Here is a 115,343-nt window from a genome sequence, read left to right on the forward strand (position 1 = left end):
ACAAGTTTGATCTTTGAAAACTGAACAACGAGTGAGTAAACATTCTGCTTGCAGAATGAACGCGAAAGTTGGAAACAAGCCTTGGCTTGGATCGACTGGAGCACAATTGAGATTTTAATCTCGTCAGATTCAAAATGAGCTTATCGCTCTTTTCAATACTTTATTGGAGAGTTTGATCCTGGCTCAGGACGAACGCTGGCGGCATGCCTAATACATGCAAGTCGAGCGGAGTTGATAAGAAGCTTGCTTCTTTGATACTTAGCGGCGGACGGGTGAGTAACACGTAGGCAACCTGCCCTCAAGTTTGGGACAACTACCGGAAACGGTAGCTAATACCGAATAGTTGTTTTCTTCGCCTGAAGGAAACTGGAAAGACGGAGTAATCTGTCACTTGGGGATGGGCCTGCGGCGCATTAGCTAGTTGGTGGGGTAACGGCTCACCAAGGCGACGATGCGTAGCCGACCTGAGAGGGTGATCGGCCACACTGGGACTGAGACACGGCCCAGACTCCTACGGGAGGCAGCAGTAGGGAATCTTCCGCAATGGGCGAAAGCCTGACGGAGCAATGCCGCGTGAGTGATGAAGGTTTTCGGATCGTAAAGCTCTGTTGCCAGGGAAGAACGCTTGGGAGAGTAACTGCTCTCAAGGTGACGGTACCTGAGAAGAAAGCCCCGGCTAACTACGTGCCAGCAGCCGCGGTAATACGTAGGGGGCAAGCGTTGTCCGGAATTATTGGGCGTAAAGCGCGCGCAGGCGGTCATTTAAGTCTGGTGTTTAATCCCGGGGCTCAACCCCGGATCGCACTGGAAACTGGGTGACTTGAGTGCAGAAGAGGAGAGTGGAATTCCACGTGTAGCGGTGAAATGCGTAGATATGTGGAGGAACACCAGTGGCGAAGGCGACTCTCTGGGCTGTAACTGACGCTGAGGCGCGAAAGCGTGGGGAGCAAACAGGATTAGATACCCTGGTAGTCCACGCCGTAAACGATGAGTGCTAGGTGTTAGGGGTTTCGATACCCTTGGTGCCGAAGTTAACACATTAAGCACTCCGCCTGGGGAGTACGGTCGCAAGACTGAAACTCAAAGGAATTGACGGGGACCCGCACAAGCAGTGGAGTATGTGGTTTAATTCGAAGCAACGCGAAGAACCTTACCAGGTCTTGACATCAGCATGACCGGGCTAGAGATAGTCCTTTCCTTCGGGACATGCTAGACAGGTGGTGCATGGTTGTCGTCAGCTCGTGTCGTGAGATGTTGGGTTAAGTCCCGCAACGAGCGCAACCCTTGATCTTAGTTGCCAGCATTTCGGATGGGCACTCTAAGGTGACTGCCGGTGACAAACCGGAGGAAGGTGGGGATGACGTCAAATCATCATGCCCCTTATGACCTGGGCTACACACGTACTACAATGGCCGGTACAACGGGCTGTGAAGCCGCGAGGTGGAACGAATCCTAAAAAGCCGGTCTCAGTTCGGATTGCAGGCTGCAACTCGCCTGCATGAAGTCGGAATTGCTAGTAATCGCGGATCAGCATGCCGCGGTGAATACGTTCCCGGGTCTTGTACACACCGCCCGTCACACCACGAGAGTTTATAACACCCGAAGTCGGTGGGGTAACCGCAAGGAGCCAGCCGCCGAAGGTGGGATAGATGATTGGGGTGAAGTCGTAACAAGGTAGCCGTATCGGAAGGTGCGGCTGGATCACCTCCTTTCTATGGAGAATCGTTTCCCGCGTGGAAACATTCAAATACGCAGCTTAGCTGCAAACTACTCACTCGTTGCTCAGTTTTGAGAGCTCAAACTCTCAAACAGCTTGCTTTTGCATGGAGCTTGTTCTTTGAAAACTAGATATCGAAACGAAAGTAAATGCGAATTAGAACATTCCTTTTTAGCTGAACTTGTGTATAACAAGTTTCAATAAAAACGGTAGATTGCACGTACGATGGTATCGAATGGGAGCGACTTTTGGCTTTGCGCAAGCAAAACAAGGGAAGCGAGCAGTCGAAACCGGAGCACGAGGTTAAGCTACTAAGAGCACACGGAGGATGCCTAGGCGCTAGGAGCCGATGAAGGACGTGGCGAACAACGAAACTGCCTCGGGGAGCTGTAAGCAAGCTTTGATCCGGGGGTGTCCGAATGGGGAAACCCAGCTGGGGTAATTTCCAGTTACTCACAACTGAATACATAGGTTGTGTAGAGGCATACCAGGGGAACTGAAACATCTAAGTACCCTGAGGAAGAGAAAACAATAGTGATTTCGTCAGTAGCGGCGAGCGAACGCGGAGAAGCCCAAACCAAGGAGCTTGCTCTTTGGGGTTGTGGGACGTCTCACATGGAGTTACAAAGGAACCGGTTAAGTGAAGAGGTCTGGAAAGGCCCGCCAAAGAAGGTAAAAGCCCTGTAGTTGAAAGTCTGTTCCCTCCGAGACGGATCCCGAGTAGTGCGGGGCACGTGAAACCCCGTATGAATCCGGCAGGACCATCTGCCAAGGCTAAATACTTCCTAGCGACCGATAGTGAAGCAGTACCGTGAGGGAAAGGTGAAAAGCACCCCGGAAGGGGAGTGAAATAGAACCTGAAACCGTGTGCTTACAAAAAGTCAGAGCCCGTTTTAGGGGTGATGGCGTGCCTTTTGTAGAATGAACCGGCGAGTTACGTTCCCGTGCAAGGTTAAGGTGAAGAGCCGGAGCCGTAGCGAAAGCGAGTCTGAATAGGGCGACATAGTACGTGGACGTAGACCCGAAACCGGGTGATCTACCCCTGTCCAGGGTGAAGGTGCGGTAACACGCACTGGAGGCCCGAACCCACGCACGTTGAAAAGTGCGGGGATGAGGTGGGGGTAGCGGAGAAATTCCAATCGAACTCGGAGATAGCTGGTTCTCCCCGAAATAGCTTTAGGGCTAGCCTCGGAAAACAGAGTCGTGGAGGTAGAGCACTGATTGGGTGCGGGGCCCGCAAGGGTTACCAAGCTCAGTCAAACTCCGAATGCCATAGACTTACTTCCGGGAGTCAGACAGTGAGTGCTAAGATCCATTGTCAAAAGGGAAACAGCCCAGACCATCAGCTAAGGTCCCCAAGTGTGTGTTAAGTGGGAAAGGATGTGGAGTTGCACAGACAACCAGGATGTTGGCTTAGAAGCAGCCACCATTGAAAGAGTGCGTAATAGCTCACTGGTCGAGTGACTCTGCGCCGAAAATGTAACGGGGCTAAACACACCACCGAAGCTATGGCTTGATGCTTGCATCAGGGGTAGGGGAGCGTTGTATAAGGGTTGAAGGTGTACCGTAAGGAGCGCTGGACATTATACAAGTGAGAATGCCGGTATGAGTAACGAAAAGATCAGTGAGAATCTGATCCGCCGAAAGCCTAAGGGTTCCTGAGGAAGGCTCGTCCGCTCAGGGTAAGTCGGGACCTAAGGCGAGGCCGAAAGGCGTAGTCGAAGGACAACAGGTCGAAATTCCTGTACCACCGTAAGCCGTTATGAGCAATGGGGGGACGCAGTAGGGTAGTGACGCGGACTGATGGATGTCCGTCTAAGCAGTGAGGCTGATGTGTAGGCAAATCCGCACATCATAAGGCTGAGCTGTGATGGGGAGCGAAAATTGTAGTAGCGAAGGTCATGATCTCACACTGCCAAGAAAAGCCTCTAGCCAGGTGAAGGTGCCCGTACCGCAAACCGACACAGGTAGGCGAGAAGAGTATTCTAAGGCGCGCGGAAGAACTCTCGTTAAGGAACTCGGCAAAATGACCCCGTAACTTCGGGAGAAGGGGTGCCCCGGTAGTGTGAATAGCACGAGGGGGCCGCAGTGAAAAGGCCCAAGCGACTGTTTAGCAAAAACACAGGTCTGTGCGAAGCCGTAAGGCGAAGTATACGGGCTGACGCCTGCCCGGTGCTGGAAGGTTAAGGGGAGTGGTTAGGAGCAATCCGAAGCTGTGAACCGAAGCCCCAGTAAACGGCGGCCGTAACTATAACGGTCCTAAGGTAGCGAAATTCCTTGTCAGGTAAATTCTGACCCGCACGAATGGCGTAACGACTTGGGCGCTGTCTCAACGAGAGATCCGGTGAAATTTTAATACCTGTGAAGATGCAGGTTACCCGCGACAAGACGGAAAGACCCCATGGAGCTTTACTGCAGCTTGATATTGAATTTGGGTACGATCTGTACAGGATAGGTGGGAGCCTTTGAAGTGTGAGCGCCAGCTTGCGTGGAGGCAACGTTGGGATACCACCCTGATCGTATCTAGGTTCTAACCTGGTACCGTAATCCGGTGCGGGGACAGTGTCAGGTGGGCAGTTTGACTGGGGCGGTCGCCTCCTAAAGAGTAACGGAGGCGCCCAAAGGTTCCCTCAGAATGGTTGGAAATCATTCGAAGAGTGCAAAGGCATAAGGGAGCTTGACTGCGAGACCTACAAGTCGAGCAGGGACGAAAGTCGGGCTTAGTGATCCGGTGGTACCGCATGGAAGGGCCATCGCTCAACGGATAAAAGCTACCCTGGGGATAACAGGCTTATCTCCCCCAAGAGTCCACATCGACGGGGAGGTTTGGCACCTCGATGTCGGCTCATCGCATCCTGGGGCTGAAGTAGGTCCCAAGGGTTGGGCTGTTCGCCCATTAAAGCGGTACGCGAGCTGGGTTCAGAACGTCGTGAGACAGTTCGGTCCCTATCTGTCGTGGGCGTAGGAAATTTGAGAGGAGCTGTCCTTAGTACGAGAGGACCGGGATGGACGTACCGCTGGTGTACCAGTTGTTCCGCCAGGAGCACCGCTGGGTAGCTATGTACGGACGGGATAAACGCTGAAAGCATCTAAGCGTGAAGCCCCCCTCAAGATGAGATTTCCCAGTATGTAAGACCCCTTGAAGACGACGAGGTAGATAGGCTGGGGGTGGAAGTGCAGCAATGCATGGAGCTGACCAGTACTAATCGGTCGAGGGCTTATCCAAATATGCAAGTTGTAATTCGCATGTTTCGTTTCGAATCTAGTTTTCAGAGAACAACCACTCTGAAATGTAAGCTACGCGTTTGGTGGCGATGGCGGAGGGGTTCCACACGTACCCATCCCGAACACGACCGTTAAGCCCTCTAGCGCCGATGGTACTTGGACCGCAGGGTCCTGGGAGAGTAGGACGCCGCCAAGCGAACTCTTTCATCATACATAGAAAACAAGCTCTGCATGTGGACATTGTACGATGGATTGCATTTGCCCTGCAAATGCATATTATTCCCTGATAGCTCAGTTGGTAGAGCACTCGACTGTTAATCGAGTTGTCACAGGTTCGAGCCCTGTTCGGGGAGCCATTAAGGCCCGTTGGTCAAGGGGTTAAGACACCTCCCTTTCACGGAGGTAACAGGGGTTCGAATCCCCTACGGGTCATAGCAATACCTATTGCTTCAACAAGGGATGAGAATCCCAAAGGTTCGTCGGAGGATGTACTTCGTTAGCAGCTGCTTCGCAGTATCGAACGAAGTGAGAGTATCCCCTACGGGTCATATTATGGAGGCTTAGCTCAGCTGGGAGAGCATCTGCCTTACAAGCAGAGGGTCGGGGGTTCGATCCCCTCAGCCTCCACCATAAGATTTTTATTAACGACGCGGGGTGGAGCAGCCCGGTAGCTCGTCGGGCTCATAACCCGAAGGCCGCAGGTTCAAATCCTGCCCCCGCAATTATACTTTCCCAATGGAAAGTGATCTGGAACCGTGGTGTAGTTGGCCTAACATGCCTGCCTGTCACGCAGGAGATCGCGGGTTCGAATCCCGTCGGTTCCGCCATTTTATATCTATCAATACCGTATGCGGAAGTGGCTCAGCGGTAGAGCATCGCCTTGCCAAGGCGAGGGTCGCGGGTTCGATTCCCGTCTTCCGCTCCAATATTTGCGCCCTTAGCTCAGCTGGATAGAGCGTTTGACTACGAATCAAAAGGCCGGGAGTTCGAATCTCTCAGGGCGCGCCATTATAACTTCATAATTTGCCGGCGTGGCGGAATGGCAGACGCGCTCGACTCAAAATCGAGTGGGAAACCGTGGAGGTTCGAGTCCTCTCGCCGGTATATATAACGGGATGTAGCTCAGCTTGGTAGAGCACCTGGTTTGGGACCAGGGGGTCGCATGTTCAAATCGTGTCATCCCGATCTCGAAAAAGTACTATCTAACTTATAGATAGTACTTTTTTTGTGTTTATCTTTATTACGTTGCGATATTAAAGGGATTACGATTACGATGTGTGCTTAACATAACTTTCAATATGCCATCAGCTATTGGCCCATGGTCCCTTGCTTCATGAATATACGGGTTACTCTTCAGACGACAAGTCTTGCATAAAGCCTCGTTCTTTAGGTCACAATAGGTTTAAAAAGTGATAGAAGGGGTTCATGTGAACACGTTTAACTTCAGGAAACAATTCAAGAGACGCTGGCGACGGTGGAAACGAACAGTATGGATGACGATTGCTTTGCTTGCAGTTACGATATTGGCTTACAGCGGATTGTCTATCTCATCGGCGATTGAACGTTTGCTGACCACTAATTTTAGTGAGGCAACTAGTGTGATGGGACCTGTTACGCCGGAGACCAGATCTGATCAGGACATTCAGGCGTTAGTAGAGCAACTTGATACTGATCCGGATCATTTAACGAGTGTGGTTTTGGAAACACAGTACATTTGCGGAGTGGAGACAGAACAGTTGGGCAAGATGGCTAGACCACAGTTGAAGATGCTGCTGGTTCAACATCCGGAATGGGATGCTACCGTTGCAACATCAGATGAGTTGCATTTGAAGCAACGTGTAGATGATCTTTCACCGCTTTGTAAACAGCAGGCGTATATTAGCATAGATGCTGTGGGGAACCTTAATTTGTATGAGGGTAAGCCTGCAGAAGAGAAGGTTATTCGTACGTTTTTTCAATTGGATGTGGGGACGTTGGAGAGTTCTTTGCCTGAAGGGGTGCTGGAGCAATTGCAGCAGGGTATCCGGATTCAGGACAAGGATGAGTATGATAGCGTAATCTCAACGTTTAGTGACTATGCGGTGGATGAAGATCATCATTTAATCCGCAATGGCGGGTAATCTTTTGTGCTAACTTACAACGTTAAGATGCTGAAGTACTAATTAGATAGTTGGAGACCAGTGGCATTGGTATTTCGCGAAACTAAGTGATAGAAATCCAATATACGTGGAATGTGGTGATGGACATCGAAGAGATGTCCTTTTTGTCGTTTTTGCCGAAATACATGAAAATACGAATAAACATGAAAAAAATCACGAATAAAGACGAGTAATGGGTTAGACAAAGTTTTTCCTGCCGCAGGGTCTATCTTTTGTTATAATGAAATGAACGATACATATGTTCGCTTTTGTGAGGGAGAGATGGTTTTGCGTTTTTTGGGAATTGACCCGGGGATTGCGATTGTTGGTTTTGGTTTTGTGGATAAAATCGGCAGTAAAGTGGTACCCGTACAATATGGATGTATTCAGACGGAAGCTCATACCCCTGAAGAGGAACGGTTGCTTCATGTATATGAAGGTATGGTGCAATTAATTGATAAGTACAAACCGGACGCAGTAGCGCTGGAGAAACTTTTTTTCAATCGGAACGTTACAACAGCGATGTCTGTCAGTCAGGCTAGGGGCGTCATGGTACTTGCTGCTGCACAGAAGGGTTTGCCTATTGCAGAGTATACACCAATGCAGATCAAGCAGGCTGTTGTTGGGTACGGTAAGGCTGAGAAGAAGCAAGTGCAGGAGATGGTCAAAATGTTCTTGCGTCTTCAAGTCATTCCTAAACCGGATGACGTAGCGGATGCGTTGGCTGTAGCCGTGTGCCATGCGCACTCTTATACATTAAATTCCAAGTTGAATGAGGTATTGCGAAAATGATTGATTTTCTAAGAGGACAGTTCATTCATGTAGAGAATGATTATATTGTGTTGGACGTTCATGGTGTGGGGTATCGCGTATTTTGTCCGAATCCATTTGCGTTCGCTAAGCAAGAAGGCGAAATTACCGTGTACACTCACCATCATGTGCGTGAGGATGCGATGCTGCTGTTTGGATTTGTGACACGGGATGAACAGCGTTTGTTCCGCAAACTGATTGAAGTATCCGGTATTGGTCCCAAAGTGGCGCTGGGCATACTCGCTGGAGGTACACCAGAACATGTGGTTACAGCGATTTACCAAGAGAATTTAACGTTCTTGACCAAATTGCCAGGCATCGGCAAGAAGACTGCACAACGCATGATTCTGGATCTCAAGGATAAGCTGGATAGTTTTGGCGCGGCAGCGTATGCAACAGGTTTGTTCGCTCCTCCATCGGAAGAATCGGGAAGTGGTTCAGCCTGGGATGAGGCACGTGAAGGTCTCAAGGCACTTGGATATACTGACAGTGAACTTGATAAAGTATGGCTCAAATTGAAAAAGGATGTTACTACAGCAGATTCCGTTGATGTGTTGATGAAAAAAGCGCTGCAAATGCTGTTTACGGGATAATACAAATTGCATATTATAATATAGCTGTAACCTGCAAAAAAAGGTAGGGATGAACATGGATGATCGGATTATTTCCGCGAACCTGATGATGGAGGACCAAAATGTTGAGTTGAGTCTTCGTCCCCGGTATTTGAATGAATATATCGGACAGAATCAGGTGAAGGAAAATTTAAAGATATATATTGAAGCTGCCAAATTTCGTAATGAGGCATTGGATCACGTTTTGTTATATGGACCACCTGGACTGGGTAAGACAACACTTGCCAATATTATTGCCAATGAATTGGGCGTTAATTTACGAACTACGTCAGGCCCGGCCATTGAACGCCCGGGTGATCTTGCAGCATTGTTAACCAATCTGCAGGAAGGAGATGTGCTGTTTATTGATGAGATTCATCGTTTGCATCGTACGGTTGAAGAAGTCATGTACCCCGCCATGGAAGATTCGGCATTGGATATAATGATTGGTAAAGGTCCGAGTGCTCGGTCCGTTCGGCTGGATCTGCCGCCATTCACTCTGATTGGGGCTACAACACGTGCTGGCTTGCTGTCTGCGCCACTTCGAGATCGGTTTGGTGTTATCAGCCGCTTGGAATTCTATACGGTTGATGAGCTGGCTTATATCGTCTCGCGCTCTACCGAGATTTTGGGTGTGGAGATTGTGGGAGATGCTGCGCAAGAGATTGCATTGCGCTCACGTGGGACACCGAGGATTGCCAACCGTTTGCTTAAACGAGTACGTGACTTTGCACAGGTTCGTGGTGACGGGATTATTACGCAGACATTGGCTGAAGAAGCACTGCAAAGGCTCCAGATTGATCCACGTGGCCTGGATGAGATTGATCATAAGATGCTCAAATCGATGATCAACAGCTTCCGGGGAGGACCGGTAGGTTTGGATACCATTGCTGCTACAATCGGTGAAGAAAGTCAGACGATTGAGGATGTCTACGAACCGTATCTGCTTCAGATTGGCATGATTCAGCGTACACCAAGGGGGAGGATCGTAACTGATCTTGCCTATCATCATTTGGGTCTACCTGTTCCACCAAGAGACGGAAAATAATCGAGCCATGTGAAAGTCCACGATTTGAACGTTTACCAATTGAAGGTTCACCATAAACATTGAAGTTTACGTTTGTTAATCCGATATAAAGTGAAGGCATTGCATGGAGAGGAGTCTGAATGTGGGAAAAGCAATACGAACGAAGAAGTGGAGTCGTCGATTGAAGGTACTGGCGGCAGCTCTTTTGACAGTAGGTTGTCTTCAAGTGCCTGCGTATGCAGCAGGTAATGATGGACAGACAATCCGTGTAGCCATGTTTGCGAATCTGGGCAGTACGTATAAATCAACTACACCACTTATTACACTTGAATCAACGGGACAATGGAGTATCCAATCGGAAAGTGGCGCAAATGTAGGTCTTCCGGCTGGACAGGTCCGTTTCAGTGCAGATGGATTCAGAGTGAAAGTGTTGGAAACAGGGGATTTCAAGGCAGCATCTTCAGCAGCCAAATTGTTGCAGGCAACCGCGGATAAGCCGTTGCTGTTTACAACGTCTGTGAATGGAAATGCCATCTATCAACTCTACACAGGTAACTATGCAACAGAGGCACTGGCTGGACAAGCTGTTACACGGGTACAAAAGGTAGCAGCAGCTCAATTGGCTGGTCAAAAGCCAACTGTGACCGGAAGTAAGCGCCTGTCTGCTGGAACGTATGGTTCGCTTCAGGAAGCAGAGGCAACGCAAGCGAACCTTTTATCAGCAGGAGTTAGTAGTGCTTATCCGGTCCTCCTACTGAGTGGAGGAAGCCAAGCATATGCGGTATGGGTAGGTGAAGCTGTAACAGATGCGGAATTATCCTCAGTGAAGAAAAGTGTGGAGGCCATTCCAGGGATAAGTCTCTCAACTGTTAACAATAGTGCAGGTCTCATCATCCGTCAGGATGCGGGATTAAGTGCGGATGCGCTTAAAACAGCTCCGCATTACACGATTGCAGGTACTGAATCCAAAGCATTGGTACAAGGGAATAGCAATGGCATCAAAGTAGTGGAACGTTCCCAGCGAACGTATCGTGGAGATATGGAAATCAGCATCGTCAGCGGTGATCTGGCATTGGTCAATGTCGTTCCACTGGAACAATACCTGTACTCTGTCGTAGGGGCAGAGGTATATTCCTCCTGGCCTGCTGAGGCTCTGAAAGTTCAAGCAGTAGCTGCTCGATCCTATGCGCTTCAACAAGGAGATCGTTTCAAAATTGCCAATGTCGTGGATACGACACTCAGCCAAGCCTATAACGGGATTGGTTCGGAGAACGATAAAGTAACCAGTGCAGTGGATGCAACGGCCGGAGAAGTGGTTAAGAGCGGTGGCAAAATCATCGAAGCTGTATTCTCCTCCAATGCGGGCGGTCAGACGGCTCATCCTTCTGAGGTATGGAACGGCGGAGCAGGTGTGTTCACCAATGTAATTAGCTCGGGGGATACATCAGCGCAGGCAGGATTACATACGTGGTACCATGTGCTGCTCAGTTCAGGCATTAGCGGGTACATTCGTGAGGATAACATCAAAGAATTAACAACCAAGACCAACGCGGGTCTGGCAAAAGTGACGGTAACGGCTCAGAACACCAATGTACGTCCTGTTCCGTTGATTCAGTCCACCGTGGAACCTGTAGCCAAAATGAATCCAGGCAATGAAGCTGTAGTACTGGCAAAAGTGGCTCAATCCAATGACTATGCTTGGGTGAGAGGACCATTCACGTCTGCCCAGTTGGTTAAATCCCTTCAGGGTAAAACGACAGCGTCTGTTCCTGCTTCAATCTCAACCTTGGAAGTAACCAAGCGTGGACCTTCTGGAAGAGCACTTGAAGTCACTGCCAACGGCCAGGCTATGACGGTGAAATATGCTGATACATACCGTTCTGCGCTTGGAGGATTACCGAGTACTTTATTTGATATTGCAGGAACCGGAAGTTATACTGTATTAGGCGCTGACGGCAAAACAGCCAGCAAAACCGGTTCAAATGGTGCTGCTGTAATGTCTGCTTCTGGTACAGGCTCATCATCCGGTAATGCTCTTGTGGTGATGAGTGGTGATGGTCAAGCGAGAGCGGTAACGCAGGGTCAAAACTTCATGTTCATCGGCCAGGGCAATGGTCATGGGTTGGGCTTGTCCCAATGGGGAGCCAAAGGTATGGCAGATGAAGGGTATGATTACCAGGCAATATTGAAACACTATTATCAAAATGCGACTATTGTTAAGGAATGAAACTAAAATGAATGTGAACTTATATGATTTTGAATTACCAGAGCAATTGATAGCACAGACGCCGTTGCTTGATCGCACGGCTTCCCGTTTGCTTACCTTGAACAAAGATAGTGGTGAGATTAATCATCAAACGTTTCCTGATATTATCGATTTTCTGGATTCTGGGGATACATTGATTCTGAATGATACGCGTGTTCTTCCAGCCCGTCTGTTCGGTACAAAGGAAGACACCGGAGCAAAAGCGGAAGTCTTATTGCTTAAAAATGTGGAGGGCGACAAGTGGGAAGCACTGGTTAAGCCGGGTAAAAAGCTGAAAGCCGGTTCGGTTATCGTATTTGGAGACGAACTGCAGGCAATCATTGAAGAAGAAGGCGAGATGGGGGCACGTACACTTACGTTTACGTATGATGGAATCTTTCAGGAAATTCTGGACCGTCTGGGTGAGATGCCGTTGCCACCGTATATCAAAGAGACTTTGGATGACCGCGAACGGTATCAGACCGTGTATGCCAAGCATGAAGGATCAGCGGCTGCACCCACAGCGGGATTGCATTTTACGGATGAATTGTTGGATCAGATTCGTGCCAAGGGCGTTAATGTCGCTTTCATTACGCTTCATGTAGGACTGGGGACGTTTAGACCAATGTCGGTAGACAACGTAGAAGATCATGTCATGCATGAGGAGTATTACTCCTTGTCACAAGAAACGGCAGATCTGATTAACCAGACCAAAGAGAATGGACACCGTGTTTTCGCGGTTGGGACAACCAGTTGCCGGACTCTGGAAACTGTGGGCAGCAAGTTTGAAGATGGAGTACTGCAAGCAAGCAGCGGATGGACAAGTATTTTTATCTATCCGGGCTACTCCTTCAAAGTGATCGATGGGATGCTTACGAATTTTCATCTCCCAAAATCCACGTTGGTTATGCTGGTTAGTGCACTTGCAGGCAGGGAACATATTATGCAGGCATATCAGGAAGCCATTCAAGAACAATACCGGTTCTTCAGCTTCGGCGATGCCATGTTGATATATTAATATAACGGAATAACGATTAACTTTAGAGGATGATTAAAACCAATGGCAGCAATTACGTATGAACATATCAAAACTTGCAAACAATCCGGCGCACGTCTGGGACGTGTGCATACACCTCACGGTGTGATTGAGACACCGACCTTTATGCCTGTAGGTACACAGGCAACCGTCAAAACAATGAGCCCTGAAGAGTTAAAAGCCATGGATGCTCAGATTATTTTGAGTAATACGTATCACCTGTTTCTGAGACCAGGACATGAAATCATTCGTGAAGCTGGCGGATTGCACAAGTTCATGAACTGGGATCGTCCAATTCTGACGGACAGCGGTGGATTCCAAGTGTTCTCGCTCAGCGAGATGCGCAAAATTACGGAAGAAGGCGTTAACTTCCGCTCTCACCTGAACGGAGATAAGAAGTTCCTTTCTCCTGAAGTGGCCATGGAAATCCAGAATGCACTTGGCTCCGATATTATGATGGCATTTGATGAATGTCCACCGTATCCAGCTGAATATGAATATGTCAAAAAATCACTCGAACGAACGAGTCGCTGGGCAGAACGTTGTCTCGAAAGTCATGCTCGTCCGCATGACCAAGGTCTGTTTGCCATCGTACAGGGAGGCATGCATGAAGATCTTCGCCGTCAGAGCGCCGCAGATTTGACTTCCATGGATTTCCCGGGGTATGCTATTGGTGGACTGAGTGTTGGAGAACCGAAACATTTGATGTATGGAGTATTGGATTATACGTTACCTTTGTTGCCAACCAATAAACCACGTTATTTAATGGGGGTAGGTTCGCCCGATGCGTTGATTGAGGGATCCATTCGTGGAGTGGACATGTTCGATTGTGTTCTACCTACTCGGATTGCCCGTAACGGAACAACAATGACCAGCCAAGGACGTCTGGTAGTTCGCAATGCCAAGTTTGCAACTGATTTTGGGCCATTAGATCCTGAATGTGATTGCTACACTTGTCGCAACTATTCCAGAGCTTATCTGCGTCATTTGATCAAAGCAGATGAAACATTTGGCCTGCGTTTGACAACGATCCATAATCTTCATTTCTTGCAGAATTTGATGCGTAATGTACGTAAAGCCATTATGGAAGATCGTTTGCTTGATTTCCGGGATGAATTTTTCGATCAATATGGTCTTCATGACAATGACAAAGGTTTCTGATTGAGTTTTTAGGGAAACCGGCGTAACAAGCAATATCTGTACGTATAGTCGATAAGGGGGAGTTTGAATGTTTCAGGGAATGACTCTAGCAGGAACACAAGCGGGCGGAGGCATTGTATCTTTGATCGTACCTTTGGTACTCATGGTTGCAATTTTCTACTTCTTGATGATTCGTCCACAGAACAAAAAGCAAAAGCAACGGAATTCCATGCTGAGCCAATTGAAAAAGGGCGATAAAATTGTAACGATTGGCGGCCTTCACGGTACGATCGCTGAGATTACAGATGATGTAGTTGTATTGCGTGTAAACGATGTAACTAAACTGACGTTTGATCGTAATGCAATCAGCAGTGCTGTAACTCGTGATACGGCTGTTGAATAGTTGCTGTAACATAGAATAACGAGGGTGCGTTTATATGGCGTATTCCCTGGCAGAGAACCGGATCTCCTGGAGACCCGGTTCTCTTTTTTTTGTTTTATGAGGGAAAGTCGATGTTCTTCACCAGTCTGCTAGGAGCGATGTGTGTTAACGCCGAACATGCCACCGAGAGCTGAAATGAAGAAAGCGCTGAGCAGTTGCAAACTATCTTTCCAATTAAATGAAGCATCCAACGCGAGAAATCCAATTAACAGTACGAGCAGTCCGTATACGATTCCGGTAATTCCTCCGTAGTACCATCCTTTTTCACCAGAACGTTTGCCTGCCACAAAACCACCAACCAATAACGATAAGCCATGCACAACATAAGTATACAACGAGAGGTCCTGTTCCCGCATTCCGCTCACCCAGAGAAAAAAGGAGAGGATTAATGCTCCGATAAACATCCATACAAAAGCCTGACAGAGGCCTGACAGAATCGGATTGGACACTCGAAACGAAACCAAGCGGCGGATCAATTGCATGAAGCAACCCCCTTGTACAAGTTTGAAGTTAATACAGTGTATGGTCAAGCCCTCTGACTTATGAACTGATTTCCATTAAATGAACGGATTATTTCTGCATGAGCCTGTAAGGTTCAGGTCAAAATATGGATTGCACTACTCAGCTACTGTTAATAACTCAGTTTCGAAGGAGGACCCCTGTTGTGAACTTCCCAGATGTTGGATCACATATCTTTCGAACCATTCTCATGTACTTTCTGGTGTATTGTGCAATGAGGGTTATGGGTAAACGTGAGATTGGTAAGCTATCCATGTTTGATCTTGTCGTGTCCATTATGCTTGCCGAGATGGCTGCTTTTGTCATTGAAGATATCGATAAACCGCTCTCTCATGGGATTGCCCCCATGCTTACCTTGATCATCGTACAGATCGGAATGGCCTTTATAGGTCTTAAAAGTCGGCGTCTTCGCCTGATGATTGATGGCAAACCTACGGTTTTGATCTCCAAAGGCGTTCTTCACCGAGATGAGATGCGGAAGCAACGATATAATCTGGATGATCTATTGCAGCAACTCCGCGAACAGAATGTTGACAGTATCGGTGAGGTGGATTATGCCATTTTGGAGACTACGGGTAAGTTGACCGTCTTTCCCAAGGATCAGAATGCTTCCAACGACAGCAATTCTTCAGGCTCTGATTCGGGAGGGACTTCTTCCAGTAAATCCAAAGCAGAGAAAAATCAGATTGATGGGCTGACAAATATCAAATACGAAGGTCTGCCGCTGCCCCTCATTATGGACGGTAAAGTTCAGGATCAGAATCTGGAAATCATCCAGAAAACAAGATTTTGGCTGAAAAATCAAATTCAACATAACGGAATTCTGGATTTCAAAGATGTATTTATATGCTCCATCGACCATAATGGTAAGATTTATGTAAGTCCAAAAGATGATAAAAAATGAAATTTATTTGCCTGACCGACGCTTGAACCATGCACCTATCAAAGGAGCACGGGACAGATCATGGAAGTCAATCATTTTGGTCCAGCCCATGACGATGAAATACACAATAAGCCCGACAAAAGGAGCGAGAATCATGCGGAGCCAGAAAGGCAAGATCATGGCAGTCTCTTCGTATACGAGTAGGGTCGCTGCTCCCATAATAAACATTCCGGCCCCCGTTTTGACCCAATCCATAATTTTGAAGCGGAACTGTAGCAGACTACGAACGCTTTGGGCGTGTAACAAGGTAACGACAGTAGAATTCACACAGATGGCGATGACTGCACCGAAAATCCCATATTCAGGACGGGAAGCGAGCGTCAAAATTAACGTGATTTTGATAACAGCACCGATGAATGTATTTAGCAGTGCTTTACCTGGACGATCAAGGGCTTGCAACGCAGCTTGAAGAGGAGCTTGAATATAAATGAACAAAGCAAAAGGAGCCATTAGCTTCAGCATGCTTCCGATCGATGCATCATTATACAGAACAAGACACATCGGTTCGGCAAGCACATACATAAACACAGAAAACGGAGCACCAGTCACGAGCGCCAAACGTAATGCCTGATGCATTCTTTTGTGAATCAGCGCGCGATCTCCCTGAGCAGAAGCTTCTGACAGTGAAGGCACAAGTGATGTCGCAAGCGATGAAGTCAGTGCCCCCGGCAACAGCAGCAAAGGAATAATCATACCTTGTAGTGCACCATATTGTGCTGTAGCGATTCCTTTGGATATGCCTGCCAGAGCCAGACTCTGGGCAGTAACGATAGTTTCGGCCAGATAGGATAGAGAACCAACCAATCGGCCTGCTGTAACGGGAATCGAGATTGCAAGCAATCGCCGGATTAAACCGGGCTGTGGAGTAGTGGTTTCTTTCATAACTGAAGGAATTGGGTTTAAAGCTTTGGCTGAAGGTTTGGTTGTTAGATTGGACATGTTCTGTTGCATAACGAGCGGTAACTCTTTCTTCTGCCTGTTATACTTCCACAAGAGTACAAGCATACCGCCAAATTCTCCAACAAGGGCTCCGAGCATGGCACCAGCAGCAGCTTGTGCAATACCGTGGGGGAGGAGAAGCCAGGCAAACCAAATGACACAGACGATGCGAATAATCGTTTCAACAATGGATGAAATGGCAGTAGGCATCATGTTTTGCTTGCCTTGGAAGTACCCTCTGTAGACGGCTGATACGGCGATAATGGCAATCATGGGGCTCATACTGACGAACGTATGATACACCCGCTCATCCGTGAGCACATACTTGGTAACCCAGGGTGCAAATAGGATGCACAAAAACATGAATACCACACCCAGGGTCAACGTAAAGCTTAAGCTTACTTGCAGGATTCGCTGGGGGGAATAACGATTGGCGCCAGTGTCAGCTTCGGCTACGAGCTTGGCTACGGCCAGCGGAATACCACCCGTAATTAATGTCACCAGTACGATAAAAAAGGGATAGCTCAATTGGTAGATGCCAACACCTTCTGCACCGATGACTCGTGGCAGCGCAATACGCGGGATGAAACCAAGTATTCGATTAATTATGCCTGCCGCGAGCAGGATCATGGCCCCCTGGATAAATGTCTGTTTCTTCAAGACTACCCCTCTTTCCCGGTTGAAAGTACAGGTTATCATCATAAACGGGACAAAGCCGTTGTTCTTCATCCTATGCCAGTCCTTCATCTTCTCATGACAACTTGGACACGATTAACAAAAAGAACCATAACCAGCAAGAAGGAATATGATCAGGCGAAGTCGAATGATGTAATATTGATGCCGCATAAAGGCTTGGATGTACGAAGGGAGGCTCCCCGTTGGAAGAAATGAATGATGTGGAGTTGGAACAGTCAATAGAGATGCTCTGCCGAAGCAAGGCGGAGGAATTAAGGCTTGTCGGTTACGAATATGTCACCAGCAAAGATGTCTGGAATTGCGTCAGTCATAAATATGAAAAACAGGGCATTCCACCGCTTCACCAGCTGGTGAACGACATTTTGTCACTGAAAGCAACAAGCTTTATGAACTTTATGACCGTGTCTGCATACCGGGGGTCCTCTTTCTAGACGAAAGGGATCTTTTTTGTTGAAAATTGACTGCTTTTTACGGCATCGCTATAATAGGAATATTGAGAACGAAAGGGGATCTAGGAACGGCATGAAAAGAATTATCAGTTTCATTCTGGTCGTGCTTGTCACCACAGGGGTAATGGTGGGAACAAGCCCGGAACTGCTCAAAAATATACGCTTGGGCCTTGATTTAAAGGGAGGCTACGAGATCTTATATGAAGCAGAGCCGCTCGAAGCAGGACAACAAGTCACCAAAGCATCTTTGGTGCAAACGGCCAAAAGTCTTGAAAGCCGCGCCAATGCGCTCGGAACAAGCGAACCGGAGGTAACCACTGAAGGAAGCAACCGGATTCGATTGAAGTTGGCAGGGGTTACGGATGAGGCTGAAGTTAGAGCCAAAATGAAAGAACCGGCTGTTCTGACCTTCCGTAGTAAAGCTGAGAATGACAAGGAAGGCGAATACACCAAAATTGAACTTCGCGGAAATGAATTTGTTGAGAATGCAGCCAAAGTTGTTTTTACAAGTTTGAATCAGCCGATGATTGACATCCAAGTGAAAGACAAAGCCAAGTTTTCCGAGATAACCAAACGTTTGATCGGACAACCTCTTGCTATCTATCTGGATGATCAGCTACTTTCTGCACCAACAGTTCAACAACAGTTGACAGATGGATCTGCCCAAATCTCAGGTGCCTATTCACGTGATGAAGCAAACCAGCTTCGTGACACCATTAACCTGGGTGCATTGCCACTGAAACTTACAGAGAAGTATTCACAAAGTGTTGGTGCAACACTTGGTAAGCTCTCTCTGGATCAGACAATTAAAGCGGGATTGATTGGTTCCGTTATTATTCTAGTGTTCATGATCGGGCTTTATCGTATTCCTGGCATTATCGCGAGTTTTGCCTTGATTACACATACGTGGCTGGTACTTGCAATCTTCTATTTAGGAGAATTCGTGCTCACCCTTCCAGGTATTGCGGCGTTTATCCTGGGTATAGGGATGGCGGTGGATGCCAATATCATTACGTACGAACGGATTAAAGAGGAAATGCGCAGTGGTAAGTCGATCTTGTCTTCGGTTAAAGCGGGTGGTAAACATTCCTTCCGAACAATCATCGACTCCAATGTCACAACCATTATTGCGGCCGCTGTTATGTTCTTCTTGGGTACAGGTGCGGTTAAAGGGTTTGCCCTCGTGCTGATTTTTGATATTGTGACCAGTATTATCACGAATATTTTCTTCTCCCGCTTCCTGCTGACCCTGCTCGTACGGGCTAACGTGTTGAAGAAGCCTAAGTACTTCGGAGTGAAGGAGAGTGAAATTCGTGCGCTTTAATTGGAATTTCGATTATATTAAAGGGAGTAAAATTGCCTATACATTCTCGATTATTTTGACTGTAGTAGGGATTATCAGTTTGCTCTCACTTGGATTAAACTACGCCGTTGACTTCCGTTCAGGATCAAATGTGGATATTACCGTATCCAAAGCCATTACAGCGGAGCAAATTAATCCAATCGTGAATGAACTGGGTGTTGACACAAAGGAAGTCCAGATTACAACTGGATCTGATCGGGTTAATATTCGATTCTCGAACGTACTGGATGAAAACCAAGAAAGCAAATTCAAGCAAGAATTTAGCAAACTGGATGAGACTGCTTCTTATGAAGTGAATACCGTTGATCCAGAAATGGCCAAAGAGCTTGAGCGTAATGCAATCTATGCGGTGCTGATTGCCAGTATCGGAATCATGATCTATGTTGCGATTCGATTCGAATGGCGATTCGCTTTGGCAGCAGTTGTTTCCATATTCCATGATGCCTTCGTAGTTATAAGTGTATTTTCTATATTCCGTCTTGAAGTGAATCTGACCTTTATTACGGCAGTGCTAACCATTGTCGGATTCTCTATCAACGATACCATCGTTATCTTTGACCGGATTAGGGAAAATCTGCGTTTTGCCAAAAAATCAACAAAAGCTGATCTGCGTGAAGTGGTAAACCGGAGTTTATCTCAAACGATGACGCGCTCGCTTAACACAACATTTACTGTATTTATAGCGTCACTCTGTTTGTTTATTTTTGGCGGAGAGTCTATTCGCATGTTCTCTCTGGCGATGGTGATCGGGACATTCTTTGGTGCCTATTCTTCGATCTTTATTGCAGCTCCATTATGGTTTACGCTTAAAGGTAAACAACAAACGAACAAGCCAAAAACAGTGGCTAAAGAATCTAACTAAACATCTTATTGTGAAGCCGCGTCTGCCAGGCGCGGTTTTGCAACTTTATGTACAGAAATAAGGGGGAATATTCATGACCAGAGAACATATCCCATCTGCTCAGGCTGCCACATGGAGTGGTATTGCTGGTAATATGGGACTTGCGGTAATCAAAGCGGGAGTCGGTTATATGGCAAACAGCAAATCATTGCTCGCTGACGGCTTGTATTCTGCTTCTGAAGCTGGTTCTGCCCTGGCAGGTCTCTTTCCCTCCAAGTCTGTACGTGATAAGAATAAGGCTCGCAGGGAGCGGTTTAAAGAACACTCACGGGTTGCCAGACCGGGAATCTCCGTATTGTTATCTGTGCTGATCCTCATGGGTGGATTACAGCTTGCCATCTCCGCATTGGGTAGTCTCTCCGGAAGTGAACCGGAAGCACCCGGCAAGTCGGTACTTTTGGTGGCTGTTGCAGCTCTGGCTGTAAAAGAAGCGATTTTTCAATTTCAGTACAGATATTTTCGCAAACGAAACCAGTCTCAGGCTTTAGCCTATGCACAGCAACATCGTCGTGCGCTCTATTGTTCTCTCACCGTGTTGATCGGCATTATAGGATCTATGGCTGGTGAAGAGACAGGTTTGAGCATGCTGCTCTACCTGGACCCTACGGCTGCATTGATTGCTTCCTGTTTTGTACTTCATAAGGGTTACCGAATGATTGTGGACACAGTATATGGTTCACTTGTTCAGGAACTGGAGCAGGAGGATGCGTCCGATTTCAAAGAGACTGTACAGCGCGTATACGGCATTATTACCATTGAGCACTTGGTTGCTCGGGAACAGGAACATGACGTTACGATTGAGTTGGTCGTTAGTGTGAATCCGAGAATCTCCATACTGGAAGCACAGGAAATTGCAAATCGGGCCAAGACACTATTGCTTACCCGGTTCAGTCATGTAAAAGAGGTACAGATTCAAGCGGTGCCTTATGATCCAGGCTATCCCTATAAATCCAATCATGAACTGCCCGATCACGAAGCGACATTAATTCAGTAGTGAAGCGCGGGTCCAGTAGATCAGGAAAGGAGCGTTATCTTTGCTTTATTCGCAATACCGGTGGAATACACCGAATATCAATTTGGAGGCGGCTGCGGGACTCTCGCAGGCGCTTTCCGTTTCCCCACTTGTTGGACGTTTGCTTGTGAGTCGAGGCGTGCACAATGAGAAGGAGGCCGAACGTTTTCTGCATCCTGATCTGAATCAAATGCATGATCCCTATCTGCTACTCGGCATGAATGAAGCTGTGCCTCGCATCAAATTGGCTTTGCAGCGCGAAGAACATATTTTGATCTACGGTGATTATGACGCCGATGGCGTATCCAGCACATCGCTCATGATCCATTTGATGCGTCATCTTGGTGCCTCGTACGATATCTATATCCCTCATCGCTCGAATGAAGGGTATGGATTGCACAACCATGCATTGGATTGGGCCCATCAACAAGGTGTTTCATTGATTATTACCGTGGATACCGGAATCAGCGCTGTTGAACAGATTGCCTATGCGGCAACACTGGGTATCGAAGTTATTGTGACAGACCATCACGAGCCGCCTGAAATTTTGCCAGAAGCCTTTACCCTTATTAATCCCAAACTTCCGGGATGTCCGTATCCCTTTAAAGGTTTGGCCGGAGCGGGAGTAGCCCTGAAACTTGCCCAGGCACTGATCGGGGAAGTGCCCGGTGAATGGATGGAGATTGCTGCCATCGGTACCGTGGCCGATCTGATGCCTTTGGAAGGGGAGAACCGGGTTATCGTCAGTTATGGAATAGAGTCGATGCGTGGTTCACGTCTTCCAGGTGTGGGGGCATTACTGGAAATCAGTGGAGTGGATCAAAGTCAGGTGACTTCAATTAATATTGCCTTTGCCATGGCTCCTCGTATTAATGCCAGTGGACGTTTGGATCATGCCGGGAGAGCGGTATCACTTCTCACCACGGAGAACCTGGATGAAGCTCATACGCTTGCGGGTCAACTTGATCTATTGAACAGAGAGCGGCAGCAAGTCGTAGAGGGCATACTACAAGAAGCAACGGCGCAGCTGGAACAAAAGATACAGCTACGTTCAGGAGCCATTCCGGATGTAATCGTATTGGCTGGTGAAGGCTGGAATGTTGGAGTGGTGGGTATTGTGGCTTCCAAGTTGCTGGAACGTTATTACCGACCTACACTTATTCTTGGAATTGATCCAGAGAGCGGTGTGTGTAAGGGCTCTGCGCGCTCCATTGAGGGCTTGGATATCTATGAGGCGCTCACAGTTAATAAACACAGTCTGGACCATTACGGGGGCCATCCTGCTGCAGCAGGTATGACCTTGCATCGGGATCAGCTGAAAGAACTTGAGGATGGCTTGAATGAGTTTGCTGCATCTGTATTGACTGAAGAGGACTTTGTACCTCAGCGTCTTGCAGATGATGAATGCAGAATCAGTGATGTTCCGCTGAAAGTGATCCAGGAGATCGACAGATTGCAGCCTTTCGGGATGAGCAATCCTTCGCCACGTTTTGTACTGAGAAGCGTGACTGTGAAGGAAACCAGAACGATGGGACGAGAGAAACGCCATTTGAAACTGGTTCTGGAACAGGATGGTCAACAACTGGAAACCGTCGCTTTTGGCAAGGGGGCGTTAGCGGAGTTCCTTCTCCCAGGTTCCGTTATTGATGTGATGGGAGAACTGTCCATTAATGAATGGAATGGGATGAGAAAACCGCAACTGATGCTTCAGGACATTCATGTTCCTCAGGTTCAAGTGTTTGATATGCGCGGTAATGCCGAGCCATTGAATGCGATGAAGCAATTCTTGAGCTCACTTGAGGTGCATCTGCGATACAAATCAGGTTCTGTTGGTGCTATTGTTCGGAAAGAAACAGACGTTTCCGAGGGAAATTCATTGTATGAACCTTGCCTTTGGGTATATGATAGAAAGGTCGGGTTATTTCCGTGTAATGCTGCTGCACAGCATTATGGACAGGAAGAAGTCCGGACGTTATTTGTGTTTGATACGCCGGAAACCCCGGAACAACTTGATGCCATGCTGGCTTTGTTCAGTGGAGCTGACAATATCATCCTTCTGCACGGATCAGGCAACCGCCGAGATCGCCTTCAGATGCCTTCCAGAGATCTCTTTAAGCGTATTTATATGCAGGTGTTGAAATGGAAAGCTGAACCCGTGGAGGAACAAGAGATTACTCCTGTGCTCAGTCGTCAGTGTGGTTGTTCACCGCGCATGATTACGATGATGTTGGATGTATTCGAAGAGCTTTCCTTCATTACCCGTGATAACGGCAAAATTGCGTTTGTGGATAACCCGCCTAAGCGTGAACTAACCGCTTCTCGTCACTATCAGGCGCTCGAAAACATGGCCGAGGTAGAACAGGTGATGCTGGATGCAGCCACACCGCAACTGACACAATGGATGATATCCCGGATGAAGGGCGTATCTTAGATGGAAGTTTGTGTATTTATTTTAGGAGGAGATTATTTTGGATTTTAAAGATTATATTCGTGTCATTCCTGACTTTCCACAACCGGGAATCAGCTTTAAGGACATTACGACATTGTTGAAAGATGGAGAAATGTACCGCAATGCGATCAATGAGTTGAAAGTGATGGTTTCTGATCTCAAAATTGATGTCATTGCTGGACCTGAAGCACGTGGTTTCGTTGTGGGCGCCCCTCTGGCGTACGCTCTTGGTGTCGGTTTTGCTCCGATCCGCAAAAGTGGAAAACTGCCTGGAGAGACGATTGAAGTCGGTTATGATCTCGAGTATGGCAAGGATACACTCGCGATGCACACAGATGCGATTGAGAAAGGTCAAAATGTCCTGATCGCAGATGATCTGCTCGCAACGGGTGGAACGATTGCAACTTCCATCAACTTGATTGAACAATTGGGTGGGAACGTTGTTGGTGCTGCATTCCTGATCGAGCTGACTGATTTGAATGGTCGTGCTAAATTGCCTGAAAAAATCGATGTATTTACATTGATGAACTACTAAGTTTAAATCTCCACTCGGAGTGTTGTGATTAAAACCTGAATTGCTTTTCCCTTTTCCCGGGAAATAATATACAGCATTAATGATTATAAAAAGCCTGTTCTATCCAACCTCAACGGTTGGATAGAACAGGCTTTTTTGATTTATATACGATACGGTGAAATTAATCAGGCGTTTTTTCAGTGATAGGCTGTTTCTGCGAATCGTCATTCAACCAACCCATTACTTCAAACAGTTTGAACAACAAGCTCATCAGGATTCCGACGATGGTTGCCAGTGCCATCCCTTTCAGATGAACGCCATAGAAGACAACCTCAGTACCACTCAGTCCAATCACCAGTACAAGTGTGGTAAGCAGCAGATTGGTTGGCTTGGCAAAATCGACTTTCTGCTCAACCAAAATACGCAGACCGGATGCAGCAATAACCCCGAAGAGAAGTAGTGATACTCCACCCATAACTGGCACAGGAATGTTGGCAACAAGCGCCGAGAATGTTCCTGAGAAGGAGAGCACGATGGCAATAACCGCTGCCCCACCAATGACATATGTGGAGTAGACGCGAGTCAGTGCCATAACACCGATGTTCTCACCATAGGTTGTATTGGGAGTAGATCCTACAAATCCGGAAAGGATGGTGGAGACCCCGTTACCAAGCAGGGAACGATGAAGGCCCGGGTCTTTCGAAAGATCCTTGCCCACAATGCTGCTCGTTACAAGCAAATGTCCGATATGCTCTACGATAACGACAAGCGCTACAGGTAAAATGGTGAAAATAACGGACCAGTCAAATGTAGGTGTTGTTACGGTTGGCAGTGAGATGAAATCTGCGTTTCCAATAGCTTGTTTGTCTACGAGACCCATTAAACTACCCAATACATAACCGGATACAATTCCGATTAAAATATGAATGATTTTGGGAAATCCACGGAACGTTACTGCACCAATTACTGTGATTCCCAATGTGACCATGGATAAAATAATTGGCTTGGCTTGAGGTGTCCAGTTGGGATATTTAAGGATATCGGGATTAATCAGACCTGCCATTCCTGCAGCCACAGGTACAAGCTCCAGACCAATCAGAGCAACGATCGCGCCCATAACCGCTGGTGGGAAGACTACGTTAATCCATCCGGTACCCGCAAATTTAATAATGAGGGCCACGAGACAGAAAACAAGTCCTGTTATGATAAAAGCTCCAAGTGCCATGGAGTAGCCATTCTCTGGATGTTGTTTTAATACCATTGTGACAGGTGCGATAAAGGCAAAACTGGAACCAAGATATGCGGGTATCTTTCCTTTACACATCAGTATGTACAATAGTGTTCCAATTCCGTTCATCAGCAGGATCATACTTGGATCGACACCGAACAGGTTTGGTACAAGCACCGTACTGCCAAACATGGCGAACAAATGCTGAAGGCTAAGCAGTGAACCTGAGCCAAGTGGCATCTTTTGATTAACCTGAATTTCGCGTTGCAATGAATTTCATCTCCTTTTCCGAAACACAAACTTTCAATAGATTACAGAGTTTCTCTTAATTAAGCAATAACATTTTTGACGCAGCAGAGCGATGGAATTTATATTTTCATGAATTATCCTTCTATTTCAGCAAATAACGGCAATAATACATAAGAAATAAAAAATGCATTCAATCCCTTGTGAGTCATAGGGAAACCGGTTAAAAGTAATACAGAGCACCAATATAAAAAATGGATAAGCGCTCTTATTCGTCAGCAGTTGACGGGAAACGGGCGAAGCGTCATAATTATAGGAAATTACTTTTACGGGGAACCTGTGTTGCAGCAATGTCACGGGTTCCATTTGGTATAGAAAGGACACGGAACAGATCAGAATGGGCATAGAGCAATTACTCGAGAAGGCCGGGGCATATATCAAAGAACCCGATCTGGTGCGCATACGAGAAGCTTACGAATTTGCTGATCAGGCCCACCATGGACAGACGCGAAAATCGGGAGAACCGTATATTCTGCATCCGCTTGCGGTTGCCGACATTGTTGTGAACATGCAGATGGACACCATCTCCATAATAGCAGCGCTTCTTCATGATGTAGTAGAGGATACTACGGTCTCACTTGAAGAGATCCGCAATCATTTCGGCAATACGTGTGCCATGCTTGTTGACGGCTTGACGAAGCTGGAACGTATTAAGTTCCGCTCCAAGGAAGAACAGCAGAACGAGAACTACCGCAAAATGTTCATCGCCATGGCGCAGGACATCCGTGTCATCGTGATCAAATTGGCTGACCGTCTGCATAATATGCGGACACTCAAGTTTCAATCGGAAGAAAGCCAGCGCCGGATTTCATATGAGACGCTGGAAATTTTCTGTCCGATTGCGAACCGTCTGGGGATCTCTGCGATCAAATGGGAAATGGAGGACATCGCCCTCCGTTATTTGAATCCGCAGCAATATTACCGTATTGCGAACCTGATGCACAAAAAGCGTGCCGAACGTGAGCAATATATCGATACGGTTATGGACGGAATTACGAACAAGCTCGATGAGATGGGCATTCAGGCAGACCTTTCTGGCCGTCCAAAGCATATCTACAGCGTGTTCAAGAAAATGACGACCAAAAACAAGCAGTTTAATGAAATTTATGATCTGCTTGCCATTCGTATTATTGTGGATAATATCAAGGATTGTTATGCTACCCTGGGAATTATACACACGTTATGGAAACCGATGCCTGGACGCTTTAAAGACTACATTGCAATGCCGAAGGCGAATATGTATCAATCGCTGCATACAACAGTAGTCGGTCCCAATGGCGAACCAACCGAGGTACAGATTCGGACATGGGATATGCACCGGACTGCTGAATTTGGTATCGCTGCTCACTGGGCATATAAGGAAGGCGCAGCGGCAGGTCCGCAATTTGAAGATAAAATTACGTTCTTCCGCGAAATTCTTGAACTCCAAAATGAAGCACAGGACGCGTCAGAATTCGTAGAATCGCTCAAAATGGATTTCTTCTCGGATCTTGTATTTGTATTTACACCAAAAGGAGAAGTCATTGAATTGCCAATTGGGTCTGTTCCTTTGGATTTTGCTTATCGAATCCATACGGAGGTTGGTAATCGGACCATCGGTGCCAAAGTGAACGGTCGAATTGTTCCGCTGGACTATCATCTGAAGACAGGTGATATCATCGAGATTTTGACGTCCAAACATTCTTACGGACCTAGCCAAGACTGGCTGAAAATTGCGAAATCTTCTCATGCACGAGCGAAGATCAAACAATGGTTTAAGAAGGAACGCCGTGAAGAAAACGTTGAAAAAGGTCGAGAGAGCTGTGAGCGTGAACTGAAACGCATGGGGCTTGATCCTTCTGCGTGGATGACGGATGACAAGTTGATGGAAGCTGCCAAAAAATATGCGTTTAATGATATTGAGGACATGCTTGCCGCTGTTGGCTTCGGTGGAATTACTGCTGCACAGATCGTAACCAAAGCAACTGAAAAGCTGCGTAAAGAGCAGGAAGAATCCAGTTTGCTGGAATTAAATTCCGAGATGCGCGAGCTGAAACCTGCACCTGAACGGAGAAATCGACCAACCAACGGCATTCGTGTCAAGGGCATCGATAATCTGCTTGTTCGATTTGCACGATGCTGTAATCCTGTGCCTGGGGATGACATTATCGGATACGTTACACGCGGACGCGGCGTTTCCGTGCACCGTAGTGACTGTCCGAATATTCCGACAAGTGCAGACGGAGAAGAAGCAGCACGTGTTATTGAGGTCGAGTGGGAAGAGAATATCGAAGCGAGTTACAGTGTGGATATTGAGATTACAGGCCATGATCGGAATGGCTTGCTTAATGAGGTACTTCAGGCTGTATCTGAAAGTAAAACCAATATTTCTGCCGTTACCGGACGGACAGATAAAAATAAATTAGCATTGGTGCACGTCACAATTCTGATTCGTAATACGGATCATCTGCAATCCGTTGTAGATCGGATCAAACGGGTGAAAGATGTCTATTCGGTGCATCGGATTATGCAGTAAGGAGCCTGTAAGATGAGGGTGCTTGTTCAACGCTGTAAAGAGGCTCAGGTGACTGTGGGAGACGAACTGACGGGTAAGATCGAATCCGGATTAATGTTGCTCGTAGGTATTACCCATGAGGACACGGAGAAGGATGCTCAGTATCTGGCTGACAAAATTAGCGGGTTACGGATATTTGAGGATGATCAGGAGAAGATGAACCTCAGCCTGCTTGATGTAGGCGGTGCTGTACTGTCCGTTTCCCAGTTCACCCTGTACGGAGATTGTCGCAAAGGAAAGCGTCCTAGCTTTGCAGCTGCGGCCCGACCGGAAGCGGCAGAACGTTTATATGAGACGTTTAATCAACTTTTACGAGATAAAGGGATTCAGGTTGAAACCGGCCGTTTCGGAGCGATGATGGATGTAACATTTACCAACTGGGGACCCGTGACTTTGATGCTTGAAAGTCCGGTTCGTTAGGAACCACGTGCATAATTTCTTCGGGTTCAGGCCATAATGAAGGATAATTCGTTGATGACTATTTTATGATCAAAGGAGTATCCAGCCAATTATGCGCCAATCTGCGAAAGAAACACGTATCCGTACAGAACCTTTGTTACTCCCTGGCAACCTGTATGAATCATTGCATCTTGCCCGTGCGGCTGCTGAGTGTGTTGCAACGATCTGGGCACTTGAGGATTCCGACAAAGGGAAACAGAGTCATCTTCCGCGATCTTGATTGTCCACACTTGTATAAACATCTGAAATTTGGATTATACAGATTTTGAAAAAGACCTGATTCCTCACCGAATCAGGTCTTTTTGTCATGAGTTGATTTTTATAAAATACTCGTTAGTCGATTTTCCTAGAAAATGAAATTACATCGGATTGTTATAAATTGCTCTGGTGAGGGTAATAACAAAACGAGGCACAACGAAGTGCCATTGTACTGCAAGGCCCGATTCATAAAGAAAGTTCGAACACGGAAAGGAGAACATACATTATGAGTAAAGTTGCTTTTTTATTGGCGAATGACTTTGAAGATTCGGAGATGCAGGTGCCGTATGACGAAGTAAAAAAAGCTGGACACGAAGTGGAGATTATCGGTTTAAAAGCTGGTGAGACCCTTAAAGGTAAAGGAGGAAAAGCCTCCTATACGACAGATAAGGCGATTGCTGACGCATCCGCTTCAGAGTATGATGCAGTCGTGATTCCTGGTGGATCATCCCCTGAGAATTTGCGAAGTGATGCGCACATCTTGAAGTTTGTCACCGAGATCAACAGTGCGAAGAAACCAATCGCGGCGATATGCCATGGTCCGCAGATTTTGGCTAGTGCCGATCTGTTGAAAGGCCGTACGATTACATCCTATCCACCGCTCAAGGATGACATGGTAAACGCAGGAGCAGAGTTCAAGGATCATGAGGCTGTTGTGGATGGAAACTATATTACATCCCGAACGCCTGAAGATGAGCCAGCATTTGTGCGTGAACTGTTAAAAGTGATTTAACTTCACCAGTTTTAACTGACATACATTGAAGTATTGTAACTACGTTACATCGTGACTTATACAAACTTCACGTTTGCATTTCATTCCGAAAAAGGAGGGTTTGACATGACAAAACATATTCAGGCGTATTTTCGAACCGAAGACGAGGCGGAGGGAGCAAGAACTTCACTTCAGACGTTCCGTACAGAGCATTTGGAAGTAGGTCAACTCGATAGTGCGATTGGTAGAGACACGCGTGTTATGGTACCACTGGTACCATATAATACTGCGGGTGGTGTAGGCACGAACGGAGCAATGGGTGTTGGTGCTGCTCCCGGTGTTCCAGCCAGCGAAAATGTGATCCCTGTGGTATCCAATGTGGATCGTGATGCAGAACGGGACTCTCGTGACAGAGTGAATGAGGATGGAGACATGCTGGATGCTGCAGACGTGTCTTCGGCCGATTATGATGATCTGCACTATGTTCTGTCTGCCAAAGTAAGGGATGAGGACTATGACGAGATTGTTCATAAGCTTCGTTCCAACCATGCCTATGTGGAAGAACTGAATTAACGTGTAGATCCCTTTTGCCCTTGCACTGCTTGACTACAGAGTCGAGTAATGTGCAAGGGCTTTTAATTATGTCTATACTTTTCAAAGAAATAAAGCGCTATCATTTTTGTAATATTACTGTAATATTAGTTACATAAGCCTTTAACATAGTGGGCTTATAATAACACACATGACCCCCTTTTTTTATATATCTTTTGAGCCTGCACACCGTGTGCAGGCTATTTTTTTGCAATGAAAATGTATATGTTTTGTGTAAAGCTTACCCCTTTATATAATTTTTGCTAGAATAGAGGAATGGATTCGAATATATTAAAGCCAGTTGTTTCATAGTTTAGCTTCATCGGATGGTATATCAAGCATCAAGCAAGCATTTAGCATTTGGGCTCAGGCGAATGCAATTCAACGACAGTGTGTATGAGGAACACATCGCCAGAGAGAACCGCCTTATTGCACATGAACAGTATAAAAGGAGTTTCGGGTTGTCTTTAATCCTTCTAATACTCGCAGAAACGCCCCCGTCCTTATACAAGGGCGGGGTAGCCGTTCTGCTTGCTCGCTGGAAACTGCAAATCATATAGAATGCCTCGTACGAGAAACGGCACCTAAATGTTAATGCAACTGTGTTCTCATACAACTGGCTAGTGACAGATTTAAGGGGGAATTAGTTTTGAGTAAGGTTGGAAGAAATGAGTTATGCCCATGTGGAAGCGGGAAAAAATATAAGAAGTGCTGTTTGAATAAGGAGTCTTCACCCGCAGAATCTATACTGCGCCTGATATCAACGGAGCAGCCTGTCCAAGAAGCTACAGTTCAGCCTGAGAGCAAGCTGACTCCAACCAAACTGAAAAGGATGGTAACGCAAGAGCTGAAATGGGAACATCCTTCTCACGAACAGTTGGCCCTGGAGCTGATTGAGAACATGCGGAACCAATACGAGGGTGAGCTGATTTCGGAAGCTCTGATGTTATGGAACGGTTATTCCCGCCAGACGCGCCCCACTGTGAAGAAGACAGGTTCCTTCTGTGCTGCAATTGAATATTTGCTGTCCGAGGAATACGGCTTCAATGTCTCAAAACCTGATATGGCCACTAAATATGAGGTAACGACAGGTACGATCTCCCGGAAGGTCAATGAGATGTTCAGTTACATTGAAGAATACGGAATGGGCGGCGAAACGGACGAGCTAATGGTGCTGAACGGTCCAGGTACACCAAAGGACAAAGCGGAGGCTCTGCTACATAAGGCGAGGGAAGCCAGTTCTGCCAAACGCAAAATACAACTGGCGAAAACGGTGCTGGAGGTATATCCTGACAGCTCGGATGCATATCTTATACTGGCTGAGGAATCGGACAACGAGTCAGATGCACGGGCTTACCTCAAGGCCGGAATTGCTGCTGGAGAACGCGAACTGGGTGACCTGTTTTTTGAGAAGAACAAAGGGCACTTCTGGGGGCTTCAAGAGACTCGTCCATATATCCGGGTATGCAAAAGCTACGCGGAATCTTGCTGGTTTGGTGGGGATACCCAAGAAGCGGCACAAACCCTGGAGCGGTTGCTGGAACTTAATACGGAAGACAATACCGGAGCACGTTACCTGCTCGCTGCTGTGTATCTGTACAGCAACCAATTGAAGCAGGCAGAACAATTGATGGCGAAGTATGGAAAAGGTGGCGCCTCAACGGCCTTTGCCTATGACCAGATCATTCTGGAGTATAAGAAAAATGGAATCACCTCGCAGCTCGAAAAGCTGTACCGTGTGGCTCGGGGGATGAACAAACATGTGCCGGATTACCTGCTGGGTTTGAAACGCCTGCCGCATAACCTCCCTGATTTTGTCGGGATGGGCGATTCCAATGAAGCGATTGAATATGTCATTATGCACTCCCGTCTATGGGCGAGCATGCCTGATCTGCTGAAGTGGATGCTGAAACAATAGAGTTATGTAGGGATTGGAGTTGGAATTCGTTTGAGGAATCCAGCTTCTATCCGCCATAATTGGAGTGTACTCTCTATCCAGTACGGCGTGTGCTTAGAATTTTTTTAATGCTATCTTTTCATGTTAACCCTTGACTTTAGCACTGCGGTTCATTACAATCAGAAAATAATACGTTGACTATAGTCAATACAAGTCGATTTTTGAACTATATTACTGATTTGATGACGGGACCAAGTACTCCGTGCCCACATGACCAGAGAGGAATCCCCAGGCTGTAAGGATTCTCTTGATGAGCGGACGAATGACTTCCCCGAGAACAGACGGCGAACATGGCAGACATGATCTGTTGACCAGTAGCCGGCCTGCGCAGGACGTGCGTTACACGTAGAGCGGAATATCTGCTTGATCAGGGTGCAATAGGCAATCCTGAATCATCAGAGATCACCTGAACGGCTAAAGTGTCAGGTTTCCGAAATGTGGGTGGTACCACGGGTGAATGTATATTACACAATCTCTCGTCCCTTTGTTTGCTGTATATACAGCGACAGGGCGAGGGATTTTTTTGTTATATAAGTTGATTTAAAAGAAATACACGAAAACGGAGAGGGCAGAAAAAACCTGTAAAAGCGAAGCGTTCGCCTGAAAGCTTTCTGAAAGAAAGCTGCATCGGAAGCATATGCTATCACCGGATTTTCACATTTAGAATGAAAATTTAAAAAATCTGGGGATAACAGCGATTGTAAGGTTGATCTGCCAGCGCAGTGATCACGTGTAGAATTTTTAACTGTAGAGAAAAAAATCAATGCTGGAGGGATCAAGATGGCTTTTCAAAAACCGACGGGGACGCAGGACTTACTTCCTGGAGTTGTCGAGAAATGGCAGTACGTAGAAGAAAAAGCACGAGATCTGTGTCGACGGTTTAATTACCGCGAGATTCGTACACCGATCTTCGAACAGACTTCTTTATTTGTACGTGGTGTAGGAGAGACTACCGATATCGTTGAGAAAGAAATGTATACCTTTGATGACAAAGGCAATCGCAGCATGACTCTTCGTCCAGAGGGAACAGCCGGTGTTGTCCGTGCGTATGTAGAGAATAAAATCTACGGCGAACCGGATGTGAGCAAGTTGTATTACATCGGTCCGATGTTCCGGTATGAGCGTCCGCAGGCAGGTCGTCAGCGTCAGTTCCACCAGTTTGGTGTAGAAGCCATCGGTGCACTGGACCCGGCGATTGATGCCGAAGTCATCGCACTGGGCTACCAGTTGTGTGTAGAGCTCGGCTTGAAGGATGTTAAAGTGGAGATCAACTCCGTTGGCAACTCGACTAGCCGTGCAGAATACCGCGAGACATTACTTGGGTTCCTCAGACCGATGAAAGACAGCCTGTGCAAGGACTGCCAGTCCCGCATGGAGCGCAATCCGCTGCGTGTACTCGACTGCAAAGTCGATCAGGACAAATTCGTAGGGGCGCCTTCCATACTGGATAGCCTGGATGAAGAGTCTTTGAATCACTTTGCCAAGCTGCAGGCATACCTGGATGATTTCGGAGTAGATTATGCTGTGAACAATCGTCTGGTACGGGGCTTGGATTATTACACGCTGACTGCGTTTGAATTAAAAGCCCAAGGGATTGGAGCAATTGATACGGTTGGTGGCGGTGGCCGGTACAATGGTCTCGTTGGAGATATCGGCGGACCTGATCAGCCGGGCATCGGCTTCGGTATTGGTCTGGAGCGTATTCAACTGATTCTGGAGCACCAAAATATTGAGGTGACTACGCTCGCTCCACTGGATGTGTACTTTGTTGCTCTGGGAGAGGCCGCTGATCGTGAAGTGAACCGACTGTTGTTCAAAATTCGTCAGTCTGGACTGTCTGGGGAACGTGATTATCTGGGCCGCAAGATGAAAGCCCAGATGAAATCAGCTGATCGTTTCAAATCCCGCTATACCGCCATCCTTGGTGATGACGAGCTGGAGCGTGGTGAGATCGCCCTCAAGTCGATGGATACGGGAGAGCAACAAACCGTGAAGCTTGATGATCTGGTAGCAGCCATTCGCGAAAGTAAATAAGCACGAACTGTAAAATGGAGATTAAAACGTTCCATTAACACATTGATCCGGCAAAATTACTGAGGTTCATCAACGTTTCCAACGAATGGGGAGCTGGTGAGCCAGAGGTAACAAGCCTTTTCGAATACATGATCTACACGTAACCGGACTGTTGAAGAGCAGGTAATAACTGTCCATACAGAACGGAAATTCACATAATGAGGAGTTTGGTTATGAAAAGAAGTCATCATTGCGGCGCATTAACACCCGCACACATCGGTGAAACAGTAACATTGAACGGTTGGGTTCAAACCCGTCGTGACTTGGGGGGCGTACTCTTCATCGATCTGCGTGACCGCAGCGGGATTGTACAAGTTGTCTTTAACCCGGCTTATTCCGGCGAAGCTCTGCAAATTGCAGATCGTGTACGTAGCGAGTATGTTATCGCTGTAACGGGTAAAGTCGTTAAACGTGATGCAGAAACAGTGAACAAAAATCTGCCTACTGGCGAAATTGAAGTTCAAATCACTGAAATCGAAGTGCTGAACGCAGCCAAAACACCTCCATTCTTCATCGAAGATGGTGTAGAAGTGGATGAATCCCTTCGTTTGAAATATCGTTACCTGGACCTGCGTCGTCCGGAAATGTTCGAAACACTGAAACTGCGTTCCAAAGCATCCAAAGTGTTCCGTGACTATCTGGATGGAGAAGAGTTTGTTGAAGTGGAAACACCAATCCTGACGAAGAGCTCCCCGGAAGGTGCGCGTGATTATCTCGTACCGAGCCGTGTGCATGAAGGTGAATTCTTCGCTTTGCCACAATCCCCACAAATCTACAAACAATTGCTGATGGTGGGTGGACTTGAGCGTTATTATCAGATCGCTCGCTGTTTCCGGGATGAGGATCTGCGTGCAGACCGTCAACCCGAATTCACGCAAGTCGACATCGAGACTTCCTTCCTGCAACAGGATGACCTGCTGCCAATGATGGAAGAACTGATGGCCAAATTGTTGCGTGAAACCAAAGGCATTGAGCTGGAACTGCCTTTCCAACGGATTACGTATGCAGATGCAATGGGTAAATACGGTTCAGACAAACCAGATCTGCGCTTCGGTATGGAACTGGTTGAAATGAACGATATCGTAGCAAACAGTGGTGTGAAAGTATTTGCTTCCGTCATCGAAAAAGGTGGAGAAGTGAAAGTGCTCAACGCTAAAGGTTGTGGCACATGGAGTCGTAAAGAGATTGATGATCTCGGACCATTTGCTGCACGTTACGGTGCGAAAGGTCTGGCTTGGATTCAAGTAAAAGACGGCGAGTTCAAAGGGCCAATCGTGAAGTTCTTCACGCCTGAAGAGATCGAAGCTGTCAAAGAACGTACAGGTGCTGAGGATGGCGACTTGTTGCTCTTCTCCGCAGACACGAAAAAAGTGGTTGCTGACGTACTGGGCGCATTGCGTCTGAAAATCGGCCGTCAACTCGGCCTGATCGATGACAGCAAATTCAAATTTGCTTGGGTTGTGGACTTCCCACTCCTTGGATATGATGAAGACGCCAAACGTTATGTGGCAGAACACCATCCGTTCACACGTCCAAAAGACGAAGATGTACATCTGTTCGACACAGATCCGGGTGCTATTCGTGCTCAAGCCTATGACCTTGTTCTCAATGGTTATGAAGTAGGTGGCGGTTCGATGCGTATCTACAAACGTGACGTTCAGGAGAAAATGTTTGCTGCCCTTGGACTCTCTCCAGAAGTAGCGAATGAGAAATTCGGCTACCTGCTCGAAGCATTCGAATATGGAACTCCACCGCATGGCGGAATCGCCTTTGGTCTTGACCGTTTGGTGATGTTGCTGGCGGGCCGCACGAATTTGCGTGAAACGATTGCCTTCCCGAAAACGGCAAGTGCAACGGATCTGCTGATGAATGCACCTTCCGAAGTGGATGACTCGCAATTGGAACAACTTCATATTCGCGTAGCCCGTAAACCGGTAGCGGAAAAGAAATAAAGGAGGCATCGATTCTCAATGCTCCATCAATTTTCAAGAACAGAGCTTGCGATCGGACCTGAAGGTCTGGACGCATTGAAAAATAGTACAGTCGCTGTGCTCGGTATTGGCGGCGTGGGTGGAATTGCTGTAGAAGCTCTTGCCCGTAGCGGCGTTGGACGCATCATTCTGATTGATAAAGATGTCGTGGACATTACCAACATCAACCGCCAGATTCATGCGCTGACCACAACAGTGGGACAGAAAAAAGCGGACCTGATGGTGGAACGGGTGAAACTGATCAATCCGGAATGTGATGCCATTGCATTGAATATGTTTTACACGGAAGAAACGTATGAGGAACTGTTCAAATATGAACTGGATTATGTGCTGGATGCATCCGACACGATTATCTACAAAATCCATCTCATTAAAGAGTGCCTGAAACGTAAAATTCCGATGATTTCCAGCATGGGTGCGGCGAATAAAATGGATCCAACGAAATTCCAGGTTGCGGATATTTCGAAAACGACCATGGACCCGATTGCCCGTGTTGTGCGTACCACACTTCGTAAAGACGGCATTAAAAAAGGTGTAAAAGTGGTCTTCTCAACTGAAAAGCCGATGAAACCGCGCGAGGACGTAACCCAAAAAATCGTTCCCGAGAATGCTCCGGAAATTCGCAAGGCCAAACAGCCACCTGCGAGTAACTCATTCGTGCCTCCGGTAGCCGGACTGATTATGGTCAGTGTTGCGATTAAGGATTTGTTAGAAATTGCAGAGAACAAGCAACAATAACTTGCTGCCAACAGAAGAAGCGTAGATGCCCTTAAGGCATCTGCGCTTTTTTGTATGATTATACCCCGGAAGATGGAGCGGATGAGACATCAAACGTCTATGATAGACGAACCGCATTCCTGAAGAAATGTCAGAGTTACGTCATGTACTTCAACGTCAAAACCGTGTATGATATTCACTGCTGCGCGAAATGATGATACATACATAAAAGAATTTGCGGCTATATAAGCTGAATAAGGTTTACACAAGAACGAAGAGGACAGAAGAAACCTGAAGAAGCAGAGCGTTCGCCTAAAAGCTTTCTTAAAGAAAGCTACATCGGAAGCATACGCTATCACCGGATTCGTACATTTAAAAATTCAAACAAAAAATCTGGGGATAACAGCGATCGGAAGGTTGTTCTGTTAACGTAGTGGTGGAGTGTAAATACTTAGTTATTCAGCTTATATAGAGAGAGGGGAATAGAACGAAATGAAACACGGATGGATGGCCAGACGTCTTGGCATGGAGCCAGGAGACCAGTGGAAGAAGGAAGTTGTGGCAGGAGCCATTTCCTATTTTGCCGTGGTCTATATCGTTATGGTCAATGCTACAATTCTTTCCGATGCCGGAATGCCTTTGCAGGCAGCTATGGTTGGAACCCTGCTGACATCGATCGCAGGCTGTTTACTCATGGCATTTGGCGGAAAATCACCGATTATCGTTGTACCCGGAATGGGGATTAATGCATTTTTCACGTATACACTCGTACATTCCATGAAATTAAGCTGGCAAGAAGCGCTGGCCGTTGTAACCGTTACAGGTATATTGTTTGCCATTGTTGCGTTTACTTCTCTATACAAAATGATCAGCGAAGCCATTCCCAAAAATCTGCAGCATGGTATTACGGTGGGGATTGGTTTGTTCCTCACATTTATTGGTTTGCAAAAAAGTGGAATCGTTATCGCGCATCAGACGACATTTGTCGCGATTGGTCACTTTAATGATCCGAATGTCATTACAGCCTGCGTTACGCTGGTGCTGGCCTTGATTTTATTTATCCGTAATGTGCAAGGCGGACTTCTGATTAGTATTTTGGTCGGGACAGGTCTTGCCTATGTACTTGGAGCAGTGAACCCGGGTGAATCCGTATCAGCGATGGATGCGCTACGTCAATATGGCGGTTTGTTTGGTGAATTGTCCTTGATGAAGCTGGCTGATGTAGCATTCTGGATCGCGGTATTTTTGCTGCTGCTGATTGTGGTGTTCGAAAATATCGGTTTAATTACAGCTCAGACACAGATGATTGGTCGTCCGAAGCGCTTCAAGGGAAGTCTGCGGGCACTATCGATTAGTACCGTGCTGGCAGGCATATTTGGAAGCAGTCCCCCAGTGGCCGCCGCCGAGACGACAGCTGGTATTGCCGCAGGTGGACGCACAGGGTTAACTCCACTCGTTACAGCCGTGTTGTTTGGGGCAACCTTTTTCTTCATCCCTCTGCTCGGTTACATTCCAGACAGTGCGATTGCACCCATTTTGATCATTATTGGCGGTCTGATGGTGCAAGGTGTGAAAGATATGGACTTTGGTGACTTTACAGAGGCTTTTCCCGCATTTTTGATTATGGTCATGATTCCATTCACATATAGCATCGTGGACGGGATGGCGTTTGGATTTATTGCCTATCCACTTGCGAAGCTGGCAGCAGGTCAGGGTAAGCAGGTGCCTGTGGTCATGTATGGCATATCCATCCTCTTTTTGGCCAATTTTGTGCTGCACGGCATCTTGTAAAGTTGTGTTATACAACAAAAGGCAACGTTATATAAGTTCATACGTATGATTTCTGGTGAGCAGATGTAGAACGGGAGGAACGGGAATGGAAGAACAGCAGCAAGCAGGGCAGAAGGAACCGAAGGTAGGAAAAAAAGGATTTAAGGATTTCGTCAAGCTGATCGCTTCCACGAACCCGCCAAAACTGATCCTGATCCTGGCCCTCATCCTGACCTTGATTCAGACGACGGCCGGACTGATTGTGCCACTGATGACCAAAGGTCTGATTGATGGACTAACCACTTCGGCACTGAACAAATCGGTTATTTTATTGTTGCTCGGTGCATTTGTGATTCAGGCGATTGCCTCGGGTATCAGCATTTATATGTTAAATTACGCAGGACAACGTGTGGTCGCCACACTTCGCACGAAGCTGTGGAACAAAGTATTGTCGCTGCGAATGCCATATTTCGATCGCAATCGGACAGGCGATACGATGAGCCGGATTACGAATGATACAAGCCAGATCATGACGTTGATTGCAGATTATCTGGTCTCCTTTGTGTCGAACATCGTTGCCGTTGTAGGTGGGGTGGCGTTACTTTTTTATTTGGATTGGGTGATGTCACTCATTATTCTGAGTCTGGTGCCACTTACGCTGTTGATCCTGTTGCCAGTGGGGAGGAAGATGTACAAAATCTCCAAGAAACAGCAGGATGAGATGGCAGGTCTTACATCCGTACTTAGTCAGGTTATTGGTGAGATTCGCTTGGTCAAAGCCTATGGAACGGAGAAACAGGAATCAGAAGCCGGGGATTCCCGGATTCGTAAAATGTTTGCTTTTGGCTTGCAGGAAGCACGCATCCTTGCGCTGATCGGTCCTTTGTTTACATTTGTCATGACGGCAGTATTGGTCGTTATTCTTGGTGTAGGGGGAATGCGTGTAGCGTCTGGTATGCTGTCACCAGGTGAACTGGTCGCCTTTATATTGCTGTTGTTCCAGGTCATTATGCCAATGGGGCAGTTCACAACACTATACTCCCGTTTGCAAAAAGTTGTAGGTGCGACAGAGCGCATACAAGCTATTCTTGCTGATGAGGAAGAGCCGCATCACAGCACCAAGGTAGCTCCAAAAGGAAATGAGACGATTGCGTTCCATGATGTACACTTTTCCTATGTCACAGGTGAAGAAGTGTTGCACGGAATTAATCTGACGGTACCTACACGTAAAGTGACCGCGATTGTTGGTCCAAGCGGTAGCGGTAAATCAACACTGTTCTCTTTGATGGAGCAGTTTTATATGCCCGATTCAGGCCATATTTCGTATGGGGGACAAGCGATAACGGACTATTCTTTGTCATCCTGGCGCAGCAAGATTGGGTATGTATCTCAGGAAAGTCCCCTTATGGCGGGTACGATCAAAGACAATATCACGTACGGATTGGACCGTGAGGTCACGATGGATGAGATCCGTCGAGCTGCCGAGATGGCTTATTCTGCCGATTTTATCGACAAGTTGCCACAGGGATATGAGACGGAAGTAGGCGAGAGGGGAATTAAGTTATCCGGGGGACAACGTCAGCGGATTGCTATTGCACGGGCGCTGCTACGAAGTCCTGACATTCTCATGTTGGATGAAGCAACGTCCAGTCTGGACAGTACCTCGGAGTATGAAGTACAGCAGGCATTGTCCAATTTGATGGAGGGCAGAACTACAATCGTGATCGCACACCGATTGTCCACCGTGGTGGACTCCGATCAGATTGTTGTACTAGAGCATGGACATGTGACCGGAACAGGAACTCATGCTGAATTAATTGGCACTCATCCGGTATACCGTGAATTAGCACAGAAACAGTTTGTGGCACAGGAAGGAAACGCAGCTACAGTACAAAACGAAGAGTAATTCCCATTATTGCAGGATCTCCGTTATACCTCTGAGGTATTTCAACGGAGATCCTTTTTCTTTTTTTTTGAAATTCCTCATATTTACAGTAGGACCAACATACTCTATATTATAGATACCGACCGTTGGTATGTATAAGGAGGGCATTATGGCCAGAAATAAATACCCTGAGCAGACACTGGACCTGATTCTGGCAGTCTCAACTCAAATGTTTACCGAAAAGGGATATGAAAAGACCAGTATTCAAGACATTATAGATGAATTAGGTATGTCCAAAGGTGCAATATATCATCATTTCAAGTCCAAGGAGGATATCCTTAGTGCAGTGATGGAGAAGGAGCTTGGGCGGGCAGAAGACATGTTTATGGAACTCATCCAGAACACGCATGCTCCGAATGCCAGACAGAAGCTCATCAGTATTTTGGAAAATATTATTGTTGATCCTGGCATTCAGTCTAACTCCATTGATCAGGTTCTAAGCACTCAGATCAAGAATCCACAGTTTGTACTTGGTGGAATCAGGAAGGGTGTTCTAAAAGACGCACGAATTATTGCCAATATCATGGAGCAAGGCAAGAGTGATGGATCGATCTCTGTCGAATATCCGCTGGAATGCGCTGAAATCTTCATGCTACTCGTTAATATCTGGATCAACCCTCTTCTTTTTGGACGGGATGAGGCACAGACATTGGAAAGACTCAAGTTTCTACAGCACATGATGAAGCTTTTGGGAGTGGATATCGTAAGTGAACAGCTTATTCAACGTATTACCAATCGGCATGCCAGCACGGGAGGTTATGTGAATCCGGAGTAAGCACACACACATGCTTGTTTGAAATGGAGATGGGAACGATGTTCAAAAATAGTGAGCTTGCCCTATGCAAGAGCCTAGATATTGATCAATCCATTCATGATATACAGCTAAATTGGTTATCAGGAGATATCAGTATTCTTCCGAGTGTGGATGAACTGATTCACGTCACGCAATATGCGGATGTGTGGTTCTCCAAGCGAAGACTGATGCAAGTTGACATACGTGGAGGAACCTTAAACATCGTAGACGGAAGAAAGATGAGAGGTCTCATCGGGTTAAATATAGGTCGAACAGCATTGAAAATTCATCTACCAGCTCGGGTTTATAAACGTATTTTGCTAAACTCCACAGGAGGACAACTCCGGTTGAATCGACTTCTGGCCACTCGCTGTCAATGTAAGATCACCTCAGGTCGTGTAGAATTGTCAGGGAAGATGGGTGAGCTTGAATTGTACGCAGTGGCATCCACAGTGAGTGGACAACATCTTTGTGCAGATAAATTCAATCTTCAATCCACTTCAGCCAAAATGGACATTTCGGGAGAATTCCGCCACTTGCAATTTACCATTACAGGCAGAAGTTTAAATATGGAATGTCTTAATATGCCGGAGAGCTTGTATTCCGTATCCACGGGGGGACAGGCAGTAGTCTCCATTCCAGATAACGAAGGTTTCCAAATTATACTTAAAGAAAGATCAGGAGCACTTAAAAGTGAATTTGATTTGACTCCCCTTCACGGGGACAGCAATAATCTAATACACAAAAGTGGAAAAAGTGAATTCCAAGTGGATATTCGAGGAGGAGCTTTTCATTTAAAACACAGGAAATAAGAGACTAATCGTGTGTACTGAAAACAATGGGGGCAGATATCATGGCTGGTTGGATCGTAGGAATTAGTTTTTCCACCATCGTATTGCTAATTGGGATTTACGGCGTATTGAACAGCAGGCACAGGCAGACCAGAAACAAGTGGGCCTGGTGGTTTATTTTGTTTGGTTGTTGTGCGCTTGTCAGTGCCATCATTAATTATCAATTCAGATGAGCCTCATATATTACAAAAGTAAGCCTACAAAACGGATGTGGCTTTCAATTGCCCTATGTGATATAGTAAGTATCCTTTTGTATTTCCAGATCTAGGCGATACAGAGCAAAACATATTCTTAGGAGGTAACTGAAACATGTCAGACAGCTTTCAAAGTGCCTATCAAGAAGAAGAGTACAGGTTAGAGCGAACGATGGAGGAAGTGGACAGTCAGTTGCAACGACTGCAAAATATTCCGGTGTATACCGGCCACGACTTCACAGAACAAGTGCTGGAAGCTGGACGCGAAGAGCGCCGCACCGCCTTGTCCAAGAGCGCGCAGCAACCCTATTTCGGACGCTTGGATTTCGAAGAACAGGGCAGTGGTGCACGGAAACCACTGTATATTGGCAAAGTCGGCGTAGACCGCGAAGAGGTGGGAGAGCATCCGCTCGTCATCGACTGGCGTGCTCCTGTCGCCAGCCTGTTTTACTCATTTACGGGAGGCGAAGCCTCCGCTACGTATGAAGCCCCGGAAGGGCTTATTGAAGGTTTGGTCTATCTGAAGCGAAACGTTGTTATTCGGCAGCGGATATTGGAACGTGTGGCGGATACATATAACCGTGACAGCGACCAGCCAGCGGTATCGGATGAATTCCTCGTTTATCGACTGGGAGAGAACAAGGATAACAAGCTCCGTGATATCGTATCTACGATTCAGGCGGAGCAGGATCTGATCATTCGTGCGGCGAGAAACACCGCATTGATCATTCAGGGTGTGGCTGGATCCGGGAAAACAACGGTTGCCCTGCATCGGCTGGCCTTTTTGCTGTATCAGTACAAGGAGCAGGTATCTGCGGAGAAAATGGTTATTTTTGCACCCAACCACATGTTCCTGGATTACATCTCGGATGTGCTCCCGGAACTCGGAGTAGGGGACATCCAGCAGCGGACATTCCCGGATTGGGCGATGAACCTGCTGGGGCTGGAGATGCCTTTGGCGAATACGTCAGATACGCTCAACACCTGGTTCGAAACACCAGATGCACGGCCTGAATTGAATGATGATGTACCTGGACGGTATAAAGGATCGATCCGTTTCATGGAACTTATTCGAGAGTGGCTGTCGGGGATGGAAGCGGACTCCGTACCGGATATGGATTTCAGTCCGTGGGATGGTAAGGTGCTTAGCAAGACGGAGATTGAGAACTGGTTCGGTGAGGAATACAAACATTATCCGCTGGCCAAACGCAAAGAACGGGTCATGGCGCGGGTTCACCGCTGGATTGAGATGGAACTTAAGAAACCAATGCCAGAAGCTGTGCGTAAAGAACGCAAGAAAAAAGCATCTACTCGTGAGAAAGCTTATGCCAAAAAATGGCCTCAATACGAGCCGCTTACGTTATACAAACAGCTGTTCAAAGCTGCAAAAGGTGGCACAGTGCCAACCTCGCTCAGCGGGCTTATTCCAAAATTGGTCATGAAACAAACGGCAGCAGATCTGAAGCAGGATATCGTCCGTGAAGAGGATCTGCCTGCATTGGTATACATTCATACATTGGTTCATGATATTGAGGGTTCGGAGCGGTTCGATCATGTCGTGATCGATGAAGCGCAGGACTTTTCCCCTTTTCATGTGGCGTTATTGGATCAGTTCGTCAAAGGGCATTCCTTCACCATACTGGGTGACTTGTCCCAAGGGATTCATGAGTACCGTGGTGTTCATGCGTGGGATGAGATGAGTTCTCTGTTTCCTGAGGAGCAGAATGCATATTTTGCGTTGACCCGAAGTTATCGTTCAACGATGGAAATTATCGATTACGCCAATACGATTCTGGAACGTGGTGTCAAGAGCGGAATTACGGCGATCCCTGTTTTCCGTAGTGGTGATCCGGTTCGGACATTGGCTTATGGAGGCGAAGGGCGGACGGCAAGTCTGGAGCAGGCTTTGAAGGTGTTAACTGTCAAAGACTACCGAACGGTCTCCATCCTGACCCGTACCCTGCATGAAGCAGAGGAACTTCACCGTGACCTTCAGGCCGCAGGCTGGGATCTGAACCTGATCGATGGTGGCAAAAAGCAGTACACGGGTGGACACTCTGTTTTACCTGTTTATCTGTCCAAAGGGTTGGAGTTTGATGCCGTTATCGTGGCAGACGTAGATCAGAAGCATTATCTGCCGAATGCCGGTGATGCAAAGCTGTTGTACGTGGGGTGTACACGGGCCTTGCACGAATTGTGGCTCTTCCATGATGGTGATTTGCCAGAGTACGCGGCCGCAACACATAATCCGGGCGGCGAGCCCGTAACTATTCAGGGTTGGCCAGAACTTGGGTGAATAAAGTCTGTTAAACATTAAAAGGCATGACGTTCATGGGGAAATGTCCCATAAGCGCATGCCTTTTCTGCATTTGTGCAAGAATTGCTTAAACTTCCGAAAAAGAACGACGGTGGAAGTTCAGGGTTATGTTACCCTATTTCCCATTCTGGACGAGCGACGGTTCACCAGGAATATGCCGACAGCAATGAGTAAACCACCTGCCAATGCAAACCACTGGACATGTTCTCCCAGCAAGATCCAACTCGACAATACACCAAAGAATGGTGCCAGGAACAGATAGGAACTGGTTTGAGCCGGATCACTATGTTGCAGCAAATAAAACCAAAGCGAGAATTGCATGATGGAGCAAACAAGCGTTAACCAGAGCAGTACGATAACCGAGGTGGTATTCACTATAAAGTGAGGATGTTCAGTCCATACGCTCAGTAGAAGAAGCGCAGCACCTCCCGCGAGCATCTGATAGGCTGTTAAGACAAAAGTATCGTAGTCATCGCCCCAGCGTTTGATAAGCAATGTGGACACGGCAAAGGAGATCGCACCACCGAATCCAATCCAGGTGCCAGGACTAAAACTCATCTGCCATCCAAAGGTTAACATAATCCCCATGAAACCGAGCATAACACCGATCCACTGACTGAAGCGGTAGGTCAGTCTATATAAGAGAGCACTGAGGATAATGACCAGCAACGGATTGGTAAATGTAATAATGGCCGATTCGCCAGAGGTAATCCAGTTCATGCTGTAGTAGGCGCAGCCCATCACTCCTGCGGATTGGAACAGGCCAATGAGGATTATTTTCAACCAAGACTGCCACTGGGCAGGTAATGGACGTTTACGTAGATACCAGGCCATCAAGCTGCCTGCCAGTACATAACGTAGACCCATGAGCAGGAAAGGTGGAGCATATAACATACCGATCTTGCCGACTGGAAACGAAGTACCCATGATTAGCGTTGTCAAAATGATCAAAATTGTATACTTCAAGGGTTGGATGGTGCGGATACTTTTTTCATGTCTGGAGTTCATAACGTTTGTCCACTATCTACAGTAATGAGCTGCCCGGTCATGGATTGCTGTTCAAGCGCAGCACAGATCATGTGTGCGATATCCTCAGGCGAGGCGATTTTCTGCAATAATACTTCTCCACCGAGACGATGCATTCGCTCCTCGTTTCCAGCCCACCACCTTGTAGCAACTGCGCCAGGGACGATAGCATTCACCCGAATGTGTGGTGAGAGTGCATGCGCAAGGGATAAGGTCAGGCCGTGAACTGCCGCTTTGGAGACGGCGTAAGGGAGGGATGAGCCAGAACCTGTACTGCCTGCAATGCTGCCCAGATTCACGATGGAACCCCCACCAGCCTGTCTCATGCCTTCCGTCACTGCACGCACGCAATGAAACATGCCTTTCACATTCACATCCACCAGCTCATTCCAGACGTCATCTGTAACAGACTCCAGGTCGTGCAGAGGGATGTGCTGCGTGATTCCGGCGTTATTTACAAGTGCAGTAATGGGGCCATAGGTTTCAGTTATTGTATTGACCATGCGCCGGACATCAAGATTATTGGCAACATTAGCTTGAACGGCGAATGCATGGCCGCCCGTATGCAAAATGTGTTGAACAGTCTCGCTTGCTGCATCTTTGGAGCGCGAATAGTTGACGGCGACCAACGCTCCACGCTTAGCCAGCATTAGACTTACAGCACGGCCTATGCCTGTTCCGCCACCTGTGATCAAAGCAACTCTATTTTTCCAGTATGTCATGCCGAACACTCCTTATCATCATCCAGTCAGAGGACTGGTTAGGGATCTACATGAATTGTAGTCCGGTTTGCACATGAAGTATAATGATTGGTAATGAAGTGGATATCATTTTGAATGATGTCAGAGTGGGGGGACCATGGAGAGCGGGGATCTTAGAATATTTCAGTGTGTTGCACAGGAAGGGAATCTGACCAAAGCTGCTGCTAAGCTGGGGTATGTTCAATCCAACGTAACGGCACGTATCAGGCATCTGGAAGCAGAAGTGGGTACAACGTTGTTCATTCGTCATAACCGGGGCATGACGTTATCTCCAGCCGGAGAGATGCTGCTGACGTATGCGGATAAAATTATTGGTTTGCTGAATGATGCTTCCAAGGCACTACGGGCGACAAGTACACCATCAGGTCCGTTGCGAATAGGGTCTACTCAGACGGCAGCAGCAGTTCGTTTACCTGAGCTTTTTGCAAAATATTATCAACAGTATCCCGAAGTGTCCTTGTCACTGGCTACGGGTAATTCGCAGATGCTTATTGATCAAGTTATTGGGTATGAAATGGAAGGGGCTTTCATTGGTTGTTCCTGTGATCATCCCGATATCGAGTCCATCGATGTATTTGATGAAGAGTTATTTGTGGTCTCGTCGGGTGTGGGGCCCGGAGAAGAGCTTACCCGTAAGCCGATCCTTGTCTACAGCATGGGATGCTCCTACCGACAGATTTTAGAGGAGTGGTTGAACTCAAGTGGGGTAAATCGTCCAGTGATTATGGAGTTTGGAACGCTGGAGGCGATTATTAGTGGAGTGACGTCCGGAATGGGGATTTCTCTGTTACCAGAGATTGTGATTCGGCAGCAAATCGCAAATGGAAATCTTCGCAAACATTCGCTCCCTTCTGGCATAAGTAGAATGATGACTCGTTTTATTACACGCAAGGATGCGTTTGTCAGCAGTGCGCTTGGCGCATTTATAGCTATGTTACCACGGGAGTATGATATGATAGAGAGTGGTAATACATCAGAAGTGTAAATGTACACATGTTAAGGCAATCCGTTAAGGAAGTGATAAGCAATGGATTTATTTTCGTTTCAGCAGGACTCCAAACCACAAGCCAGATTGCTCGCGGACCGCATGCGGCCAGAGCATCTGGATGAATATATTGGACAGGAACATATTATTGGACCGGGGAAATTACTACGGCGCGCGATCGAGGCGGATCAGATTTCGTCCATCTTGTTATATGGCCCTCCGGGATGTGGCAAGACAACCCTGGCACATATTATTTCTCAGCAAACGCAGGGACAGTTCGTTCGCCTGAATGCAGTGGAAGCTTCTGTCAAGGATGTGCGTGAAGTCATCGAACAGGCGCAAACGAACAAACAGCTGTATGGAACCAAAACCATTTTGTTCCTCGATGAGGTGCATCGGTTTAACAGCTCACGTCAGGATGCGTTATTGCCAGCGGTAGAGAAGGGCACGATTATTTTTATCGGCGCGACGACAGAGAATCCCTTTCATTACGTCAATGGGGCCCTAATGAGCCGTTCAACTCTGTTCCAGCTAGAATCGCTGAACAAGGATCATTCCCTTATTGCGATGCGCAGAGCATTGAGTGATGCGGACAAAGGTCTGGGGTTCATGGAATTACAGGCAGACGATGAGGCGCTTGAGCATATTGCCACGATGGCCAATGGGGATATTCGGCGTGCGCTTAACGCACTTGAACTGGCTGCGTTGACGACGCCACCGGAGAAGGATGGCTCCATTCATATTACGCTTGGTGTAGCTGAAGAGTCTATTCGGCGCCCTATTGTGAAGGCCGATGAATCTACCCAGTATGATGTGCTGTCTGCTTTTCACAAGAGTATCCGGGGTTCTAGTGATGCGGCGCTGTTCTGGTTTCTATACGCGGTGGAGAAACTCGGTATGGACCCAATGACCTTCATCCGGCGCCTGATTGCAGCGAGCAGTGAAGACATTGGACTTGCGAACCCGCAAGCCATGACCCAGGCCATTGGAGCACTTGATGCATACCGGAATAACGGCTGGCCCGAAGCCAAGCTGAACATCGCACAAGCGATTCTGTTCGCGGTCGAAAGTCCAAAATCCAATGCGGTATACACCGCCATCTCCAAAGCCATGAACGCCATTGATGAAGTGAAATCGGCAGAAGTTCCGCTGCACTTGCGAGATACGCATTATTCGGGTGCCGTGAAACTTGGACATGAGGGCTATCAATATCCGCACAATTACCCGGGGCATTATGTGAAGCAGGAATATTTACCAAAACAGCTCTCACGTAGAGTATTCTATGAGGCAACGGAACAAGGCAACGAATCGAAGATCAGGCTGAACCAACAGCGGCGCAGGGAATTTTAAGAAGAGACAGATCAATCGGGAGATGCACACAACATGAAAGAGCTTATGTATATAGGAGCGGGTGGATTTCTTGGGACATTAACCCGATATGCTATACAGTTAGCGATACCAACTGTCTACGGGGGGTTCCCTTGGGCAGTGCTGCTAATCAATGCAATGGGAAGTCTTTTTTTAGGATGGTTCTTTACCATCGCTATTCCAGGCAAAATAACACCACAACTTCGACTGGCAATTGGCACAGGTTTTACCGGCGCATTTACGACGTTCTCCACGTTTACATTGGATATTGTTCGTTTATCCGAAGGGGGCGAATGGGTGAATGCCGCCCTTTATATGATCGCAAGTGTGTTAGCAGGGTTAATGCTTTGTGCGTTGGGAATGAGCATCGGACAGCGTATGTTGGGATCGCCAAGACAAGAGGGTGATGCCTCATGATCGTATGGATTGGTTTGGCTGGTGTACTGGGTGCGGTACTGCGTTTCAATCTGGGAAAATGGGTCTCGGGCTTGCTGGGAACGGCTTTTCCATGGGGGACATGGATCATTAACATCAGTGGTTCACTGTTGCTGGGGCTGTTATACGGGTGGCATCAATCTGTAATGATATCAGATGTAATCTGGGTGATCTGGGGAACCGGATTCTGCGGTGCGTTCACCACATTCTCCACTTTTGGCTATGAAACGTTAGGACTTATGGGTCGTCAACGATACGCAAGCGCGGCGCTCTACGTCGTCAGTTCGGTTGGAGTTGGGGTTTTGGCCTCCTTGGCAGGATTCTGGTTGACTGCATAACGAACTATTGTTATTTATTTTGCAAAGAAAAGCAGGAAAAAAGCCATCCTTCATGGTATACATGAAAGACGGCTTTTTTAATAGGGATACACGGTATTGTGTATAATCCGCATTTTATGGACAAGCTCTATTATTGCATTGCGGGTACAGGTACCTTTTGCACCTGATCGATCGTACCCCCACCCAGACAGATTTCTCCGTCGTAGAAAACAACGGCTTGTCCTGGCGTGATGGCTTTTTGCTGCTGATCAAATTGCACGTCCACACTTCCATCTTCCTGCCAGGTCAGTGTAACACCTTGATCCGGCTGACGATAGCGGAATTTGGCAGTACAACGGTATGGAACATTAGGCATGTGCTCTGTACCAGCAATCCAGTTCACACCCGTTGCGGTTAGACCAGTGGAGTACAGGCTTGCATGGGCATCGCCCTGAACAACAAGCAGTTGATTTTTCTCCAGATTCTTGTCTGCAACGAACCAGGGCTCACCATTGCCTGAACCACCAATGCCAAGACCTTGGCGCTGTCCAAGTGTGTAGTACATCAGACCATCATGGCGGCCTCTGACTTCACCGGTCACGATATCAACCATGTCTCCACCTTTGGCAGGCAGATAGTTACTCAGGAACTCTTTGAAATTACGCTCACCGATGAAGCAGACACCTGTGCTGTCTTTTTTCTTGGCAGTATACAAGCCAGCCGCTTCTGCAATTTTGCGTACTTCCGGTTTGGGCAAGTGACCAATCGGGAACATGGCTTTGGACAACTGGTTCTGATTGAGTGCGTTAAGGAAATACGTCTGGTCCTTATTGTTGTCCACACCGCGCAGTAGTTTGAATGTGCCATCTTCTTCAATCAGACGAGCATAGTGTCCTGTAGCTACATAATCTGCGCCGAGATCCAGAGCTTTGTTCAGGAATTCACCAAATTTGATCTCACGATTACACATGACATCCGGATTTGGCGTGCGACCCGACTTATATTCATCAAGGAAATAGGTAAATACTTTATCAAAATATTCTTTCTCGAAGTTGACAGTGTAGTAAGGAATGCCGATCTGTTCGCATACGCGGCGTACATCCTCTGAATCTTCTTCAGCGGTACAGTGGCCGAACTCGTCGGTGTCATCCCAGTTTTTCATGAAAATGCCGATGACATCGTAACCTTGTTCTTTCAGCAGCAACGCGGTAACGGAAGAATCGACACCTCCGGACATGCCAACGACGACCCGTGTATTTTCAATTGTTTTGGACATCGTTATCACCATTTCTATATATAAATGTGTTTCGTTTCTTATTCTAGCATAACCGGACCCAAGATACGATACACCCGGCCAATTTTGGATAGTGTCCACCACAGACGCACATTTTGGAATATCGTCAATCTTTCTTTTCCATAAAGCATGCAGATATGTTAACATTAGCTGAGGGTTATGATCGGAATACGGAGAATTAGAAAGTTAAAAATGAGTTCTATGAATCTCTGCTGTGGACAGATCGTGAAACAAACGGTCATGGACTACAGGATACAATATAAAGTTTCCAATCGTTACTGAAAATTGAAAGAGGTGACTCCTTTGAAAATATCGACAAAAGGCCGTTACGGCCTCACAATCATGATGGAGCTTGCTGCCAGAACAGGCGAAGGCCCTACATCACTTAAGAGTATTGCCGAGCGCAACCAGCTCTCGGAACATTACCTGGAGCAACTGATTGCTCCACTACGTAATGCAGGACTGGTGAAGAGCATTAGAGGTGCATACGGCGGTTATATCCTTGCAGGTGATCCTGCAACCGTAACTGCAGGCGATGTCATCCGTGTACTGGAAGGGCCAATCTCTCCAGTAGACTTCACAGAGGAAGATGATCCGGCGAAGCGTGATCTATGGTTGCGTATCCGTGACGGTATTGCGGAAGTGTTGGATTCCACAACACTGAAAGACCTAATTACATTCCAGGATCAAGAGAAAAAAGATAGCTACATGTTTTATATTTAGGGTCATCATTCGCATCGCAGAAGACACACTAAAGCCCCCAACTAGGGGGCTTTAGACATGCCAATAGAGATATTTCAAAAAGTCTGATTTTCTCGGTATTGAACAGAAGACTCTTTGAACACGCACCAATGGGTACTTTGTTCTTCAATTTCTACAGATCACTTCAGGGAAGTAAGGACTATGTATTCAGCCGCGGATTTACAAGTTGGTGAAGTTGAGCTTAACCGGATATCTTGTGAATCAGCGACTTTTTAAAGTTTCTATATCAGCTTCCATGCGTAACTGACGGCGATTCAAAATATCAATGCTGTGCTGATGGGTATTCAATTCGGTAGTTACTTTGCGTTCAGAGGCGGAGTGGGAAGCGTCAAGCCGTTTCGTAACGGTCAATGTTTCCAGAACAGCTTGTTGAAGAAGTGGGATGTTCTTGGTTTGTTCATCTATGGTGTCCAATCTGCCATCCATAGTGTCCAATCTGCTATCCATGGTATCCAATCTACCATCCATGGTGTCTAATCTACTTTTCATGGTAATTAGTCTGTCTTCCATCTTTTCAAGACGTACGTCGATGCTGTCGAATCGTTTGTCCATTTGTTGAAGTTGATTCAGAATCTGCCCGAGAATGGGATCACTCATGTCTCTCTCCTTTTTGAAATGGATATAGAACATTATACACGAAGATGCGACAATAGAGCATCCATTTCAATTTCCAATTTGACAGTACGCCATGAGATAGAAATTTAACATATAACGGGGTGGAAATAAATGAAACGAATTTATTTGGATCACGCCGCATCGACACCTATGCATCCACAAGTCGCAGAAGCGATGATGAACGTCATGACAGGACAATTTGGCAATGCATCAAGTATCCATGCCTTTGGGCGTGAAGCCAAACGGACTGTCAGCGGAGCAAGGGATGTCATTGCGGCGTCTTTGGACTGTTTCCCGGACGAATTGGTATTTACCGGAGGTGGTACCGAGAGCGACAATCTGGCCATTTTCGGAGCAGTCTCAGCAAGGCAAGATCAGGGGAAACATGTCATTACGACCGCAATTGAGCACCATGCTGTTTTGCATACGTGTCAGGAATTGGAGCGGCAAGGTTATGAAGTAACCTATCTATCTGTGGATCGTCACGGTCGAATAAATCTGGATGAATTGCAAGAGGCCATCCGGCCGGATACGGTTCTGATTACCATGATGTTTGCCAACAATGAAGTGGGCACCATTCAGCCGATCCGTGAGGTCGGTGAGCTTGCACGTAAACACAATATTCTGTTCCATACTGATGCAGTCCAGGCTCTGGGGAGCCAGGATATTTCCTGTAAGGAACTTCCTGTGGACCTGATTAGCTTCTCAGCGCATAAAATCAATGGGCCTCAGGGTGTCGGTGTACTCTATGTACGGCGAGGAATCGTGTTGGAAGCAAGAGCCCACGGTGGGTTGCAAGAACGTCAGCGGCGCGCTGGTACGGAAAATATCGCAGGTATTACCGGATTTGCAGAGGCTCTCAAGATTTCATCAGCTCAAAAGGAGACGCATCGTCAGCATGATTTGGAATTGCGCAAACTTTTGTTGGAACAGCTTGAAATCCATGTGGGGACGGAGCACTTTCATGTGAATGGACACGCGGAGCATACGCTGCCGAACATCCTGAATATCAGCTTTCCGGAAGTGTCCACAGAGACGATGTTAATGAATTTGGATATGGAAGGGATTGCTGTTGCAAGCGGTTCTGCCTGCACTTCCGGTTCACTTGAAGTCTCTCATGTGCTCAAAGCGATGAAACTGCCTGAAACATTTTTACATTCTGCGATTCGTTTTAGCTGGGGATTGGGTAATACTACGGAAGAAATCATGATAACCGCCGAAAAAATTGGAACCATTCTTGGACGACTGCGTAATAGACCCTAAGGGGAACTTTACACATGGAACAGAAGGAGGGAAGAAGTTCCATTTCATCGGTTGGATAGAAGCGGTTTTGATGATTGGCGTCTGATTGCCACTCATCAACTTTGGGCATACCTAGCAATAGCGCCGCGCCTATTTAATGATAAGAAGATGAGGGGGACCCAGCGATGAAGCTTCAGGAAATGATCGGACTTGCCGTTTTTGATGTGGAGGACGGGAAGCAGGTCGGTAAAATCCAGGATTTCATTGTGAATGATGATTGGCAGATTGAAGGCATTGAACTTGAGAACAAAGGCCTGTTTACCAATCATGTCAAAATCGTGCAGTGGCAAGATATCGTTGCCTACGGCGAAGATGCCGTCATGATCCGTAATCAACAGGCTGTCCGCAAGACGGGAGCCGACGACATAAAATACACGTACCTCCTCGGTCGGTCTAAATTGAAGGAGATGTCCGTGCTCACCGAAGAAGGTTTGCTGCTTGGGCGTGTCTCCGATGTTTATTTTGACCAAGAGTTGGGAAATACAATAATAGGGATTGAAATTACGGACGGTTTTGTGTCCGATCTGATCGAGGGCCGCAAATGGCTGCCATGTACAAGCGATATGTCTATCGGGGAAAGTGCCATTATGGTACCTTCTCTGAGTGAACAGCGCTTGGAAAATGCCATTCATTCTGTTAATGGATAGGTGAATGAATATGAAATGTCCAAACTGTAGTTCCAAAGATATCGGGAAAATTGGTTCCCACCAGTTTTATTGCTGGGGATGCTTTATCGAATTAACGGTGAACGGTGAGAAAATGTCTGTATATCAAGTGGAAGAAGACGGTACGCTGAGCTCCCTGGATGATCTGTTTTTCGGGGACGAGCTGCCACAAGACTTCCCTCATCTTCACGCTTCTTCTTAATAAGCAGGATAACTTCCTCTATATGCGGTTTCATGACAATGTATGTCATGGGATGCTGTCGTTATATGTTGGCACATGTATATAGATGTGGTTACATAATGGTTCGGGTTGCACATGTATGATTATATGCTACCCTTTACTGCAAAATGCGCTTCCTTCTCTGATGAAGGAGGCGTTTTTTGGGGTTTAAGAAAAAATGTTCGAATTGCTCCTTCCACTTCTGTGCTGTGTTAATAAATTTTACCTTTCCTACATATACTGACTCTCAGAGCCAGTCCAAAAGGAGAGATACAAGTGGAGCAATTAACCAAAAACAAGCTGTTCCGTTATGCGATCTGGCTGCTGCTCGGATTAATTATTCTATATTTTATTTGGTTGCTGCGGCCTTTACTGCTTCATATATATGCATTCCTGAAAACAGTGCTGGCACCCTTTATCGTAGCTCTTATCATATCCTATGTACTTAATCCGATTGTCAGCATGCTGGGAGGGCGCAAGGTGCCGCGTACGATTGCGGTACTGCTCATATATGCCTTTTTCCTGACCTGCATCGGTGTCATTCTGATGAATGTGATTCCGGTATTGATTGAACAGCTGGAGGAACTCAACGAGCATATGCCGGAGCTGTCCATGCGTGCCCAGAGCCTGATGAACAATATGGATCACAAATTAATGCCGCCAAGTGTGCGAACAGGCATGAACAGTTGGTTCTTTCAGATGGAGGATCGACTAACTCAGGGCATTACCGTGCTTATGGACAATATCGGGGCGACCATTAATGTGTTATTCAATGTATTCATCGTGCCATTTCTGATATTTTATATGTTAAAAGACTTTGAGGTGTTTGAGCGCACTATAGTGGCATATCTCCCACGTTCACGCCGTAAAGCGATTGTCTCGGTGATGAAAGAAATTGATACTGCACTGGGGAACTACATTCGGGGCCAGTTTATTGTCTGTGTTATTGTTGGCATCTTTGCCTACATTGGTTATATCGTCATTGATATGCCATATGCCCTGCTGCTTGCAAGCATTGTAGCTGTGTTTAATATTGTGCCTTACTTGGGGCCGTTCCTTGGTGCTGCTCCTGCTGTGGTCATGGCATCAACCGTATCTTTTAAAATGGTGCTGCTTGTGGTCATTGTGAACACCCTGTGCCAAGTGCTGGAGAGTAACGTTATCTCTCCTCAGGTTGTGGGACGTACGTTGCATTTGCACCCACTGTCCATTATATTTGCACTGCTCGTCGGAGGCGAACTGGCAGGCATTGTAGGTTTAATTCTGGCAGTACCCGTTTTTGCCGTACTAAAGGTGATTGTGCAACACTTTTTCGCCTATTACATCAAACGTAGGATCGACTGATAAATAGGGTTACAACAACAGCTAGCCTGCGTTGACACCCGCTTGTGCTACCGATATAATGAGTGTGTATGTTTAGAACATGAAATCGATGATGAAATAAAGTACGCCGAGGGTTCCTTTCCTCAGAGAATAGACTTCTTCGGATCAGGGTGAACCTGAACTGATGGCTGGAAGAGTCTTGAAAGATGAAGCGGCAGAAAGCTAATTTCGGAGTGCAGGACAACCCTGCCGGGAGCGACCGTTATTTCGCATGAACGAGGAGATTGTTTGTTTATCTACGCAGCAAGGGATAAACAGCAATAACCAGGGTGGTACCGCGATAACATCGTCCCTGATTATTCAGGGGCGTTTTTTGTGTTTATTTTTACAGAAAACAATGTTGACCAACCGGAGCGAATACGCAACGGACTATTATAATTTAATGGGGGCATCCAGTATGAAAGCCAGTGAAATCCGGTCCAAATGGATAGAATTTTTTGCAAGTAAAGGTCACAAAATCGAGCCGAGCGCATCGCTCGTGCCTCACAACGATCCTTCCCTTCTGTGGATCAATGCAGGTATGGCACCGCTCAAGCCTTATTTTGACGGACGTGAGAAGCCGGAGAACCCGCGTCTTGCGAACTCCCAGAAGTGTATCCGTACCAATGATATCGAGAATGTCGGCAAAACGCGTCGTCACCATACGTTCTTCGAGATGCTCGGTAACTTCTCTATTGGAGATTACTTCAAGGAAGAGACCGTAACATGGGCGTGGGAGTTCCTGACCAGCAAAGAGTGGATCGGTTTCGATCCGGAGCGCCTGTCCGTAACGGTATATCCGGAAGATGAGGAAGCATTCAAACTGTGGAACGAAAAAGTGGGACTGCCTGCTGAGCGTATCATTAAATTGGATGAAAACTTCTGGGATATCGGCGAAGGTCCATGTGGTCCTTGTACCGAGATCTTCTATGACCGCGGCGAAGCTTACGGAAACGACATGAGTGATCCTGAAATGTATCCAGGTGGGGAAAACGAACGTTATCTGGAAGTATGGAACCTGGTATTCTCCCAGTTCAACCATAACAAGGACGGCAGCTACACACCGCTTCCTAACAAAAACATTGATACAGGTGCAGGTTTGGAGCGTTTTGCTTCCATTCTGCAAAATGTGGATTCCAACTTTGACACAGACCTGTTCCAACCGATGATTCAAAGAACAGCCGCTCTTGCGGGTGTGAAATATAACGACAGTGTCGAAATCGATGTTGCACTGAAAGTCATTGCCGATCATATCCGTACCGTTGCCTTTGCAGTAGGTGATGGCGTGCTGCCAAGTAATGAAGGGCGTGGATATGTCATCCGCCGCCTGCTCCGTCGTGCGGTTCGTTATGGAAAAGTGCTTGGACTCGACCGTCCATTCCTGTATGAACTGACTACAACGGTTGGTGAAGTGATGGGCATGTACTACCCTGAGGTCGTAGACAAACAAGAGTTTATCGCCAAAGTGATTAAAACGGAAGAAGAGCGCTTCCACGAAACACTAACAGATGGTCTGGCGATTCTGGCTGATATTAGCGGTACTGCCAAATCCGAAGGACGCACGGTTATTAGCGGACCTGAAGCTTTCAAACTGTATGATACGTACGGTTTCCCGTTTGACCTGACAGAAGATTATGCTGCAGAGCATGGTCTGACTGTGGACCGTGAAGGTTTTGATGCTTCCATGCAGAAGCAACGTGAGCTTGGACGTGCTGGGCGTCAAGAGAGTGAGAGCATGAAAGTTCAAGGTGGACCACTTGCTGAGCTGGAGGTTAAAAGCGAGTTTGTTGGTTATACTGACCTGTTGACGGAAGCAAAAGTGGTAGCCATCGTCGCTGGTGACGCCCTTGTTGAAACCGTAGGCGAAGGACAAACGTGTCAGGTTGTTCTGGACAAGACTCCGTTCTACGCGGAAAGTGGCGGTCAAGTGAGTGATCAGGGCTTGTTGCGCGGTGCTGGTGTAACAGCGAAAGTACAAGGCTTGTTCAAAGCTCCACTAGGACAACACGTACATCTGGTAACGGTGGAGTCCGGTGAACTGCGTGTAGGTGATGTGATTAACGCTGAAGTGGATGCAGCCAAACGTGGCGACATTATCAAAAACCATACGGCGACCCATTTGCTGCACAAGGCACTCAAAGATGTGCTCGGCACACACGTAAACCAGGCAGGATCGCTCGTAGAGCCACAGCGTCTGCGGTTTGACTTCTCTCATTTCGGCAGCATTACGCCGGAAGAGTTGACTGAGATTGAGCGTCAGGTGAACGAACAGATCTGGAATCGTCTGAATGTGAACATCGAACTGAAAGCTATTGACGAAGCCAAAGAGATGGGTGCGATGGCCCTGTTTGGCGAAAAATATGGAGATATTGTACGTGTTGTTCAAGTCGGAGACTACAGTTTGGAACTTTGTGGCGGCTGTCACGTAAATAATACTTCAGAGATTGGAATCTTCAAATTGGTAAGCGAGAGCGGAATCGGCTCCGGCGTTCGTCGGATCGAAGCTGTAACTGGCCGTGGCGCATATCTGTATGTGGAAAGCCAGTTGGAACTGCTCAAGCAATCAGCAGCACTGCTCAAAGCAAATGTGGCTGATGTACCCAAACGGATTGAAGGTCTGAACCTGCAACTGAAAGAAGCTGCAAGAGAGACGGAATCCCTGCAAAGTAAGCTGAGTGCCATGGAAGCTGGTCAACTGACCGATCAAGTGGTACAAGCAGGAAATACTCAATTACTGGCAGCACGCGTAGATGCTCCGAACATGGATGCACTGCGTACAGTGGCAGATGAGCTGAAAGTAAAATTGCCTAATGCAGTACTCGTATTGGGTGCTCCGGCGGATGGCAAAGTGAATTTTGTTGTAGCGGTACCTGCTGAACAAGTAAAACAAGGATTGCACGCAGGTAAAATCGTCAAAGAAGTCGCAGCAGTATGCGGCGGCGGTGGCGGTGGACGTCCAGATATGGCACAAGCCGGAGGCAAGGATGCTACCAAGCTGGATGAAGCGCTGAAACTGGCGGTTTCATTGGTTAGTGGGCATACTGCATAATCCATTGAGCAGCTTATCATCGTCAAAATATAAATCGAAATGGTTCTGTTCATTTGTATTTTGTACCTGAGAACGACTGAAATCCAATGATGCAGTATGCTGAAGCCAGTAAAGGACAAGCAAAAAACACAATTGCCTTATCCTTTGTTTACTTGTGGCAGTCAGAATATGTTATTATATAAACAGAAATCAATTCGGCAGGACATGGTCCCCATGTTCATGCAGGAGCGAGGTGTCATCAATGGACTCCATGGATAAGACGGTTAAATTTAATGTGAAAGGTGACGAACAGGAAGCATCATCCAAAGAGATTCTTCTCACGGTATATGATGCACTGGTCGATAAGGAGTATAATCCGATCAACCAGATTGTTGGGTATCTGATTTCCGGAGACCCGGCATACATTCCTCGTCACAACAACGCACGTAGTCTGGTCCGTAAAAAGGAGCGCGATGAGCTTATTGAAGAGCTTGTACGTTCCTATCTGGCCAATCACCGGTAATGTACGCCGCTTCCGCTGTGTTGCAGCCATGCAAGCAGCGGGAAATGAACCGACAGAATACAGCCTGAAGCTTGAGAAGGCGATGTTGAATCGACCTGAGCAGGCCCCAGGATGGGAGAGCATGGATGAAAATATTAGGTTTGGACTATGGGGACCGAAGAATCGGAGTTGCCGCGAGTGACGCCTTCGGTTGGACTGCCCAGGGATTGGAAGTACTTGAACGCCGCCGTGATGAAGGCGAGTTCGCTCGAATTGCCGAACTTGTGCGTGAGCATGAGATTAGTGAAATCGTAGTGGGACTTCCCAAAAACATGAACGGCACCGTAGGACCGCGCGGTGAGATATGCATTGCTTTTGCCGATCGCCTGCGGGATGAACTGAATTTACCTGTTCACCTTTGGGATGAACGGCTGACAACCATGGCAGCAGAACGTACGCTGATCGAAGCGGATGTCAGTCGGAAAAAACGCAAGCAAGTTGTGGACAAAATGGCCGCAAGCTTGATTTTGCAAAATTATTTGGATGCCAATAGTAGAAGGTGAGGGGGATCAACAATGGCTGAAGATCAACTGGGTATGGAAGAAGAAGCGGAAATCATTTACATTGCGGATGACGAGGGTAATGAAGAGGAATTCGAAGTCATCATGAAGTTTGAAGTAGACGGTTCGGAGGCCAAGTATATGATGGTTGCTCCGGTTGAACCTGAAGATGGCGAAACGGATGTATATGCATTCCGTTATGAAGAAGAGGGCGACGATATCAAACTTTTCGTTATCCAAGATGATGCCGAGTGGGATATCGTCGAGGAGACGTTTAATACATTTCTTGCTGAAGATGATGAAGAGGAAGCGAACTAAATGACGGAATATAGCCGCAAAGACCTGAAATGGACAGATTCACTGCGTCTGGCATTCGGTGCTCATGTTGAGCTCGAGGAAGAGAACGGTAAATCACAACCGTATGACTTGTTGGCTGAGTTCGAAGTGAACGGTCAGCAATATGCGGTGCTCCGCAGTTCGTTGCGACCTTATGACGAGGTTGAACTTCTGCGGGTATCACCTGGAAGTGAGAACCAGATCATGCCAGAGTTAGTTACGATCGACGATGATGATGAGTGGGAGAACATCTCAGAACTGTATGATGAATGTACACTCCCCATTGACGAAGATTAATCAGCTTCAAATTGAAGAAACCGGGAGGGCGGAGAAGTCCGCTCTTTTTGGTTGTGTAAAGGAGTTGTTTCTTTTTTGAAAGGGAAAGCAATAGTAGTCATACTGCTTATCATTGTAGTTCTTGCCGGAGGCGCAGGCGGTTACGTATGGAGTATGATGCGTCCTGTGGAAGCTTCTACAGAACCGGTCGTATTCGAGATTAAGAGCGGATCGGGAACTTCAAAAATCGCGGATCAGCTTCAAGAAGAAGGCCTCATTCGAAGCGGGTTAACCTTTAAAGGGTATTTAAAGTGGAAAAAACTAGGATCTAATTTCATGGCGGGTACATATTCTATGAATCCTGGCGTGACATATGATGAGATTGTTAGCAAGCTGAGTAGTGGCGAAGTGGTACCGGAGGAAATGGTGAAATTCACGATTCCAGAGGGTTATAATGTTCTGCAAATGGCGGGCAAGCTTTCTTATGAGCATGTTCTCGATCGGGATGAATTCATCAAGCTGGCCAATGATCCTTCAGCCTTCGATGTAGATATTCTCAAAGATATTCCAGTGGATGAAGAACTTCGCTACGTAATGGAAGGGTATCTCTTCCCGGAGACCTACGAGCTGAAAAAGGGAAGTTCCACGCATGATGTGATGCAACGTATGCTGGAAGAATTCCAGACCAAGATCAATTCTATCTCGGATTTGGAAGCTAAGCTCCAAGAGAAGAATCTTTCCCTGCACGAGCTGCTGACCATTGCGTCACTGGTGGAGAAAGAAGTTGTAGTGGATGAGGAACGTGCACTGGTTGCAGGGGTAATCTACAATCGGATCAATCAGGATATGAAGCTGGAAATTGATGCTACCGTGCAATATCTGCTCGACAGGCCAAAGGAGCGATTGTATTACAAGGATCTGAAGGTGAAAAGTCCTTATAATACGTATCTGAATAAAGGCCTGCCGCCTGGTCCAATTGCCAGTCCAAGTCTTCCGTCCATTGAAGCAGCACTAAATCCGGAAGCATCGGAGTATCTGTTCTATGTGACCAAAAAGGACGGCTCGTCTGGACATCTATTTGCCAAAACGTATAAGGAACACCAGCAAAATATAGCCAAAAGTAAGGCTGCGCAATAAGCGGAGGGGATTATATGAGTAAGAAACATGAACTGCTCGTTACAGCAGCGAATGTGAAAGAGGCAGAAGTGCTGCTCCAGGCTGGAGCAGATGCTCTGGTCATTGGAGATGATCGATTCGGTATGCGTCTTCCAGGCAGCTTCAGCGTGGAGGAGACAGCAGAGGTGGTTGCCATTGCAGCCAAACATCAGGCGCGGGTGTATGTATCCATGACGAATCTGATGTCCAACGAGCTGTTGAAAGAATTGCCTGAATATGTTCAAGCACTTGGCAGAATCGGTATTGACGGTGTGGAATTTAATGATCCATCCGTATTGGCTGCAATTAAGGAGTATGCTCCACAGGTGAAGCTGCACTGGAATGCGGAGATGACTTCAACGAACTATGCGACAGCCAACTATTGGGGAACCAAAGGAGCGAGTCGCGTTGTGCTTGCCCGTGAGTTGAATATGGACGAGTTGACGGAGATGGTTCCTTTTCTCAAGGTGGAAGCTCAGGTTCAGGTACATGGCATGACGAATATATATCACTCCAAGCGTAGCCTGGTGCAAAGTTATATGGCTCATCAAGGACGGCCAGTCGAGGGACACTTGGGTAAAGAACGTGGATTGTTCCTGATCGAGGCTGAACGCCGGGATGAGAAATTCCCGATCTATGAAGACATTAACGGCACACATATTATGAGTTCGGAGGATATATGTATCCTCGAAGATCTTCATCTGTTGATGGAGGCGGGTGTACACAGTTTCAAAATTGAAGGTATCCTAAAATCACTAGCCTACAATGAAGCTGTTGTACGTGCATATCGGACAGCGATTGACAGTTATGTTGCCGATGCTGACGCATATGCGTTCTCCGAAGAGTGGCTCGATGAGGTACGGGAGTTACAGGATCCTGAACGTGAATTGTCGTTTGGATTTTTCTATAAAGAACAAGTGTATTAATAGACGAGGTGAACAGAATGGAAACAGTGGCGGTACAGCGGAAGTTCTCGGGTAAACGTAACCGTCTGGACAAACCGGAGCTGCTAGCTCCGGCGGGTAATCTGGAAAAACTGAAATTTGCAATCCATTACGGTGCAGATGCCGTATATATCGGTGGACAGGCCTATGGACTGCGTTCCAACGCGGACAACTTCAGCTTTGAAGAGATGCGTGAAGGTGTGGAGTTTGCCAAAAAGTATGGAGCCAAAGTGTTCGTAGCGACGAACATCTATGCACATAATGAGGATATTGAGGGTATTGAAACATACCTGCAAAATCTCTATAATGCTGGAATCTCTGCGATCATCGTAGCTGATCCGGCTATTATTGAAGTAGCCCTGCGTGCTGTGCCAGGTCTTGAGGTACATCTGAGTACGCAACAATCCACACTCAACTGGCAGGCTGTGAAGTTCTGGAAAGATGAAGGACTTCCACGGGTTGTTCTCGGACGTGAGACCAGTTTCGAAGAGATTGAAGAGATCAAGGCAAATGTGGATATTGAAATTGAAGCCTTTATTCACGGGGCAATGTGTTCCTCGTATTCCGGACGTTGCGTGCTCTCCAACCATTTTACGGATCGCGACTCCAACCGGGGCGGCTGTTGCCAATCTTGCCGCTGGAAGTATGATTTGTTTGAGGATGCGAGAGAAGATGCAGTGTGGGTTAGCGAAGAGGACATGCAGATGAAGACACCTGCACCATTCAAACTGGGTGAGAACCAGCTTCCCCTGTTCCAGGAACAGGATAATTCATTCTCCATGGGATCAAAGGATCTGTGCATGATTGGCCATATTCCCGAGTTGATTGATGTGGGTGTGGACAGTTTCAAGATCGAAGGACGTATGAAATCGATTCACTACGTGGCAACCGTGGTTAACGTATATCGTCAAGCCATTGATGCCTATATGGCAGATCCGGAGAATTATGTTCTGAAACCTGAATGGGTTGAAGAAATGAACAAAGCGGCGAATCGCCCGCTGAATACCGGGTTTTTCTATGATACACCAGACCATGAAGATCATATCTATGAACCGGAAGAAAAAGCTGTACCTTTTGACTTCGCTGGATTGGTTATGGGGTATGATGCCGAAACAGGAATGGCAACCATTCAACAACGCAATCACTTCAAACCAGGACAGGAAATCGAATTTTTTGGTCCGGGAGGTCACTTTTTCAAACAGGTGGTTGGCGAAATACAGGATGAAGAAGGCAATGTTCTAGATGCTGCTCGTCACCCTTTACAGCTGGTTAAAATGAAAGTGGATCAGCCGGTTTCGTATTTTGACATGATGAGAAAAAAGAAGTAGGTTCAAATACCTACAATGTGCCAAAATAGTATTATGATTTAACAAAATAGTGTTATGAAATCAACAGGAAGGACCTCCGTTATCGGCATATGGGGGTCTTTTTTTTATAGAAAAATAGGAATAAAGTTGTAAAAAATTTCTGGGAAATGAAAGGTGAACGAAGAAAGCTGTCGAATACTACATAATTATAGGGGAGAGACACAAAAATCTAACAAGTAAATAACTGGCAGGTGAATGGGATTGGTTCAAAAGAAGCAGAAAGACAGTGGAGAGCAAGTGACAAAAGATGAGCAGGTTAATCCTGAGCAGGTTCAGAAAGTGAAGAAAGAAAAAGTAGGTAAAAGTAAAATTACAGGGAATGGGAAAAAATTACTTAAGCTTGATCGTAGTAAACTGAAGCTGGGCTGGATCAAGACCGATTGGGTAAAGAAACAATTCAAAAACCGGGATTGGAAAAACCTTGGGGGAGCTTCTTTTAAACAAATTAGGAAGGCAAATCCGGTAAAATCCGTAGGGGTTAAACTGTTCTTGATCTTTTTTGCGGGGATCATGATTTTTGTAGTGAGTTTGGGTCTATTATCCTATTCAAAAGCCAAGGGTACGATAGAGAAAAATGCTTCGCGTGCCAATCAGGAGACCATTGATCAGACCAAACAAAAAATGGACATTATTTTGGAGAGATTTGTGGATACATCCACACAGATTTTCTTTGATCCGGAAATGCAGTCCTTGCTGCAAAAGATGTCAGATAAGAATCTGACTGCGTATGATACATTTGTGAATTCAAGTTCAATCAACAAGCAACTGTCCAATGTTGCATTTACAAATAAATCTATGGAAGCGATTTATTTGGTGCCTACAGACGAAACAAAGTCCGTTATGGGTACGGGCAACAACAGTTCATCCATGGGCGGTATTCGTCAGGAAGCATGGTACACTGAGTTGATTGAGTCGGGCGGTTATCGCTGGCTTCCAACCGAGGTCAAGGAAGATGGCTCAACGCCAACGTTCAAAATTGCACGTTCCATGAAAAACTTGCAGGGGACTACTCAGTCGTATGTTCTGGTTATTGAGCTGAAGCTGGAAGTTTTGGAGGAACAATTGAAATCGCTTGATCTGGGGCCAGGAGCTGTTCTTCAACTGATTGCTCCGGATAATAAAGTGGTCGCATCCTCCATCTCGGATGGTACGGGACAAGATACAGATCTTGCATTTGTCAAAGAGTTGACCGAACCAGCAGGTAGCACGAATACGAAGTATCTTGTAGATGGAAAATCTACGGAAATGCTGGCTGTATACAGCACGATGGATACATCCAATTGGAAACTGGTTGGTATGATACCTACCTCTGTGTTGGTTCAGGATGCAAAAGGCATTCTGACCCTGACCTTGTGGATGGCGCTGGTTGATGCGGGGATTGCAGTATTGATCGGGGTCTGGATGGTGCGTATGTTTGCTCGTCCACTCGGCAAACTGAAAGACTTGATGCAGGAAGGTGCTAAAGGTAATCTTAAAGTTCGAACACCGTACAGCTCCCAAGATGAAATCGGTCAGCTCTCTACCGCCTTTAATCTGATGATGGAGCAGATTACGAAGCTGGTTGAACAAACGAATCGTTCTGCGCAGGAAGTATTGGATACGGCGTCTGAGCTGAGCAGTGCATCCAAGAAAACGGCTGTATCCGCTTCGGAGATTGCCGTAGCCACAGAAGAGATCGCAGGCGGTGCAGGCAGTTTGGCAACCGAAGCGGAACGTGGCAATGAATTAACGGACAATATCTCTCGTCAGATGCAGAGTGTAATCGCTACTAATGAACAGATGGGTGATTCTGCTCGTCATGTAGAGAAGTCCAGTCAGACAGGAACACAACATCTGAATCAGTTGATGACCAAAACTCAGAAGACAGAAGAAATGATTGGTGCACTGGTGAATAAGGTAGATTCGCTGAAAGAGAGTACATCCTCTGTTCTTAAAGTGCTTGAAGTGCTGCAAAATATCACAAAACAGACGAATATTCTTTCCCTGAATGCAACCATTGAAGCAGCACGTGCCGGTGCAGCCGGACGCGGATTCATGGTGGTGGCTGATGAGGTCCGACAGCTCGCGGCTCAATCCAGACAATCCATTGAAATGGTTGGAGAGATCACAGACAAAATCATGACCGAAATGAACGAGACCGTGGATGCTTTGTCTGAAGCCTATCCGTTATTTAAGGAACAGATGGATGCGGTTAAAGATACCAACGTCATCTTTGCTTCTGTGCAGGAACAGATGGGGGCATTTGTGGAGCGTCTGGGCATGGTGACAGGTTCCATTGGAGAATTAAACCAATCTCAAGCTACGTTGTCTGAAGCCATGAGCAATGTTAGCGCTGTAGCTGAAGAATCTTCTGCAACGTCCCAAGAAGTAGCTTCCTTGAGTAGTGAACAGCAAAATATCAGTAATCAGCTGGTAAATCTGTCTGGTAAGCTGGAGAATGTGTCCACGGAACTGAAAGAAACGTTGTCACGCTTTACGGTGTAACAAAAAAATAAAGCATATCCGTGAAATATGCGGATTAATATTGCTAAGGAGCCTGTCCCGTACATGGGACAGGCCTTCTTGCTGTTTACCGGATAATTCCAAGCTGTATTAGCAATAATATGTCAAAACGACAAAGGGTGAGACTGGGATGCATCTCCTTGCGAAACGGCGAATCTATATAGCTTGTATTATGCTAACTCTTGTCTTTGGATTGCTTATATTGCGATTGGGATGGGTCCAGATCGTTCAGGTGAATCAGACGATGCCTGGATTTCACCGAACGGTACGTGAAATGTCCGTATTGCAGCGTGAACGCGGGGTGATGTTAGATCCGGGCCGTGGACAATTTACGGATTACAAAGGTGAGGCATTGACGGGTAAGCTGCAATGGGGCTTGGTTCTTTTCCCACAGGCAGTGCCATCAGGTAAACTACGCAAGCAAGAGGCATTAGAAGGCTCAGAGATGACGCAGTTGGCAGCTATATTACATACCGATCTGGATCAATTGAAGAAGGAATGGAATCGGGAAAATGCACCTCATTTCTGGACAGCAGGTGCAACTCAGCCTGTTCATTTGACAGCTGCTCAGGTGGAGTGTCTGCGTAATCTGCACCTGCAAGGAGCGGGTATCTATCCAATGATGACAAGGTATCTTCAGGGGCATACGGGAATGCAGTGGATGGGTTATCTGGCTGAACAGCCTGAGTCCTCCAGAGCTCTAACTGGGCATCAGGATGAAGTAAAACAGCCATTTGCCATGAAATCAGGGGCAGCTGGACTGGAGAGGACACTAGAACCCCTGTTGAGGGGAATTGGTCCTACGCTTGTATCACGTATGGTCTCGGGTAGTGGGGAGATTATCCCTGAAATTCAGCCGCACGTTATTGCACCGGCCAATGGCCATTATCCTTTACGTGTAGAAACGACTGTGGATGCCAAGTTGCAGCGTGGATTGGAGCAGTTGACAGAAGAAGCTGGCTTACAAGAAGGGGCCGTTGTTGTGTTAGATGCGGCTAACGCAGATGTTCGCGCCATGATTTCAAGTCCATTCTATCAGCCACAACATGTGGACCCCAAACAATCGGCCTGGGGAAATCGTGCAGTACAGGGAGCCGTCCCGGGTTCCATTTTCAAAATTGTCACTGCGGCTGCTGCGCTGGAATACCATGCGGTTTCTCATGGAGAAGAATTTCATTGTGGTGGTGAGTATGGAAAGTATGGTTTGTCCTGCTGGAAAGAGCATGGGCATGGTAACCTGAATCTGGAACAAGGATTTGCGGAGTCTTGCAACGTCGTATTCGCGGAAACGGCGCGCAGGCTTAGCATGGAGCAACTGGAGAACACGGCAGATCGTCTGGGACTGGCGCGACCTGTTGGTTGGGAGGGGAAAAAGATGGCAGGAATGCCCGTCTTGCGACACTTTGATCACGAAGATCACGGGCGTGTGCGAACAGAGGCTGTTTCTTCTGGTGATGAAGGTGCGAAAATACAGACAGCCATTGGTCAGCGAGATGTGCTGGTCACACCGCTGCAAGCCGCCAATCTGATTGTGACACTATTACATGATGGAAAGGTTAGTGCCCCACGTCTCGTTGAGAGAATCCGATATGCGGATGGTGGCATCATGCTGGAGATGCCATTGCATGATTCTCCTTCAGCCGCAGGGCAGATTGCTCCCGCAACTGCGCATAAACTGTTATCCTGGATGAATAAGGTAGTCCGTGAGGGAACAGGAAAATCCCTGCAGCATGCGCAGTGGCAAGTTGCAGGGAAATCAGGTACAGCTCAGGTACAGAAACATGGGGAGAAGCGTAATCATCAATGGTTCATCGGTTATGGACCGATAGAACAACCCAAGTACGCCGTAGCTGTGCTTGTTCAAAATGTCTCTCCAGACAGCCATCATCAGGCGACAGCTCTCTTCAGGAAGGTCATGGACTATTTGGCTGGGTCCTCGTGATCCTTCGCAGGAACAGGCGTATGCATCGCGGACTCGGCAGAACTCGTTGAGGCCGTGCTAACGGGCGGGTCCATAACCAATGGAGAAGATTCAAATTCATCTTTTGGCAGGTGAATCCACTTTTGCAGGTACCCTTGTTGTAATAATTCTTTCAAAAGGATCAGCAGCACTGGAGATAACACTACACCAGCCAGGCCGAAGATCGAAAGGGAGATTAGCATGAACGAAAGCATCAAGTACGCCGAAGATACACCAATCGAGTTACCCGATATCTTCGGTTCCAACAATTGTCGTGTCAGCATCGTCACTGCCAGAATCACAATCAGGCCGATGGCCAGGCTGCTATTTCCTATAATGAACAAGTAGATAATCCATGGAATGAATACAACAGGAACCCCTAGCAATGGTACCAGATCAAAAACTGCACAGACGACTGCAATGGTAAAGGCGTTAGAGGTTCCCAAAATCAACAAACCTGCATAAATCAATACGAACGTAATGAGCATCATGATCATCTGTGCCTTCAGATACGAACGGATCGTCTTGAACACGTGATTACGCATGAATTCAATAGCTAACTTCAAGGTTTTAGGCGTCTTCGCACGGGCAAACTTGCGCCAGGATTCAATCTCGATACTGAGAAAGAAGGCCAGAATAATCGCAATTCCGAAGTTCGTAATAAATGAAGAGAATGAACTGAGGAAACCTACAATGAATTGCGCTCCGCTCGTTACCCATTTGGAAAGAAAGCCGGTCAGTGTTGCAAAATAATCATTAGCTTTATCCATAATCCCATCAGGGAGAGCGTCTGACTTGTCCTGGATGAATAACACCAGATTGGTAAACTCACGCTGTATCATTTCAATGTATACAGGAAAATTATCTTGAAGATTGGATATCTGTGAGATAATAATCAAGCCCACACCAAAAAAGGCCGCGATAATTATCGCGAGAAATAACAGGACGGATATGGCAGCTCCAAGCGTCTTGGGCAGTCCTTTGCGATGTAGAAATTTGGCTAATGGCTCAATCATCCAGTACACGATAAATGAGAGAAAAACCGGTGCAGCGATTTGATATAATTGGCTAAAACTGTACATGATGACGTACACGGTTAATACGAGTAAAGCGATATCAAAGACAGTTCGCCCGTATTTTTTGTAAAGCGGTAGCATGGACATGGCTCCTTTGCAGGCAGATCATTATAATGTATATATTGTACACGATAGCTATCTTTTTGGGAAAACAGGATTCAAGAAAAGTCTGAACTATGATAAAATTAAAGGCGGTTTATTTTTGATAGTGCCATAGCGCACCGTAATTCAGCAGGAGAAGTGGGGAGCTTGCAACATGACAACGATACTTCAGAGTATTCTACTGTGGTTATTGTATCTTTCATCCTTTTACGCCTTTATTCCAAGTTTGATCAGCAGGATTTTCGGTTTTCGTGTATTTAGACGGGGGAGAAGTGATACACAATTTGCATTAACGTTTGACGATGGGCCAGATCCGAAGTATACGCCGAGATTGCTCGATCTGCTTCGTCAGCATCAAGCAAAAGCAACATTTTTTGTCGTGGGAGAACATGCCGCGAGTCATCCTGAACTCATTCAGCGCATACATGACGAAGGCCACCTTATTGGCATTCATAATTATATTCACAAGACGAACTGGCTTATGCGGCCGCGTACGGTTCGTGACCAGATTCAGCGAACAGGTCAGATTATCCATGAAGTAACCGGTGTGAAAACTTGTTTTTATCGTCCACCATGGGGCATTATGAATCTGTTTGATTTTTTCAGCAAGAAAGAACGAAAGATTGTACTATGGTCTTCCATGTTTGAAGACTGGAGAAGCCGAGTAGGTGTCCAGCGACTGACCGAACGGATGCTGAAGGAGTTAAGAGGCGGAGAGGTCATGCTGCTGCATGATCGAGGAACGACTCTTGGTGCTGATGCACACGCGCCGGAGCAGATGCTTCAGGCGCTGGAAGTCGTATTGCAGGAAGCTGAAAGGCTGGGTCTGCAAAGCGTACGTGTCGACACGTTGATGGGAGGTGTTACAGTGAGCGAATCTCAGAACAAGAATCAACCACAGACAACGTTAAAGCTATGGAAGCGGATCGTTGTTGCCTTATGGCTTGGCTGGGAGAAATTGTTCCACTGGGTATATCATCTGCGGACGGCTTCGCCCGAAGATCCCATGTTACACTTTCGATCTCGTGTATATCACGGAGCACGAATGGAGATGAGCGATGGCCATGTCATCCAAAACGGAGATCCGGTCATTGAATTGCATTTTGACAATCAGAAGTTATTCGAACTTGGAGTGACTTCGCGTTCAAGTATGCATTTGGCTATTCGCATGATTCGTACGATGGAACAGCAATTGCCGGATTTGGCACATATGGTGGCGCTCGATCCTGAGTTACGCTCTGCCAAAGCCATATACGGTGTAAGTATGATAAACAGAGGTCCTGAAAAATTTGGATTTACCATACAAGAATTGCCCCCTGGACCGTTCAGCGCTGCATCCAAAGTATACCTTAAACTGCTCTTAAGTGTGATCCATCCGGCAGGAACCAAACGCTTGAAACAGCGTACAGAACAATTGGTACCCAAGATGATTGCCATGCCGCTGGATATATTGTTGGAACGTTACGGTCAACATACGACACAGGTGGCTGCAACGATAGAAGAATCCAGAGATGAATCGTTGTTAATTGAACAAGAGATATTGCCAGAGCGGAATTAAACGGACTAATTACACCAACCAGCAAAAGAAAAGGGTTGCCCTTCGCCAGATTTGGCAGAAGAGCAACCCTTTATTTATTAGATTGTTTCCAATAGGTCAAGTATGGAATACGTAAATTAGATACTCAGTACGCCACCATTGCTTGCATTGGTAACCAGTTTGGAATAACGAGCCAGGTAACCGGTTTTTACTTTCGGTTCAAAGCCTTTCCAACCTGCGCGACGACGTTCAAACTCTTCGTCACTGATGTGCAATTCGATGATACGGTTGTTCAGATCCAGCTCGATGATGTCTCCTTCTTCAACAAAGGCGATTGGACCACCTTCAGCTGCTTCTGGTGAGATATGTCCGATACTGATTCCGCGGGATGCGCCAGAGAAGCGTCCATCGGTGATCAGACCAACTTTGGCACCAAGCCCCATACCAACGATCTGGGAAGTAGGAGCTAACATCTCAGGCATACCTGGTCCGCCTTTTGGTCCTTCATAACGGATAACAACAACATGTCCTTCTTTTACTTTGCCGTTAGCAATGCCTTCGAGCGCTTGCTCCTGGGAGTCAAAGCAGATAGCAGGACCTTTGTGGTATCCACCAACCGAAGCATCAACCGCACCAACTTTGATGATAGCGCCTTGTGGTGCAAGGTTACCAAACAATACAGCCAGGCCGCCTTTTTCGGAATGCGGGTTATCCAAGTGGTGAATGACATTGGTATCCTGGATTTCTTTTCCTTCAACGTTCTCGCGAATCGTTTTACCAGTAACCGTAATACAATCCCCATGAATCGCGCCTGGTTTCTTGAGCAATTCGTTAAGCACTGCGCTTACGCCGCCTGCATTGTGAACGTCTTCGATGTGAAGATCGGAAGCTGGTGCAAGTTTAGCAAGATGCGGAACGCGGTTAGCTACTTCATTGATGCGTTCGATTGGGTACTCGATGCCCGCTTCATGAGCCAGTGCCAGCGTGTGCAGTACTGTATTCGTAGATCCACCCATCGCCATATCCAGAGCAAACGCGTTATCGATCGCTTCTACAGTAACGATATCACGTGGTTTCAGATCCATTTTGATAAGTTCCATCAGTTGTTTGGCAGATTGTTTAACAAACTCACGACGCTCAGGAGCAACAGCCAGGATGGTTCCGTTACCTGGCATCGCCAGTCCCATCGCTTCAGCCAGACAGTTCATGGAGTTTGCTGTGAACATACCGGAGCATGATCCACAAGTTGGACAACCGAACTGTTCAAGTTCAAGCAAGCTCTTATCATCGATTTTACCTGCTTGGTAAGCACCTACGCCTTCAAATACGGAAGTCAGGGAAAGAGCTTTACCATTGCTGTCGCGACCGGCTTTCATCGGTCCACCGCTGACAAACACGGTAGGGATATTACAGCGGAGTGCACCCATCATCATGCCGGGTGTGATTTTATCGCAGTTCGGGATACATACCATGCCGTCGAACCAGTGAGCAGATACAACGGTTTCCACGGAGTCCGCGATAATGTCACGGCTTGGCAGCGAGTAACGCATACCAATGTGTCCCATGGCAATTCCGTCATCTACCCCGATGGTGTTAAATTCGAATGGAACGCCACCGGCTTCACGAATAGCATCCTTTACAATTTTACCGAATTCCTGAAGGTGGACGTGGCCGGGCACGATATCGATGTAAGAGTTACATACGGCAATAAATGGCTTGCCGAAATCCTCTTCTTTAACGCCCGCTGCGCGGAGCAAACTCCGGTGCGGTGCACGGTCAAAACCTTTTTTGATCATATCGGAACGCATCTTCTTGGCTGACATGGTGTGTTTCCCCCCAAATATATAATATTGAGCAACATGAATGGAAAAGTAAATGGCAGTGCATCTGTCGTTTAATTTCATCCGTACTCTAAAAAAAAGATCGGTTTGCCGGTGTCGAGCTCCCCGTAGTTTGTGAAATTCTTTGCTGCTTTAAACCCGTGAACACCCGGTTTTTCTATTGAGTCTATCACAACCATCGTCATATTTCTACAATCAATAGAAAGAAGCCTCAAACCATTTTCATGGAATCAGACTTCTTGATTTGCGGGAAAACTATGATCATGTTTCGATGTGGGAGCGGAAATCATTAGTTGCTTCCGCCTTTGCGTCCAATCTCACGATAGAATTCCTTATTATGGGTTTCGGAGGTTGCTTCGCCGCCCTTGCGGCCAATCTGCTTGTAAAAGTCAGTGTCATGGGCATCTGAAGTCGCTTCTCCACCTTTTTTTCCAATCATCTGATAGAAGCTTCGATCATGGTTCTTGGAGGTGGCTCTCCCACCTAATCTTCCGGCTTCCTCACGGCTCATCTTGCGTTCTGACGTCGGTTGACGTGCCATTACAAATCACTCCTTACAACAATAAGTTGTTTTTTGTAGCGCGTATCCCTAAATTACCACATCATTTCCAGCCTGAAACAACCAACCAGGTTAGAATCGATGGCGAAGAGAATCCGTCAGAGGATTAGGCCGACCGTTTAAACACCTCATGTCGATTGAAAGAAAAGCGGGATATATCCGGTTCGATCAAGGGTTTGAACGTGTGGCGAACAGCCGGCAGAGCCAATGTGACTGCGAAGAGTAAGGCGATGACAAGTATGACTGGAATATACGCCGAGCTTCCCATATAACTGTAGACTCCAGACCAGATTGCGAGACGAACGAGAAAACCATGCAGCAGGAATACATAGAGTGTGCGTTTTCCAAGGTCCGTCAGTCTGGAAGTCAAGGAGGGTACCCAGGCCAAGAATAGTGCTGCCGATCCGATTTCCAGCAAATAGATGCCAAGTCGGAAGATGCCGGCATACCATTCGTGATGGCCCAATTCGGCGTAAGTCATGCTGCCGAGTAACCATCCCGATGTAATATTTAAACCGCCATACCCGATCCATACCAACAATGCAGCGGAGAGGACGGCTGCGGTTCTTCGCCCCCAACCGGATAATAAACGAGAACGGATGGATGCCCCATAGTCATAACCGATGACAAAGAACGGCAGGAACACAAACGTACGGCTGAAGCTGAGCCAGAATCCGTCGATGGGCAAATACCCGGCAATGACACCGAGCGCAATCGATCCAATCAGCCGATATATCGGTTTCCATGAAATCGTCAGACGAAGCAACAGTCGCCAACAGAAATGACTCGCGAGAAACCATAACAGCAAGTATGGTGCAAAGAAGGATAGTCGCATATGGGGTGTGTGGAACACAGTAAAGTCCATTAATGCGTATAAGGACTGAAATAGCACATACTGCAAGGCAATCTGTTTCAGGACGTTTCGCCCCGAGGCCCCTTGAAGTGAGTGTGTCGCAAAATACCCGGTCACCCATACAAAGAGTGGCATGTGAAACGTATATATCCACAAGAACAGAGCTTCTGCTCCTGCAAAGCGTGTGATGAGTGGTTCCAGTGCATTACCGGCAAGGACACAGACGATAAGCATAAAGCGCAGATTGTAAAAGAAAGATTCCTGATCATCCTGGATCAGTGTCTGATTTTTCATGGTGTAGCCCCCTTATAGACCCTAGCTGCAAGGTCATTTGCATCTGTAATAAGGGTAATACGGATGTACATTATCTATTGTGATTTAATTCACATTAGTAAGCGTTATCTTTTCTCAAAGCTGTGACAACAAAATGAACGCTCCGGGATTGACAACGGTTGCATAGAGGATGACAATAGTAACAGAAGATGAGGAAATGTAACGATAAGGAGGGAAGAAATCATGTCAACGAGTCCCAATCCAAGCCCGGAAATTATTACGTTTGGGGAAAGTATGGGTTTGCTGACTGCCAAAGATACAAGAGGGCTGGAATATGCAGCCACACTGGACAAGTCGTTTGGGGGTGCCGAGAGCAATCTGGCTATTGGTGTATCCCGGCTCGGGCATACCAGTGGCTGGTTTGGACGTTTGGGCAATGATCCGATCGGCAACATGATTCTGAAAGCCATTCGCGGTGAAGGTGTAGATGTATCACGTGCAAGGTTAAGTGATCACGAGCCCACTGGTTTGATGATTCGTGAGAACGCTTCCGGGAAAGCCTCGGTACATTATTATAGGAAGCTATCGGCAGCAAGTGCGATTACACCAGATGATCTGGATCCCGCATATATTGCCGGAGCTAAAATATTGCACGTTACAGGTATTACAGCCGCCATTAGTTCGTCTGGACTTGAAACGGTAGAAGCTGCCATACATATTGCCAAACAGGCAGGTGTGAAAGTAAGCTTTGATCCAAATCTGCGTCTCAAACTGTGGTCAGCGGATGAGGCCCGTCCGGTTTTACTGCGTCTGGCTGAACTGGCGGACTACTTTTTACCGGGTCTGGATGAGATGAAACTTCTATACAACGAAGAAAATGATCAAAAAGTACTTGAGCGTTTATCTGCCATGAATGCTGTGTGCATCGTGAAGGGTGGCCCTGATTTGACCTACGTATTGGCGAATGGTACCCTAACGGAAGTTCCGTACTTTAAGGCGGATCATGTTCTGGATACGGTAGGAGCAGGAGACGGATTCTGCGCGGGATTTTTATCAGGTCTATTAAAAGGATACTCCCCGCAGGAAGCAACTCGTCTCGGCAATTTGACCGGTTCCATGGTTATACAGGCTGTTGGCGATTGGGAGGCGCTCCCGACGTGGGGGCAGGTCGAGGCCAAGCTGAACAACGTTGCCCATGTTGAGCGCTAGTCGCTGCTGAAATCATATATGGCTCATCTTCGTTCTTCAAATGTAAGGCTTGTATACACAACCACCACATTGACAAGGGAGAGAATGAAATGAAGAAGCTTCAGCTGTTGCAAAAGATTACGGACAATGGGGTTGTGGCAGTTCTGCGTGCAGATTCTGCGGATCAGGTCATTGCCATGGCCGAGCAAGCGATTGCGGGTGGCATTAAAGTTATCGAGATTACGATGACCGTACCCAGTGCACTCAAAGCCATTGAAAAATTAAGCCGTGTATACCATTGGAACACACAAGATCCAGAGAAGTTCGCGATTATTGGTGCGGGAACGGTGCTAGAACCGCAAACGGCAAGAGCGGCCATCATGTCGGGTGCCGAGTTTGTCGTCGGTCCTTCCCTAAATCCGGATACCGTTCAGATCTGCAACCTGTATCGAATTCCGATCCTGCCTGGTGTGATGACGATTGCTGATGTTCAACGCGCCTTGGAACTTGGTGTGGACATTGTGAAGTTGTTCCCGGGTAATCTGTACGATCCTTCGATTATCAAAACGATGAAAGGTCCTATGCCGCAGGCGAATTTTATGCCAACTGGCGGAGTATCCTTATCTAATCTGGGGGATTGGATCAAGGGTGGAGCAGTGGCTGTAGGGATCGGCTCCGACTTGACATCGGAAGCTGTGAAGACGGGTGACCTGAGTCATGTCCGTCGCAAAGCAGAACAATATATGGATGCTTACCGCAAGGCCAAGGCTGAATAATATTTTTTCAATCCGGAGAGGGGAGCCTGATTAACGAAGGCTCCCAATTCTGTGAGCCGCGGCACCTGCGGAAGTGAAGAAAGGTGATTAACGTTGAGAAATCGGTATAATACAGGGCGCAAGAAGAGGGGCATCGGGAAATTCCTGCTCGTACTTCTGGCGCTCATTGTTATTGGATGTGGATTTGTTGCGTGGAAATTATTCACACCATACGGTCCACAGGAAACAGCTCAAACGGCCATGGAAACAGTCAATCAGGTGACGGTGAGCGAACAAGAGAACTGGATTGATTTTGCGCCAGACAAACCGGCGGGTAAGAGTGTTCTTTTCTACCCCGGCGGACTGGTAAAACCGGAAAGTTATGCACCACTTGCCCATGAGCTGGCTGCTGCTGGTCATCACACGATTATTGCCAAGATGCCAGTTAACCTGGCAGTGCTCAAGCCAAACCTGGCAGATGAGATTCTGGCCGCATATCCAGATGAACAATTCGTCATGGGTGGGCATTCTCTTGGTGGGTCCATGGCTGCACGTTATGTAGCATCGCATCCTGATGCACTACAGGGCATCTTCTTCCTGGCATCTTACCCGGATGAAAAAGGAAGCGTAAAGTCACTCGGAATACCTGCTTTATCTATTCTGGGTACCAAAGATGAGGTCGTGAATGCTACGAAGTATCAGAGTGGACGGATGTATCTTCCAGAAGATACGGTATATTACACCATTGAAGGTGGAAACCACGCCCAGTTTGGTGATTATGGTCATCAAAAAGGGGATGGCGAGCCGGAAGTGAGTGGAGAAGAACAGCTGAATCAGACCGTCAAGACAGTCCTGGGTTGGTTAAGTACCATTAAGTGATCTAGATTAATCTGTCTGCATTGAGGACTGTATGCATTTATAGCATAACATGATGGAGGTGATACGGATGGCCATGCTTCAAGTGAATGGAGCGCAGATCCCATGTAAAGGTATCCTGTTCGATAAAGATGGAACACTGCTGGAATTCCTCCAGTTATGGGGGCCGTGGGCAGAGACGTTACTGAATCAGTTACAATCACGTATGAACGAACTTGGTGCTTCATTTACGGTTGAACTGGAGCACGTTCTGGGCACCACCCATAATGCAGAGGGGCATATTGTCGGTTATGATCCGCAAGGTCCCCTCGCGATTGCAACTGTGGATGAGTGCACGGGATTGCTTGCCGGGCAGCTATATGCAGCAGGCATGCCATGGAATGAAGCGATCACAACGATACGGCAATTCTCAAGTGTAGCCATGAGATCGGTACGAGAGCGCAAATCGGCTGAACCGATGCCAGGATTGCTGGATTTCTTGCAGAGTTGCCAGGCAGCGGACATACCTCTGGCGGTTGTTACTTCAGACAGTACAGCTGCAGCAGAGACACATCTGGATTGGATGGGAATCCGTTCCTTTTTTACATCCATTGTAGGCTGTGATCGGGTGACCCAGGGCAAACCGGATGGAGAAGCAGCACTTTTGGCTTGCCGGGAATTATATATCGATCCTGCGATGGCCGTTGTCATTGGTGACAGTAATGGGGATATGCAGATGGGACGGCATGCAGAGGTATTCTATACGCTGGGTTACTGTCCGCAGTTAGATCAAGGATCACACCTGGTTGATGCCCATGCCATTATTCGCCATTATAGTGAGCTAAGTGTGATTATATAAGTCACCATTTAACTGCTTGAACGATATGAATTGATTTAAACATTTACACGAAGCGGAGAAGGCAGAAATAACCTGAAGAAGTGGAACGTTCGTCTAAAAGCTTTTTAAAAGAAAGCTAATCGGAAGCATATGCTATCCACGGATTTACCCTTCATAGAAGGAATCAAAAAATCTGGGGATAACAGCGATCGGAAGGTTGTTCTGTCATCGGAGTGGTCAGTGTAAATATTCTTTAGTTCAATTTATATTGTATATAAAAGGAGGAGAGAGGATGAACGCAACAGAACAACTGGCTGCCTGGATTCAGGAAAGCTCCCGTATTGTTTTTTTCGGAGGGGCCGGGACTTCAACGGAAAGCGGGATTCCCGACTTCCGTTCGGCTGCGGGTCTGTATCAGACGGAACAGCATTCCCCTTATCCACCGGAAGAGTTGTTAAGCCGGCATTTTTTTGATCAGCATGCCGATATTTTTTATGATTTTTATCGAGGCAAAATGCTTCATCCAGATGCGGAGCCGAATGGGTGCCATCGACTGTTAGCCCGTCTGGAGCAGGAGGGAAAACTTGAGGCAGTGATCACGCAAAATATCGATGGATTGCATCAGAAGGCAGGCAGCAGCAATGTCCTGGAGCTACACGGCTCAATTCATCGTAATGCCTGTATGGATTGCAAGCAGTTTTATGCACTGAATGATATTATACAATCCCAAGATATCGTACCTCGCTGTACCGCATGCGGTGGTGTGATCAAGCCGGATGTGGTGCTGTACGAGGAGGAGCTGGATCAGACAACATTGTATCGCTCCATTGATGCATTGTCTTCCGCAGACCTGTTACTCGTGGGCGGCACGTCACTGACGGTATATCCAGCAGCCCAGTTAATTACGTATTTTCAGGGAAAACATACCGTCCTGCTCAATGCTACACCTACTGCTTACGACAGCAGGGCGGATTTGCTGATTACAGAGCCGATTGGTGAGGTAATGAATGATGTGGACCAGCTTCTTGGTTAAACGTATGGACTGAATAACCGCATTCTCCGGTGTTGACCGGATCAGGAGGCGGAACCTGGGGAAAGAAGGGATTCATGATGGTCTACGTAGCAAGCGATACTCGCTATGAAACGATGAAATACAACCGCGTTGGACGTTCAGGTTTGAAACTGCCAGCGATTTCACTGGGGCTGTGGCATAATTTTGGCGGTATCAATAACGCTGAGAATGGCCGAAATATGATCACCCGATCATTTGATCTGGGTATTACCCATTTTGACCTTGCCAACAATTATGGTCCACCGGCAGGTTCGGCAGAGCAGTTGTTTGGTCAGGTGCTTGCCCAGGATCTGAAACCTTATCGGGATGAACTGGTGATCTCCACCAAAGCGGGATATTATATGTGGCCCGGGCCGTATGGCGAGTGGGGCTCACGCAAAAACCTGGTATCCAGTCTGAATCAGAGCTTGAAGCGTATGGGCCTGGATTATGTGGATATTTTCTATTCCCACCGTTATGATCCCGAAACGCCTTTGGAAGAAACGATGATGGCACTGGATCATATTGTTCGCTCGGGTAAAGCCCTCTATGTAGGAATCTCCAACTATCCCGCAGACCAGACGAGAGAGGCCGCTGAGATTCTCAAAAGTTTGGGTACGCCGCTGTTGATCCATCAACCAAAGTACTCGATGCTGGATCGCTGGATTGAAGATGGTTTGCAGGACGTGCTGGATGAATATGGAACAGGCAGTATTGCATTCTGTCCACTGGCACAAGGTGTACTTACGAACAAATACTTGAATGGTATCCCGGAAGACTCACGTGCCAAAGGACCGTCGGTATTCCTGAATGAGAGCAACATCTCTCCGGAGACGCTCCGCAAAGTGCGTGCGCTCAACCAGATTGCAGCAGCCCGTGGTCAGAGCTTGGCCCAATTTGCACTTTCATGGGTTCTACGTAATGGCAGGGTAACATCTGCGCTGATTGGCGCAAGCCGTCCTTCCCAGATTGAAGAGAATGTGGCTGCACTCAGCCAATTGGATTTCTCTACAGAGGAATTGGAACGGATTGAGTCCATTCTGTCACCCAAGTCTGATGACAAATAATTAACGTGCAAAAGGTGCATCTTAGCCATAATGGCGGAATGCACCTTTTTTGTCGTATATGATTCTTGGTCCGTATGTTGATCACCGTTTGTTAGGTTGAGCATTCGTCTGTAACCCCTGATGTCGTGGACGGGAGAGGATTTTCTCTCGATACAAGCTGGGCGCTTCACCATGAAATCGTTTGAACTGTTTGGAGAAATACAGCGCGTCTGGCAGTCCGACCGATGCAGATACCTGTTCGATGGACAGATCCGGGCGTTCTCTTAGGAGTTGGCGCGACTTGTCGATCCGCAGTTTTAGCAGATAAGTGACTGGCGAAAGTCCGGTTTCCTGTTTGAAAATACGGGAAAGATAAGCACGATTATACCCGAGACTCGCAGACATCTGTTCAATGGAGACCGGATAGGCATATTGGGTGGACATATATTGAATCATCTGTTTCACCGTACGTCGGATGGATGATTCACCTGGAATTAAGGTTTGACCCTGCGAAAGGTGATTCTGTGCTTCGGCTAGAATCATATATAACGTACCCAGTGATGTGAAATGGGAGCTTTCTTTGCGCTCGGCAAAAGCATCCTGCATCACGGATAACCAATCGGATATTCCACAGGAAGGTCCGGCATGAAAAACGGACTTCTCCGGGCGGAATCCTGCCTCCTCGGCATGCTGGGCAGCCTGGCTGCCGGTAAAGGCGATCCAGCGGTATTGCCATGGGTTACGGGCATGTGACTGGTAGCTCACCAGCTGCCCGGGGTGAATGAGGAAACAATCACCTGCGGATAATTCGTAGGTGTGCAGTTCGGTACGGAACGTACCCGCCCCTTTTTCTACATAATGCAGCAGATAATAATCAAACAATTTAGGGCCGAGGGCGTGACCCGGAAGGGTCTGACTTGCTCCGGCAAACAGGACATGCAGTGCGCCTTGCTCATAATAGACTGGATTGGAGGCAACCGAATAACTGAGTGCTCCACTTTTACCGGAAGGTGATTCCTGTATTCTTTCTATTGAAGATGCAAGCGGGTCTTTCTTGGCGTTGGATTGATCTGCCATAGTTGTTTCCTTCTTTCCGGGATGCTCTGATCATTATACGCCTTAAGGTCACATTTATCCATATGAAACACACATGGTTGCATTACATGAGGCACCGCTTTCTTATATAATAACATTAAGAAAACCACAACAACGAGGCGAGGTGCAGAAGCAGTGAACGTAACTGAATTGAAACAAAAGTTTATTGAGAAGTACGGAGAGAGTGGAGCGGACATCCGTGTATTTCATGCCCCTGGTCGTGTGAATCTGATCGGTGAGCACATTGACTATAATGGTGGATACGTGCTTCCGGCAGCACTTGAATTTGGAACAACATTAATAATCCGTGAGCGTCAGGACAACAAGTTGCAACTGGCTTCCACGAACATGTCTTATGAAGGAGCACTGGATACTTCCACTATTGGTAAGGAGAAAACGGGTGAATGGACCGACTATCCTGTTGGTGTCATGGTTGAATTGCAAGGCAAAGGTGTGAATGTAACGAAAGGGTACGACTTCCTGTACCACGGGGAGATTCCGAACGGGGCAGGACTTTCATCATCTGCATCTCTGGAGGTACTTACCGGATTCGCGATTCAGTCTCTGGAGGGCGTGTCGGATATTGATACGGTTCAACTGGCACTTCTGTCCCAGAAAGCGGAAAATGAGTTCGTAGGCGTCAACTGTGGAATCATGGATCAGTTCGCTGTTGCAAACGGTGCGCAGGATCACGCGATTCTGCTGATGTGTGACACACTGGAGTACGAAAAGGTTCCTTTCCGTACAGGCTCTTACAAATTGGTCATCGGGAATACAAACAAACGCCGCGGGCTGGTGGATTCGGCGTACAATGAACGTCGCTCCCAATGCGAGCAGGCACTTGCCATCTTGAAGGAACAGCTGCCTGCACTGAATTACCTGGCTCAATTGACGCCAGAGCAGTTCGTAACACTACAGGATCAGATCAAGGATGAGAAAGTTAGACAGCGTGCACAACATGTTGTGGAAGAGAACGCGCGTGTGCTCGCATCAGTCGAAGCATTGCAGCGTAATGATCTGGAAACCTTCGGCCAATTGATGAACGCTTCTCATGAATCGCTTCGCGACTTGTACGAAGTAAGCTGTGATGAGCTGGATGTTATGGTTGAAGAAGCTCAGCGGATTCCTGGCACACTTGGTGCCCGAATGACTGGCGCAGGATTTGGCGGTTGCACCGTATCGCTGGTGCATGAAAATGATGTCGAGCGTTTTGTAAGCGAAGTGGGCGCTGCATATGAAGCACGTACCACTCTCAAAGGTGATTTTTATGTATGCGGCGTAGGTGACGGTGTTAAAGAATTGAAGGAGGCGAAGTAAAATGGCAATTTTGGTGACAGGTGGAGCAGGGTATATTGGATCTCATACGGTAGCGGCTTTGTTGGAACGTGGAGAAGAGGTTGTTGTACTGGATAACTTGCAGACAGGGCATCGTGAGGCGCTGCTGGGCGGTAAATTGTATGAAGGAGATCTTCGTGACAAAGAAATTCTGGCGAAGCTATTCGCTGAAAATTCAATTGATGCGGTTATTCACTTCGCAGCCAACTCACTCGTAGGCGAAAGTATGAAAGACCCGGTTAAATATTATGACAACAACGTGTTTGGTACACTGTGTCTGTTGGAAGCGATGAATGCAGCAAATGTACGTCGCATCGTCTTCTCTTCCACGGCAGCGACCTACGGTGAGCCTGAGAAAGTGCCAATCGAAGAAAGCGATCGTACAGAGCCGACCAACGTATATGGTGAAACGAAACTGATGATGGAACGCATGATGTCATGGTTCGATAAAGTTCAGGATATCAAGTACGTTTCCCTGCGTTACTTCAATGCAGCCGGTGCGCATGAGAGCGGCAAAATTGGTGAAGATCACCAGCCAGAGAGTCACCTGATCCCACTCGTCCTGCAAACGGCGTTGAAACAACGCTCGCATATCGCTGTGTTTGGTGACGACTATGCAACCGAAGATGGAACATGTATCCGTGACTATATCCACGTGAGCGACTTGGCTGATGCACATCTGCGTGCAGTGGATTACCTGCGTAAAGGTGAGAACAGTAACGTGTTTAACCTGGGTAACGGCACAGGATTCTCGGTAAAACAAGTGATCGAAACAGCTAAAAAAGTGACCGGCCTCGATATCCCGGTGGTACAGGAACCACGTCGTGCGGGTGACCCGGCAGTGCTAGTAGCTTCATCTGCAAAAGCGAGATCCGTTCTGGGCTGGAATCCAAAATGGACCAATCTGGAAGATGTCATTCAAAGCGCTTGGAGCTGGCACCAATCACGTCCTGACGGCTACGGAAAAAACTAGGAGGCGAACACCTTATGTCACAGACTCATATTGCAGCAGGTGCCACAGAGCGGACACCGGAGCAGCAGGAAGCACTGCATGCCATTGAACGTCTGGTTGCATTTGCCTTGCAGAAACAATTAATTGAGGAAGCGGATTGGGATTACAGCCGCAACCTCTTGCTGGAACAATTCGGATTCTCGGAGCCTTATGTCGGCGATTTGGACACAACAGTGCCCGATGGTCCACAGGCGATGCTGGATACGTTGATCGATTATGGATTTACCATTGGACTCATTCCTGAGAATAGCGATACGTTCCGTGATTTGCTGGATGCCAAAATCATGGGTCATTTGATGGCACGCCCATCGGAAGTGGTACGCGCATTCCGCCACACCGAGCAGACGGAAGGCATTGAGGCGGCCACATCTCAATTTTATGACTTGTCGATTAACTCCAACTACATTCGGATGGATCGCATCTCGAAGAACGTCTATTGGACGCAGGATACGGCTTATGGGGAGATGGAGATTACCATTAACCTCTCAAAGCCGGAGAAAAGCCCGAAGGAAATTGCCATGGCGAAATTGCTTCCGCCACCGGTATATCCAAAATGCCAACTGTGTCGTGAAAATGTAGGCTATGCGGGTCGAGTAAATCACCCAGCCCGTCAGAATTTGAGAGTCATTCCGCTGGAGCTTAACAACGAGCCTTGGTTGTTCCAGTACTCGCCATATGTGTACTACAACGAGCACTGTATCATTTTCCATCATGACCATGTGCCGATGAAACTGACCAAAGATACGCTGCGCAGGCTGCTTGCTTTTGTTGGGGAGTACCCGCATTACTTTATCGGGTCTAATGCAGATCTGCCGATCGTTGGCGGTTCTATCCTGACACATGACCATTTCCAGGGCGGACGCCATACGTTTGCGATTCAAAATGCACAGCCAGAGGCAGTCTTCCGCCATGCGGATGCACCTGGACTTACTTTGAGTCTTGTGAAATGGCCAATGTCCGTCATGCGTCTGGCTTCACACGATCCTGCAGAGCTGCTTGAAGCCGGTAACGCTGTATATGAAGCGTGGAAGATTTACAGTGATTCGGCTGTGGATATCGAAGCATTCAGTGAAGTAGACGGTGAACAGGTACCACACAATACGGTAACACCAATCGTTCGCCGCAGTGCAGACGGTGGCTACGAGATGGATCTCGTTTTGCGTAACAATCGCACGAATGATGTGCATCCTGAAGGGATTTTCCATCCTCACCGTGAGATGCACCATCTGAAGAAAGAAAACATTGGTCTGATCGAAGTGATGGGACTTGCCATCCTGCCGGGCCGTTTGAAGGAAGAGCTGGACAGTATCGCGGATATTCTCGCTGGAGATGCCAAACTTGCTGAAGCAGCCAAAGCTTCTGATCATGTGTTGAACAAACATCTGGGCTGGGCCGAAGAGTTGGTTGAACGATTTGGGCCTAACCTGGACAAAGAACAAGCCATTTCCATCGTACAGCAAGAAGTCGGCTTGAAATTTGCCGAGATTCTCGAACATGCAGGTGTCTACAAATATGATGAAGCAGGACGCCAGGCTTTCCGTCGTTTTGTAAGCAGCATGGGATACACGGAATAGGAATCAACATAATTAACATAACCCAAGAACACCCGCCCAATCATGAGCGGGTGTTCTTGTCTTTCTTGATATTTGTGTGCATTGGAATGAACTTCCGAGCCAGTTATAATGGAGTGAGGTCCTAGAGTACCACAATGAATTGAGGAAATGGGGTTAATATCTTGGAAAAGCAGGCATTGGATATTACGTTGATTACAGATGCTGAGGAACTGCAAGGCATGGTGGGTGAACCGCATGAACATGTGCGTAACAAGGCAATTTCATTTGTGGATTCACATGTTCAGAATTTTTTATCCATGTCACCATTATTTTTCCTCTCCACGTCCGATCATAATGGTAAAAGTGATGTATCTCCACGGGGCGATGGAGCAGGATTCGTAAAAGTGTATGATACATATCGACTCGTTTATCCAGAACGCCCAGGCAATCGAAGGATAGACTCCTTGTTGAACATTCTGTCTGACCCAGGTATCGGTATGCTCTTTCTGATTCCGGGAATGAATGAAGTGCTGCGTATCAATGGCACAGCTTCCATCACCAAGGATGAAGAATTCATTGCGAGCATGGGATGGAGTGGTAAAACCATAGGTGCAGCTGTCATTGTGGATGTGGAAGAGTGCTTTATTCATTGTCCACGAGCATTCAAACAGGCTGGGTTATGGGCCCATGAAACATGGGTGGACGCTGAGGATTTGCCTTCAACGAGCGAGATGTTTAGAGCACATTTGGAGATTAACGGATTGTTATAAAGTGAGTGGCTATCGATTTGTTTTTCTATAAACGGGGTACTATAATTGGAGTTGCACAAAAAATTCTAAACTCCATTGGAGGCGACAATAGATATGAGATCATTCCAATTCTATAATCCAACCCGTCTGATATTCGGTAAAGGACAACTGGAAGCATTAAAGACAGAAGTGCCGAAATACGGTAAACGGGTTCTGCTTGTATATGGTGGCGGCAGTATCAAACGCAGTGGGCTGTACGATCAAGTGATCGGATTGCTTAAGGAAGCTGGAGCAGAAGTGACTGAACTGGCAGGCGTTGAACCTAACCCACGGCTTTCTACAGTGCATAAAGGGGTAGACCTTTGCAAAACGAATAACATTGACCTGATTCTCGCTGTAGGTGGCGGTAGTGTACTGGACTGCTCCAAAGCGATTGCTGTAGGTGCTAAATATGATGGCGACATGTGGGATTTTGCTCAGCGCAAAGCCGTTGCACAAGACGCTCTTCCGCTTGGTACCGTATTAACGATGGCAGCAACGGGTTCAGAGATGAACTCTGGTTCGGTTATTACAAATCAGGATACACAAGAAAAACTGGGCTGGGGTAGTGCATACTCATTCCCTGCATTCTCCATCCTGGATCCGGTGAATACATACACTGTTCCACTGGACCAAACGGTATATGGTATGGTGGATATGATGTCCCACGTATTGGAGCATTACTTCCATCTGGATGCCAACACACCGGTTCAACTCGGTTTCTGTGAAACGATTCTGCGTACGGTAATGGAAGCAGCACCTCGTCTGGTTGAGGATCTGGAGAACTATGAACTGCGCGAAACGATTCTGTATTGCGGAACGATGGCATTGAATGGTGTGCTGAATATGGGTCTCGCAGGAGACTGGGCAACACATAATATCGAACACGCGGTATCCGCAGTGTATGATATCCCGCATGGTGGCGGACTGGCGATCTTGTTCCCGCACTGGATGAAACATAACCTGGATGTCAATGTGGATCGATTCAAACGTCTGGCAATTAATGTATTCGAAGTAAATCCTGAAGGCAAGTCGGACAGACAGATTGCCGAAGAAGGTATCGATGCGCTGAGCCAATTCTGGACATCCATCGGTGCCCCTAACCGTTTGGCTGATTACGATATCGATGATAGCCAGATCGATGTTATGGCTGATAAAGCTATGTTGTTTGGTCCATTTGGTAACTTCAAGAAACTGCAACGGGAAGATGTTGTATCCATCTACAAGGCTTCTCTGTAATTCTATAATCACTGACAAGTGAACGGACACATCCTGAGGTCCAATAGCCGCAAGTCTCCTTTATGGGGGCTTGCGGTTTTTCTATGTGTTGGATGCGTACGCGAATGATGGAGGATCTTGAAGCATGAAGTAAAGAATGTCGTGATAATACCCATTATCGGCTCCAGAATACATTTGAGGAAAGATTTTGAAACATTTTGATGTTAGCTACGTATTTATTTACATGTGGAATGCCCAGTTAGGATGAATTTGCGGCAGAGAGAGGAGGAACAGGGGATGGAGACGATCTATTGGGGGTGTCTGATCGGAGGGGCCATATTTGCGGTTGTCAGCCTGGTGCTGGGTGACTTGATTGACGGCTTGCTGGACGGGGCTTTTGAGATGCCAGGTCTTGATTTTTTCAAACCCGTTGTGTTAGCTGGTTCCATTACAACCTTCGGTGGGGCAGGCATTATGCTGACACGTTACAGTTCATTAAGTGTGATGTCGGGTCTAATATTATCCCTGCTTATAGGTATTGCTGCAGCCATGCTGGTATTCTTCGCATATATCAAACCGATGCGTAACAGCGATGTCTCGATTGCATTTTCAATGAAAGAGTTATCTGGGAAAATTGGGGAAATTACCATTCCGGTACCGGAAAAAGGGTTTGGTGAAGTCATGATCCGCTTTGCATCCGGCAGTACGATTCAAACGGCATCCAGTTTTGAACACCTCCCCATTGCGGCGGGAGCCCGTGTTGTTGTTGTGGATGTCGTAGATGGCGTACTGCGTGTGTCGGAATGGGATGAAAATGTACTTAAAGATTTATAAAGTATTCTTGTCACCTAAGTAGTTTTGAGCACTCATCATGAATGAATAAGGGGAGAGATGTGGAATGGATAGTTTGAATTTGAATTGGGATGTATTGTTGATTCCTATAGTTGTGGTTGCTGTAATACTGATTCTGGGTTTGGCTTTCTGGGCGAGATACAAAACGGTTGGACCGGATGAAGCGATGATCGTTACGGGGTCTTTCCTGGGTAGCAAGAATATCTCCGATGATGATTCTGGCCGAAAAATTAAAATTGTTCGTGGTGGCGGTGCATTTATCCTGCCCGTGTTCCAGCAATCCGAATTTATCTCCTTGTTGTCCCACAAGCTGGATGTCTCCACACCTGAAGTGTACACGGAGCAAGGTGTTCCGGTTATCGCTGACGGTGTCGCTATTATTAAGGTGGGTGGCGCTGTAGAGGACGTTGCTACCGCAGCTGAGCAATTCATCGGTAAACCTGTAGAAGCGCTGAGAAGCGAAGCACAGGAGGTACTGGAGGGGCATTTGCGGGCCATCCTCGGTACAATGACGGTAGAAGAAGTATATCGGAACCGGGATCGGTTTGCGCAAGAGGTTCAAGGCGTAGCCGCTAGAGATCTGAAGAAAATGGGACTGCAAATTGTTTCATTTACCATCAAGGACGTACGTGATAAACAGGGCTACCTAGATGCCCTCGGTAAACCGAGAATTGCTGCTGTGAAGCGTGATGCAGAAATTGCCGAAGCGGAAGCGATGCGTGATGCACGTATTCAAAAGGCCAATGCAGAAGAGCAGGGTCAAAAAGCAGAGTTGCTGCGTGATACCAATATCGCCGAGGCAGCCAAAGAGAAGGAACTGAAAGTAGCCACATTTAAGCGGGATCAGGATACAGCCAAAGCGGAAGCTGATCAGGCATACCATATCCATGAAGCACGTGCTAGACAAACCGTAGTGGAAGAAGAAATGAAAGTTGAACTCGTTCGTAAAGAACGTGAGATCGATCTCCAGGAAAAAGAAATTGTCGTACGTGAGAAGCAATATGATGCTGAAGTGAAGAAAAAGGCAGAAGCGGATCGTTATGCGGTGGAGCAGGCTGCCGAGGCGGATAAAGCCAAAAGAATGCGGGAAGCCGATGCTGTGCAGTATTCCATTGAAACACATGCCAAAGCAACAGCTGAACAGAAGCGACTCGAAGGTCAGGCCATGGCGGATGCAGAACTTGCCAAAGGTACAGCGGATGCAGAAGTTATTCGTTTGCGTGGTCTTGCAGAAGCCGAAGCGAAGGAAAAACTGGCCGAGGCGTTCCAGAAGTTTGGCGAAGCGGCTGTACTCGATATCATTGTCAAAATGCTGCCTGAACTGGCTGGCAAAATTGCAGAGCCAATTGCATCTATTGATAAACTGACGGTGGTAGATACAGGTAAAGGTGAAGGTGCAGCGCGAGTGAGTAACTATGTTACCGAACTTATGGCGACGGCTCCAGAGATGCTCAAGAGTGTATCCGGCATCGATGTAGAGCAGCTGATTAAAGGCCTTACCAAGTCCAAAACACCTGCTCCAGTTGCCATTCAACAGAGCGAGGCTGTTACAACTCCTTCTATAATCGACAAGATTGTGGAGAGAGCTGGGGTTGACGAGTAAGAAGTACTTCAAATCTTGCATGGTTGCTCTATTGACCTTAAGGCGAATTTTTGTTACTTTTTAAGCGAGACGTCCGGCGCGGATTGCCCGCTCCGGGTGTCTTTTCGTTCGTAACAGGGTGTGACTTAATCGCACCTAAGATGGTGTGAAAAAAGAGGTGCAAACAATGAGCAGCCTGCATGTAGATAAAGCGCTAAATAATAATGTAATCATTGCACAGCATCCTGAACACGGGGAAGTCGTTGTTATTGGAAAAGGCATTGGCTTTAACCGAAAACCAAGTGATCACATTCCATTGATGGCTGTGGAAAAAATGTTTATTCTGAAAAACCAGCAGGAGCAAGAGCAGTACAAACAGCTTCTTCCACAGGTGGATGAAGCGCTGATCGAGATTATTAACGAAGTTATTACGTATATTGCAGAGCGTACAGATGTTCCTCTGAATGAACATATCCATATTGCATTAACCGATCACATTTCTTTCGCGTTAAAACGCAAAGAGCAGGGTATTGTCATACAAAATCCATTTTTATATGAGACTCGCGAGATTTATCCGGAAGAATATCGAATGGCAGATTACGCCATTCGTCTGATCAAAGAGAGAATGGGCGTAGATCTCGGGATGGACGAGATTGGTTTTGTTGCGCTCCATATCTATAGTGCAATGACCAATCAAAATATATCCCAGGTACGTGAACATTCACAATTGATCACGGATTTGGTGAACCTGGTGTCTAATCAACTCGATTATTCGTTTGAAACGGAATCGCTTGATTACTCTCGTTTGCTGACTCATCTTCGTTTCGCCCTTGAGCGTGTTCGCCGTGGAGACAAAGTGGAAGAGCTTCATAAGTTGGATTCCCTGCTGAAGTTGGAGTATCCTGAAATGTACTCGCTTGCATGGAAACTGACCAAAGTGATGGAGAAAAGATTGAATCTGCCTGTTTATCCTGCGGAGGTAGGCTATCTGACCATTCACCTGCAACGGCTGAATCAACGGAAGGAAGAAGAGGATAAGTGACCAGTGATGGAATGACGGATTGATTTTTTTGGTGTAAAGGCTTGCAATAGATTAGAACTGGTGCTACAATGGTGTCCGTAATCAAGCAACTGAATAAACATAAGCGACGTGTTACTGACTCGATCAGGCATGAGTTAATTTGAGTGTGATTGTTCTTACCTTATACAGGGTATGCTATACCCGAAGGTTGGCACAGTTCACTTTATTAATTCATGCCTTTTTTTGTGTTTCCTTGCTTGCATCACGACATATAACTTAGACGAAAGGGAGATACGACGCGATGTTTAAAAAGCTTTTTGGTGTATTGCAAAGAGTAGGTAAAGCTCTTATGTTGCCTGTAGCCATTCTACCTGCGGCAGGATTGCTACTTGGAATCGGTAACATGCTGGTTAATCCAGATTTCTTGCAATATGTAACGGCGCTCGACACCCCTTGGGTGAATTCGATCGCAACAATTATGATGAACGCAGGGCAGATCGTATTCGACAATCTGGCATTGCTGTTCGCCGTCGGTGTAGCCGTCGGATTGGCTGGTGGCGAAGGGGTTGCGGGTCTTGCAGCCATCATCGGTTATCTGGTCATGAACGTCACACTGGGTACAGCCGTAGGGGTTACACCAGCAATGATCGGCGAAGTGCCTGGTTATGCCAGCATTCTGGGTATCCCAACATTGAGTACAGGCGTGTTCGGAGGTATTATCATAGGTATTGCCGCCGCGCTCTGTTACAATCGATTTTTCAAAATTGAACTGCCGTCCTACCTGGGTTTCTTTGCAGGTAAACGTTTTGTTCCAATTGTCACTTCGGTTGTTTCCCTCTTGTTGGGGTTAGTTCTGGTGATTATCTGGCCACCAATTCAAAATGGATTGAATGCTGTGTCTCACTTCATGGTCGATACAAGCCCGACGTTGTCGGCATTTATCTTCGGTGTCGTGGAACGGTCATTAATTCCGTTTGGTCTTCACCACATTTTCTACTCCCCATTCTGGTTTGAATTCGGTGAGTATGTGAACAAAGCTGGAGATGTCATTCGTGGTGACCAGCAAATCTTCTTCAATCAATTGCGTGATGGTGTTAACCTCACAGCGGGAACATTCCAAGTTGGTAAATTCCCGTTCATGATGTTTGGTTTGCCAGCGGCCGCTCTTGCGATGTACCATGAAGCAAGACCGGAACACAAAAAGTATGTTGCAGGTATCATGGGTTCAGCTGCGCTGACCTCGTTCCTGACAGGGATTACAGAACCACTTGAATTCTCGTTCCTGTTTGTAGCACCAATCCTGTTTGCAGTACACTGTATCTTTGCAGGTTTGTCTTTCATGACCATGCAAATTCTGGGTGTGAAGATCGGTATGACCTTCTCCGGTGGGTTCATTGACTTCCTGATCTTTGGTATTATTCCAAACCGTACACCATGGTGGGACGTTATTATTGTCGGATTGATTCTTGCGGTAATCTATTACTTCGGTTTCCGGTTTATCATCCGCAAATTCAATCTCAAAACACCAGGACGTGAAGATGCAACGCCTGAAACCGAATCTGGTGGAGGCTCCGGTTCAACGGATGATCTGCCCCATAATATTCTCGAAGCTTTCGGTGGCAAGGAAAATATCAAACATCTGGACGCTTGTATTACTCGTTTGCGGATTGAAGTTAATGAGAAATCCAATGTGAAAAAAGATCGTTTGAAACAATTGGGTGCATCTGGTGTGCTTGAAGTGGGTAATAATGTTCAAGCCATCTTCGGAACACGTTCCGACACGATCAAATCTCAAATGCAGGATATCATTGCAGGACGAACACCAGCACCAACGCCAGTAGCAGCCAAACCAACTCCAGAAGAGGAGAAGGCACAAGGTGAGCAAGGCGAGCGTATCGTTGCTGAGGACATCGTCATGCCAGTCAATGGTGAGTTGATGGACATTACGAATGTACCTGATCCAGTCTTTGCTGAGAAAATGACAGGTGATGGATTCGCAATTTTGCCACATGATGGTACAATAACTTCTCCTGTGTATGGTAAGGTGTTTAATGTATTTCCTAGCAAACACGCCGTGGGCATCATGTCCGACGGAGGCAAGGAAGTGCTTGTTCATATAGGTGTCAATACGGTGAAGCTGAAGGGTCAAGGCTTTAACGTACTGGTACAGGAAGGTGATCTGGTATCGGCGGGTCAGCCGATTATGGAAGTGGATCTGGAGTATGTGAAAGCAAACGCTCCATCGATCATTTCGCCAGTTATTTTCACCAACCTGCCAGAGGGCTCCACGGTAACCCTGAAGAAGAGTGGAGTGCTCAAAGTTGGCGATCAGCCAATCATTGAGATAAAATAAGAAGTGTTACGACGATGGCAAGCAAGTGTAAATATATGCAATGCCTAAACCAAACTACTGAAAGTGAGATGATTGTAATGCAACAAACATTCAGAATTACAGACGAAGATGGTATCCACGCACGTCCGGCGACAGCCCTGGTTAATACAGCAAACAAATTCAAAGGTGCAGAATCCTTTGCAGAAGCTAACGGTAAAAAAGTAACGTTGAAATCCATCTTGGGTGTTCTTTCCCTCGGATTGGAACAAGGCGACACCATCAGCATTATCGTTGAAGGCGAAGGCGAAGCTGAAGCTCTTCAAGCTTTGACTGACGTTATGGTTAACGAAGGGTTGGGCGAAATTAATGCTTAATGTCTCCGGGATCGCGGCTTCGGCGGGTATTGCTATCGCCAAGGCGTTTATCTTGGAGCATCCTGACTACTCTGTAGAAAAACGCCAAATTAACGACGTTGACGCAGAGATCGCAAAACTCGACTCAGCTCTGGGCAAGTCCCAGGCTGAGCTTGAGGCGATCAAAGAGCGTACTTTACAAGAGCTTGGCGAGAAAAAAGCAGAGATTTTTGCTTCGCATTTGCTCATTTTGAATGACCCGGAATTGATTGATCCGGTTAAAGCGAGTATTGCTGATAACATGATCAATGCAGAATATGCTTTGAATGAAACGGCATCGCAATTTATCTCCATGTTTGAGAACATGAAGAGTGCCTACCTGCAGGAACGTGCAGCAGATATGCGTGACGTTACCAAACGTGTGCTAAATCACTTGCTTGGTATCGACTTCATGAGTCCGGCTGAGATCAATGAAGAAGTGATCGTGCTTGCGGAGGATCTGACGCCTTCCGATACGGCTCAATTGAATCGCCAATTTGTTAAAGGTTTCGCAACTAACATTGGTGGACGTACTTCTCACTCCGCAATCATGGCTCGCTCTCTTGAAATTCCAGCTGTTGTTGGAACCAAGGACATCTTGGCTCAAGCGAAACAAGGCGATATGATCATTGTTGATGGTCTGGATGGTCACGTACTGGTTAACCCTACTGATGAAGTTATTGCTGAATACCGTACCAAACAGGAACAGTATGATGCACAACGTGCAGAGTGGAGAAAACTGCGTGATGAGCCAACAGTAACCGTGGACAACGTTCATGTTGAACTTGCAGCCAATATCGGTACACCAAATGATGTAACGGGTGTTCTGGAGAATGGCGGCGAGGCTGTAGGCCTGTACCGTACCGAGTTCCTGTACATGGGTAGAGACAAGCTTCCTTCCGAAGACATTCAGTATAATGCTTACAAAGCGGTACTGGAAAAAATGGAAGGCAAACCTGTTGTTGTTCGTACACTCGACATCGGTGGAGACAAAGAACTTCCATATCTGGATCTGCCAAAAGAAATGAATCCATTCCTCGGTTTCCGCGCAGTTCGTCTGTGTCTGGACCGTCTGGATATCTTCCGTACACAATTGCGTGCATTGCTGCGGGCAAGCGTACATGGAAACCTGCGTGTCATGTTCCCAATGATCGCAACACTGGGTGAATTCCGTGAAGCAAAAGCTGTCTTGCTCGAAGAGAAAGAGAAGCTGGTTGCTGAAGGTATTGCTGTTTCTGACAGCATTCAACTCGGAATCATGGTCGAAATTCCTTCGACTGCAGTTCTCGCGGATCAGTTTGCCAAAGAAGTGGATTTCTTCAGTATCGGAACGAACGATCTGATTCAATACACTATGGCTGCAGACCGTATGAACGAACGTGTATCGTATCTGTACCAACCTTACAACCCAGCCATTTTGCGTTTGGTTAAAATGGTTATCGATGCAGCGCATCGTGAAGGCAAATGGGTTGGCATGTGCGGTGAGATGGCAGGAGACGAAACAGCAATTCCATTGCTGCTCGGCCTTGGATTGGATGAGTTCAGCATGAGCGCAACATCCATTCTGCCAGCTCGTAGTCAGATCACCAAGCTGTCCCGTGCGGATATGCAGGAACTGGCTGCTAAAGCTCTGGATATGCAAACGGCTGAACAAGTCGTTGAATTGGTTCAAAGCATTCAAGCATAATGTAATTTTAAGGGGTTTCCACCCGATTTTAAGGGTTTCTTTTTCCGATAAAAAGCTGCAGTCGTGCAGCAATTTTGCCGGTATCCGCGATTCATTGTGGATATCGGCTTTTTTTGTTATGAGCGGGGTAATATGATTCGGAGGGAAGGCAATTCGAAAAGCTCTTGCTGATTGGAATGTCAGCAAGAGCTTCTGTGAGAACAATGATTAGATTAACTGCAAGCGCAGTTCAGTACAGGTTTACGAGCTGCTGTTGTTTCATCCAGACGAGTGACCGGTGTTCCGTAAGGTGCGTTGAGTACCAACTCTGGTGTCTCTTCCGCTTCTTTGGCAATCCGTATCATCGTATCAATGAATCCATCCAGCGTTTCTTTGCTTTCGGTTTCCGTCGGCTCGATCATGATGCATTCTTCAACGTTGAGCGGAAAGTACACCGTTGGCGGGTGATATCCAAAATCAAGTAATCGTTTGGCAACATCCAGTGTACGCACACCATACTGCTTCAATCCCCGACCAGACATGACGAATTCATGTTTGCATACCCCTGGATACGGAATCTCGTAGTAAGGTGCGAGACGGGCCATCATATAGTTGGCATTCAGTACGGCACACTCCGATACACGGCGTAAGCCTTCCGGTCCATAGGTGCGAATGTAGGCATAGGCACGTACCAAAATACCGAAGTTGCCATAATACGCTTTGACCCGGCCAATGGATTGATCTCCTTCACGGTCCAGTGAATACACACCATCATCATTCTTGATCACCATCGGTTTAGGCAGGAACGGGATCAGACGGTTCTTCACCCCGACGGGTCCGGCACCAGGTCCACCACCGCCATGAGGCGTGCTCATCGTTTTGTGCAAGTTCAGATGCACCACGTCAAAGCCCATATCACCCGGACGGGTAATGCCCATAATGGCATTGGAGTTCGCGCCATCGTAGTACAGCAAGCCACCAGCTTGGTGTACGATGGATGCAATCTCCTGAATGTCTTTCTCGAACAAACCCAGTGTATTCGGGTTCGTCAGCATCAATGCTGCTGTATCCGTACCAACGGCTGCACGGAGTGCGTCCAGATCAACCAGTCCATCTGCGCGGGATGGAATCGTCACGGTCTCAAATCCTGCAACGGTTGCACTTGCCGGGTTGGTGCCGTGAGATGAATCGGGCACGATGACTTTGGTACGTTGTTCACCACGATCTTCGTGGTACGCACGAATCATCATAAGTCCAGTCCATTCTCCATGGGCACCAGCGGCTGGTTGCAGGGTTACCGCATCCATACCTGTCAGCCCCGCAAGGTCATTTTGCAAAGTATATAACAGTTCAAGTGCACCTTGAATGCTGGATTCATGCTGATAAGGGTGGATTTTGGCGAAACCATTGTAACGTGCAACATCCTCATTAATCTTCGGATTGTATTTCATCGTACAAGAACCCAGCGGATAAAATCCGTTATCTACGCCGAAATTACGACGGGACAGCGCAGTATAGTGTCTGATAACATCTACCTCAAATACTTCTGGCAGTGCTGCTGCTTCCGAACGGAGCATTTCCCGGGGAATCAACGTATCAACAGCCTGACGAGGAACGTCACATTCCGGCAGGGAATAAGCGACACGTCCAGGGCTGCTGAGTTCAAAGATCAAGGATTGTTCCGGAGCAGGAGATAAGGTCTGTGCGCTGAATGTTGTAGCTGTCTCAGATTGAGCCGGAGTGGAGACAGAGGCACCCATTTCAGATTGTCCTTGTCCTTGTATCGATGTTGTCGTTGTTGTCGTTTCCTGAGTCACAGCGATCCCTCCAATACTCGTGCAAATTCGTCGATCTCTTCTTTGCTACGTCGTTCGGTAACAGCAATAAGCATATGTCCGGCAAGCTCCGGATAATCACGTCCAAGTTCATAGCCACCAATAAAGCCCGCATCCAACAGTTTCAACTGAAGGGCATCCACGTCAGTTCCTTCAGGCAGCTTAATCACAAATTCATTGAAAGTTGGGGCATTAAATGTCAGGCTAACACCGGAAATCGCAGTTAATGTATTTAGGGTGTAATGACTCTTTTGCAGATTCAGATCCGCGACATCAATCATGCCTTGTTTACCCATAATGGACATATATACAGATGCGCTGAGTGCAAGCAGAGCCTGGTTGGAACAGATGTTGGATGTCGCTTTTTCGCGGCGGATGTGCTGTTCACGTGCTTGCAGTGTGAGTACAAATCCACGTTTGCCGTTGCGGTCCATTGTCTGGCCTACAATTCGGCCAGGAATTCGGCGCATATGAGGCTGGGATACGGCGAAATATCCGCATGTCGGGCCGCCGAGTGAAGCGGCGATGCCAAGGGGCTGCGCATCGCCAACAACGATGTCGGCACCCAGCTTGCCTGGGGCTTCCAGCAGACCCAGCGATAGCGGGTTAGCACTTACGACGAGCAGGCCCTTGTGCGCATGCACGAGGTCGGCCGCTTGTTTTACATTTTCCACGGCACCAAAGAAGTTCGGGCTCTGGATCATGACAGCTGCGGTATCATCCGATATGGCGGCTTGCAGGGCATCCCAGTCCGTGACCCCATCCTTATAACCGATCTCGATAATCTCCAGACGGAGTCCGTGCGCATACGCCTGCAATACCTGACGGGCTTCCGGATGAACGGTACGGGATACGATAAGCTGTTTGCGACGAGTTGCCGCTGCGGCCAGATTACCTGCTTCAGCAAAGGCGGTTGCGCCGTCATACATACTGGCATTGGCTACAGCCATACCGGTTAATTCACAAATGTAGGATTGAAATTCGAAAATAGCCTGTAGTTCACCTTGACTGATCTCAGGCTGATAAGGTGTGTAGGCAGTGTAGAACTCGGAACGTGAAATGACATGATTGATGACGGAAGGAACATGATGATCGTATATGCCTGCGCCGAGGAAGCTTGCGTGTGTTTCGAAATTGGCGTTGGCACCAGCTTGTTTGGACATGTGCCGTGTCAGCGCATATTCATCAAGTTTGGAGGATACGGGCAGCTCGCCCTGATAACGAATCTCCTGAGGAATGTCCTGGAACAGTTCCTCCAGTGAATCCACACCGATGGTTGCGAGCATGGCACTCTGATCCTGTTCTGTCATGGGAATGTAGCGGTGCTTGCTCATGATTGATCAGCTCCTTGAGTAAGTGTCTTTGACGTACGTGTCCGTTTATGAAAAGGGGTCTTTACGACCTCGGCTTTCAGTTTCTTCCCTCGGATCTCAATCTCAAGCGGGGTTCCCAGCGCAGCGTATTTGCTGTCGATGAGGGCAAGCCCCAGATTACGCTTCAATGTAGGTGATTGCGTGCCTGTTGTCACTTCACCGATCTGTACGCCTTCGGCGTAAATCGGATAGTGGGAGCGAGGAATACCGCGCTCCAGCACTTCGATGCCGACCAGTTTACGGGCGGGCCCGTCATTTTTTTGCTGTAACAAGGCTTCGTGTCCGATAAAAGGTCCAGCATTCAGTTTCACAAACATACCAACGCCAGCTTCAAGCGGAGAGATGGTTGCCGACAATTCCTGTCCATACAGGGGCAGCCTAGCTTCAAAGCGCAATGTATCTCGGGCACCAAGTCCGGTTGGCACCAGTCCGTGACCTTCGCCTGCTTGCATTAATCCGTTCCAGACGGTAGCGGCCTGATCTGCTGGAATATATAGTTCAAAGCCATCTTCACCGGTATAACCGGTACGGGACAACAGCAATTTTACTCCACAGACTTCGGCATCCTGCACAAAACGAAACGGTTCAATCGTGGATACATCCGTTTCGGTAACTTTTCCGATAATATCCACAGCCAGTGGACCTTGCAGGGCAAGTAGCGCCGTCTGCTCCGAATCGTTGGTCATGTTTACGCCAGGGATCAAGTGATCTTGCAGCCACGCCCAGTCCTTGTCGATATTGGAGGCGTTAACGACGAGCATATAATGCTGATCTTCCAGCTTATACACGAGCAGATCATCCACCACACCACCATCTGGATAACACATCAGGGTGTACTGGGCTTGACCGGGAACCAGCGTGGTTACATCATTGGTTGTCATTTGTTGCAAAAAAACTTCAGCCTGCTCACCCTGTACAGTGAATTCGCCCATATGGGATACATCAAACAGTCCAGCACGCTCACGCACCGCTTCATGTTCTTTCTGGATTCCGCTGAATTGCACCGGAAGCTCCCAGCCTCCAAAATCAATGCACCGTACGCCTTCGTATTGCTGATACAGGGGAAAGAGTGGTGTTCTAAGCAAATCGGACATCAAATCACCTCGTCATGGGCCGTCAAACGGCCGAATATGCAATCGTGGATCAATGAACCAGGGTATTTTTTAATTTATCAGCTAGAAGTCATTCGTAGATAAGTATGGTAAGGCAGCTATGGCAGCGCCGATTGAAATCCTGTTTTTCGTTTTTTTGGGAAAAAGGAAAAGGACAGGCCAAAGAATCGGCATGCCAAGTAGCACGCTGTATTCTAAGGCTCTGTCCCTTGTACCTGAGAGTTACCCCGCTGTATTGTACAACAGGTTTCCCCTTGGGTGATCATAACGCCCGTACAGGGCGAATAGATGCTCTCCAGAGTTGCGTCCCGTAAAAGTCCTTTTGCCTGAGAGATTCACCCCCGCTTATCGGTGGTTTACTCCTTCGGCGTTACCTCATGTACATCCCGAATCGGGTGTCACGGGTAATCTCTCCCTTTACATTCATCCGCGGGTATAACATAGTCCAATAAACACATTTACTCTCCTCATTAAAACGTGAATCCACTACTGATGTCAAGAACGATATCATTGATATTGAATTAAAACCGAATATTTATTGTATTTTGAATTATATTGTTCGTGTATTTAAAAAGACTGCGCTTACTATTCTAGTTTTCACCAGTATATGTAGAAAGAGTGTATTTAGGTTACGGTTTGGAGAGGCCGTCATCAAATAAATTGTGAGGTATCTTGACATTTGAATCCGAAATATCATACGCTATGTTCTGGGAAAAAGGTTAAGGTCAAAGAACGCATGCACTCATTAATGAAAAGCGAGGCGGATATCGATGAGCGAATTGAAAAGTGATTTCCTGTACAGTGAAGAGCACGAATGGGTGCAAACCGTAGGGGAGGATACTGTACGTATTGGCATTACCGAGTTCGCGCAGCATCAGCTGGGTGACATTGTGTTTGTGGAATTGCCTGACCTTGAATCCAATGTAAAAGCAGAAGACAGCATTGGAACGATTGAATCGGTCAAAACGGTGTCGGACTTGTTCTCTCCCGTCACAGGTTCAATTATTGCAGTCAATGATTCGTTGCAGGACTCACCTGAACTTGTGAACAGTTCTCCTTACGAGGAAGGCTGGATGATTGAGATCCGTGTTGAGGGAGATCTGACAGCAGCGTTGTCTGCATTGATGAATGCAGATGCGTATCGTAAACATACGGAAGAATAGGATCAACGGACTTGTACTTATTAACATATACTTTATAAAAAAATGAAATAAACTTCATATTGTTTCGACCTGTGTGAGCCGGATGCTTGCACAGGTTTTTTGTGCTTTCCAGGAATGGTTTTGAATAGGGATCGAGGCAGATTAGGGATGTAAATCACCTGATTGGACCAAGCTATAGGTTAGAAAATGATGCTGGAAATGACAAAAGTCATAGGCAGGAAAAGCCTTGTGTACCAATGGTTTTAGCCATTATGCATCAATAAAAACGATTACATAACCTAATGTTGTCATCATTGTTCATGACGAAAGTACGCTTTCATTTCATTGAACAGGAGAGCATTCTCGCTTAGGATTACAGCAGGGGAGAAATGATACCCCTTTCATAAGTCATAATCACTTGATCCAAGGAGGATAATACAATGAGTAATTTGGACCAATCGTCCAATTCCAAAGGTGGGCTACGGGTAGGTGTGCAGCGTTTTGGCCGATTCCTGAGTGGTATGGTCATGCCGAATATGGGAGCGTTCATCGCCTGGGGATTAATTACGGCCATGTTCATTCCAACAGGCTGGTTCCCTAACGAGACACTAGCACAGTTAGTTGATCCAATGATTAAATATTTGCTCCCACTGTTAATTGGTTACACCGGGGGTACGATGGTGCATGGTCAGCGTGGTGGTGTCGTAGGTGCCATTATGACCATCGGGGTCATCGTGGGTAGTGATATTCCGATGTTCCTCGGTGCCATGATTGCCGGACCACTGGCAGCATGGATCATCAAAAAATTCGATAAATCAATCGAAGGTAAAGTTAAAGCCGGATTCGAAATGCTGGTTAACAACTTCTCAGCCGGTATTATTGGCGGGATCTTGGGGATTTTTGCTCTACTGGGTATTGGGCCAGCTGTAGAAGCGATTAGCAAAGTATTGTCTGCCGGTGTGCAAGGTCTGATGAATCTGGGCTTGCTACCGCTGGTCAACCTGATTATCGAACCAGGTAAAGTATTGTTCCTGAACAATGCAATCAACCACGGTATTCTGACACCAATTGCAACAGATCAGGCAAGAGAATTAGGACAATCTGTTCTATACATGCTTGAATCCAACCCGGGTCCGGGACTGGGTATCTTGCTTGCTTACTGCTTCTTTGGACGCGGAATGGCCAAATCTTCTGCACCAGGTGCCGTTATCATTCATTTCTTCGGGGGAATTCATGAGATCTACTTCCCTTATATTCTGATGAGACCGATTCTGATTCTTGCCGCAATCGCGGGTGGCGTCGCAGGTACATTAACATTCATGCTCACCGGAGCAGGACTTGTTTCGGCACCATCACCGGGTAGTATTATCGCGTATTTCCTGTTAACACCAAAAGGTGGATACCTGCCAATGCTCGCAGGGGTGCTTGTAGCAGCAGTCGTTTCATTCTTGATTGCAGCAGTGTTGCTGAAAACGGGTAAACAAAAGGACGAAGATTTGGAGTCCGCATCCAGTCGGATGAAAGACATGAAGAGTCAAGGAACCGTGCCAAACGCAGGCATTACGGCTAATAATCATCGTGAAGCAGACAGAGCTTCAGATAAGGCTTCTTCTACAGTGAAAACAGATGTGAAGAAGATTGTCTTCTCCTGTGATGCAGGCATGGGGTCGAGTGCCATGGGTGCTTCCATTCTCCGCAAGAAGATGAAGGCAGAGGGGATTGACGTTACGGTGACCAACACGGCCATCAGTGATATCCCGCCGGATGCAGATGTGGTAATCACACAACAAATATTAACCGATCGTGCCCGCTCCGTTGCGCCGAACGCAGAACATATATCCATCGACAACTTCCTAAAAAGCCCGGAATACGATGCGCTTGTTGAACGTCTGAAGTAATTGCGCGCAATCGTTTTCCCTGAGCCGGAGGCTGAGATATGAGTATTACCAAAAGACAACGTGAAATCGTGGAGTTTCTGCTGGAGCATCCACATGAAGTCACTGCCGGTGAAATTGCCGTTGAAGTAAAGGTTAGTACCCGAACGGTTCACCGGGAGCTGCAAATGATTGAACAATGGCTTGAACCTTTGGGCATGAGGCTGGAAAAAAAATCAGGAACCGGTATCCGAATTGATGCCAGTTCCGATGATCTGGCTGTATTGCGCCAGCAACTGGAGGGTAAAGAATATGTAGAGTTTACGCCGGAAGAGCGTAAGCTCTTCATGCTTTGCATCCTGCTTGATGAAGCGGAGCCTGTGAAATTACTCGCTCTGGCTTCGGATTTGAAAGTGACCGTATCCACCGTAACCACAGATCTGGATGATCTGGAGTCACGGATTCGTCAGGCGGGACTGAAGCTGGTTCGCAGACGTGGATATGGCGTCAAGATTAACGGGAGTGAGACGATTCATCGCACAGCCATAGCTGCACTTGCTTTGGAATTTCTGGATGAATCCGACCTGTTCGGAAGACAACCTGAACAAGGTGGCTCCATCGTAAACCAAAAATTGCTGGATATGATTGGACACGGTGATGTGCTTACGATCGAAAATGCGTTATGGCAACCAGATATCGAATGGCTGGAGAACATCCCGGAACGCCAATACATGAAGCTGCTGATTCAATTATCCGTCGCAGTTGTACGTATTCGTAAAGGCTTTGGCATTGGCCGTATTTCTCCGCGAGAGAACATGGAAGATGCAACTGCAGAGCAGGATGAGATGAAGGTTCCACCTTATATGGCTTCCCGCTTATGCGGTGTGTTATCCACTCAACTGGGGCTGACATTCTCCCAAGATGAGCAAGCTTATTTTCACAGATTATTAGTTGAGACAGAGCAGCGAATTCACTCTTCGCGGCTGTTGCCAATCGACGACTTGATTTTACTGGACAGGGTACATTCACTGATTGATCAGATGCAGGCAAGAACGCATTACACCTTTCATGAGGATCGATTGCTTCGTGAAGGTCTGCTTGGTCATATGCAACCTGTAATGGAGCGAATTGAAGGGCAACAGATGATACGTAATCCGCTACTGCAGCAGATTCGCAAAGATTATGACTCCCTGTTCGAAGAGGTCAAACAATCTGTTGGGCAAGCTTGGCCAGGCACAGACGTTCCGGATGAGGAAATTGGTTTCTTGGTCATGCACTTTGGGGCTTCCATCGAGAGGTTGCGTACATTGAAACGGGAGATCAGGGCGATTATCGTGTGCACAAGCGGAATTGGATCATCGCGCATGCTATCCAGCCGATTGTCCAAGGAGATTCCCGAGATTCGAATCATGGATAGCGTGTCCTGGTATGAAGCTGCCCGGATACCTACAGATCAGTATGATCTGGTGTTATCGACGGTCGATCTGCCGATGGATGAGCATCAGTATTACAAAGTGAGTCCACTGCTTACGGCAGAAGAGAGCGAACGTCTGCGTCATTTTATCCGGACAACAACGTTACAACGACAGCATAATAAGCCCCGTGAAGCAGAGGTTCAGACAACAAGTCGTTACTCAGACCCTGATGGAATGGAAGCTATTTTAGTTGAAATCGTCCGAATTATCGGCAAGTTTCAGGTGTACCCGCTGGATAATCAGGATATCGGGTTCTATAAAACGGTGTATGCGATGTGCAACGTGCTCCATGGAACGGGCGTGTTGAAGGAGCCAGAGGAGATCGCAAAACGGCTGGAGGCACGTGAAGCAGTGGGGAGTCAGAAGATTCCCGGCACAAGACTTGCACTGTTTCATACACGAAGTGAGGGGATATACAGGCCGTCTATCAGTCTGTTTCAGCTCACGGAGCCACTTCTTCGTACGCCGGTTGATCCGGCAGGAGTTACCCATGTTCTTTTGATGCTCGGTCCGAGAGAATTATCCAAGGAAAGCCTGGAGGTTCTCAGTGAGATTAGTGCCCTGTTATTGCAGGAAGAAATGATTACATTGCTGGAAAAGGGAATCAGGGATGAACTCATTCATTACCTTTCCCAGGAACTCGTTGGATTCTATCGCAGTAAAACCGAAATTGGAGGTCAACCACTATGAGTATGTTAACAACAGATAAAGTCATCATGAATGCGACGGCTCAGGACAAATACGAAGCGATTCGTATGGCAGGACAGATTCTGAAGGATGCGGGACATATTACCGCTGATTACATTGAGAAGATGATTGAACGTGAAGAGATTGTCTCAACCTATGTAGGGAACGGACTTGCGATTCCGCACGGCACGAAGGAATCCAAAGCATTCATTTTATCCACAGGCATCTCCGTTATTCAGTATCCACAGGGGGTTGATTTTGGCGATGAAAAGGCTTATATGGTCATTGGTATCGCGGCTCAAGGCGGGGAACATATGGAGATCTTGACTAGCATTGCGGTGATCTGTGCTGAGGATGAGAACATGGAGGCCCTGCGTCTCGCGAAAACAGCCGAAGAAGTTATCGCTATTCTGGAAAGTGAAATGGAGCTATGAAGGCCCTACACTTTGGAGCAGGTAACATTGGACGCGGTTTTATCGGATTAATCCTCTCCCGGGCAGGGTATGAGGTCATTTTTTCAGACGTGAATCAGACATTGGTAACCACTCTCCAGCAACGGGGTCAGTATACGGTGGAACTGGCTAACGAGAGCAAGGATCAGGAGACTGTGACAGGCGTAAATGCGATCGATGGAACCCAGCTGGAGACAGTTGCCCAAACCGTTGTGGAAGCTGATCTGATCACAACCGCAGTGGGCGTGGGCGTACTGAAACATATTGCACTAGGTATTGCGAAGGGACTTGAAAAAAGACTGAATTCCGGTCCTGCACTTAACCCTCTTCACATTATTGCTTGCGAGAACGCCATTGGAGCCAGTACACAATTGAAAGAGCATGTATATGCTCTGCTCAAAGATGAGACACGTTCCCTTGCGGATCAGTACGTGTATTTTCCAGATTCGGCCGTAGACCGGATCGTGCCTATCCAGCATCATGAAGATCCTCTGCATGTGCAGGTGGAGCCTTTTTACGAGTGGGTGGTGGATCGTTCCCAGATGGCCCCGGCCTTCAAACCGGTTGAGGGCATTCTGTATGTTGATGATCTGGAGCCTTATATCGAACGGAAGCTGTTCACGGTGAATACAGGACACTGCGTTGCAGCATATATCGGTCATGTACACGGGTATGACACGATTCAGAAGGCTATTGCCGACGAGAAAGTGAAATCGATTGTATACGGTGCTTTGCAGGAAACCGGAAAAGTATTGGTGAAGCGTTTTGCATTCAACCCGGAAGAGCATGAGCAGTATATTGTCAAAATATTGGGACGGTTCGTCAACCCGTATCTCACTGATGAGGTTACTCGTGTTGGTCGTTCCCCGCTGCGCAAATTGTCTCCGAATGATCGTCTGGTTCGCCCTGCCCTTCAGGCATATGCGGATGGAACCGAAACGATCTATCTGGCTATGGGCATGGCAGCAGCCTGCAAGTTCGATGTCTCCGATGATCCGGAAGCAGTGGAACTACAGGACATGATTCGCCAGAAGGGAATTACAGCTGCGCTCCACCATTACACGTCGATGGATGAGCATCATCCGGTGCTTGAACAGGCTGTTGCCCAGTATAACCAAATGTAAGAGCAGCGGTAGCCAGCTAACAATATAGATTAGGCATAATGAAGAAGAGCCATACAGTTGTTAACTGTGTGGCTCTTCTTTTGGTTGATGTTTATCGGCATAGTCATCCAAACAGCGCTGACATATACACGATTTTCGGCGCTGTTCTGCCGGAATGCGGTCAAATACACCCTCCGGGAAAATAGCCCGGTTACACCAGCATTCCGAATGAGGATGTCCTGCGGCATAAGAACAGCGATTAGCTTCACCGCATAATGGGCAGACAAGAACATCGATAGGGATGTGCTCTTGATCGTCTTGTTCTGCAGACATACAGTTCTTCCCTCCCTGTGGAATAGCTACGAGCTGAAGTTGAACATACTGCTCCCAGTATAACAGAAATGCGTCAGTGATTATGGAATTCACTGTGTATATATGACTTCCGGTTTACCACCACATCTGTTTCTCCCAGGGGTTATTCATTCTTCAGGCGGTAGTTCAATCTTCAGGCCTTCCACATGTTTACGTCCCATTAATTTGCGTTTCTTTCGATTTTCCTTTGTTTCCAGCACAATGTCCAAGTCATAATCGTCACCTGGATAAAGCTCATCGGCAGATATATGCAGGGTCAGGCGTTTCTTATGGATTTTGACTTTGCGTCCACGTAGCATGACCCCGATATTTCCACGGCTATCCTCCACATCACATACGATTCCCGACTGATTCAGATAGGCCGCATACACCCGATCCCCTTTGCGAAACGTTTTGGCAGGAGCAGCAGAATCCAACTCTCTGGTTGTTCGCTGTTTGTGGAGACCGATTGAATTTTTGGATTGCTTCGTCTGATTCAACTGATTTCGATTGGATAACTCTGTCGGGTCGTCTGCCTCCTTAGCGGAACGCTCCGGCGTCAGGATCGGAGTTTCCATAGGAGGTGACGTGAACACCATTGTACGATCTCTCGAAATACTTTGATCTGACAGGGACTTGGAACGCTCGATAATTCGCTGTGGCATGCCCAGCTTTAATGCGATGGAATAAGCATAGCTCTCACCAGCTTCTCCGATACGCAATCGATACAGCGGCTGGAGAGTAACGGTGTCAAATTCCATACGGGCATTTTCGAATCCTGGCGTGGCCGCAGCAAAATGTTTGATTTCACCAAAATGGGTTGTCGCCACAACGGTTGCTCCGCGGCTGTGCAGCTCCTCCAGCATGGCAATGGACAGTCCGACACCTTCACCGGGATCTGTGCCGGAAGCCATCTCATCAATAAGCACCAGAGTTGACGTATTGGCCTGTTCCAGTATGCCAATCATATTGCGAATGTGTGCAGAGAATGTACTGAGTGCCTGTTCCAGACTCTGCCCGTCACCAATATCAACCGCTACCTCGGTATAAACAGCCATCTCGCCACCTTCCTCTACCGGAATAAGCAAACCGGATTGCATCATCAGGGTTAACAAACCAAGGGTTTTGAGTGCAACCGTTTTACCCCCGGTATTCGGGCCCGTAATAATGAGCGAAGAATACGTCCTGCCAATGGCGAAATCAAGCGGAACCATGGAAGAACCCATGAACGGATGACGTGCACGTTGAAGGCTGATATGGCCCTGAGTATTGACTTGAACGGTACGTCCGTCCATGGTGGCCGCATATTTGGCTTTGGCAAACAGGAAGTCCAATACACCAACCGTTTCGGTGTTCAGTGCGATTTCACGGTTATACGATTCGGCCAGAGAGGTTAAATCACCGAGAATTCTCATCTCCTCTCGGGACTCCTCCGCTTGTAGAGCGGCCAATTCCATCTGCAGACTTACTAACTCAACAGGTTCAATATATACGGTTTGCCCGCTTCCGGATTCATCCAGCACACTGCCTTTCACCTGTTTGCGGAACTCTTTCTTAATGGGCAGAACGGTTCTTCCTCCGCGTTGGCTGATGACATGCTCCTGCATAATGGAACGATGTTTACTCACCAGAGAATCAAGCTTTCGTTTCATACGCTCCTCATTCACCGTCATTTTTTTGCGAATACGAGTCAGCTCCTTGCTTGCTTGATCCTGAATGCGTCCACTATGGATGCAGCGCTCGATCTCACGCAGCAAAGGTTCGATTAGAATCATGGATGCTGCATAGCGACTAACGGTGGGAGCGGCCCCAGATTTGCCCTCCATGTACTTCATGAGTTGTGCACAGCTCCGCAGGAACTGAGCAAGATGACTGAAGTCACGTTCACTGAATAGATAACCGGTGCCAAGCAGATCCATAATCGTTTCCATTCCGTCGAGTGAAGGGAGGGGGATACTGGCCCCGAAACGAATCAACGCAGCCGCTTCTGCTGTTTCTTCCAGGCGCAGCTGGATCAGGCGAGCATCTACCATCGGTTTTAGTTCTCTGGCATAACGTTTGCCCAGATAAGACAGGGCGCAGTCTGTAACATTTTTTTGAATTTGTGGATAACCCAGACTGTTTAATGTGCTCTCATTCATGCGTAATCTCTCCTTGAATTTGAATTGGGATTGCAGTTGACACGCGAAACATATTCCTGGAAAACGCAAAAAGGGCGGAGAATGAACAAACGTCATTCTCCGCCCTAAATATATGGGAAAGCAAAGTCCGCTACAGGTCTATATTAAAAAATCCGCGCTGAACTCAGCGCGGAAATAGACCCGGACAATGACAATCCCGGAGGCGATTTATGATATCCGCTGTTCTTAACTAAGTACAGGGATCTGGCGCATCATGAAATACACGTATGCCATGTGGGCACAAGCGCAATGAAAGGCCAAACTCCTGAATATGAAACTTGGTTAGTTAAGAACATTCACCGACATTAAAAATCTCTCCTTTGATTGAGGAATATGCAACCAATATAAACTGGAAATTGGTTTGTAGTCAACCTTAGAATAAATGAGTGGACTTGAATAAGAATGGGTTTTAAAATAACAATAGTAAAATAATCCAATGAAAGCGATTTAATATAATAAACATACATATTAAAGGAGGATGCTCTTTTTGCCTAAGTATTTACTGCGTTTGCTCTGCTTTACCCTGATCCTCGGAGCCCTTCCCGTTATTGTTATTGGTTCGGTCTCGTACACGATTGCATCACGTGACATTGAGCAGAAAGTGCGTGAAAGCAACCTTCAGATATTGCATCAGACCCAAATGCGGGTAGAACAAGTTCTGCGCAGCCTGCAATTATCATCCATTCAGTATGTCAATTCACCCCTGGTACTTCAGGCGATGAAGAAACCGCTGGACAGCAGCGATTTTCAGGAGATTCGTGACCTGACGTCGGGCTTTAACAACTTGCAAGCGGTTACGAACATTGACCAAGCCTATCTGGTTAATCTGGACGAAGATTGGGTTGTTTCGATGCGTTCTTTTGGCAAATTGGATGATTTCAGTATTCGGGACCGGATTGGTTCTTATCTGACCTACACTAACAGCCTGTTCTGGGTCACTCAAAATGCCAGTTCAGCGAAAGAAAGTGTACCCGTGTCAGCTGGCATGGGGGAACTGACACCCGAACAGGCACCTACTCTCATTTCATCGGATAATGTGGTCAGTATGGTATTCAAAATCCCGATGATGCCAACGAATGTGAAACCAAAGGGATTTCTTGTGATTGATATCGCCGATACGGAAATAAGTACATTTTTGAGCCGAAATGCGAATTCCGGAGATATGTACGTTCTGGATCGGGAGCAGAAGTATTTTCTAAACGATGTGCAGCAAGATGGGAAATATGACACGCTCAATAAGGAAATTGATGAAATGGTACAAACGACAGGCCAGCCAGAGGGGTTCTTCAGCTCGGAGGTGGAAGGTAACCAAGTGGCGGTTAGCTATAGGCAATCTCCACTTAATGGCTGGTTATACGTGTCCGTTGTATCCCTTGGGCAGATCACGGCCCAATCACAGAAAATTGCATTGGTTACCGGTGTCGCTACACTGGTCATGTTATGTGTAACGGGATTGGTCGCCATATACGGCAGTCGGCGGATGTATTCACCGATCTCCAGACTGCTGCAATTTACGAAAGGGTTGGATTCCCCAGTTATTCCATCAGGACGTCGTCAGGATGAATTTATCTATATTGAGGAGCAATTGTCAACTTTGTTCAGTTCGGAGAAAACGATGCGTGAGCAGATGAAGGGGCAGCATGTACATCTCCAAGAGTTTTTTATGACCAAACTGCTAACAGGCAAAATCTCGGAAGAAGATTTCAGATATCAGGGAGAATTGTATGACTTCCCGACCGGGTGGGCAAGCCTTGGCGTACTCATGCTCCAGATGGATACGTTGGAAGGAACCCGATATGAGGAACAGGATCGGGACCTGTTGCTGTTTGCTGTCAACAATATGGTAGGTGAACTCCTTCCTTCTGCAGTTCGGTTCACCCCGGTCATGCTAGATGATGCCCAAGTCACCGTACTTGCCTCTGAACTCACGGATGAGGTGAAGTTGAAGGAATGGATGCACACCCAGGCAGACTGGATTCGCGAACGTGTCGTGACCTATCTGAATCTGCCCGTAAGTATTGGCATCAGTCGTTCGTACACTTGTATTGGAGATACGCCAAGAGCGGTTCAGGAGAGCCGCGAGGCACTGCAAGGCCGGGTAAGTCTGGGCAGCCGTATTATTTTGCATTACGAGGATATACAGCCACGTGGTCAGATGGAGGCTGCGTTGTATACCCAGTTACGGATGATTGAAGATCAGCTCGCTTCTGCGCTCAAGCAAGGAGATGAAGAGAAGACGGACGCCTATTTTACGCAATATTTGGGGTTGCTTGCCGATAAGAAGCTTCATTTCAGTGAATACCCCGTCATTATGGTTCAGCTATTGTCTCGTGTATATCAGCTTGTTCAGGAGCAAGGTGGAGATGTGGCTGAAGTACTGGGTGAAAAAGCATCCATGTCACATCTGCTAAAGTTGTCCACATTGGACGAAATGACCAATTGGTTCCGCAAGCGGCTGTTCCAGCCCGTCATCCGTTTTTGGCGAGAGCAGGAAGAATCTCAATACATGAATATTGCAAGGCGCATGATTCGTTTGATCGAGGAACGTTATGATCGTGAATTGTCGCTGGAGGCCTGTGCCGCTGAGCTTAATTTTCACCCTGTCTACCTAAGTCGAGTATTCAAGAAGGAAGCAGGAGTCAATTTTACGGAATATCTTGCAGAGTATCGTATGGAAAAAGCGAAGACTTGGCTGCAAACAACCAATCTTAAAATATCGGAGATTGCAGAGAAATTAAACTATACCAATCCGACCGCATTTATCCGTACGTTTCGCAAAATTACAGGAACTACCCCCGGCAAGTACCGGGAGCAGCAGCGATAAAACAAGCCTGTTCTGCCTGCCATGGAGGCAGGCTTTTTCATGTTCAGGTGTAGGGAAAAGGCCACACTTATCCATGAAGTTAAGACAGGAATATGGAGGTTAAAAGCAGTTCATTGCGCCTTTCATTTCTGTGAATGAAATCAGATAAACCCTTGCTGCATAAGGAATAACAAAAGGCTAAAACGAGACGATAGCCAGTCATAGGTTTATCCTCCACAATGAAGATATGAATTCAGGAAGTGATATTTTGTAATCGTTTCCAATGTGGGGAGGAAGACACTATGAAAGCCGAAACGGCGGCTCGAACACGGCCCGCTACCCGCAGTGACAAAAACCTGCTGTGGAGGGACATTATCAAAAACCGGTGGCTGTATATCATGTTAATACCGGGTGTGCTTTACTTTGTTATTTTCAAATACATACCCATGTATGGCATCACGATGGCTTTTCAAGATTACACGCCTTACAAGGGCATCTTGGGAAGTGACTGGGTAGGGTTCAAACATTTCCAGCGTTTCTTCGGAGAACCCCAGTTCTGGACATTGTTTCGAAATACGTTTTTACTCGCCATTTATAACATTGTGTTCTTTTTCCCGCTGCCGATTGTACTGGCACTCATGATGAATGAGGTTCGCCGTGAACGCTTCAAACGATTTGTACAAACGCTTGTTTATGTTCCGCACTTTGTTTCCTGGGTTGTTGTTGTCGGTGTGTTCTACATGCTGTTCACAACCGAGGGCGGTGCGATTAATGAATTGCTCTATAACCTGACTGGACAAAAAGTGGCGTTCCTGCTTGAACCCGGATGGTTCCGTACGATGATTGTTGGACAATCCATCTGGAAAGAAGTCGGTTGGGGCACGATTATCTTCCTTGCTGCACTTTCCGGGGTTGATACACAACTCTATGAAGCTGCACGGATTGATGGTGCCAATCGCTGGCGCCAAACCTGGCACATTACGTTGCCGGCCATTCGCAGTACAATCGTCATTTTGCTTATTCTGCGTCTGGGCAATTTCCTGGATACAGGCTTTGAACAGATCTTCCTGATGCTGACTCCGACGAACCGGGATGTGGGCGAGGTATTTGATACCTACGTGTACACGAAGGGGCTCACCCAGGCACAGTACAGTTATAGTGCTGCTGTCGGGTTGTTCAAATCGGTTGTCGGGCTGGCGCTTGTCCTTGGTGCCAATACGCTGGCCAAAAAATTCGGGGAGGAAGGCGTCTACTAACCCTCGGGAGCAGACGTTCTTCACCAGACAGGAGTGAACATTAAGATGCAACAGGATAAAACGTGGGGCAACCGGATCTTTGATTTTCTCAATCACGGCTTGCTGCTGTTGATTGGTATCGTGACGGTCATACCGTTCATTTATATTTTGGCCGTATCGTTTACCAGTCCACATGAAGTGGCCAAGGGAGGATTTATTCTTTTTCCAAAAGAGTTCTCTCTGGCTGCATACCGCTACATTTTCTCAACGGATACCTTGATTCGCAGTCTGGGTGTATCGGTCTACATTACGGTGATTGGTACCTTTATTAACCTGTTGTTTACGTCACTTATGGCGTATCCGCTCTCCAGAAGATATTTGCGTGGACGCCAGCCCATTTTGCTGGGTGTATTGTTCACGATGCTCTTCAGCGGCGGAATGATTCCAACGTACTTTGTCGTGAAATCTTTGCACCTGACGGATACATTATGGTCGCTGATGCTGCCTACCGCTATTAGTGCGTTTAACTTGATTGTACTGAAAAACTTCTTCCAGGCTATTCCCGATGAACTGGAGGATGCAGCCAAAATTGATGGATGTAACGATGTCGGCGTATTGTTCCGGATTGTACTGCCGTTGTCCATGCCAGCCATGGCGACATTTTCACTTTTTTATGCAGTGGCCCACTGGAACAGTTTCTTCAGCGCTGTAATCTATATCAACGATAGTGAGAAGTGGCCTGTCCAAGTCTGGCTGCGTGAGATTGTCATTCTGGCACAGAGCCGAATCGGAGACACGAGTATCGAAGAGACCGAGATCCAGCCGCTGACCATTCGCATGGCGGTTATCGTATTCTCCACGATCCCGATTATGCTGGTGTACCCATTCCTGCAAAAGCACTTTGCAAAAGGAGTAATGCTGGGTTCGGTGAAAGGTTGAGTCTTCACATGCTTCAAATTCAGTTCAAGATGACAATTTAACTGCATAAAAAAGGGAGGTTTTCATGTTATGAAAGCAACAAAAAAGAAAGCCGTAGCTGTCTTGAGCACACTGGCACTGGTGACAGGGTTGCTGGCAGGATGCGGATCAGACGAGGGTCAGGCTGCCGAGGGCGGCGTACAAAATGTATCCATAGCCATTGCGCAGGTGGGTGATGTGCCAAGCAAAGGCAATGAAGTTCAGCAAAAGATTGAAGAGTATACCAACACCAAGCTGGATATCCAGTGGATACCAGCTTCGGCCTATAATGACAAAATTAACGTGATGATCGCTTCAAGCGATATGCCAAAAATTGTGAAGGTGCAGTATAATCCGACCGTGACCAGCGCTATGCGTAATGATGTGTTCTGGGAAGTGGGGCCTTTGCTGAAAGACTACAAAAATCTGTCGGCTCAGAACGAGCGTTTTTTTGACAACATCAAGGTAGAGGGCAAAATCTACGGGGTTCCAGTTTTCTCGGATATCGCGCGGGCCACGGTGATCTATCGCAAGGACTGGTTCGAGAAGCTGAATCTTAAGGTGCCAACCACACCGGATGAATGGTATGAGACGATTAAAACACTGGCAACCTCCGATCCAGATGGAGATGGTCAGGATAATACGTTTGGGTTGATGCTTTTCAAAAAATATAATGAGGACCAATATTCCTTCACGACGCGCCTGGGCGTAAGTTTTGGTGCACCTAACAAGTGGAAAGTTGAGGAGGATGGCAGCTTCACGCCTGAATTCATGACGCCGGAATATATGCAGGTGCTGGATCTGCTGAAACGGTTGTATGATGAGAAACTGCTGAACCAGGACTTTGCCGTATTCGATTCTACGGAAGCGGAGAAAAAGTATGATTCCGGTGTTGTGGGTATCCGTGTAGGTGTTGCTCAGAATGGAAAAAGTCAGCAAGAGCGTCTGTCCAAAAACAATCCGGATGGTGTGGTAGACATCGCTGGTTTGCTCGGACCCAATGGAGATCGTGTTGCAGGACAGACGGGTAACTCGGGCATTCTGGCATTCCCTAAATCGACGGTGAAATCGGAAGAAGAACTCAAGAACCTGCTCTCCTTCCTGGATAAACTGATGGACCCTGAGATGGCTACCCTGTTGATGCGTGGCATGGAAGATAAACATTACACTAAAGTGGGCGAAGATCAGGTGGAGATGAGTGACTTCGATGCATTCCAGCGTGAAGTGAAACCTTACCGTGACAACCTTCCTTATGTCGAAGGGTATAACGTACCGAAGTTGAAGGATACGGAACTGGGTGAAAAAGGTAC

The 115,343-nt window shown here is 47.2% G+C and carries 92 protein-coding genes, 9 tRNA genes, 3 rRNA genes, 1 pseudogene and 2 riboswitches (1 of these 107 running past the window's edge); of the genes and pseudogenes, 88 read left to right on the forward strand and 17 right to left on the reverse strand.

The genetic code is table 11. The features are described 5' to 3' along the window. Nucleotides 1–160 precede the first annotated feature (160 nt). The 20 genes from ACX9NY_RS00005 (at nt 161) to yajC (ending at nt 14,352) form a co-directional block, all read left to right on the forward strand. Nucleotides 161–1,712 (forward strand): 16S ribosomal RNA (locus ACX9NY_RS00005). Between the two features lie 306 nt (nt 1,713–2,018). Further along, nucleotides 2,019–4,943 (forward strand): 23S ribosomal RNA (locus ACX9NY_RS00010). Between the two features lie 78 nt (nt 4,944–5,021). Next, nucleotides 5,022–5,138 (forward strand): 5S ribosomal RNA (gene rrf / locus ACX9NY_RS00015). The 16S, 23S and 5S rRNA genes sit together here with 9 tRNA genes alongside, the layout of an rRNA operon. Nucleotides 5,139–5,222: 84 nt before the next feature. After that, nucleotides 5,223–5,298 (forward strand) — tRNA-Asn (locus ACX9NY_RS00020). A gap of 4 nt (nt 5,299–5,302) precedes the next feature. Then, nucleotides 5,303–5,374: transfer RNA gene (locus tag ACX9NY_RS00025), tRNA-Glu, on the forward strand. A gap of 122 nt (nt 5,375–5,496) precedes the next feature. Continuing rightward, nucleotides 5,497–5,572 (forward strand) — tRNA-Val (locus ACX9NY_RS00030). An 18-nt stretch (nt 5,573–5,590) separates the two neighbouring features. Continuing rightward, a tRNA-Met gene (locus ACX9NY_RS00035) sits at nt 5,591–5,664 on the forward strand. Between the two features lie 27 nt (nt 5,665–5,691). Further along, nucleotides 5,692–5,769 (forward strand) — tRNA-Asp (locus ACX9NY_RS00040). 23 nt (nt 5,770–5,792) lie between these two features. Beyond that, nucleotides 5,793–5,867, forward strand: a tRNA-Gly gene (locus ACX9NY_RS00045). A 6-nt stretch (nt 5,868–5,873) separates the two neighbouring features. Beyond that, nucleotides 5,874–5,950: transfer RNA gene (locus tag ACX9NY_RS00050), tRNA-Arg, on the forward strand. A 17-nt stretch (nt 5,951–5,967) separates the two neighbouring features. Continuing rightward, nucleotides 5,968–6,046, forward strand: a tRNA-Leu gene (locus ACX9NY_RS00055). A gap of 7 nt (nt 6,047–6,053) precedes the next feature. Next, nucleotides 6,054–6,127: transfer RNA gene (locus ACX9NY_RS00060), tRNA-Pro, on the forward strand. Nucleotides 6,128–6,369: 242 nt separating this feature from the next. Next, nucleotides 6,370–7,062, forward strand: a complete 693-nt coding sequence (locus ACX9NY_RS00065; protein ID WP_472476649.1) for a BofC C-terminal domain-containing protein — start codon at nt 6,370–6,372, stop codon at nt 7,060–7,062. Nucleotides 7,063–7,368: 306 nt separating this feature from the next. Beyond that, nucleotides 7,369–7,872, forward strand: coding sequence for a crossover junction endodeoxyribonuclease RuvC (ruvC, locus tag ACX9NY_RS00070; RefSeq protein ID WP_076252971.1), 504 nt, complete (start codon nt 7,369–7,371; stop codon nt 7,870–7,872). Beyond that, complete coding sequence (gene ruvA / locus ACX9NY_RS00075; protein WP_036616866.1) at nt 7,869–8,483, forward strand: Holliday junction branch migration protein RuvA; 615 nt, start codon at nt 7,869–7,871, stop codon at nt 8,481–8,483. The genes ruvC and ruvA overlap by 4 nt, the downstream gene beginning before the upstream one ends. Before the next feature lie 55 nt (nt 8,484–8,538). After that, entirely contained in the window at nt 8,539–9,549 is a 1,011-nt protein-coding gene (ruvB, locus tag ACX9NY_RS00080; RefSeq protein WP_091020485.1) for a Holliday junction branch migration DNA helicase RuvB, read from the forward strand. 103 nt (nt 9,550–9,652) lie between these two features. Next, the gene (locus ACX9NY_RS00085; protein WP_472476650.1) at nt 9,653–11,755 is read left to right on the forward strand and encodes a SpoIID/LytB domain-containing protein; all 2,103 of its coding nucleotides are present in this window, start codon (nt 9,653–9,655) and stop codon (nt 11,753–11,755) included. A gap of 7 nt (nt 11,756–11,762) precedes the next feature. Continuing rightward, nucleotides 11,763–12,791, forward strand: a complete 1,029-nt coding sequence (gene queA / locus ACX9NY_RS00090) for a tRNA preQ1(34) S-adenosylmethionine ribosyltransferase-isomerase QueA (RefSeq protein WP_472476651.1) — start codon at nt 11,763–11,765, stop codon at nt 12,789–12,791. 42 nt (nt 12,792–12,833) lie between these two features. Next, a complete protein-coding gene (gene tgt / locus ACX9NY_RS00095) occupies nt 12,834–13,970 on the forward strand; it encodes a tRNA guanosine(34) transglycosylase Tgt (protein WP_253440252.1) in 1,137 nt (378 codons plus the stop codon). Nucleotides 13,971–14,037: 67 nt separating this feature from the next. Continuing rightward, the gene (gene yajC / locus ACX9NY_RS00100; protein ID WP_339237038.1) at nt 14,038–14,352 is read left to right on the forward strand and encodes a preprotein translocase subunit YajC; all 315 of its coding nucleotides are present in this window, start codon (nt 14,038–14,040) and stop codon (nt 14,350–14,352) included. A gap of 128 nt (nt 14,353–14,480) precedes the next feature. Here yajC and ACX9NY_RS00105 read toward each other — a convergent pair whose 3' ends face one another. Continuing rightward, on the reverse strand, nt 14,481–14,873 hold the full coding sequence (locus tag ACX9NY_RS00105) for a TIGR04086 family membrane protein (RefSeq protein ID WP_339237035.1): 393 nt from the start codon (nt 14,871–14,873) through the stop codon (nt 14,481–14,483). Nucleotides 14,874–15,100: 227 nt separating this feature from the next. Here ACX9NY_RS00105 and ACX9NY_RS00110 point away from each other — a divergent pair, with 227 nt between their 5' ends. Further along, nucleotides 15,101–15,814 (forward strand): YetF domain-containing protein, encoded by a 714-nt coding sequence (locus ACX9NY_RS00110; protein WP_445252622.1) that lies wholly within the window; start codon nt 15,101–15,103, stop codon nt 15,812–15,814. Nucleotides 15,815–15,817: 3 nt separating this feature from the next. Here the strand turns inward: ACX9NY_RS00110 and spoVB are convergent, their stop codons facing one another. Continuing rightward, the gene (spoVB, locus tag ACX9NY_RS00115) at nt 15,818–17,452 is read right to left on the reverse strand and encodes a stage V sporulation protein B (protein WP_339237030.1); all 1,635 of its coding nucleotides are present in this window, start codon (nt 17,450–17,452) and stop codon (nt 15,818–15,820) included. A gap of 227 nt (nt 17,453–17,679) precedes the next feature. On the opposite strand from spoVB, the gene ACX9NY_RS00120 reads away from it, so the two are divergent. From ACX9NY_RS00120 to ACX9NY_RS00145, 6 genes are all read left to right on the forward strand, one after another. After that, nucleotides 17,680–17,919, forward strand: coding sequence for a post-transcriptional regulator (locus tag ACX9NY_RS00120; RefSeq protein WP_036617497.1), 240 nt, complete (start codon nt 17,680–17,682; stop codon nt 17,917–17,919). Between the two features lie 91 nt (nt 17,920–18,010). After that, on the forward strand, nt 18,011–19,261 hold the full coding sequence (gene secD, locus ACX9NY_RS00125; RefSeq protein WP_339237028.1) for a protein translocase subunit SecD: 1,251 nt from the start codon (nt 18,011–18,013) through the stop codon (nt 19,259–19,261). Beyond that, nucleotides 19,251–20,162: a protein translocase subunit SecF gene (gene secF, locus ACX9NY_RS00130; RefSeq protein ID WP_339237024.1), complete on the forward strand. Its 912-nt coding sequence runs from the start codon at nt 19,251–19,253 to the stop codon at nt 20,160–20,162. The genes secD and secF overlap by 11 nt, the downstream gene beginning before the upstream one ends. A gap of 73 nt (nt 20,163–20,235) precedes the next feature. After that, nucleotides 20,236–21,195, forward strand: coding sequence for a cation diffusion facilitator family transporter (locus tag ACX9NY_RS00135; protein WP_472476652.1), 960 nt, complete (start codon nt 20,236–20,238; stop codon nt 21,193–21,195). A 40-nt stretch (nt 21,196–21,235) separates the two neighbouring features. Next, nucleotides 21,236–23,644 (forward strand): single-stranded-DNA-specific exonuclease RecJ, encoded by a 2,409-nt coding sequence (gene recJ, locus ACX9NY_RS00140; protein ID WP_472476653.1) that lies wholly within the window; start codon nt 21,236–21,238, stop codon nt 23,642–23,644. 37 nt (nt 23,645–23,681) lie between these two features. Next, the gene (locus tag ACX9NY_RS00145) at nt 23,682–24,197 is read left to right on the forward strand and encodes an adenine phosphoribosyltransferase (protein ID WP_124115601.1); all 516 of its coding nucleotides are present in this window, start codon (nt 23,682–23,684) and stop codon (nt 24,195–24,197) included. A 160-nt stretch (nt 24,198–24,357) separates the two neighbouring features. Here the strand turns inward: ACX9NY_RS00145 and uraA are convergent, their stop codons facing one another. Beyond that, nucleotides 24,358–25,674: a uracil permease gene (uraA, locus tag ACX9NY_RS00150; protein ID WP_339237017.1), complete on the reverse strand. Its 1,317-nt coding sequence runs from the start codon at nt 25,672–25,674 to the stop codon at nt 24,358–24,360. A 373-nt stretch (nt 25,675–26,047) separates the two neighbouring features. Between uraA and ACX9NY_RS00155 the strand changes: the two genes are divergently transcribed. The 15 genes from ACX9NY_RS00155 (at nt 26,048) to ACX9NY_RS00225 (ending at nt 44,871) form a co-directional block, all read left to right on the forward strand. Next, entirely contained in the window at nt 26,048–28,225 is a 2,178-nt protein-coding gene (locus tag ACX9NY_RS00155) for a RelA/SpoT family protein (RefSeq protein ID WP_339237014.1), read from the forward strand. Between the two features lie 12 nt (nt 28,226–28,237). Further along, on the forward strand, nt 28,238–28,684 hold the full coding sequence (gene dtd / locus ACX9NY_RS00160) for a D-aminoacyl-tRNA deacylase (RefSeq protein WP_339237012.1): 447 nt from the start codon (nt 28,238–28,240) through the stop codon (nt 28,682–28,684). Between the two features lie 91 nt (nt 28,685–28,775). Next, on the forward strand, nt 28,776–28,943 hold the full coding sequence (locus tag ACX9NY_RS00165; protein ID WP_253440218.1) for a hypothetical protein: 168 nt from the start codon (nt 28,776–28,778) through the stop codon (nt 28,941–28,943). Nucleotides 28,944–29,207: 264 nt separating this feature from the next. Continuing rightward, nucleotides 29,208–29,714, forward strand: coding sequence for a type 1 glutamine amidotransferase domain-containing protein (locus ACX9NY_RS00170; protein WP_339237008.1), 507 nt, complete (start codon nt 29,208–29,210; stop codon nt 29,712–29,714). A 105-nt stretch (nt 29,715–29,819) separates the two neighbouring features. Then, nucleotides 29,820–30,266 (forward strand): hypothetical protein, encoded by a 447-nt coding sequence (locus ACX9NY_RS00175; RefSeq protein WP_215074538.1) that lies wholly within the window; start codon nt 29,820–29,822, stop codon nt 30,264–30,266. 667 nt (nt 30,267–30,933) lie between these two features. After that, entirely contained in the window at nt 30,934–32,202 is a 1,269-nt protein-coding gene (locus ACX9NY_RS00180; RefSeq protein WP_342570880.1) for an SEC-C metal-binding domain-containing protein, read from the forward strand. 819 nt (nt 32,203–33,021) lie between these two features. Next, nucleotides 33,022–34,275 (forward strand): histidine--tRNA ligase, encoded by a 1,254-nt coding sequence (gene hisS / locus ACX9NY_RS00185; RefSeq protein ID WP_339237003.1) that lies wholly within the window; start codon nt 33,022–33,024, stop codon nt 34,273–34,275. Nucleotides 34,276–34,487: 212 nt separating this feature from the next. Continuing rightward, nucleotides 34,488–36,266, forward strand: coding sequence for an aspartate--tRNA ligase (gene aspS / locus ACX9NY_RS00190; protein ID WP_091027644.1), 1,779 nt, complete (start codon nt 34,488–34,490; stop codon nt 36,264–36,266). Between the two features lie 18 nt (nt 36,267–36,284). Further along, entirely contained in the window at nt 36,285–37,043 is a 759-nt protein-coding gene (locus ACX9NY_RS00195; RefSeq protein ID WP_091020457.1) for a tRNA threonylcarbamoyladenosine dehydratase, read from the forward strand. Nucleotides 37,044–37,514: 471 nt separating this feature from the next. Beyond that, nucleotides 37,515–38,813 (forward strand): NCS2 family permease, encoded by a 1,299-nt coding sequence (locus ACX9NY_RS00200; protein ID WP_339236997.1) that lies wholly within the window; start codon nt 37,515–37,517, stop codon nt 38,811–38,813. An 85-nt stretch (nt 38,814–38,898) separates the two neighbouring features. Next, nucleotides 38,899–40,698, forward strand: a complete 1,800-nt coding sequence (locus ACX9NY_RS00205; protein WP_472476654.1) for an ABC transporter ATP-binding protein — start codon at nt 38,899–38,901, stop codon at nt 40,696–40,698. Between the two features lie 148 nt (nt 40,699–40,846). After that, complete coding sequence (locus ACX9NY_RS00210; RefSeq protein ID WP_339236992.1) at nt 40,847–41,512, forward strand: TetR/AcrR family transcriptional regulator; 666 nt, start codon at nt 40,847–40,849, stop codon at nt 41,510–41,512. A 38-nt stretch (nt 41,513–41,550) separates the two neighbouring features. Beyond that, complete coding sequence (locus ACX9NY_RS00215; protein ID WP_472476655.1) at nt 41,551–42,342, forward strand: DUF4097 family beta strand repeat-containing protein; 792 nt, start codon at nt 41,551–41,553, stop codon at nt 42,340–42,342. Nucleotides 42,343–42,383: 41 nt separating this feature from the next. Further along, nucleotides 42,384–42,554, forward strand: coding sequence for a hypothetical protein (locus ACX9NY_RS00220; RefSeq protein ID WP_339236988.1), 171 nt, complete (start codon nt 42,384–42,386; stop codon nt 42,552–42,554). A 136-nt stretch (nt 42,555–42,690) separates the two neighbouring features. Continuing rightward, nucleotides 42,691–44,871, forward strand: coding sequence for a HelD family protein (locus tag ACX9NY_RS00225; RefSeq protein WP_472476656.1), 2,181 nt, complete (start codon nt 42,691–42,693; stop codon nt 44,869–44,871). A 126-nt stretch (nt 44,872–44,997) separates the two neighbouring features. Here ACX9NY_RS00225 and ACX9NY_RS00230 read toward each other — a convergent pair whose 3' ends face one another. Both ACX9NY_RS00230 and ACX9NY_RS00235 read right to left on the reverse strand, forming a co-directional pair. Then, nucleotides 44,998–45,900: a DMT family transporter gene (locus ACX9NY_RS00230; RefSeq protein ID WP_472476657.1), complete on the reverse strand. Its 903-nt coding sequence runs from the start codon at nt 45,898–45,900 to the stop codon at nt 44,998–45,000. Then, nucleotides 45,897–46,640, reverse strand: coding sequence for an SDR family NAD(P)-dependent oxidoreductase (locus ACX9NY_RS00235; protein ID WP_472476658.1), 744 nt, complete (start codon nt 46,638–46,640; stop codon nt 45,897–45,899). Before ACX9NY_RS00235 ends, ACX9NY_RS00230 begins: the two co-directional genes overlap by 4 nt. 136 nt (nt 46,641–46,776) lie before the next feature. Here ACX9NY_RS00235 and ACX9NY_RS00240 point away from each other — a divergent pair, with 136 nt between their 5' ends. Genes ACX9NY_RS00240 through crcB form a run of 4 tightly spaced genes read left to right on the forward strand, consistent with a single transcriptional unit; the run spans nt 46,777 to nt 49,805 of the window. Continuing rightward, entirely contained in the window at nt 46,777–47,664 is an 888-nt protein-coding gene (locus ACX9NY_RS00240; RefSeq protein WP_472476659.1) for a LysR family transcriptional regulator, read from the forward strand. A gap of 42 nt (nt 47,665–47,706) precedes the next feature. Beyond that, nucleotides 47,707–49,014, forward strand: coding sequence for a replication-associated recombination protein A (locus ACX9NY_RS00245; protein WP_339236977.1), 1,308 nt, complete (start codon nt 47,707–47,709; stop codon nt 49,012–49,014). A 33-nt stretch (nt 49,015–49,047) separates the two neighbouring features. Further along, nucleotides 49,048–49,449, forward strand: a complete 402-nt coding sequence (locus ACX9NY_RS00250; protein WP_339256985.1) for a fluoride efflux transporter FluC — start codon at nt 49,048–49,050, stop codon at nt 49,447–49,449. Next, nucleotides 49,446–49,805: a fluoride efflux transporter CrcB gene (gene crcB / locus ACX9NY_RS00255; RefSeq protein WP_472476660.1), complete on the forward strand. Its 360-nt coding sequence runs from the start codon at nt 49,446–49,448 to the stop codon at nt 49,803–49,805. The genes ACX9NY_RS00250 and crcB overlap by 4 nt, the downstream gene beginning before the upstream one ends. A gap of 130 nt (nt 49,806–49,935) precedes the next feature. Here crcB and mnmA read toward each other — a convergent pair whose 3' ends face one another. After that, on the reverse strand, nt 49,936–51,060 hold the full coding sequence (gene mnmA / locus ACX9NY_RS00260; protein WP_472476661.1) for a tRNA 2-thiouridine(34) synthase MnmA: 1,125 nt from the start codon (nt 51,058–51,060) through the stop codon (nt 49,936–49,938). Between the two features lie 321 nt (nt 51,061–51,381). On the opposite strand from mnmA, the gene cymR reads away from it, so the two are divergent. Continuing rightward, a complete protein-coding gene (cymR, locus tag ACX9NY_RS00265) occupies nt 51,382–51,801 on the forward strand; it encodes a cysteine metabolism transcriptional regulator CymR (protein ID WP_062835876.1) in 420 nt (139 codons plus the stop codon). Nucleotides 51,802–52,041: 240 nt separating this feature from the next. Here the strand turns inward: cymR and ACX9NY_RS00270 are convergent, their stop codons facing one another. After that, nucleotides 52,042–52,437, reverse strand: a complete 396-nt coding sequence (locus ACX9NY_RS00270) for a hypothetical protein (RefSeq protein WP_472476662.1) — start codon at nt 52,435–52,437, stop codon at nt 52,042–52,044. Nucleotides 52,438–52,566: 129 nt separating this feature from the next. On the opposite strand from ACX9NY_RS00270, the gene ACX9NY_RS00275 reads away from it, so the two are divergent. From ACX9NY_RS00275 to ACX9NY_RS00340, 14 genes are all read left to right on the forward strand, one after another. Next, nucleotides 52,567–53,718, forward strand: a complete 1,152-nt coding sequence (locus tag ACX9NY_RS00275; protein ID WP_339236966.1) for a cysteine desulfurase family protein — start codon at nt 52,567–52,569, stop codon at nt 53,716–53,718. Nucleotides 53,719–53,882: 164 nt separating this feature from the next. Continuing rightward, complete coding sequence (locus ACX9NY_RS00280; protein WP_339236963.1) at nt 53,883–54,404, forward strand: PRC-barrel domain-containing protein; 522 nt, start codon at nt 53,883–53,885, stop codon at nt 54,402–54,404. 10 nt (nt 54,405–54,414) lie between these two features. After that, nucleotides 54,415–54,624 (forward strand): hypothetical protein, encoded by a 210-nt coding sequence (locus ACX9NY_RS00285; RefSeq protein ID WP_017686815.1) that lies wholly within the window; start codon nt 54,415–54,417, stop codon nt 54,622–54,624. 294 nt (nt 54,625–54,918) lie between these two features. Then, entirely contained in the window at nt 54,919–55,986 is a 1,068-nt protein-coding gene (locus ACX9NY_RS00290; protein ID WP_253440170.1) for an AI-2E family transporter, read from the forward strand. 436 nt (nt 55,987–56,422) lie between these two features. Then, complete coding sequence (gene alaS, locus ACX9NY_RS00295) at nt 56,423–59,053, forward strand: alanine--tRNA ligase (protein WP_342570871.1); 2,631 nt, start codon at nt 56,423–56,425, stop codon at nt 59,051–59,053. 241 nt (nt 59,054–59,294) lie between these two features. Next, nucleotides 59,295–59,555 (forward strand): IreB family regulatory phosphoprotein, encoded by a 261-nt coding sequence (locus ACX9NY_RS00300; RefSeq protein ID WP_036616950.1) that lies wholly within the window; start codon nt 59,295–59,297, stop codon nt 59,553–59,555. A gap of 125 nt (nt 59,556–59,680) precedes the next feature. Continuing rightward, nucleotides 59,681–60,097 carry a Holliday junction resolvase RuvX gene (gene ruvX, locus ACX9NY_RS00305; RefSeq protein ID WP_036616953.1) on the forward strand — a complete coding sequence of 139 codons (417 nt, stop codon included), beginning with the start codon at nt 59,681–59,683 and terminating at the stop codon, nt 60,095–60,097. 12 nt (nt 60,098–60,109) lie between these two features. Beyond that, a complete protein-coding gene (locus tag ACX9NY_RS00310; protein ID WP_278298550.1) occupies nt 60,110–60,412 on the forward strand; it encodes a DUF1292 domain-containing protein in 303 nt (100 codons plus the stop codon). After that, nucleotides 60,413–60,727 (forward strand): DUF1292 domain-containing protein, encoded by a 315-nt coding sequence (locus ACX9NY_RS00315; RefSeq protein WP_339236954.1) that lies wholly within the window; start codon nt 60,413–60,415, stop codon nt 60,725–60,727. 75 nt (nt 60,728–60,802) lie between these two features. Next, nucleotides 60,803–61,843, forward strand: coding sequence for an endolytic transglycosylase MltG (gene mltG / locus ACX9NY_RS00320; RefSeq protein WP_472476663.1), 1,041 nt, complete (start codon nt 60,803–60,805; stop codon nt 61,841–61,843). 14 nt (nt 61,844–61,857) lie between these two features. Further along, entirely contained in the window at nt 61,858–62,787 is a 930-nt protein-coding gene (locus ACX9NY_RS00325; RefSeq protein WP_472476664.1) for a peptidase U32 family protein, read from the forward strand. Between the two features lie 17 nt (nt 62,788–62,804). Next, the gene (locus ACX9NY_RS00330) at nt 62,805–64,133 is read left to right on the forward strand and encodes a peptidase U32 family protein (RefSeq protein WP_339306070.1); all 1,329 of its coding nucleotides are present in this window, start codon (nt 62,805–62,807) and stop codon (nt 64,131–64,133) included. 234 nt (nt 64,134–64,367) lie between these two features. Further along, nucleotides 64,368–66,656 carry a methyl-accepting chemotaxis protein gene (locus tag ACX9NY_RS00335; protein ID WP_445252917.1) on the forward strand — a complete coding sequence of 763 codons (2,289 nt, stop codon included), beginning with the start codon at nt 64,368–64,370 and terminating at the stop codon, nt 66,654–66,656. A 220-nt stretch (nt 66,657–66,876) separates the two neighbouring features. After that, on the forward strand, nt 66,877–68,616 hold the full coding sequence (locus ACX9NY_RS00340) for a peptidoglycan D,D-transpeptidase FtsI family protein (protein ID WP_339256968.1): 1,740 nt from the start codon (nt 66,877–66,879) through the stop codon (nt 68,614–68,616). Here ACX9NY_RS00340 and ACX9NY_RS00345 read toward each other — a convergent pair. Next, nucleotides 68,595–69,791 carry an AI-2E family transporter gene (locus ACX9NY_RS00345; RefSeq protein ID WP_339236939.1) on the reverse strand — a complete coding sequence of 399 codons (1,197 nt, stop codon included), beginning with the start codon at nt 69,789–69,791 and terminating at the stop codon, nt 68,595–68,597. The two genes, ACX9NY_RS00340 and ACX9NY_RS00345, sit on opposite strands and share 22 nt — an antisense overlap. Before the next feature lie 175 nt (nt 69,792–69,966). On the opposite strand from ACX9NY_RS00345, the gene ACX9NY_RS00350 reads away from it, so the two are divergent. Next, complete coding sequence (locus tag ACX9NY_RS00350; RefSeq protein WP_339256965.1) at nt 69,967–71,370, forward strand: polysaccharide deacetylase family protein; 1,404 nt, start codon at nt 69,967–69,969, stop codon at nt 71,368–71,370. Nucleotides 71,371–71,486: 116 nt separating this feature from the next. Here ACX9NY_RS00350 and ilvD read toward each other — a convergent pair whose 3' ends face one another. From ilvD to ACX9NY_RS00365, 3 genes and pseudogenes are all read right to left on the reverse strand, one after another. Next, nucleotides 71,487–73,172 (reverse strand): dihydroxy-acid dehydratase, encoded by a 1,686-nt coding sequence (gene ilvD / locus ACX9NY_RS00355; RefSeq protein ID WP_074096200.1) that lies wholly within the window; start codon nt 73,170–73,172, stop codon nt 71,487–71,489. 316 nt (nt 73,173–73,488) lie between these two features. Then, nucleotides 73,489–73,731, reverse strand: a pseudogene (locus tag ACX9NY_RS00360) (KGG domain-containing protein); the annotation flags it as partial. 124 nt (nt 73,732–73,855) lie between these two features. Further along, a complete protein-coding gene (locus tag ACX9NY_RS00365; protein WP_339256963.1) occupies nt 73,856–74,896 on the reverse strand; it encodes an acyltransferase family protein in 1,041 nt (346 codons plus the stop codon). Nucleotides 74,897–75,118: 222 nt separating this feature from the next. Between ACX9NY_RS00365 and ACX9NY_RS00370 the strand changes: the two genes are divergently transcribed. From ACX9NY_RS00370 to mgrA, 6 genes are all read left to right on the forward strand, one after another. Then, complete coding sequence (locus tag ACX9NY_RS00370; protein ID WP_339256961.1) at nt 75,119–76,084, forward strand: sugar kinase; 966 nt, start codon at nt 75,119–75,121, stop codon at nt 76,082–76,084. An 89-nt stretch (nt 76,085–76,173) separates the two neighbouring features. Further along, on the forward strand, nt 76,174–76,839 hold the full coding sequence (locus tag ACX9NY_RS00375; RefSeq protein ID WP_017686833.1) for a bifunctional 2-keto-4-hydroxyglutarate aldolase/2-keto-3-deoxy-6-phosphogluconate aldolase: 666 nt from the start codon (nt 76,174–76,176) through the stop codon (nt 76,837–76,839). A 93-nt stretch (nt 76,840–76,932) separates the two neighbouring features. Continuing rightward, nucleotides 76,933–77,697 carry an alpha/beta fold hydrolase gene (locus ACX9NY_RS00380; protein ID WP_339256959.1) on the forward strand — a complete coding sequence of 255 codons (765 nt, stop codon included), beginning with the start codon at nt 76,933–76,935 and terminating at the stop codon, nt 77,695–77,697. Nucleotides 77,698–77,764: 67 nt separating this feature from the next. After that, the gene (locus tag ACX9NY_RS00385) at nt 77,765–78,532 is read left to right on the forward strand and encodes an HAD family hydrolase (protein ID WP_472476665.1); all 768 of its coding nucleotides are present in this window, start codon (nt 77,765–77,767) and stop codon (nt 78,530–78,532) included. Between the two features lie 271 nt (nt 78,533–78,803). Next, nucleotides 78,804–79,544 (forward strand): NAD-dependent protein deacylase, encoded by a 741-nt coding sequence (locus tag ACX9NY_RS00390; protein ID WP_339306088.1) that lies wholly within the window; start codon nt 78,804–78,806, stop codon nt 79,542–79,544. A 77-nt stretch (nt 79,545–79,621) separates the two neighbouring features. Next, nucleotides 79,622–80,629 (forward strand): L-glyceraldehyde 3-phosphate reductase, encoded by a 1,008-nt coding sequence (gene mgrA, locus ACX9NY_RS00395; RefSeq protein WP_339243184.1) that lies wholly within the window; start codon nt 79,622–79,624, stop codon nt 80,627–80,629. 81 nt (nt 80,630–80,710) lie between these two features. Here the strand turns inward: mgrA and ACX9NY_RS00400 are convergent, their stop codons facing one another. Further along, entirely contained in the window at nt 80,711–81,685 is a 975-nt protein-coding gene (locus tag ACX9NY_RS00400) for an AraC family transcriptional regulator (protein ID WP_472476666.1), read from the reverse strand. Nucleotides 81,686–81,838: 153 nt separating this feature from the next. Between ACX9NY_RS00400 and ACX9NY_RS00405 the strand changes: the two genes are divergently transcribed. From ACX9NY_RS00405 to ptsP, 11 genes are all read left to right on the forward strand, one after another. Next, nucleotides 81,839–83,020, forward strand: coding sequence for a galactokinase (locus ACX9NY_RS00405; protein ID WP_253440133.1), 1,182 nt, complete (start codon nt 81,839–81,841; stop codon nt 83,018–83,020). Nucleotide 83,021: 1 nt separating this feature from the next. After that, a complete protein-coding gene (gene galE / locus ACX9NY_RS00410) occupies nt 83,022–84,011 on the forward strand; it encodes a UDP-glucose 4-epimerase GalE (RefSeq protein ID WP_091020409.1) in 990 nt (329 codons plus the stop codon). A gap of 14 nt (nt 84,012–84,025) precedes the next feature. Then, nucleotides 84,026–85,624 (forward strand): UDP-glucose--hexose-1-phosphate uridylyltransferase, encoded by a 1,599-nt coding sequence (locus tag ACX9NY_RS00415; RefSeq protein WP_472476667.1) that lies wholly within the window; start codon nt 84,026–84,028, stop codon nt 85,622–85,624. Nucleotides 85,625–85,785: 161 nt separating this feature from the next. Then, the gene (locus ACX9NY_RS00420; protein ID WP_472476668.1) at nt 85,786–86,373 is read left to right on the forward strand and encodes an MSMEG_1061 family FMN-dependent PPOX-type flavoprotein; all 588 of its coding nucleotides are present in this window, start codon (nt 85,786–85,788) and stop codon (nt 86,371–86,373) included. A 93-nt stretch (nt 86,374–86,466) separates the two neighbouring features. Beyond that, complete coding sequence (locus ACX9NY_RS00425; protein ID WP_339236914.1) at nt 86,467–87,630, forward strand: iron-containing alcohol dehydrogenase; 1,164 nt, start codon at nt 86,467–86,469, stop codon at nt 87,628–87,630. Between the two features lie 276 nt (nt 87,631–87,906). Beyond that, on the forward strand, nt 87,907–88,443 hold the full coding sequence (locus ACX9NY_RS00430; RefSeq protein WP_342570862.1) for an NfeD family membrane protein: 537 nt from the start codon (nt 87,907–87,909) through the stop codon (nt 88,441–88,443). A gap of 64 nt (nt 88,444–88,507) precedes the next feature. Then, nucleotides 88,508–90,064: a flotillin family protein gene (locus ACX9NY_RS00435; RefSeq protein ID WP_339256947.1), complete on the forward strand. Its 1,557-nt coding sequence runs from the start codon at nt 88,508–88,510 to the stop codon at nt 90,062–90,064. A 166-nt stretch (nt 90,065–90,230) separates the two neighbouring features. Then, nucleotides 90,231–91,085, forward strand: a complete 855-nt coding sequence (gene glcT, locus ACX9NY_RS00440; protein ID WP_339256945.1) for a glucose PTS transporter transcription antiterminator GlcT — start codon at nt 90,231–90,233, stop codon at nt 91,083–91,085. 280 nt (nt 91,086–91,365) lie between these two features. After that, nucleotides 91,366–93,417: a glucose-specific PTS transporter subunit IIBC gene (gene ptsG, locus ACX9NY_RS00445; protein ID WP_253440114.1), complete on the forward strand. Its 2,052-nt coding sequence runs from the start codon at nt 91,366–91,368 to the stop codon at nt 93,415–93,417. Nucleotides 93,418–93,494: 77 nt separating this feature from the next. Further along, complete coding sequence (locus ACX9NY_RS00450) at nt 93,495–93,770, forward strand: HPr family phosphocarrier protein (RefSeq protein WP_036617010.1); 276 nt, start codon at nt 93,495–93,497, stop codon at nt 93,768–93,770. After that, nucleotides 93,763–95,475 (forward strand): phosphoenolpyruvate--protein phosphotransferase, encoded by a 1,713-nt coding sequence (gene ptsP / locus ACX9NY_RS00455; protein WP_339236905.1) that lies wholly within the window; start codon nt 93,763–93,765, stop codon nt 95,473–95,475. Before ACX9NY_RS00450 ends, ptsP begins: the two co-directional genes overlap by 8 nt. A gap of 212 nt (nt 95,476–95,687) precedes the next feature. On the opposite strand, the gene gcvPB is transcribed toward ptsP, so the two are convergent. From gcvPB to gcvT, 3 genes are read right to left on the reverse strand one after another with little or no spacing between them, the layout of a single operon-like run. After that, complete coding sequence (gene gcvPB, locus ACX9NY_RS00460; RefSeq protein ID WP_472476669.1) at nt 95,688–97,271, reverse strand: aminomethyl-transferring glycine dehydrogenase subunit GcvPB; 1,584 nt, start codon at nt 97,269–97,271, stop codon at nt 95,688–95,690. After that, the gene (gene gcvPA, locus ACX9NY_RS00465; RefSeq protein ID WP_472476670.1) at nt 97,268–98,623 is read right to left on the reverse strand and encodes an aminomethyl-transferring glycine dehydrogenase subunit GcvPA; all 1,356 of its coding nucleotides are present in this window, start codon (nt 98,621–98,623) and stop codon (nt 97,268–97,270) included. The genes gcvPB and gcvPA overlap by 4 nt, the downstream gene beginning before the upstream one ends. Continuing rightward, on the reverse strand, nt 98,620–99,756 hold the full coding sequence (gcvT, locus tag ACX9NY_RS00470) for a glycine cleavage system aminomethyltransferase GcvT (RefSeq protein WP_472476671.1): 1,137 nt from the start codon (nt 99,754–99,756) through the stop codon (nt 98,620–98,622). Before gcvT ends, gcvPA begins: the two co-directional genes overlap by 4 nt. 218 nt (nt 99,757–99,974) lie before the next feature. Then, nucleotides 99,975–100,075: riboswitch (glycine riboswitch) on the reverse strand. A 3-nt stretch (nt 100,076–100,078) separates the two neighbouring features. After that, a riboswitch (glycine riboswitch) is annotated at nt 100,079–100,201 on the reverse strand. Between the two features lie 343 nt (nt 100,202–100,544). Between gcvT and gcvH the strand changes: the two genes are divergently transcribed. The 5 genes from gcvH to ACX9NY_RS00495 all read left to right on the forward strand — a co-directional run bounded on the left by gcvH (nt 100,545) and on the right by ACX9NY_RS00495 (nt 106,528). After that, the gene (gcvH, locus tag ACX9NY_RS00475) at nt 100,545–100,937 is read left to right on the forward strand and encodes a glycine cleavage system protein GcvH (protein ID WP_339236898.1); all 393 of its coding nucleotides are present in this window, start codon (nt 100,545–100,547) and stop codon (nt 100,935–100,937) included. 419 nt (nt 100,938–101,356) lie between these two features. Beyond that, entirely contained in the window at nt 101,357–102,814 is a 1,458-nt protein-coding gene (locus ACX9NY_RS00480; protein ID WP_339236896.1) for a PTS mannitol transporter subunit IIBC, read from the forward strand. Nucleotides 102,815–102,852: 38 nt separating this feature from the next. Beyond that, nucleotides 102,853–104,955 carry a BglG family transcription antiterminator gene (locus ACX9NY_RS00485; protein WP_472476672.1) on the forward strand — a complete coding sequence of 701 codons (2,103 nt, stop codon included), beginning with the start codon at nt 102,853–102,855 and terminating at the stop codon, nt 104,953–104,955. Next, nucleotides 104,952–105,386: a PTS mannitol transporter subunit IIA gene (locus ACX9NY_RS00490; protein WP_339236891.1), complete on the forward strand. Its 435-nt coding sequence runs from the start codon at nt 104,952–104,954 to the stop codon at nt 105,384–105,386. The genes ACX9NY_RS00485 and ACX9NY_RS00490 overlap by 4 nt, the downstream gene beginning before the upstream one ends. Then, nucleotides 105,383–106,528, forward strand: a complete 1,146-nt coding sequence (locus ACX9NY_RS00495; RefSeq protein WP_472476673.1) for a mannitol-1-phosphate 5-dehydrogenase — start codon at nt 105,383–105,385, stop codon at nt 106,526–106,528. Before ACX9NY_RS00490 ends, ACX9NY_RS00495 begins: the two co-directional genes overlap by 4 nt. 60 nt (nt 106,529–106,588) lie before the next feature. On the opposite strand, the gene ACX9NY_RS00500 is transcribed toward ACX9NY_RS00495, so the two are convergent. After that, on the reverse strand, nt 106,589–106,840 hold the full coding sequence (locus ACX9NY_RS00500; protein ID WP_472476674.1) for a cysteine-rich CWC family protein: 252 nt from the start codon (nt 106,838–106,840) through the stop codon (nt 106,589–106,591). A gap of 146 nt (nt 106,841–106,986) precedes the next feature. After that, on the reverse strand, nt 106,987–108,999 hold the full coding sequence (locus ACX9NY_RS00505) for an endonuclease MutS2 (protein WP_472476675.1): 2,013 nt from the start codon (nt 108,997–108,999) through the stop codon (nt 106,987–106,989). A gap of 526 nt (nt 109,000–109,525) precedes the next feature. Here ACX9NY_RS00505 and ACX9NY_RS00510 point away from each other — a divergent pair. The 4 genes from ACX9NY_RS00510 to ACX9NY_RS00525 form a co-directional block, all read left to right on the forward strand. Then, entirely contained in the window at nt 109,526–111,862 is a 2,337-nt protein-coding gene (locus ACX9NY_RS00510) for an AraC family transcriptional regulator (RefSeq protein WP_339236883.1), read from the forward strand. A 281-nt stretch (nt 111,863–112,143) separates the two neighbouring features. Continuing rightward, nucleotides 112,144–113,097, forward strand: coding sequence for an ABC transporter permease (locus tag ACX9NY_RS00515; protein WP_017686861.1), 954 nt, complete (start codon nt 112,144–112,146; stop codon nt 113,095–113,097). A gap of 45 nt (nt 113,098–113,142) precedes the next feature. After that, nucleotides 113,143–114,015 (forward strand): carbohydrate ABC transporter permease, encoded by an 873-nt coding sequence (locus ACX9NY_RS00520; RefSeq protein ID WP_124115652.1) that lies wholly within the window; start codon nt 113,143–113,145, stop codon nt 114,013–114,015. Nucleotides 114,016–114,084: 69 nt separating this feature from the next. Further along, a protein-coding gene (locus ACX9NY_RS00525; protein ID WP_339236881.1) for an extracellular solute-binding protein crosses the window boundary here: on the forward strand, nt 114,085–115,343 show its 5' portion. Its footprint extends 241 nt past the window's final position; the window shows 1,259 of its 1,500 coding nt (coding positions 1–1,259); it begins with the start codon at nt 114,085–114,087; its stop codon lies beyond the right edge, outside the window.

The sequence above is a fragment of the Paenibacillus sp. CB74 genome (genome assembly GCF_055687625.1).

Excerpts from the sequence above, each read along its gene's own strand:
- crcB (WP_472476660.1), top strand. The coding sequence starts at position 49,446 with ATGATCGTATGGATTGGTTTGGCTGGTGTACTGGGTGCGGTACTGCGT.
- ACX9NY_RS00330 (WP_339306070.1), top strand. The coding sequence starts at position 62,805 with ATGGAAACAGTGGCGGTACAGCGGAAGTTCTCGGGTAAACGTAACCGT.
- ACX9NY_RS00235 (WP_472476658.1), bottom strand. The coding sequence starts at position 46,640 with ATGACATACTGGAAAAATAGAGTTGCTTTGATCACAGGTGGCGGAACA.
- secD (WP_339237028.1), top strand. The coding sequence starts at position 18,011 with ATGAAAAGAATTATCAGTTTCATTCTGGTCGTGCTTGTCACCACAGGG.
- ptsP (WP_339236905.1), top strand. The coding sequence starts at position 93,763 with ATGCTTAATGTCTCCGGGATCGCGGCTTCGGCGGGTATTGCTATCGCC.
- ACX9NY_RS00450 (WP_036617010.1), top strand. The coding sequence starts at position 93,495 with ATGCAACAAACATTCAGAATTACAGACGAAGATGGTATCCACGCACGT.
- gcvT (WP_472476671.1), bottom strand. The coding sequence starts at position 99,756 with ATGTCCGATTTGCTTAGAACACCACTCTTTCCCCTGTATCAGCAATAC.
- ACX9NY_RS00240 (WP_472476659.1), top strand. The coding sequence starts at position 46,777 with ATGGAGAGCGGGGATCTTAGAATATTTCAGTGTGTTGCACAGGAAGGG.
- ACX9NY_RS00225 (WP_472476656.1), top strand. The coding sequence starts at position 42,691 with ATGTCAGACAGCTTTCAAAGTGCCTATCAAGAAGAAGAGTACAGGTTA.
- galE (WP_091020409.1), top strand. The coding sequence starts at position 83,022 with ATGGCAATTTTGGTGACAGGTGGAGCAGGGTATATTGGATCTCATACG.
- ACX9NY_RS00210 (WP_339236992.1), top strand. The coding sequence starts at position 40,847 with ATGGCCAGAAATAAATACCCTGAGCAGACACTGGACCTGATTCTGGCA.
- ACX9NY_RS00280 (WP_339236963.1), top strand. The coding sequence starts at position 53,883 with ATGAAGCTTCAGGAAATGATCGGACTTGCCGTTTTTGATGTGGAGGAC.
- ACX9NY_RS00390 (WP_339306088.1), top strand. The coding sequence starts at position 78,804 with ATGAACGCAACAGAACAACTGGCTGCCTGGATTCAGGAAAGCTCCCGT.
- ACX9NY_RS00315 (WP_339236954.1), top strand. The coding sequence starts at position 60,413 with ATGACGGAATATAGCCGCAAAGACCTGAAATGGACAGATTCACTGCGT.
- mgrA (WP_339243184.1), top strand. The coding sequence starts at position 79,622 with ATGGTCTACGTAGCAAGCGATACTCGCTATGAAACGATGAAATACAAC.
- ACX9NY_RS00200 (WP_339236997.1), top strand. The coding sequence starts at position 37,515 with ATGAAACACGGATGGATGGCCAGACGTCTTGGCATGGAGCCAGGAGAC.
- ACX9NY_RS00215 (WP_472476655.1), top strand. The coding sequence starts at position 41,551 with ATGTTCAAAAATAGTGAGCTTGCCCTATGCAAGAGCCTAGATATTGAT.
- ACX9NY_RS00520 (WP_124115652.1), top strand. The coding sequence starts at position 113,143 with ATGCAACAGGATAAAACGTGGGGCAACCGGATCTTTGATTTTCTCAAT.
- ACX9NY_RS00285 (WP_017686815.1), top strand. The coding sequence starts at position 54,415 with ATGAAATGTCCAAACTGTAGTTCCAAAGATATCGGGAAAATTGGTTCC.
- ACX9NY_RS00500 (WP_472476674.1), bottom strand. The coding sequence starts at position 106,840 with ATGTCTGCAGAACAAGACGATCAAGAGCACATCCCTATCGATGTTCTT.
- ACX9NY_RS00375 (WP_017686833.1), top strand. The coding sequence starts at position 76,174 with ATGAAGAAGCTTCAGCTGTTGCAAAAGATTACGGACAATGGGGTTGTG.
- ACX9NY_RS00430 (WP_342570862.1), top strand. The coding sequence starts at position 87,907 with ATGGAGACGATCTATTGGGGGTGTCTGATCGGAGGGGCCATATTTGCG.
- ACX9NY_RS00220 (WP_339236988.1), top strand. The coding sequence starts at position 42,384 with ATGGCTGGTTGGATCGTAGGAATTAGTTTTTCCACCATCGTATTGCTA.
- alaS (WP_342570871.1), top strand. The coding sequence starts at position 56,423 with ATGAAAGCCAGTGAAATCCGGTCCAAATGGATAGAATTTTTTGCAAGT.
- ACX9NY_RS00250 (WP_339256985.1), top strand. The coding sequence starts at position 49,048 with ATGAAAGAGCTTATGTATATAGGAGCGGGTGGATTTCTTGGGACATTA.
- gcvPA (WP_472476670.1), bottom strand. The coding sequence starts at position 98,623 with ATGAGCAAGCACCGCTACATTCCCATGACAGAACAGGATCAGAGTGCC.
- ACX9NY_RS00415 (WP_472476667.1), top strand. The coding sequence starts at position 84,026 with ATGTCACAGACTCATATTGCAGCAGGTGCCACAGAGCGGACACCGGAG.
- ACX9NY_RS00490 (WP_339236891.1), top strand. The coding sequence starts at position 104,952 with ATGAGTATGTTAACAACAGATAAAGTCATCATGAATGCGACGGCTCAG.
- ACX9NY_RS00105 (WP_339237035.1), bottom strand. The coding sequence starts at position 14,873 with ATGCAATTGATCCGCCGCTTGGTTTCGTTTCGAGTGTCCAATCCGATT.
- mnmA (WP_472476661.1), bottom strand. The coding sequence starts at position 51,060 with ATGTCCAAAACAATTGAAAATACACGGGTCGTCGTTGGCATGTCCGGA.
- ACX9NY_RS00385 (WP_472476665.1), top strand. The coding sequence starts at position 77,765 with ATGGCCATGCTTCAAGTGAATGGAGCGCAGATCCCATGTAAAGGTATC.
- ACX9NY_RS00480 (WP_339236896.1), top strand. The coding sequence starts at position 101,357 with ATGAGTAATTTGGACCAATCGTCCAATTCCAAAGGTGGGCTACGGGTA.
- ACX9NY_RS00365 (WP_339256963.1), bottom strand. The coding sequence starts at position 74,896 with ATGAAAAATCAGACACTGATCCAGGATGATCAGGAATCTTTCTTTTAC.
- aspS (WP_091027644.1), top strand. The coding sequence starts at position 34,488 with ATGAAAAGAAGTCATCATTGCGGCGCATTAACACCCGCACACATCGGT.
- ACX9NY_RS00350 (WP_339256965.1), top strand. The coding sequence starts at position 69,967 with ATGACAACGATACTTCAGAGTATTCTACTGTGGTTATTGTATCTTTCA.
- ACX9NY_RS00155 (WP_339237014.1), top strand. The coding sequence starts at position 26,048 with ATGGGCATAGAGCAATTACTCGAGAAGGCCGGGGCATATATCAAAGAA.
- ACX9NY_RS00505 (WP_472476675.1), bottom strand. The coding sequence starts at position 108,999 with ATGAATGAGAGCACATTAAACAGTCTGGGTTATCCACAAATTCAAAAA.
- yajC (WP_339237038.1), top strand. The coding sequence starts at position 14,038 with ATGTTTCAGGGAATGACTCTAGCAGGAACACAAGCGGGCGGAGGCATT.
- ACX9NY_RS00370 (WP_339256961.1), top strand. The coding sequence starts at position 75,119 with ATGTCAACGAGTCCCAATCCAAGCCCGGAAATTATTACGTTTGGGGAA.
- queA (WP_472476651.1), top strand. The coding sequence starts at position 11,763 with ATGAATGTGAACTTATATGATTTTGAATTACCAGAGCAATTGATAGCA.
- ACX9NY_RS00495 (WP_472476673.1), top strand. The coding sequence starts at position 105,383 with ATGAAGGCCCTACACTTTGGAGCAGGTAACATTGGACGCGGTTTTATC.
- ACX9NY_RS00425 (WP_339236914.1), top strand. The coding sequence starts at position 86,467 with ATGAGATCATTCCAATTCTATAATCCAACCCGTCTGATATTCGGTAAA.
- ACX9NY_RS00165 (WP_253440218.1), top strand. The coding sequence starts at position 28,776 with ATGCGCCAATCTGCGAAAGAAACACGTATCCGTACAGAACCTTTGTTA.
- ACX9NY_RS00335 (WP_445252917.1), top strand. The coding sequence starts at position 64,368 with ATGGGATTGGTTCAAAAGAAGCAGAAAGACAGTGGAGAGCAAGTGACA.
- ACX9NY_RS00435 (WP_339256947.1), top strand. The coding sequence starts at position 88,508 with ATGGATAGTTTGAATTTGAATTGGGATGTATTGTTGATTCCTATAGTT.
- ruvA (WP_036616866.1), top strand. The coding sequence starts at position 7,869 with ATGATTGATTTTCTAAGAGGACAGTTCATTCATGTAGAGAATGATTAT.
- ACX9NY_RS00310 (WP_278298550.1), top strand. The coding sequence starts at position 60,110 with ATGGCTGAAGATCAACTGGGTATGGAAGAAGAAGCGGAAATCATTTAC.
- ruvX (WP_036616953.1), top strand. The coding sequence starts at position 59,681 with ATGAAAATATTAGGTTTGGACTATGGGGACCGAAGAATCGGAGTTGCC.
- tgt (WP_253440252.1), top strand. The coding sequence starts at position 12,834 with ATGGCAGCAATTACGTATGAACATATCAAAACTTGCAAACAATCCGGC.
- ACX9NY_RS00175 (WP_215074538.1), top strand. The coding sequence starts at position 29,820 with ATGACAAAACATATTCAGGCGTATTTTCGAACCGAAGACGAGGCGGAG.
- ACX9NY_RS00120 (WP_036617497.1), top strand. The coding sequence starts at position 17,680 with ATGAATGATGTGGAGTTGGAACAGTCAATAGAGATGCTCTGCCGAAGC.
- ACX9NY_RS00170 (WP_339237008.1), top strand. The coding sequence starts at position 29,208 with ATGAGTAAAGTTGCTTTTTTATTGGCGAATGACTTTGAAGATTCGGAG.
- ACX9NY_RS00300 (WP_036616950.1), top strand. The coding sequence starts at position 59,295 with ATGGACTCCATGGATAAGACGGTTAAATTTAATGTGAAAGGTGACGAA.
- ruvB (WP_091020485.1), top strand. The coding sequence starts at position 8,539 with ATGGATGATCGGATTATTTCCGCGAACCTGATGATGGAGGACCAAAAT.
- ACX9NY_RS00400 (WP_472476666.1), bottom strand. The coding sequence starts at position 81,685 with ATGGCAGATCAATCCAACGCCAAGAAAGACCCGCTTGCATCTTCAATA.
- ptsG (WP_253440114.1), top strand. The coding sequence starts at position 91,366 with ATGTTTAAAAAGCTTTTTGGTGTATTGCAAAGAGTAGGTAAAGCTCTT.
- ACX9NY_RS00245 (WP_339236977.1), top strand. The coding sequence starts at position 47,707 with ATGGATTTATTTTCGTTTCAGCAGGACTCCAAACCACAAGCCAGATTG.
- ACX9NY_RS00230 (WP_472476657.1), bottom strand. The coding sequence starts at position 45,900 with ATGAACTCCAGACATGAAAAAAGTATCCGCACCATCCAACCCTTGAAG.
- glcT (WP_339256945.1), top strand. The coding sequence starts at position 90,231 with ATGAGCAGCCTGCATGTAGATAAAGCGCTAAATAATAATGTAATCATT.
- ACX9NY_RS00515 (WP_017686861.1), top strand. The coding sequence starts at position 112,144 with ATGAAAGCCGAAACGGCGGCTCGAACACGGCCCGCTACCCGCAGTGAC.
- ACX9NY_RS00195 (WP_091020457.1), top strand. The coding sequence starts at position 36,285 with ATGCTCCATCAATTTTCAAGAACAGAGCTTGCGATCGGACCTGAAGGT.
- ACX9NY_RS00110 (WP_445252622.1), top strand. The coding sequence starts at position 15,101 with ATGTACTTTCTGGTGTATTGTGCAATGAGGGTTATGGGTAAACGTGAG.
- dtd (WP_339237012.1), top strand. The coding sequence starts at position 28,238 with ATGAGGGTGCTTGTTCAACGCTGTAAAGAGGCTCAGGTGACTGTGGGA.
- ACX9NY_RS00345 (WP_339236939.1), bottom strand. The coding sequence starts at position 69,791 with ATGCTACCGCTTTACAAAAAATACGGGCGAACTGTCTTTGATATCGCT.
- ACX9NY_RS00270 (WP_472476662.1), bottom strand. The coding sequence starts at position 52,437 with ATGAGTGATCCCATTCTCGGGCAGATTCTGAATCAACTTCAACAAATG.
- ACX9NY_RS00275 (WP_339236966.1), top strand. The coding sequence starts at position 52,567 with ATGAAACGAATTTATTTGGATCACGCCGCATCGACACCTATGCATCCA.
- gcvH (WP_339236898.1), top strand. The coding sequence starts at position 100,545 with ATGAGCGAATTGAAAAGTGATTTCCTGTACAGTGAAGAGCACGAATGG.
- ACX9NY_RS00085 (WP_472476650.1), top strand. The coding sequence starts at position 9,653 with ATGGAGAGGAGTCTGAATGTGGGAAAAGCAATACGAACGAAGAAGTGG.
- ACX9NY_RS00325 (WP_472476664.1), top strand. The coding sequence starts at position 61,858 with ATGAGTAAGAAACATGAACTGCTCGTTACAGCAGCGAATGTGAAAGAG.
- hisS (WP_339237003.1), top strand. The coding sequence starts at position 33,022 with ATGGCTTTTCAAAAACCGACGGGGACGCAGGACTTACTTCCTGGAGTT.
- ilvD (WP_074096200.1), bottom strand. The coding sequence starts at position 73,172 with ATGTCAGCCAAGAAGATGCGTTCCGATATGATCAAAAAAGGTTTTGAC.
- ACX9NY_RS00135 (WP_472476652.1), top strand. The coding sequence starts at position 20,236 with ATGACCAGAGAACATATCCCATCTGCTCAGGCTGCCACATGGAGTGGT.
- ACX9NY_RS00485 (WP_472476672.1), top strand. The coding sequence starts at position 102,853 with ATGAGTATTACCAAAAGACAACGTGAAATCGTGGAGTTTCTGCTGGAG.
- ACX9NY_RS00205 (WP_472476654.1), top strand. The coding sequence starts at position 38,899 with ATGGAAGAACAGCAGCAAGCAGGGCAGAAGGAACCGAAGGTAGGAAAA.